We start from the raw sequence: 113,262 nt of genomic DNA on the forward strand, positions 1-113,262 counted from the left end.
CGACGAAGGCGCCATCAGCAAGATGTTCCAGCCGCAACCCGCGGGGTGCTGCCTGCACGACTAGACCGTGACGCCGACGGCGGGAAGGCGAGCTTCGTCGAGTGCCGCCCCGATCTCGGCCGCTGCCCCTTGCGCAAGCGGGCGCAGAGGGGACCGCACCGTCGCGTCGTCGAGGACACCACGGTGGACGAGTCCGAGCTTGAGAGCCACGGTGCCCTCCATATGCGAGCCCCGGTGATAGACGGCTTTCGTCACCGGCAGCAGCTGCTCGTGGATAGCGTGAGCCGCCGCGTAGTCCTTGGCCTTGCCTGCTGCGATGAGCTGGACAAGGGGCTCGGGAGCGAGCGACCCGTATCCCACGAGCGCGCCGTCGACGTCGAACATCGTGGGCAGCAGGTACTCGTCATGGCACGTGAGCACCTGGAGGTCTGGCACCTCGCGCCGAAGTGCGGGAATCTCCGTGTACCAGCGGCGCATATTGCGCACGCCGTTCTTGGTGGCGAACACACCGGGCTGCGCGGCGATCTCGAGCTGTGTGTCAAGGTCGTACGTCGCCTTCGTGACGTCGGGGTATTGGAAGAGGATCAGGGGGAGACCGGTCGCTTCGAAGATCTCCCGATAGCGCTCCTGCGGCGCACCCTGCTGGAAACCGAACCGCAGCCACCCGTGCGAGGGGTATACCAACCCTGCCGCCGCGCCGGCTGCTTTCGCACGCGCCGTCTCTTCAGCCGCGACGGCCGTTCCTTCTCCGGTGATACCAGCGATGATCGGCGTGCGATCTCCCACCTCATCGACGAGCGTCTCGATGACCGCGACTTGCTCACGCGGGGTGAGGAAGGTTCCTTCTCCCGCGTGCCCGAGGCAGACGAGGCCCTTGACTCCCTGGACGTCGGAGAGCCACCGCGCGAGTCGCCGAAGCTGACCATGGTCGACGTCGCCGTCGGGCGTGAACGGGGTGACAGGTGCGGGCACGAGCCCACGGAGATCGATGGATGACATCAGTGCAACCAATCCGGTAACGTTTGCAGGAACGTTTCTAGTATTGCCATTCACGCGGCGCTCGTCAACTGCCCGCTACGCTGAATGCCAGAAGAGAGGGCATCGATGACCGTCGAGAGAACGCGACCGGCGACGTTGAAGGACATTGCGCAACGCGCGGGAGTCAGCATCTCCACGGTGTCCCGCGTGCTGGATGAGAGGCTTCCCTCCTCGCGGAGCGCGGCCGCCGATCGGGTTCGGGTGATCGCCGCGGAGCTCGGCTATTCGCGCGATGTGCTGGCTTCGAGCCTGCGCCGCCAAGGCACGGACACGATCGGTGTCCTGGTGCCACGCCTGACCGACACCGTCATGGCTGTACTCTTCGAGGCCATCGCCCGCGAATGCGACCGGCGCGGAAGATTCGCGGTGGTGTCCACGACCGGCGACGACGAAGATAAGGACGTCTCGGCAGCGGACGCTTTGCTCCGCCGCAAGGTGGATGGCCTCATCCTGACGACCGCCCGGACCGACATGGACACGACGGCCGCTCTTCGCAATCGCGGGATCCCCCACGTCTTCGCGCTCCGCACCGATGGTGTCACGGCTTCCGCCGTCGGCGACGACACCCTCGGCGGCTTCGTGGCGACGCGTCACCTCATCGATCTCGGCCACACCGACATCGGCATCGTCGGCGGGCCATCCTATGCATCGAGCGCCGCCGGCCGGATGCAGGGATGGGATCAGGCCCTCCAAGAGTCGGGCATCACGGCGCGAGACGACCGTCGACTGTCCCTCGGGTTCCAGATCGAGGATGGCGAACGTGGCGGGATGGCGCTGTTGGACCGGGAAGATCGTCCGACTGCGATCTTCGCCGTCAATGACAACACCGCGATCGGAGTCCTGGCCGCCGCACATCGGCTGGGTCTGCGCGTACCCGAGGATGTATCCATCGTCGGGTACAACGACATCCCCATCGCTAGTCATCTTCCGGTGCCGCTGACCACGGTGCGCGTGCCGTTCGATCGTGTCGCCGCGGATGCCGTCGATCTGTTGCTCGAGGTGCCGCAGACGGATCGCATCCGCGTCGTGCAGCCCACTCTCATCCCCCGCGGAACCACCACCCGACCGGCCTGACGTCGCGGGTCATTCCCGCGATGATGAGCGAAGCAGCGATACGAGGGCGGCGACGTTCCATGCGGTCGCACCGGCGTCCGCGGGGAGATGACTCTCGACGATGTATCTCCCGCGATAGCCTTCCGCTTCCAATGCGCCGATCATCGCGCGCCACGGCATGACGCCGCTCCCCAGCCTGCGCCAGCCCGTGTCGGGATGCCAATCGCGCACGTGAACGCTCGCAATCCGGTACGCGAGCTGTCGCGAGCCGACGACGAGGTCTCGGTCGCCGGCGGCGACGGCGTTGGCGGGGTCCCACACGACACGGAGGTCGAGAGCCTCCGCCACACCGACGAGGTCGTCGCCCGTCGCCACGTGACAGAGCGAGCTGTTCTCCAGGATCAACTCGACGCCTCCTGCCCTGGCACGTTCCGCGGCCTCGCCGAGTATCTCGATGACAGCGGCGCGCGGCTCCCCCGCACCACCCCCGAACACAACCACCTGCGGGACGCCGAGGTCCACGGCGAGTCTGATCGATTCCGGAAGCATGACCTGCATCTCCCTCTGGCGCGTCTCCCCGCGGACGGAGCCCTTGAACAACCCCGGGCTGAGCGCCCCGATGTCGAGCGCCACTGCAGCGTCGGCCAGACGCGCGAGCGTTTCTCCGCTGAAGGAGGGAACGCGCGCGTCGCCGATCGATCGCACGTGGGCATGGCGCACGCCCCATTCGAGGAGGGTACGGACTGCGTCCGCGATGTCGAGGTCGACTTCGTCCGTGACAGCGCCGATCCGCTCGAGAAGCAGCGCCGATGCCGCGCTCACCAGAGATCCTCGAAGCGCGGATCGGCACGCAGATCCACGACAGCACCCGTGTTCGCCGCGTGCAGGGCCGCGTCAACCATCGCGGCGACGATACGGATCTGCCGTCGCCCGCTCACATCGATCTCCGTGTCCGAAGAGGCCAGCCAGCGAAGGAACATCCGATCCCACGCGCCCACCGCGCGTCGCGGCGTCACCACGATCGGCTCCCCGTCTGCGACGATGCCGACCTCCACGTCGGGGTCGGCGAAGTGCTGCCCCGTCGCGGTGATCACCGCGGTATCGGTTTCGATCTCCGCGCGATATGTCGTTCGCTCCCCGCCGAACCCGAACGCGTGCAGCACGTGGCAGGAGTCGTAGTGCAGCCATGCGTGGCCGATCGAGTCCGTGCCGCTGCGCCCATCGTTCGCCGTCCACGAATCGACCGCGATGGCGTGAGGGAGAATGCCCAGCCACGACGAGAGGACAGCGTAGTGATGAACGGCGTATTCAAGGATCCCGGTCTGCTTCTTTCCCTCGAGCGTGCCCTGAGACGATGAGGGCTTCCGATGATCCAGCAGGATACGGCGTGCCGGTCCGTAGCGGTCCAGGAGCGTACCGATCTGGATGGCATGGGCCTCGTCGGGGTACTGCTCGGCCACGTCGATCGACACCCGCGCGTCATCAGCGAGCGTCAGAGCTCGCTCGGTCTCCTCCCAATCCAAGCCGAGCGGCTTGGCGACCAGCATCGGTCGACCCGCCCCAGCGCACAACGCGATATGCGCAAGGTGGAGAGAGCCCGGGGAGTTGATCAGAACAGGCGCGTCATCGCCACCGCGCCGCAGGGCGTCTTCCACGGAATCGAAGCTCAGGGGTGCGGGCGCTCTCCGCGCCAGCTGATGGACGACGGCCTCGCGCGCGGCAGCGTCCGGGTCCATCACCCACGCCACGGACCCCCCGGCATCGAGGAATGAATCGATCGTCGCGCGGGTGACTCCGCCGCATCCGATGATTCCCACCCCTCCACGATCTCGCACGAGACCGTCGCCGGCGCGCCGAGACGCTTCCCCCGGGTACTCAGTCCTGTCCGGTGCCGACGATGCCATTGATGTACCACTTCTGCGTGAAGATGAAGATGAGCAGTACCGGGATGATGCTGAGCACCGCCGCGGCCATGCCGACACTCTCACTGATGGACTGATACTCGCCCCGGGCGAGCGGAGCCAGGGCCACGGGAATCACCTTCAGGTCAGGGTTGGGCGCCACGAGCTGAGGCCAGACGTACATGTTCCACACATTGAGGAACGTGATCGACGCGAACGCCGCGAGGGTCGGCTTGGCCAGCGGCAATGCGATCTGCGTGAGCACTCGGAACCAGCTCGCACCATCGATGCGTGCGGCTTCTATGATCCCGTCGGGCAGCGTGGCGAAGAACTGGCGGAAGAGGAGCGTCGCGAAGGTCGTAGATGCGGCGACCGGCAGGATCAGGCCCGCATAGCTGTTCAGAATCCCCAGTTCGCGCGTGACGACGAAGAGCGGGATCAGAGTCGCGTTGCTGGGCAGCAGCAACGGCGCGGCGAGGACTGCGATCACGACGGCAGCCCAGCGGAAGGGGATCTTCGCCAGCGCGAAACCGGCTGGCAGCGCGAGCACGAGCTGGATGAGGATCACACCGATACTGAAGAGGAAGCTGTTGAAGATCACCGGCCCTGACAGGAACTGCAGAGCTTCGGCATAGTTCTCCCAGCGGATCTCCGTCGGCAGCAGGTTCGGCGGATAGGCGACGACCTCCTTCGCCGTCATGAGTGAGGTGGAGACGGCATAGAAGACGGGGAGGCCCATGATCAGTCCGACGACCGCAATGGCCGCATAGCGCAGCCCGATCGAGCGTTTCGTGCGCAACATGTCAGGAGCTCCTCTGTCGAATGCCGGTGGTCAGCGCGCGGATACCTGCGGCCGCCGCGATGATGAGCACAGATTGGAACAGTGTGAGTGCGCTCGCATATCCGATGTCGAACCGTTCGAAGGCCATCTTGTAGATGTACAACGCGAGGTTCTCGGTGCTGCGAAGCGGACCCCCCTGCGTCATGATCAGCGTCACCTCGAATGTTCCCGAGAGGAAATTCACGAACTGGATGACGATGAGAAGAGCGGTGGCTCCGCTCACGTTGGGCCAGGTGATCTGCCAGATCGTGCGGACCGGCCCCGCCCCGTCAAGGCTGGACGCCTCGTACAATTCGCGAGGAATGCGCTGCAGCGCGGCGAGGTAGAGGATGATCACCAAGGGAAGACTCAGCCAGACCAGCATCAAAGTGACCGCCGGCAGAGCGGTGGCCGGGTTGTTCAGCCAGTCGACCGACGGCACCCCGAACCAGCCGAGCACGGCGTTCAGGAGACCGCTGTCGCGGGCGTAGACCCGGGTCCAGAGCACGGCTGATACCGCGACCGAAACGACCATCGGGATGAAGAACAGCACGCGAAGCGCCCCGACTGCCGGAAGATTCACATTGATCAGTACCGCGAGCATGAATCCGATGAGCACAGTGGGAATAACTCCCAACACCAGGAAATAGCACGTGCGCACGAGAGCCGACCACATCGCCTGATCGGCGAACATCCGCTCGTAGTTGCTGATGCCTGCCCAAGTGGGATCGCCCGTGAGGTTCCAGGTGAAGAAGCTCAACCCGAGCGCCACAACCCCGGGGAGCAGGATGAATACGGCGAAGAGCACGAGGTTCGGGGTCACCAAGACGAGAGCGGAGAGCCCGTCCTCTCGCGTCCCGCGCTTTCTTGGCCTTCCCGAGCCAGAACGGCGGGGCCGGGTGGCCGACGACTCGTCGACCACCCGCCCCTCAACTGCACCCGCGAACGGTGTCGCTTCGTCCATCGTTTGCGAGGAGGTCATGAGACTGCTCACTCGACCGCTTCGAGGGCTTCGTCGACCAGCGCGGCAGCTTCGGTGAACGCTTGCTCGACAGAGACACCTCCGAGCACCACCTGCTGGAAGGCCTGAGCGATGGCGTCGTCATAGACCGCTTGCACGGTCGGCGGGAACTGCGTGATCATGGTCGCCTCGGTCGCTGCGGTACCGAACGCCGCCTGGTTGGCGGGGCGATCGAGCTCCTGCCACGTTCCGGACTTGACACCCTCCACGGTTGCCGGGACCACTCCGCCGTTGGCCTGCATGACGGCCATTCCGCCGTCGTTCGAGTACATGAACTCGAGGAACGTCCACGCATCGTCGGGGTTCTTCGCATCCTGCGTCAGCGAGAGAGCGTACGAACTCCCTCCGACAGGGCGGACCCCATCGAGCGACGGCATGCTGACGACGTCCCAGTTGTCCATCGCCGCGTTCACACTCGGAACTGCGGGCCGAACCGTGAAGATCATCGCGACACGGCCATCCTGGAACTTGGGCCGTTCATTGCGGTTGACGGTATAGGGCGCCGCGCGCCCGCTCAGCCATTCGTCTGCCATGAGCTGCCACGCCTCGAGGGCTTCCGGCTCGGCCATCCCGGTGGTGTTGCTGCTCGGGTCGTATAGATACCCGCCCATCGCCCGGATGATCGGGTCTGAGATGAGGGCGTTCTCTGGGCCGTTCGCGAGCCCGAAATACTCACCTGCACCGGCGGCCGAGATCGCGTCCGCAGCGGCGTCGAAGTCCTTCCAGGTCCAGTCATCGGACGGGACGTCGACCCCTGCCTTCTCGAACACGTCGGCGTTGTAGGCCAGGATCAGCGCATCGGCACCCACCGGGAGGCCGTGCACCTCGTCGGGAGCGTCGAGCGGGCGGTACGCGTCGAGGTAGTTCGGCAGGAAAGAGTCCACCTGCAGCTCGGAGTCCGAAAGGCGGTCGCTGACATCGGCTGTGACGTCAGCAGCGGCGAGCTGATTGATGTTGTCGGCGAATCCCACCACGATGTCGGGCAGCTGACCGCCGAGCTTCGCCGTCTGCAGGGACCGAGTCATGTCAGGTACTTCATCGGGCATCGACTGGAGCTCGACCTCAATGTCGGGATACTCCTTGTTGAAGGCCGCGATCACCTCTTCGTACTGCGGCGTGAGGCCGGCGACCATGCCGATGGTGATCTTGCCACTGCCAGGCTCTGCCGAGTCGTCGCCGGCCGACGACGCACACCCGGTCGTCACCACGGCGAGCGTCAACACGCTGCCAATGGCCGCCCCAGCGCGCCATCTCGTTCCAAGAACTGCCATGTTCTACTCCAAAGCTTCGTTGCCAATAGATCGGGACGAACTAACTATATCGTTCACGGGAACGTTTGCAAACCCCGGTTTTGATCTGCTCATCGCAACCATCACGCTCACTCTATTCGCGTCGCGCTCAGCCCTCTCCGGCTCGCAGGAGTGCCGCTCCGCGAGTCGCCAAGAGCAAACATCGGAGCCCAGCGGGCGGAGCCAGGACGTAGCGCCACCCCATGCGCGGAGGTCGCCCCGAATCACGCCCCGAAGTCGCTGCGGAAACGTCCGTGCTGATCGTCGGCGGCCTTGACGCGGCGGAAACGATCGACGCTCTCCGCGGGCAGCGTATCGGAGAGCTGCTCAGCCCGGGGCGCTGTACGCACTCGGAGACGAGCTCCACGCCGACTACATCATCCGGTGCGGCGAGAACGGGATCGTCGGGATGGATGCCATCGGCGACTTCGCCCGGCTTCGCGAGCTCTAGTTCACTCCCTGATCGAGGCGAGGAGGATCCGCACGAGCGTCTCGTGCGCGTCACCCTCGTCGATGCGCGAGGCGAGCACCGCGCTCGCGAGCACATCCGCCGAGGCGAACGCGGCCTCCAGGGTGATCGGATCGATGCTCTCGGCACCGACCACGCGGGCGAGGGCGACGCGACAGCGTTCGACGTACGCCCCCACCGACTCCTGCCGTATCCGCGCGAGCACCGGCGTGCCGTGGAGGGCCGCGACCACTCCCGCCATCTCGATGCCTTCGGCGCGGGCGCAGGCGACATAGCTCGTGGCGATGACGTCCACGACCCCGTCGACGTCGGGTCGGGCGCTCGCCAGCGCAGTCTCGAGCGATGCATCCTGGCGCTCGTCGAACTGACGGTACAGCGCGGCGAAGAGCCCCGAGCGGTCGCCGAAGTGCTCGTAGACGACGGGCTTCGTGATGCCCGCTCGGTCTGCGAGCGTGCCGAGGGTGAGCGCGTCTGCGCCCTCGGTGCGGATCATCTCCCGTGCGACACTCAGCAGCTGCGCGCGACGGTCGGCTTTCGACAATCGCAGTCGCGCGCCCTCTTTCGCCTTCGTCATCTCGCCCCTTGTGACCCATACTTACTATGAGTAGGTTACGGTTGGTAGGTACCAATCCTATCCCCCACGTGCCATCCGCACATCCACGATCCGAGGAGAGACATGACCGCCGACCTCCGGCCCACCACGCACTGGATCTACGCGCATCCGCAGTCGGGCTCCCTGAACCGGCAACTGTTCGAGGCAGGGATCGAGGCACTCACGCCGCGCTACGACGTGCAGACCTCGGATCTGTACGCTCAGGGCTTCGATCCACTGCTGGCGCAGCGCGACGTCGACGGGCGCGAGGGGAGCCTCGTCGACCTGATGGGCGAGGTCCACGAGAGCGGGCTGATTCCGGACGACGTACGCGTCGAACAGCGAAAGCTCGAGGCCGCCGAGTTGCTCGTGTTCCAGTTCCCGCTCTGGTGGTACGGCGCACCGGCGATCCTCAAAGGCTGGTTCGATCGCGTGTTCACCAACGGCTTCGCCTACGGCGGCGTCGACGCGGAAACGGGGCTGCCGCTCCGCTACGGCGAGGGCGGCCTGAAGGACAAGCGGGCGCTCATCATCGTGACGGCGGGCGAGGATGCCCGGAGCATCGGGTCACGCGGCATCAGCGGCGACATCGATGCTCTGCTGTTCCCCATCACGCATGGCACGCTCTGGTACACGGGGATCGAATCGCTCGATCTGCACGTCATCCACGACGCCGACGCCCTCGATGCCGCGGCTGTCGCTTCGGAGCGCGAACGGTTGACCACCCGGCTCGCGGGCATCCACGACGAGGCACCCTCTCAGCCGTACCGCGCTCTGCACGACGGCGAGTATCGGGGGACGCGGGCATTGCGCGCTGACATCCTGCCCGGGCGAACCGATCTCGACATCCACCGCGTCGACCGCGCGGGCGTCGCGAACAGCACCCGCTAGCAGAGCACGACGTTCGGCGCGGGCGGGGTCGGACCCCTCGAGCGATACGCTCGCGGGTATGGGCTTCTCGGTGCTGGGTCTCGCGCTCAGCCTCGCCATCTTCGCTCCGAGCCTGTCACTCATCTGGTTCCCGCCCCGCCCTGCATTGCCGACCGGGGTGGTCCCTCGTCCGGTGACGCTGTTGGAACGCGCGGGGCAGGCGCTCTGCGTGACGGTCCCCGCCATCACGGCGGGCACCTCTGTGGGGTGGTGGTGGTTCCCGCTCGTCGCCGTGCTCGTGCTCGCGTACTGGGCGTTGTGGGTGAGGTTCCTCGTCACCGGGCGTCGCCTTGAGGCGCTCTTCGGTCCCGTCTGGGGCGTGCCGGTGCCCATGGCGCTGCTCCCCGTCGCCGCGTTCCTCGCCGGCGCCGCATGGCTGGAGAACCCCTGGATCGCGATTGCCGCGGCGGTGCTTGCCGCCGGGCACATCCACAGCTCGCTGATCACGGCACGAGCTCGATAGCCCGGCCGGCAACCGGAGACCCCGGAGAGCTCAGGTTCTACGACCGGGGCGCCGCCACACGAAGCGCGTCGGCGGCGGCATCCATCGTGTCGGCGTTGAGCGAGAAGTACGCCCACTTGCCGCGCTGCTCGCGGGTGACGAGGCCGGCATCCGCGAGGAGCTTCATGTGGTGCGAGACGGTGCCCTGCGAGAGGCCGACCGGCTCGGTCAGGTCGCAGAGGCAGGCCTCGCCGCCGTCCCCGGCGGCGATGAGGGACAGCAGCCGGACTCGCGTGGGATCACCGAGCGCCTTGAACACCCGAGCGACGCGTTCGGCGTCTTCGACGGTCGGCGCGGCCGTGACACGCGGCACACAGCAGGCGGTCGCTTCGATGGTCGTCGGCAGGCTCATGCATCCATCCTGACACGTATTGACAAACTTCGATAGATCAGCGACAGTCATCGTATTGAAGATCATCGATCTGAGGAGATGTGATGTCCGAGCTTCCCGTCGTCGTCATCGGAGCGGGCCCGCAGGGTCTGGCAGCAGCGGCACACCTCGTCGAACGCGGCGAGCACGTGGTCGTCGTCGAGCGCGGGAATACGCCGGCCGCGGCCGTCTCGGAGTGGGGGCATGTGCGCCTGTTCTCGGCATGGCCGGAACTCACCGACGCAGCCGCCCGCCGCCTGCTCGAGCCGACGGGGTGGACGGCACCGGCGAAGGGCTATCCGACCGGCGCGGAGTGGGTGAACGAGTACCTCGCGCCGCTCGCGGATGCTCTGGGCGAGCAGATCCGCTACGCGACGACCGTGACCGGCGTCGCCCGGCAGGGTCGAGACAAGGTCGTCGACGGGGGACGCAGGAGCCAGCCCTTCGTCGTCCACACCGTCGATGGGGCAGGGCACGAAGCCCGCCTCCTCGCCCGCGCGGTCGTCGATGCCAGCGGCACCTGGGATGTTCCGAACCCTGCGGGGGCGGATGGCTTCCCGGGGCTCGGCGAGGCCGCGGCATCGGACCGGATCTCGTACCGCATCCCGGCCGACGTGTCCGAGCTCGCGGGCCGGCATGTGGTCGTCGTGGGCGCCGGGCATTCCGCCACGCACGCCGTGCTGCGCCTGAGCGAGCTGGCACGGCGCGCTCCGGGAACGCGCGTGACCTGGCTGCTGCGCCGAGGAAGCGCCACCAACGTCTTCGGTGGCGGGATCGGGGACGACCTTCCCGAGCGCGCCGCACTCGGCTCCCGCGCCCGGAAGGTCATCGACGAGGGGGTCGTGGAGTTGGCGACAGGGTTCCGCGTCGCCGAATTCCGGCAGGGCGGCGACGGGCTGACGATCGTCGCGGAAGACGGCCGGGAGGTGACCGACGTCGGGCACGTGTTCGCCCTCACCGGCTTCCGCCCCGACACCGGGATTCTGAGGGAACTGCGGATCGACCTCGATCCCGCACTCGAAGCGGTCGCGGGCATCGCCTCCGAGATCGACCCGAACATCCACTCCTGCGGCTCGGTGGGCGCGACAGGGGCGAGGGAGCTCGCCCAGCCCGAACCCGGGTTCTTCATCGTCGGCGCGAAGTCGTACGGGCGCGCCCCGACCTTCCTCGCCCTGACCGGATACGAGCAGGTCCGCAGCGTCGCCGCGCACCTCGTGGGCGATCACGAGGCCGCGGCCCGCAACGAGCTGAGCCTCCCCGACACCGGCGTGTGCGGCGGAGCCGGCGGATTCGACGACTCGGCCGGCGGCTGCTGCGCCGCGCCTTCCGTCCTGCAGATCGGCGCGCGCCCGGTCGCCGTCGGCTGATCGCGGCCCGCCCACCGCGGGCATCCGACTGTCAAGATAGATGCAGGTCACCCACCCCCCTCTCAGGAGCACCCATGACCGACACGACCACCAAGCCCTCCGTGCTCTTCGTCTGCGTGCACAACGCCGGACGCTCGCAGATGGCGGCCGGATTCCTCCGCGACATCGCCGGTGACCGCATCGAAGTCCGCTCCGCCGGTTCGATGCCCGCTGATCAGATCAACCCGACCGCCGTCGCGGCCATGAGTGAGCTCGGCATCGACATCACTGCCGAGCAGCCCAAGGTGCTGACCACCGAGGCCGTGCAGGCCTCCGATGTCGTGATCACGATGGGCTGCGGCGACGCGTGCCCGTTCTTCCCCGGCAAGCGCTACGAGGACTGGGCCCTCGACGACCCGGCCGGCCAGGGCATCGACGCGGTCCGGCCGATCCGCGACGAGATCCGTGCGCGCATCGAGCAGCTGGTGAGCGAACTGGTCTGAGGGTCCCCCGCGCCTGCATCGGCCGGCCAGCCTGCCTCCTCGCGGGCGGTAGAGGGTCATGCTGCCGCGCCTGGACGCGTCACCGGCGCCCGGGTGACGAACCGTTGACATCCGATGTTTGTCGCGCCATGATCAGAAAGGTCCGGTGGCCCTACCACTGGCTCCTGATCGACAGCGAAGACTGGAGAAGGTCATGACGAAGAAGTCACTGCAACCCCTCAGTTCCACCACACTCTCGCGCCGAACGTTGTTCAAGGCGGGCCTGATCGGTGGCGCCGCCATCGCGATGGGTACGAGTCTCACCGCGTGCGCGCCGGAGGTATCCACGAAGGGAGCCAAGACGCTGCGCATGGTCATGCCAGACGCCTACCCTTTCGAGGATGTCCTCACGACGACGACCGAACCGGCGGCGGACGGCACCGCCGACAGAGGGCTCTGGCGCCTTCTGCAGTCATGGAAGGAGACCCATCCCGACGTGACCCTCGAGATCGAGACCGTGCCCTGGGACACCATCACTCAGCGGGTCATCCTGATGGGCCAGGCCGGCACTCCCGCTGACCTGGTGCTGGTCAACGATCTCAACATCCCCAAGCTCGCGAAGGGAGGGTTCCTCGCGCCGCTCGATTCCCTGCCCGGCGAATGGGACGACTACAACCAGAACCTGCTCCGCGGCATCGCCTCCGATGCCGGGAAGATCTACGCACTCCCGTGGATGACCGACTGCCGTCACGAGATGTACTGGAAAGAGGACTGGGCGAAGGCCGGCATCACCGAGCCCCCCGAGACGTGGGCGGAGTTCACCGAAGCGATGGCCGCGCTCAAGGATGCCGGCATCGCTGACCCCTACTCGTTCTGGGCAGGGAACACCGTGCACACGCCGACCCAGTCCCTCTTCTCCCAGACGTGGATGCTCGGCGGAGACGTGATCGACGCCGATGGTCGCGCGACCCTCAAGACCGACGAGATGCTCGAGGTCTTCGAGTTCTACAACTCGCTCATGAACGAGCAAGGCGTCTCGTCGACCGGGTTGCTGTCCGTCTCCAAGGACGACGAGTACGACGACATGCTGCTGTCGCACAAGACCGCGACGATGAAGGGCGGCTCGTGGGTGGGGCTCAAGCTCGACGACGGCGGCCTGGCGGACGAGATCGGCTACTTCCGCACGCCGCGTCCGACGAAAGAAGCGAAGGACGCCACCCTCTCGGGCTTCTGGGCATTCGAGCTTCCTGCGCAGAAGACGCCGGACGAGGCGAAGCAGGAGCTCGCGTTCGAGTTCGCGATGCACATCACCGGTTCGAAAGGACAGGCCGAGTACCTCGTCGATGCGCCGGGCAAGCTGCCCACACGCCCGTCGGCATCCGCAAGCCCTCAGGCGCAGGCTCAGAACGACGCGTGGAAGTTCCAGGCGGACTACGCATCCGACGCCGGCCGAGGCATGCCTGCCGCCGCTGATGCGGGACTGCTGTTCGACCAGCTGCGCATCGCATTCCAGTCGTACCTCACGGGCACCTCTCCCGCGAACGAGGCACTCGCGTCCGCCGAGAAGGCGTACAACGAGCAGGTCGCGTCGTAGGGGTCGGACCGATGCCCCCGGAAACGATGACCGTCTCGCCGGTTCCCTCCGCTCCTGATCCCGGCCCTGCTCGTCCTCGCGTCGCGGCATCCCCTCGAAAGGTCCGCCGCGACTTCCTGCCCTATGCGCTGATCGCCCCCGGCGCTCTGCTCGTCGTCGGGTTCACCGTCATCGCGCTGGGATTCACGCTCATCAGCAGCTTCACCGACTGGGATGTGGGGCGGCTCAACACCACTTTCATCGGAATCGACAACTATCTTCGCGCCTTCCGCGATCCGGAGATGGTCGCCAGTCTCTGGCGATCCGGGATCTTCGTGCTCAGCGTCGTCGCGCTGTCGACCGCGGCGGGCTTCCTCCTCGCGGTGGCACTGAACCGGCGTTTTCCGGGGCGGGGCGCGGTTCGCGCGCTCGTCGTCCTGCCGTGGGTCATCAGCGAGATGGCGTCAGGCGTGTTCTGGGCGCTGATCCTGAAGAACGACGGAATCCTCTCCGCCTTCGGCTTGGAGCAGAGCCCGCTGGAGTCTCCTGCGGGCGCAATGACCGCGCTGATCCTGGTCGAGTCCTGGCGGAGCATCGGCTTCGTGACGGTGATGGTTCTCGCGGGTCTGCAATCCATCGATCCCGGCCTCTACGAGGCCGCGAAGATCGACGGAGCGACCGCTGGGCGGATCACCTGGAGCATCACGCTTCCGCTCGTGAGCCCGACGGTGCTGATCGCGGCGATCCTCCTGATGATCGGAAACTTCAACCTGGTGACGATGATCATCGCGCTCACGGCGGGTGGCCCGATCACCGCGACCACGACGACGGCCCTCTACATGTACAACCAGTCGTTCACTTATTTCCACCTCGGATACGGTGCGGCGATCGCGATGATCATGTCCGTGTTCAACGTGATCGCGATGTTCGCCTTCATCCTGCTCCAGCGCGGACGGGGGGCTCGCTCATGAGCGTCCTCGCCGCCCCACCGCGCGCTCGGACGCGCGCTCCCCGCGTTGCTCTGCCACTCATCACGACGGTGATGGTGGTCATCGTGTTCGCCCTGCCGATGCTGTGGATCCTGCTGAAGTCGTTCGGACCGGAGGATGAGATCTTCTCGGCGGCTCTCCTCCCGTCTTCCTTCCACCCGGAGAACTACGCTCGCGCCGTCCAGACCGGCATGCTCGTCTCCTACACGCTCAGCACGATCGCGATCAGCTTCTTCACCTGCCTCATCGTGCTGCCACTCGGATTCATGGCCGGCTACGGGCTGGCACGGTTCTCCTTCCGCGGTCGGGGTCTGGTCCTCTTCCTCTTCATGTTCTCGCTGACGATCCCGGGGCTCGTGAACCTCCTCGCGATCTACCAGGTGTTCAGCCTGGCCCAGCTGATCAATAATCCGGCAGGCCTGGTGATCGTCTACGCGGCGTCGAATCTGCCCCTGGCGACCTGGCTGATGCGAGCATTCATCCAGTCGCTGCCGTCAGAGCTGGAGCAGGCCGCTCTCGTCGACGGCTGCACCCGCGGCGGAGCGATCCTCCGCATCGTGGTCCCCTTGACCTCCCCCGGACTCGCCGCCGTCGCCGTCCTGGTCGTCGTGAACGTGTTCCAGGAGTTCATCGTCGCCCAGACGCTCATCTCCACGCGGGGCATCGGTGTCGTCAGCCAGGGCCTGCGGGCCATGCAGGGGCAGTTCGATCTCGACTACACCTCGCTCGCGGCCGGATCGGTTCTCGTGAGCGTCATTCCCGTTCTGCTCTTCCTTCTGCTGCAGAAGCAGTTCATCGCGGGCATGACGACGGGGGCGACGACAGGGTGAAGACGAACGGAGCCAGGTGCGGGATGCTGGGAACAGAATGCCACGAAGGGGAGGCAACATGATCGACACGGTCGCCGACGGACTCGACCACCCCGAGTGCGTCACGGTGGGACCTGACGGCACGATCTTCGCCGGAGGCGAAGCCGGTCAGCTCTACCGCCTGGATGGGGAGAGCTTCGAGGTGACGGAAGTCGGGAGCTCGGGAGGCTGGCTGCTCGGCCTGGCCGTCGACGGACACGGCGATGTCGTGGCGTGCGATCCTCGGCGCCGGCAACTCGTCCGGTTCGACGGCGACGGTGCGATGACGGTGCTCTCGTCGGGCACGCCCGAACGACCGATGATCACCCCGAACTTCCCGGTGTACGGTGCGAGCGGAGTCCTGTATGTCTCCGATTCAGGCACCTGGCCGGCCGGCGGTGGCTGCATCTACCGTGTGCTCCCCGGCGGATCCACAGAACTCTGGTCGTCCGACGTGCCCCATTTCACGAACGGGCTGGCGCTCGACCAGGACGAGAAGCACCTGTACGTGGTGGAGTCGACGCTGCCCGGCATCACACGGATCCCGATCCTCGAAGACGGATCGGCCGGCCGGCCAGAACTCGTCGTCTCGATGCCGGGAACCGTACCGGACGGCATCGCCTTCGACAGCGAGGGGCGACTCTACATCGGCTGTTACCGCCCTGACAGGCTCTACACCCTCGAGCCGGACGGCACGCTTCTCATCCTTCGGGACGATTTCCAGGGCACCGATCTGGCTGCCCCGACCAATATCGTGTTCTCCGGCGCCGACCGTCGAGATCTGCTCGTCGCGAGCCTCGGACGCTGGCACATCGCGCGCATCCGCACCGAGGTTCCGGGTGCTCCGCTCCACTACCCCACGGAGGTATGACCGTGCCGCAGGCAACGAACGAGAACAGCATGTACGCGTCGGTGGCGCGTCACAGGACGATCGACTCCGTCGTGGACGCGCTCCAGGCACTCATCCTCCAACGCAAGCTGAACCCCGGCGATGCGCTGCCCGCCGAGCGCGAACTGGCCGTGATGCTCTCCGTGAGCCGCAACGTCGTCCGCGAAGCGTTGGGCATTCTGGGCCAGCGCGGGCTCACCACCTCGCGTCACGGATACGGGACCTTCGTCGCCTTGCCGTCCGGCGAACAGGCGCGCGCCGCCTTGCAGCTCCTGCTCGAACTGGAGCGGGTCGGTCTGGTCGAACTGTGTGACGCCCGCCTCCTGATAGAACCGGAACTCGCCGCACTCGCCGCCGCACGCGTGACGCCCGCCGGCGCCGCGAAACTGCGAGATGCGTTCATCGCACTCGCCGCGGCGAGCGCAGATGGCGAGGCCCACGTCCAGGCCGACCTCGCGTTCCACGGAGCGATCGCGGAGATGGCCGACCACACGGTCCTCCGCGCCCTGGTCGATGCCGTCCGGGAGCCGGTGACCCGCGGCATGGTCTTCGGGACGAAGGTTCCCCGCGCGATCGATCACAGCGACGTCCAGCACGAGGAGATCATGCTCGCGATCCTCGCCGGAGAGCCGGAACTCGCGCGCGAGAGAATGCGCGAGCACCTCAGCTATGTGCGCGGCTACCTCATCGAACACGATGTCCGGATCACGCATTGGAGCGCAGATGACTAGCAGTCTCGTCACCCTGCGCGAGAAGGGGTCGTGGGTGCTGTCCGATGGAGTGCTGGAGGTCAGCGTGGACCCGCTGCGCGGCGCCGACATCCGCAGCATCCGTTACCTGCCGCGCGCGGTCGAGATGCTGTGGTCACCGGAGGGGATGCCGAATCCCGTCACCGGAGCCGGACTCCCGTCGGGGAGCGCGGCGTTCTACGACGACTACCGGGGCGGGATCCAGGAGCTCTTCCCGAACGCGGGGCCCGACTGCGTGGTGGAGGGGGCGCCGCTGGTGTTCCACGGTGAGAGCTGCCGCATCCCGTGGGTGGTCGATGCTCAGGAAGACGCTGACGGCGCGTTCCTCCGATGCCGTGCGGCGCTGCGGCGTTACCCGTTCATCGCCGAGCGGCGGATCTCACTGCGCGATGGCGCGATCGTCGTCATCGAGTCGACCGTCACCAATGCGTCTCCCCACGACCTGCCCGTGCACTGGGGGTTCCATCCGGTCTTCTCGGAAGCGCTCACCGAAGAGCCCGCCGTTCTCTTCGGTGACTTCTCCGGTCTCGTCGCTGATCCGTCGCCTTTCGGGCGCGTGCAGTCCTGGGAAGTCGGGACTGCCGTCCCGACAGAGGAGCGCCACTGCGCGACGGCGCTCCCGCTGGAACCCGGCGACCGTGGCTCTGCGGACCTCGGCTATGCGACGGCACACGACGGGTGGTACGTCGTCGCATCCGAATCCTCCGGATTGGCCGTCGGAGTCACCTGGCCCGTCGACATCTTCCCGCGACTGTGGGTCTGGCAGGAATGCCGTGACCCCGCCGGGTATCCCTGGTGGGGTCGTCACCACATCGTCGGGGTCGAACCGCACACGGCGGCCCCCTCACGCGCCCTCACCGAGGATGTCGCGGCGGGTCAGGCTCTGATGATCGGGCCGGGCGAATCCCGACGGGCCGAGTTCCGGATTCAGATCGCCGACCTGGCCGAGAGGGCGATCGATGACTTCGTCCGCTCGACGGCCGATTCGAGCGGGAGCAGGAAGAAGGAGATCGCATGAGATTCGCTGAGCAGGTCGCCGTCGTCACCGGAGGCGCTTCGGGCATCGGGAGGGCGACGGCGGAGAGGCTGGCGAGCGAGGGAGCCCGCGTCGCGATCCTCGACATCGATGAGGCCGGCGCCGTCGCGACGGCCGATGCCATCACATCCACCGGGGCGATCGCCTTCCCCGTGGTCGTCGACATCGGTGACGAGTCGGCGGTCGAGGACGCACTCGATCGGGTGGAGGGTCTGATCGGGCTTGCGACGATCCTCGTCAACTGCGCGGGCGTTCTCCATGTCGCTCCGGCGCTGGAGACGAGCCCCGAAGCCTTCGATCGCATCGTCCGGGTGAATCTGCGCAGCGTGTTCGTCCTCTCGGTCTCCGTCGCACGGCGGCTCAGAGCCGCGGGGAGAGGAGGCGCGATCGTCAACGTGTCCTCGATCCACGCCGTGCTGTCGGAGCCGAACGCGTCCGCCTACACGGCGACGAAAGGCGGCATCGAAGCGATGTCGCGGACGTTCGCCTCGGAGTGGGCACCCCTCGGCATCCGAGTGAACTGCGTCCGCCCGGGGGCGACCGTGACCGCGCTCACCGCGACCCTATACACGCCCGAGATCCTCGACGCCCTCGCCAGCCGGGTTCCGCTCCGGGTGCCCGCGCAACCCGAGCAGGTGGCGGCCGGAATCTGCTTCCTCGCATCAGCCGATGCGGACTACTGCACAGGCACGACTCTCGATGTCGACGGCGGCTACATCATGGACGGCAGTCTCCCCCGGACGGAGTATCGATGACTCGCCGGCTGGCCGTCTCCGACACCGCGCGGTGGGCGACGGCTGTGCTGCAGCGCGCAGGCCTCACCGACGAGGATGCAGATGTCGTCGCGCAGAACCTCGCCTACGCGGAGTCGCGCGGCACCGCGAGCCATGGGTTCATCCGTCTCCCCATCTACCTCGAACGGGTGGAGAAGGGCGGGATCAATGCGTCGCACGCACCGTCGACCCTCTGGGATCTGGGTTCGGTCGTCGCCCTCGATGGCGACGCGGGCCCGGGTGCGGCCACCGCCGTGCATGCGGTCCGTCTGGCCATCACACGTGCGCGCGAGTCGGGGATCGGCTGCGTTCTCGTCAGCAATGCGAACCACTTCGGCGCGGCCGCCTTCTACTCGGAGATGATCGCGGACGAAGGGATGATCGGGATCGTGTGCTGCAACACCGATCGTGCGATGTGCGCGCCGGGCGGAGGCGAGGCGGTGCTCGGAACGAATCCGCTCACCATCGCGCTCCCGCTGAGCGCAGAAGATCGACCGATCCTGGACATGGCGACCTCGGAAGTCAGCTACGGGCGGGTGCTCGTCGCCGCCGCCGCGGGTCAGAGCATTCCCACGGGGTGGGCGGTGGACGACGCGGGCCGAGCGACGGAGTCGTCGTCGGATGCACTGCGCGGCGCACTGCTCCCTGCCGCAGGCCCGAAGGGGTTCGGACTCGCGTTCATGATCGACGCCCTCGTCGCACTGGGGGGCGCGAAGACGAGCCCCTTCGTGTCGCCGCTGCACGGTGATGCCTCCCTCCCCCAGGAACTCGGGCACTTCTTCCTCGCGTTGCGCGGTCCGGGCGACGCCGCCGCCGAATCCGACAGGGCCATCCGTTCACTGGTCGAGGAGCTGCGTCGCAGCCGACTCCCCTCGAGCCCCGCGGTCCTGTTCCCGGGGGAACCGGAGCTCATGAGACGACGCGACAACGACGGAACCTTCCCTGCCTCCATCGAGCTGGTCGAGTCGATCCAGAGCATCGCCGAGCGATATGCCGTACCCGCTCCGATGCTCCCGTAGCCCCTCCGAACCTCAAGAAAGCGCACCTGATGAGAATCACGCACGTCGAAACGCATCGCGTCCCCATTCCCGCTGCCGCGCCGGCCTTCTCGTGGCGCTCCGGACTCGATGGCAGTCCGGGTGACGACCACGGAGCGATCCTGCATCTGCGCACCGATGAGGGCATCGAAGGGGTCGCGTTGCTGAAGCGCCCGGGAAGTGCGCCGCAGCTCGAGCAGGCCGTGGAGGCGCTGTTCCGTCAAGAGCTGGTCGGCCAGGACCCACTCGATCGGGAGCACCTCTGGCATCGGCTCTGGGAACTCGATCGCATCCACGAACTGCCCCTACCCTTGCTCGGAGTCGTCGACGTCGCACTGTGGGACCTCGCGGCACGGGCTGCGGGTCTGCCGCTCTGGCAGCTGCTCGGCGGTGCACGCCACGCGATCCCGGCCTACGCGTCGACGACCACTTTCGACAGCGTGGAGGAGTACCTCGACGTCGCCGATCAGTGCCTCGAGCTCGGGTACACCGCGGTGAAGCTGCACGCGTGGGGAGATGCCCGACGCGACGCGAAGTTGTGCGAAGCCCTGAGGTCGCACGTCGGCGACGACGTGCCGCTGATGTACGACGGGTCCGCCGGATTCGACCTTCCGGACGCCATCCATGTCGGGCGCGCCATGTCCGCGAACGGCTACCTCTGGTACGAGGAGCCGATGCGCGAGTTCAGCGTGCATGCCTATCGTCGACTGGCCGCATCGGTGGATGTGCCCCTGCTCGTCGCAGAGACCTCAGACGGGGCCCATATGAACACGGCTGATTTCATCGCGGCCGGAACCGCCACGTTCGGCGTGCGAGCGGACACGGTCCTCAAGGGCGGCATCACCGGAGCGATGCGCATCGCGCATCTCGCCGACGCCTTCCGGATCCGCGTCGAGATCCACGGGTCGGACGCCCCGAACCGACACCTGTGCATGGCCATCCCGAACACCACGTACTACGAGTCGCTCGTCACCAGCACTCGGGTGACCAGGGAGTCCTACGTCGACGCGAGCGGACTCGTGCATGCACCCAAGGGTCTCGGGATCGGGCTTCCGGCAGGTCTGGACTATCCACTCGAACTCGAGCAGTTCATCGAGTCATGATGGGCACCGGGTCTCCGCGCATCGACGCGCACCATCACCTCTGGGATCTCGATCGGCGCGCTCAACCGTGGATCGACCATGACGTGCTGTCCCGCTCCTTCCGCCCGCAGGAGTACGAAGTTCAGCTGGCCGCCGCACGCTTCGACGGGTCGGTGCTCGTGCAGAACCTCTGCGAGGAAGACGAGACGGCGGAACTGCTGATGCTCGCGGCGGAGAACCCGTGGATCCGGGGTGTCGTCGGATGGGTGGATCTCACGGGGGACGTCGACGACAGCGTCGCGCGGCTCCGCGAACTTCCCGGTGGTCACCGCCTCGTGGGGATCCGTCACCAGGTGCAGATGGAAGACGATCCCGACTGGCTGTGCCGTGTCGCTGTCCGGCGCGGACTCGAACGCCTCGCGGCGAACGGGCTCCCGTTCGATGCGGTGTTGCGACCGGACCAGCTCGACTCCGTCGTCAGGTCGGCGCAGCACGTCCCTGCGCTGCGCTGGATCCTCGATCACCTGGGCAACCCGCTCGATGGCAGGGGAAGCGATGAGTGGCGCACGTCCATCAGCGCTCTCGGCGATCTCCCGAATGTCGCGGTCAAGCTCTCCGGTCTCGGCAACCTCGCCGGGACCGGCTGGACCGCAGACATGGTGAGCCCCGTCGTCCAACACACGATCGCGGCCTTCGGAGTCGACCGCACCATGTTCGGCTCCGATTGGCCCGTGTGCCTGATCACCGGCGACTTCGCGCAGGTACTCGCCGCTGCCGAACAATGGTGCGGATCTCTGGAAGAACACGAGCGGGCCGCGGTCTTCGGGGGCACTGCCGAAAGATGGTACGCGCTGTGATCGGTGATTCGGGCCCCGCGTCCCTGGGGTTCGGCGCCGCGCCACTGGGAAACCTCTTCCGTCCGATCTCGGACGACGACGCCCGAGCGGCCGTGGACGCCGCCTGGCGGGCGGGCGTCAGGTACTTCGACACGGCTCCCTTCTACGGCCTGGGGTTGTCGGAGTCTCGCCTGGGTGAGGCGCTGGCCGATCGTCCGCGGGACTCCTTCGTCCTCTCCACCAAGGTGGGGCGCAGGCTGCTCGAAGACAGCCGCACGTCGGTCGACGGACTCATCGACGGGCAATGGGCGTTGCCGAGCGGCCGGAACTGGGTGCGGGACTACTCGCGCGACGGGGTCCTGAGGACTCTCGAGGAGAGCCTTCAGCGGCTCGGCTGCGATCGGATCGACGTCGTCTACCTCCACGACCCCGACGATCATCTGGATCAGGTGGAACGCGAAGCGGCGCCGATGCTCGCGGAGTTGCGCGATCAGGGCGTCATCTCCGCCTTCGGCGTGGGCACCTCCGACTGGCGCACGGCAGCCAGGCTCGTAGGATCGACCGACATCGACGGGGTGATGATCGCCGGCAGATGGACGCTCTTGGATCGTTCGGCCGCACCACTGCTCGAACGCGCGCGCGAGGCAGGGGTCTGGGTGGTGGCGGCAGGGCCCTTCAACTCCGGTCTGCTCTCACGGCCGTGGCCGGAGGACGGAGCACGCTTCGAGTACTCGCCTGCCGGCTCCGCCCTCGTCGGTCTCGCTCGGGATCTGGCGTCGGCGTGCCGTCGATACGGCGTCGAGCTGCCCGACGCGGCGATCCAGTTCGCCACTCGCACCGAGGGAATCGTCGCTGTCGTGGCCGGCATCGCCTCTGCGGCGGAGGCGGTGGCCGACGAAGCGGCCTTCCGTCGCGAGATCCCGTCAGGGCTCTGGGACGAGCTGGACCGGATCGTCCGAGATCGACGCGGAGAGGCCGAGTGAGCCCCGCGTCGACCTAACGGAACGTTCCTTGGGACACCGAACCCTGGAGCTTGCGCTGGAAGAAGATGTACACGACGAGCACCGGCAGGATGGTCATCACCGCCGCGGCGAACAGCGCACCGAAGTCGATGGAGTACCCCGCGCTCGCTGCAAAGGTCGCCATGCCCTGGGAGATCACGTAGTTGTCCCGGTTCGTGTTGAGGACGACCGGCAGCAGGAACTGGTTCCACAGGCCGAGGAAGTTGAGGATCGCCACAGACGCGATCCCCGGGGTCGCCATCGGCAGCATGATCGCGAAGAACGTCCGCCAGTCACCGGCACCGTCGATGAGCGCCGCCTCGTAGACATCATGTGGGAGCTGCTTGAAGAACGAGTAGAGGAAGAACATCGTGAAGGGCAGCGCGAACGCCACGTAGGTGAGGATCAGTCCCGGCCAGGTGTTGAGCAGGCCCATGTTCTGCAGGATGAAGAACAGGGGGACGATCGCCAGGAACACCGGGAACGCCATCGCGGCCAGCATGACGTTGTAGATGAGCCTGTTGCCACGGAAGCGGAATCGGGCGAGCACGTAGGCGAGCATCGACCCCAGCAGCATGACGAGGATCAGTGAACTGCCGACGACGAGCACGGTGTTGAAGAAGTACCGACCGATACCCGCGTCGCTCCACGCCTTCACATAGTTGTCGAAGGAGAGCTGCGCGGGCAGGGTGAACGGCGATCCGAGGATCTCCTTCGTGGTCTTGAAGCTCGACATGACCGTCCACAGGAACGGCACGATGACGATGATCGTCCAGATGCCGAGCAGGAGATGCGAGGTGCTCGAGACGCCGAGGTCTCCCCTCCGCGCGCGCGATGTCCGCTCGGTCCGTCTTTCCACGACCGTGCTGCTCATGCGTGGTCACCTCCATCTTTCCCACGGATCAGGCGGAACACACCGAAGACGAACGCCGCATACACGAGGGTGACCAGCGCGAGGACGATGCCGATCGCCGTCGCATAGCCGAACTTCCCCTGGAAGAACGCGACGTTGTAGAGGTACTGCGTCATGGTGAGCGTCGCGTAGTTCGGACCGCCCTGCGCGTTCAGCGCCGCCATGTAGACGAAGGAGTCGACTGCGACGAGACCGAGGTAGATGTACGCGGTCTGGAAGCTCGAGGCGATCTGGGGCAGGGTCACGGACACCGCGATGCGGAACCGTCCGGCGCCGTCGAGGCGCGCGGCCTCATACGTCTCCGCGGGGATCCCCTTGATCGCCGCGATGAAGAGGATCGTGTAGAAGCCGACCAGGCTCCAGACGATGACGAAGACGGATGCCGCCATCGCCGTCGACTCATCTCCGAGCCAGGGGAAGCTCGTGAACTGGTCGAGGCCGATCGCGGTGAGGAACCCGTTGAGGAGTCCCCTGGACGGGTCGTACACCTGCGCCCAGATGATGCCGATGACGATGGCCGGGACGCAGTAGGGGAAGAACGAGGCCACGCGGTAGAAAGCCGAGCCGCGAAGTCCCTGGATGTTGCCGATGCTCGGGCCGCCCGTCGTCACGACGCAGGCGATCGCGAAAGCGACGGTCAGCGTCAGCGTCGGCACGACGAGAGCGAGAACGACGGAGTTGCGCACCGCCTTCAGGAGCACCTCGTCGCCGAGCATCTGCGTGAAGTTCTGCAGTCCGACCCACTCGAGCTGATCCGAGTACCCGCCCCAACTCGTGAGCGCGTAATAGGTGGACTGGGCGAACGGCAGGAGCACGAAGATGGCGAACAGGATGAGAGGGGCGACCAGGAACACCAGCATGAAGCTGATCCGGTCGAGGTTGGGCCGCCGACGCGGCCGGGGAGGCGCTGTGCGCTCCCCCGGCCCCGCCGCAGTCAGGAGAGCAGTCATTTGCCGTAGTCGTATTCTTTCTTGGGCTTCGACGTGTCGGCGGCGGCCGCTGCGCTGAGCTTCTCCTGCGCGTCGATGAGGTCCTGCGCAGTGATGTCACCGGCCAGGAACGACACCCAGTACGGCGCATCCTGGATCCCGTAGTACCCGGAGTAGCTGTTCGATACCCAGCTGAACAGGTCGTCGCCGGCGTCCTCCATGACGCCCATGGTCGACGCCAGGGCCGTCGAGCCGAAGCCGTCAGCGGGGACCGTGCCCTCGACGACGGTCGGAGCGAGCGTCAGCTCGGAGAACTTCGACGCGGCTTCCTTCGAGAAGAGAGCACGAAGGAACTCCTTGCCGCCTGCCGTGCTCGCGGCCGCCTTCGGCACGGCCCACGGGATCGCCGGTCCTGCCTGTACGGCCTCGAAGGGGAGGGCCGCGTCTGCGGCATCGAGCAGCGGCGCCGGCCACGCGGTCATCTCGAAGCCGTCGGCCGTCGCATCCTTCATCTCCGACTCGATCCAGGAGCCCGAGTAGTAGAAGAGCGCCTCCTGGTCGTTGGACCACTGCGCCTGCGCTTGCGTGAACTGCGTTCCCGCGCCTCCGGGGACGAAGCAGTCGTCATCGATGAGGCTCTCCATCTGGTCGAGCACGTCCTTCACGGCCGGGTTCGACCATGCCCCCGGCTCGAGGTTCGAGATGTCGTTGATGACGTCGACGCCGCCCTGCTTGATCGCCGAGTCGAGCACCAGCCACTGGTAGTAGACGGCCGCCTCTTTGCCGAAGGCGAAGAGGTACTTGTCCTTCGCTCTCGCCTCGGTGCAGAGGTCAGCCATCTCCGACCAGGTCGTGGGTGGTTCCCAGCCGTTCTCCTCGAACAGGGAGTGGGAGTACCACAGGGAGAAGAGCGTCATGACGTAGTTCGCGTTGAGGTAGCCGTCGTCGTATTCGCCGACCTCCTTCACCCCGGGGAAGACCGCATCGGAGACCTTCACGCCGTCGTAGTTCTTCGTGTCCCAGAAGTCGCCGAGATCCTCGAGCTGATCCTGGATGCTGGTGATGGGGATCGCATCCGCCCCATCGTTGGTGAACGAGTCCGGCGGCGTGCCGCCGACGAAACGCGGTTGCAGCGACTGCGAGAGGTTGTTGGACGGCGTGATCTGGACGCTGATCCCGTCTCCGAGCTGCTTCTCGACGAGGCCCGCGGCGAACTCCGCATACTCGGTTCCGTATCCGCCGTCGAACACCACGATGTCGATCTTGGTGTTCGCCGCGACACCGAAAGGGTTGTCCGCGGAGGCGGTGCCGCCCTCCGATTCGGACGAGGAGCCGGGACCGGCGCAACCTGCGAGAACGAGACAGAGTGCGGCAGCGGCGGCGCTGGCGTTCAACGCCATTCGGCGTGAGGAGCGGGGCATGAGTGACCTTCCTTCATTGGGGGTAACTTGCGGGTGTGTAGCTAGCGCGTGGAGCGCTCATCGAGGTGCGCGTACGGGAGGATGCGAGCACCGAAGCGGCCCTGAAGCCCGACGTTGTGCTGGTCGCCGCCGGGGATGTTCGCGGAGATGTACATCGGCGGCAGCTCCGCATCGAGCCGCAGCCGGTCTGCAGTGCCGAGCGTGAGGAGCTGCGCGATGTACGCCGCCGTGATCGACGACACGGCGCCGGCCCGCAGGCCGTCCGCCACTTCGATCGTGGCGTCGCCGAACGGGGCGAGGTTGTCGATCACGACATCGGCCGCCTCGAAAAGTCGTTTGCCGCTCGGGTGCTTCGTCTCCACGGCGCGGGAGTGCTCGAGGCTGGTGACGGCGATGACGGGAAGCCCCTCCGCCTTGGCACGCAGCGCGAGCCCCACGGTGGAGCCGTTCGCGCCGGAGTTCGAGGCGATGATGAACGCGTCCTCCTGGCGGATGTCGTAGAGATCGAACAGCTCATCGGCGACCGTGTGGTCGCGCTCGAACTCGGGCCTGCCCATCTCGGCCAGTTCCCGGGAGCCGAGGAGCACCAGGTCGCGCAGAGCGATCTGATGGGTCGGGATGAAGCCGCCGGCGCGACCGGCGATCTCCATGGCGAAGGCCTCGGAGTGCCCCGTGCCGAAGGCGTGTATGACGCCGCCGCGCTGCAGCGACGAGCTCAGGATCTCGATCGCGGCGTCGAGGCCGCCGGACGCGGCCGAGCGGTCGAGAGCCTCGATGCGGTGCCGTACCTCATCGGCGAATGCGGGGAAGAGCTGGGACATCGGTGGTACTCCTTCAGGACTTCGGCGGCGACGGTTCTGCCGCGCGAGGGGAGGGGCGGGCAGACCGCGAGTTCAGTCGGCGACCGGAGATCGCATTCATGGCCGCTGCCGCGTTGCGTTCCTTCTTCTCCTCGCGGTTCCAGGAGGCGAGCAGGTAGAGCAGGTCGGCGGCGAACGTCTGGACATGCGAGGAGGTGAGGCTCCCGAGGTCGAGGTAGTCGTTCGGCGGCGCGGTCTGGATCACGACCTCGACGTCTTCGGCGATGGTCGTGTGCGGGTTGCTGGTGATCGCGACCGTCCACGCTCCGCTCGCCCGGGCCTCGGCGAGCATCTCGATCGTGTCGCTCGTCTCTCCGGAGCTCGAGATGCCGATCGCGACCGCACCCTCGGGGAGGATGGCTCCGCTCATCAGACCCAGGTGGGCGTCGGTCCATGCGCGCGCGTTGACGCCGACGAGGTACAGACGGTCCACCAGCGAGTGGGCGACGGTGCCGGAGCCGCCGACGCCGTAGACGTCGACCTGCGGAGCGTCGGAGATCATCCGCGCGACCCGGCGCATGTCGCCGAGGTTCACGAGATCGGCCGACGCGCGCAGCGCCTGCACATGGCTGGCGAGGAAGGTGCGCAGCACATCCTCGTCGCTCATCTCGGGGTGCGCGGATGCGCCCGGCTCACCGACGATGCTGTCCTCTCCCACGGAGCGGCCGAGCTCGGCCGCCGCGCCGACGCGCAGTCCGGTGTAACCGCTGTACCCGATGAACTTGCAGAAGCGGGTGACCGTCGGCGCCGAAACCCCGGCTCGCTCGGCGAACTCGAAGATCGACAGGGAGATCGGGAGGTCCGGGTTCTCCAGCAGGAGACGTGCCGTCCTCGCCATGGATGCCGACATCGTCGGAACGGTGCCCTGCAGCCGGGCGCGAAGCCCGAACTCTGCGGTGACCGGAGTGGAGCCTGTTGCCACTATGAGATTTCCGTTCTCTAAATGCTGTTGATTGTGAAAGATAGTTTTATGCTTCCGGAATGTCAACCGCGAATTACCCACCGGAGACAATGCGTCCTGCGGGTGCCAAGATGAATCCCGTGCTGCTCGCGATCGACGCCGGAGGAACGAGTACCCGCTGCGCGGCGATCACAGAAGACGCCCGATGCCTGGGCGTCGCGCGCCACGGTGCCGGCAACCCGATCTCGGCGGGAGCCCCGATCGCCATCGCCTCCCTCGCGTCCGCGGCCGCCGACGCCCTGTCAGCGGCGCAGACCGCGCCGCAGGACGTGCACGCCGTCACCATCGCGATGGCGGGGATCAGTTCGGGCACCTCTTTCGAGCAGTCCCTGCAGACAGCCTTCGCATCGTTCGGCGTGCACGCCATCGTCCGATTCGACTCGGACGCGATGGCCGGCTTCTGCTCCGGAACCGCCGCCGAGAACGGGAGCGTGCTCATCAGCGGCACCGGAGCGGCCGCCGTACGGATGCACGCCGGGCAGGCGGTGGCGACAGCCGACGGCCTCGGGTGGCTCCTCGGCGATGTCGGCTCCGGATTCTGGATCGGCCACCGGGTCGCGCGCGCAGCCCTCGCGAACCTGGACCGTCGCGGACCGGAGACGACGTTGAGCGCGCTCCTGGTCGCCGGCATGCCGGCATCGGCGGCAGCAGCATCCCGCGCGGATGACGGCCGCCCGCCCGAGATCATGCAGATCCTGACATCGACATACGCCGCGCGTCCGGTGGAGCTCGCCCGACTGGCACCACTCGCCTTCGACGCTGCAGCCGACGGCGACGCCGTCGCGCTGTCCATCATCGACGAGGCCGCGGAGGGGCTCCACGCCACGCTGCGCGCCGTGCAGGGGTCGGCGACGGATCCCGTCGTGGCGACGGGCGGGATCCTCGCGCAGCAGCCGACGCTCCGACGGCGCATCGAAGAGCGCCTGCGTGCGGACGGATATCCCGCGGAGCTGATCCCCGTCGACGACGGGCTCACGGGAGCTGCGGTGCTGGCTCTGCGGGGCGCCGGCGTCAGAGTCGACGAACGAGTGCGAATGGCGCTGAGCAGGAGCATCGACGAGGCCCGCCGCACCGTCACCTCCTGAACCGCGTCGAGAATCGAGCAGGGCATCGCAGTCGGACCCCGATCCCGACGAATCCTTGACACCGCCCAGGATGATCGTTACTTTCACTCCTGAAGCGGCTTCGTGAAATTGTATTCCACCGTGAGTCGCCCCGACAAAGGGAGCCATCCATGGAACGTGTACGCGCGCTGGACGCTGAATCGACAGTCCCTCTGCGACGCCCGCATCGACGGCGGCTACTCGCCGGCATCGTCGCGGCCGTCGTCACGGCGACGGCTCTCGCCGTCCCCCTCGTCGCCGAACCGGCGTCGGCCGCCGGCACCCCGGAGTTCACCGACAGCTTCAACGATGCGAGGGACGCCGATCCCACGTACGGACTGAACGACTCGATCTCGACGCGCCAGAGCGGGCCCGGCAAGGGCGTGACCTACACGAGGGTCCACGGCAACTGGTCGACTCCTGCGGCGACCCCGCCCAGCTATGCCAGCCAGGTGAACCACCCCGACTTCGCAGGCAAGCTCTCGTTCTGGGCGCAGCACTCGGCCGTGCGCCTCGATGCGCCGGCGATGACCGACGCGGCCGATTCCTACACGCTGACGGCCAAGGTCAACCCGAACGCGAACGCACGGGGCAACGACGCGGACTGGGTCTCGCTGATGCTCGCGAAGACGGGCGGATCGACCGGCTACGTGACGGCGACGACCGTGGACGCCGGGCTCACCGTGAGCCGCAACGGCAAGGTCATGCTCTATCAGCGCGGCACAGCCCTGTGGTCGTCCGAGCTTCTGGCGACGAGAACGGCCACGGGTTTCGACGTCAGCGTCACGGTGTCCAACGCGTCGACGGCGAGTCCCAGCTTCGCAGTGTCCGTGAACGGCGCCACTCGAACGGCGACGCTCACCGGGGCGCTCGTGCAGCCGTACGTCCTCCTCGGCGCCTACCTCAGCAACGGTTCCGCGACGACGACAGCAGAGGTCAGCACAGTCGACGACCTCACCGTCAGCCGAGTCGCGCAGTTCGCGGACAACTTCGATGGGGCCAACGTCTACGCGTCCGACTACGGGTTGAACCAGAACCTCGGAGCGCGTGAGCCCGGTCTGGCGATGCCGCTGACGTACTCGCGTGTGCCCGGCCATTGGAGCAACACGGCGACGCCGCCCGCCACGCATTCGCAGGTGAACAACCCGAGCTTCCCGAATCAGCTTTCGTTCTGGGTCGCCCCCTCAGCAGTGAAGTTGGACATGCCCGTCTCGGCCGACAGCGCCGGCGCCTTCGAGATCCGCGCGACGGTCAAGCCTGACCCCGGATCGTTCGGAAGCGCCACGGACTGGGTCTCGATCATGCTCTCGTCGTCGAGCACCGGAAAGGGCTACGTCACAGACTCCCAGAACCAGTTCAGCATGACGGTCGCTCGCGACGGCACCGTCGCGCTCTATCGCGGCGGAGTCCTGGTGGGACCGACCTTCAGCGCCCCCATCCGCCCGAGCGGCTTCGCCGTGTCCATTCGCGCGACCGACGCCGGCGCGACTCCGGATCTCGAGGTGACCGTCAATGGCGCCACCCGGACGACCTCGCTGACCGCCGCCCTGAAGAAGCCCTACCTCTACCTGGGCGCCTACATCAGCAACGGAAGTGCGACTCAGCTGCGCGAGGTGAGCGCGATCGACGATCTGACGATCAGTCGTGTCGATCCGTTCCCCACGCTGAAGTACTTCGGCACATACGGAACGCGGAACGACGACCTCGCGGGGAATCACGTTCCCGACATGAAGGGGATCTCGAACCTGCACTGGATCAACGTCTCTCCGACTCTCGACGCCAGCCCGCTCTCCTACGACACCGGAGAGTTCGCCGCGTGCCCGCCGAAGGGATGCATCGTCTACGTCGGGAGCGAGTTCTTCACGCCGCAGAGCCACCAGCAGCAGCCGAACCTCAACCGCTGGAACGGATTCGTGCAGATGCTGCAGCCATACAAGGACAAGATCGCGGCGTACTACCTGGAGGACGAGGCCTACCTCAAGGGCGTGACCTACCAGCAGCTCGACTGGTCGGCCAAGGCGGTGCAGGCGAGCATCAACGCGGGCGACATCCCCGATCTTCCGATCATGTTCACGATGACCTACATCGACATCGCGAACTCCGTAGCCGTGCCGCCCGACGTCGATTGGTACGGCATGGATGCCTACAACATGACGGAGACCGAGCTGGAGTGGTCGGCGAACCGCCTCGAGCAGATGGCCAGCGATCAGAACGACAAGATCTATCTGTTCCCGCCGAACGTGCCCGACACCTGGAACACGTGGACGACCGAGGCGCAGATCCTCGACCGGCAGTACGAGTATCTGCGGGTCGCGAACCGTCATCCACGCGTGATCGCGCTGCTCAACTTCGGGTTGTGGGTCGACACGGGTGCGGGGGGCAGCTCTCCTCGACCGCAGACCTACGTCCCGCGCGTGTTCGCACTGCAGGAGCGCGTCGGCGCCGCCATCATGTCTCGACCCTGAGGAGGTTCCGTGAATGGATGCGCCCTGCGGGGCGCATCCATTCCGGCGTGTCTGCGGGTTTCACGGCCGTTGCCGCACCGGCACGAATCGGGGGATGAGGCGCACGAAGATCACCATGGCGATCAGCTCGACGAGCGTCTGCGTCACGACGGCGAGCGGTGCGAGCGCGAAGGTCGTCGGCAGCGCGAGGGCGAGCGGGAGCACGACCAGCGAGTTGCGGGTGGCGCCCGAGAACACGACAGCGCGCGTGCGGGCGACGTCGAGGCGCGCTGCTCTGCCGGCGACGACGCCGACGGGGATCATGATCACGGCGAAGGCGGCATAGAGCGGAATCGTCGCGAGCAGTGCGGGGAGCTGCCGGCCGACGCCGGCGATCTGCGAGGCGACGACGACCGCGAGCGTGAGCATCATCAGCGGCACCATCGCGCTCTGGACCGTATCGCTCAGGGCTCGGCCCGCGCGCGTGCGCGAGGCTGCGTACTGGGTGAGCCCTGCAGCCGCGAGGGGAAGCACGATCAGCAGGAGGAACGCGTCGAGGAACGGGGCGAGGTCGATGGCGTCGATCAGCTCCGGTCCGACGAAGAGCCACAGATACAGGGGCAGGAGCAGCATCTGACCCAGCATCAGGAGGGGCGCGGCCGCGAGCAGTCGCTCCTTCGCCCCGCCGGCGAGCCCGGTGAACACGATGACGTAGTCGACGCACGGCGTGAGCAGGACGAGCAGCACGCCGACCAGCAGCGCCTGATCGTGAGCGACGAAGCGCGACAGGCCGAACACGATCACGGGCACGATCACGAAGTTCACGACCAGCAGCACGGCGAGGAAGCGGATGTCGCGGAATGCGCGCCCGATCGCCGAGAACGGGACGCCGAGGAACGTCGCGTACAGCAGCAGCCCGAGGACGGGAGTGATGGCGAGCTCCAGCGGATGCGCGACGGCGGGCGCCCAGAGGCCCACCACGGCACCGATCACGATCGCCGCGAGATAGAGGGCGACCTGGTGTCGCTCCCCCCAGGCGACGATCAGGTCGTCTCCCCGCGCACCAGCTCGAGCACACGGTCGAGGTCGAACTCGTATCGCTCCGGATCCGCGTCTGCGCGGCGCGCTGCCAGGGCGGCCAGGTCCTGCACGAACGCGTCCATGAGGAGAGGCTGGTCGATGGCCACCGTGCTGAGCCGCGGGCTGACGAGTTGGCCGACGGCCGTCTTGTCGACGCCGATGACGGCGACATCCTCGGGGATCCGCAGGCCGAGCGCGCGACCGGCGGCGACCACCGCGATCGCAACGTCATCGTTGTAGGCGCAGATGCCGAGAGGAGCAGGACCCGCCTCGTCGCGTGCCTCCTTCAGCGCTCTCACGGCGCCCCCGACGTCGAGCGGGATGCGCGGGGTGAGCGGCGCGTCGAGGCCGCGGTCGCGCGCCTCTCGCCGGATCCCCTCGAGGCGCGGTGGCCCGAACGGGTCCAGGCGCTTGTCCGCGAGCGCCGCATAGACGAGCCGCCGGGGGCCGCTCCGCAGCAGTTCGCGCACCTGGATCCGCCCGATCTCGATGTCGATCGGGTCGGGATCGGCGCCGTCGGCGACGTACGCCCGCCGGGGAACGATGAACGTCCCGGATGCCTGGATCCGCTCGCGCTGCGCCGAGGTGAAGACTCCGAAGTCGACGACGGCAGCCGGCCGCAGATCGAGCACGGAGGTCAGCGTCGTCTCGTCCTGCATCCTCGCGAACCGCACGACGACACTCATTCCGGCGGTCGCGCTGGCTCCCGTGATCCGGTCGACCGAGTCCTGCAGGTGAGGGCCGAAGGTCGCGTGGGGGACGACGACCACGACGATGTCGCTGAGACCGGTGACCAGCGCTCGCCCTGCCCGCGACGGGCGGTAGTTCAGAGCGTCGGCGGCAGCCCGCACGCGCGCGCGGGTCTCTTCGGGAAACCGCTCGTCGCCGTTGAGGATCTGGCTCACGGTCGATCGGGACACTCCCGCGCTCGCGGCCACGTCTTTGCTCGTGGCTCGTCGAGCCGGCTGCACATCCACCGTCATGGCCCCAGTCTCGCACATCGCTATTGACACGTGACACCTCCGCCATCTACCGTGGTGTCGCGTGTCACTGACACGTGACACCAGCGGTCACTGTGACCGGTCCCATTCATGACGAAGGAGTCAGCCATGGCGAAGGATTCGACCCGGACCTCGGCGGAACAGCAACGCGCCGCCGTAGCCGTGAGCGCAGAGGAATCGGTGACGGCATCGCTGGCCGCCGTCGCGGTCGGCGAGACGATCGGAGACCCGAGCGGTCAGAAACTGAAGGTCCGCGAACGGCTCGCGTACGGCGTCGGAGACATCGGCGGCAACCTGATCTTCGCGCCGATCTCCGCGTTCCTGCTCTTCTACTTCACAGACACCGTCGGCATCGGCGCAGCGATCGCCGGAACCCTCCTGCTCTTCGGCCGCGTGCTCGACGGCACCATGGACCTCATCCTCGGCACGTTCATCGACCGCACCTCCACCCGCTGGGGGAAGGCGCGACCCTGGATCCTGTTCTCGACCCCGGTCGTGGTCATCTCATTCATCCTGCTCTTCAACGTGCCCGCCGGACTCGGCGCCGGGGCCAAGGAGTTCTACGCCTTCGCCATGTACTTCCTGTGCCTCGGCGTCGGCTTCGTCGGGTCCAACCTGGCGTACCACACGCTGCTCTCGGTGATCACGAGCAACTCGAAGATGCGCGTCTCCCTCACCGTCATCCGCACGTTCTTCGCCCTGGTCACCACGCTGGTCGTGAACTTCGTCACGATCCCGGTCGTCACCGCGAACGGCGGAGGCCAGGCCGGCTGGACGATGATCTCGGTCGTCTACGGCATCATCGCCGCCGTCACGTTCCTCATCGTGTTCTTCGGCACGAAGGAGCGCGTGAAGTCGACGATCAAGCAGGACGACGGGGTCAAGCTCCCCCTCGGCAAGTCCCTCCGCATCCTCACCGGCAACCCGTACTTCTTCCTCGCGTTCGGCTTCTTCCTGCTCAACTACCTGCTCTCGGGCACGGCCGGCGTGGGCATCTACTTCGCCAAGGACGTGCTCGGCGACCCGAACATCTACAGCTTCCTCGGCCTCGTCCAGCTCCTCCCCCTGATCATCGGCCTCTGGTTCATGCCCGCGTTCATCGCCCGCTTCGGCAAGCGCAAGCTCATTCTGGTCGGCGTCATCGTCACGGTCATCGGCATCCTCATCTCGCTCATCGACCCGAGCAACATCACCCTCGTGATCGCCGGCGGACTCGTCCGCTCCATCGGCGGCATCCCCGCCGCGGCCGGACTCTTCGCGCTCGTCGCCGACGTGGTCGACTACGGCGAGTGGAAGAGCGGCTACCGACTCGACGGCATGACGTATGCCGCCGCGACCGCGGGCCAGAACTTCGGTGCCGGCCTCGGCGTCGCCCTCGTCGGCTGGCTGCTGGCCGCGGGCAACTACGACGGCCAGGCGGCCTCGCAGCCGGCGAGCGCGGTCAGCATGGAGATCTTCCTCTACCTGTGGCTTCCGCTCATCGTCGCCGTGCTCATGGGCATCATCATCTGGTTCCTGAACATCGACAAGCACCTCTCCCAGATCCAGCGCGACCTCGCCGCCCGACGGGCCGCGGTGGATTCCGCCTCGAACTCCTGAGCGCTGACATGAGCACGCACGGCGCCGAGGTGAACTGGGCGGTCATCGGCACCGGCTTCATCTCCCAGTCCATCTCGGACGACCTCCGCCTCACCCCGGGAGCACGCCGCCACGCGGTGTGCTCCCGGGATCCGGAACGGGCCCGCAGGTTCGCGGCGGACCAGGGGTTCGCCGTCGCCCACGGGAGCGTGTCCGCCCTGCTCGACGACCCGACGGTCGATGCGGTCTACATCGCCACCCCACATGCCACCCATGCAGCGATCGCGATCGCCGCTCTTGAGTCCGGCAAGCACGTCCTCATCGAGAAGCCGATGGCCGTGAACGCCGACCAGGGCCGGCAGATCGCGAGCGCCACAGCGGCGAGCGGATGCTTCGCGATGGAGGCGATGTGGATGCGGTTCAACCCCGCGTACCGTGATCTGGTCGCGGCGGCGCGAGCCGGGGCGATCGGCGAGGTCCGGAGCGTGCGCGCCTCGTTCGGACTGCCGTTCGGCCCGGCCGACTCCCCCCGTTGGACCGCCGAGCGCGCCAGCAGCACGCTGCTCGACCAGGGGATCTATCCGATCACCCTCGCCCTCGATGTGCTCGGACGGCCCTCGCGGATACACGCGACGGGTCGCCTCTGGGACGACGGTGTCGACCTCACCGTCCACACCACCTTCGAGTACGACGACGGACGATTCGCGCAGCTGAGCGCGTCGATGGTCGAGTACATCGAGCCGACGGCATCCGTCAGCGGCACCGACGGGTGGATGACCGCGCCCGCACCCTTCTGGGCCGCGGATGAGTTCACGACCCACGCGGGTCCGATCTCCCGCGCCCTGACCGAGCCGCATCGCACGCAGCACGAACGCCGAGGCAACGGGTACGTCCCGATGCTCGAGGCAGTCACCCTCGCGATCGCCGAGCACCGGACCGAGCACCCCACCCACCCCCTCGCGGACAGCATCGCCACCCTCGAGGTGCTCGATGCCGTCCGCGATTCCCTGAGCAGCCCCACCGCACGACCGAAGGAGACCCGATGAAGCGCACGGCATTCAACGATGGCTGGCAGTTTCGACCGAAGCAGAACCCGTTCGCCGAACTCGGCGGAGTCAGCACGCCGTACACCGACGTCACGCTCCCGCACGATGCGCTGATCCACGAACAGCGCGATCCCGACGGAGACGGCGCCGTCGCCTACTTCCCCGCCGGCGCGTACCAGTACCGCACGACGTTCACCCCCGCGGCCGACCTCGCCGGCCAGCGGATCGTCCTCGAGTTCGAGGGCGTCTACCGCGACGCGACCGTGCACATCAACGGCGCTTTCGCGGGGCAGCGTCCGTACGGCTACTCCGGGTTCACGATCGACGCCGACCGGTTCCTGCGCCCCGGCGAAGAGAACCTCATCGAGGTCGAATCACGGCACGGCGGAGACTCCCGGTGGTACACCGGCGCGGGCATCTACCGCGACGTCTGGCTCCACGTCGGACCGGCCGTCCACATCCCGATCGACGGGGTGCGGGTCAGCGCATCCGACATCGAACCGGATGGCGCCGTCGTCGAAGTCGACGTGATCGTGGCGAGCACGAGCAACCGTCGCGAGACGGTCGACGTCGCCGTGACCCTTACCGACCCGGCAGGGACCACCGTCGCACGGGGAACCGTCCCGGTGACGGTCGAGGCGAACGGACGCTCCCGCAGCCGGCAGCGCCTCTACGTGCGCGCACCGCAGCTGTGGAGCGCCGAGAGTCCCGCCCTGTACTCCGCCGCCGTGGATCTGGTCGTCGACGGCGCGGGCATCGACGACACCTCGGCGGCCTTCGGCATCCGCACACTCCAGGTCGACCCCGTGCACGGACTGCGCGTCAACGGCGAGGTCGTGAAGCTCCGCGGGGCCTGCGTCCACCACGACAACGGAATCCTCGGGGCGGCGACGTTCGCGGACGCCGAGGAGCGCCGCGTACGACTGCTGAAGGAGGCCGGCTTCAATGCGATCCGCTCCTCGCACAACCCGATGAGCGTCGCCATGATCGAGGCGTGCGACCGGCTGGGTGTCTACGTCATGGACGAGACCTTCGACATGTGGACCTCGAACAAGATGCCCCACGACTACTCGCTCCACTTCACCGAGTGGTGGGAGCGCGACGTCGAATCGATGGTGACGAAGGACTTCAATCACCCGTCCGTGATCATGTACTCCATCGGCAACGAGATCCCCGAGACCGGCTCGCCGGCCGGAGGTCTCACGGGTCGCGCACTCGCCGAGAAGGTGCGCGAACTCGACCCGACGCGGTATGTCACCAACGCGGTCAACGGGATGCTCGCCGTCATGGACGACATCAAGAAGCTCGCCGCGCAGCGCGGACAGGGCGACGGTGACGCCGCGGGGATCAACACCCTCATGGCCGGGCCAGGAGAGTTCATGAACCAGATCGGCACCTCCCCGATGGTCACGGAGAAGACCGCCGAGTCCTTCGGCGTGCTCGACATCGCCGGCATGAACTACCTCGACGGCCGTTACGAGATGGACAAGGAGCTGTTCCCGAACCGCGTGATCGTCGGCACCGAGACGTTCCCCACGCGCATCGACCACAACTGGGCGCTCGTCACCGAGAACGCGCACGTCATCGGCGACTTCACCTGGACCGGCTTCGACTACCTGGGAGAGGCGGGAATCGGACGCGCCCATCACCTCGCCGAAGGAGAGACACCCAGTCTCAGCGGCCCGTATCCCTGGATCGCCGCCTGGTGCGGCGACCTGGATCTGATCGGCTCCCGCCGCCCCGCCTCGTTCTATCGGGAGATCGTCTTCGGGCTCCGCACGACCCCCTACATCGCCGTGTCGCGCCCCGGCAACGAGGACAAGACCTTCTATGCGGGGCCCTGGACCTGGAGCGACAGCATCGGCAGCTGGACCTGGACGGGCCACGAGGGCGCACCGCTCGCGGTGGAGGTCTACAGCGACGCGGAGGAGGTCGAGCTCGCCCTCGACGGAGAGGTGATCGGCACGGCCGCCGCGGGCGCCGAGAACCGCTACAGGGCCGAGTTCACCGTCGCCTACCGCCCGGGCGAGCTGACCGCCACGGCGATTCGACAGGGCGCACGCACCGAATCCTTCTCCCTGTCCAGCGCCGGCGACGCCACCCAGCTCGTCACGAGAGTGGAGAACGGCCCGTCAGGAGAGCTGGCCTTCATCGAGATCGCGGTCACCGACGCCGACGGTCGGGTCGACACCGGAGCGGACCGACTCATCGACGTGCGCGTGGACGGCGACGGCGTGCTCGCGGCCGTGGGCAGCGGGGACCCCGCTCCGACGGACACCTACGACGGGCCTGCGCATCAGACGTTCGACGGGCTGGCCCTGGCCGTCGTCCGCCGCACGGGCCCCGGCGCGGTGACGGTCACGGTCTCTGCCGGCGACGGAATCGCCCCGGCGACCGTGGTGCTCGAAGCGGATCCCCTCGGAGCCGCAGCCACCGTTTCGTGAGACCGGGTCAGATCTCGGCGAGCGAAAGAAACTGACGACTGGCGGAAGGTCTCCGCGGTCGGCGATACTGCCCCAACCTGGGCATGTCAAAACTATACCGAAAGTGGTATAGTTTTGACATGCCGCAGACAACCTACCGCGATGTCGTGCATGAGATCGCCGCCGACAACTACGGGTATGTGACCACCCGCGATGCGGAGGACGCTGGTGTCCCCAAGATCGAGTTGGTGAAGCTCGCCACGCGCAACAGGTTCACGCACATCGCTTACGGGTTGTACCGCGACGAGACAATCCCGCGCACCCCTCTCGATGAGTACGCGGAGGCGACGTTGCGGGCGGGAGAGGGTGCCTTTCTGCGAGGCGAGTCAGTGCTGGCCCTTCTCGGCCTTGCAGACGTGAACCCCCGCACCATCACAGTCGCCACCCCCAAGCGCACCCGACGCAGGATGCCCGCGCACATCGCACTCACTCCCGCTCCTGAGGGCGCGAAGCCGACGATGTACGAGGGCATTGCGGCGCAGCCCGCGGCGGAGGCCCTTCTCGAATGTCAGGGGCGCGTACAGGCCGGACGACTCCTCGACGCTGCTACCCGGGCACGCACAGAGGGATACCTTACGACTGCAGAGATGGCTCGAGTACGCGAGGCGCTGACCGCATGGACAACCCCTACTCATCTCCCCAGTCAAGACGCGTCTGAGTAGAGCTTCTGCAGCCCGACGTCGATGCCGGTCGCGTCAGACGCGCTCTCGGACCAGGGCAGGCACGGCATCCGCCGGCCCCGCCTCCACCACGACGACCTCGGCCTCGCGGCGGAAGATGATCTTGAAGATCGGGAAGAACACGGCGCACGAGATGAGCGCGTTGATGAGCATCGTGACGACGTCGGCGACCGTCTCCCCGGCCGCTCCCATCCCCCACGTGACCATCAGCAGCTCGTAGATCGGCGTCTTGTAGAGCGTCTGCAGAGCCGCGGCGCCGAAGGTGAGCACGACGTAGGCAACGGTGTACCAGGCGGCCGCCCGCCACACGTTGGTGTTGGACTTGAAGGTGACGTTGCGCTGCAGGAAGAAGTTGATCACGGTGGCGATGAGCAGCGTGATCTGCACGGCAAGGAAGTACGCGAGCCCGCCCCCGCCCTCCGGCAGCGCGCCGGCCGTGTAGTCGAAGACGAAGCCGCCGCCCACCGGCGCGGCCTGGAAGTCGACGTCGACGAGCGAGGTGCCGCTGAACATCAGCTTGAACACCGGCATGATCACGAGCTGCAGCACCGTGAGTGCCACGTTGAGCGCACTGAACACGATGAGTTCGGCGAGCGTCGGCTTCGTCTCGGCGAATGCCGCCCAGGCGGCGGACAGCGGGTTGCGGGTTCTGACGGCGTCACTCACGCCATTCAGTACACCAATCGGATGCCGCGCGCCGGTCGCCGCGGACACGATCGGTCGGTTCCGGCGCATGAACGGTAGCGGTGCGGGCAGGGCGCGCCCTGTCAGACGGCGTCGCCCTCGCCGTCATCCGCGCCGTCGGTGCCGCCGTGCGCCGGGAACAGGACCCGCAGCGAGAACCACCGGTCGTCGGCCGTGATGGCGACCGCGCCGCCGTACGCCGCCGCGGCGGTCTCGATGTTGCGCAGCCCGTAGCCGTGGCCCCTGCCGCGCTGGCGGGTCACGATGCGATCCCCGTCGCGCAGGACCACCCCGTCGAAGGTGTTCTCGATGCGCACCATCGCGAAGTCGTCCTGCGCGAAGACCGCGAACCGGATCACCCGCAGATCCTCCGCCGGCACCCGCGCGGCACCCTCGATGGCGTTGTCCAGCGCGTTGCCGACGAGAGAGGTGAGCTCGAGCGGACGCATGAACGAGAGGAGGGCGCCGTCGGCCACGACCGACACCTCGATGCCCCGCTCACCGGCGCGCGCGAGCTTCGCCGTCACGATCGCGTCGAGCACGTGGTTGCCGGTGCGCACCACGGCACCGTACCGGCGGATCGACTCCTCGAGACCGTCGAGCATCCGCGCACGGGTCGTGGCATCCTGCTCCGACCGGATCGCATCGAGATGGTGCTTCATGTCGTGATGCTTGCGGTTCACCTCGTCGATCGACCGTCGGGTGATCTCGTACTGGTCGTGCTGACTGCGCAGCAGCTGCGCCATCGCCTCGGCATCCCGCCGCGCCGCGGATTCGCGATGGATGCGCAGCTGGACGTGCAGCGCGATGAAGCCACTGAGGTCGACGAGGGTGCGGATGTAGAGGATCTCGGTGCCGAAGCGGCCGCTGAATGGCGTGTCCGTGGTCACGAAGCTGAGGTTGGAGATCGCGAAAGTCGCGACGGCGATCGCCATCGCGCCGACCAGCTGCGTGCCCCCGACGTCGAAGCGCTCCGCCCGACTGAACTGGCGGCGCTCCGCGTACCCGACGACCCCGAGACCTGCGGTGTAGACGACCGCCGCCGCGGCCAGCTGCGAATACGGATCGCCGAGCCCGTCGTAGAACCGGTTGAGCTGCCAGAAGCCGGAAGCCACGAGCTCCGCGAGCACGAAGGTGCGCGCGAGCACGAAGCCCGCTCCCCGCGCCGAGGTGTCCAGCCCGAGATAAACGAAGCCGAACATGGTCGCCGCGGCGAGCAGCATCCCCGGGATCCACCACGCGATGGGCAGCGTGCCCGCCCACAGCTGCACCGCCAGCAGCATCCCCAGCGCGAGGATGCAGAGGCCGATCGTCGCCAGCCACCCGAACCGTCGTCGGGCGACGAAGATGTAGACGAGGCAGGCGCCCCATTCCGCGATCGCCGTGAGGTACCGCGGGATCTCGGCGAGGACCGGCCCCTCGACGCCGTTCACGCCGAGATTCCGCGCGAACCGACGTACTCGGCGAGGGCGGCGTAGAACTCCCGTTTCCGAGGTCGGCTGATGGGGAGGCTGCCGCCCCCGCGGATGCGGCAGTCGTTGCCGTCGATGCCGGTCACGTGTCGCAGGTTCACGAGCAGGCCGCTGTGGCAGCGCAGGAACCCCTTGTCGGCCAGCTGCGCCTCCATCGCCTTCAACGTCGTCGCGATGCTGAACGTGCCGTCGAGCGTGTACAGCTCGACGCGGTGACGGATCGATTCGATGTAGCGGATGTCGTCCACGGCGACGCGGTGGTGCACACCGTCGGTCGCGGTGAAGAGCAGCTCCCGCCGCGACCGCCGCTGCAGCCGCGTGAGGATCCGCGACATCTCCTGCTCGAACGACGCATAGGCCACCGGCTTCAGGAGGTAGCTGAGGGCGTCGACCTCGTACCCGCCCACCGCGTAGTGCGGCGAGCTCGTGATGAAGACGATGATGACCTCGGAGTCGACCTCGCGGATGCGGCGGGCGGCCGCCATGCCGTCGACCCGGGGCATCTGCACGTCGAGGAACAGCACGTCCCAGTCGGGACGGTAGTCGGCGAGGACGTCAGCCCCGTCGTGGAAGGCGGCGATATGGAACCGCTCGCCCTGGTCGCGCTGGAAGCGATCCAGGTGCGAGAGCAGTCGCTCGATGGCGGCACCGTCGTCCTCGACGATTCCGATGCGGATCATTCCGCCTCCGTTCTCCGATCAGCTGAAGCCGACGACTCGCCGTGCCACATGGTAGGCGAGGTTCGTCGCCCGTCGTCCCGCCTGCCCCGGCAGATTACTGGTCGCCCCGAGCAGGCTCCGGCGCATGCGCGTGTACAGCCACGGGTTCTCCGCCCTGACCTCATGCCAGAACAGATCCCGCTGCTGCAGGTGCGCGGCCGTGCCACCGCGGGCGAGGGTGGCGCTGGTCACCGCGCAGACGCCCTCGAGGTGATGGAGCATCGCCCGATGCAGCTGCCGCGGCACCCCGCCAGCGGCGAGGTCGGCGTGGGACGGGAGGGTGGCGAGAGCGAGCCGGTTCACGCGCAGCTGCTGATCGACGCGGCGCACCATGACCTCGGGCGCGACCGACTGCCCCTCGCGCCCGATGAAGTAGCGGTACAGCGGCACCGGCAGGTAGCTCATGCGCCGGAGCCGGGCGAACGGCTGCAGCACGAAGAGGTTGTCGACGTAGAAGGTGTGCTCCGGGAGGGCGAGCCCGACGTCGCGCAGCAGCTGCGTGCGGTAGACGATGGCGTGCATCATCAGCACCTGGCGTCGACCGAAACGCTCGGTGTCGGACCACTCGAACACGCGCCCCTCGGGAAAGACCGAGTCGAAGCGGGCGGCCTTCGGCGACTTGCCCAGGCGCTCGTGGACGAAGTCCGTGAAGACGGCGTCGACCTCGGTGCCCGTCTCGCGCAGCACGTCGAGGTGGGCGACGAGCAGTCGCAGCGACCGGATGTCGAGCCAGTCATCAGCGTCGAGCACCTTGAAGTAGTCGCCGCGGGCAGAGGCCAACCCGGTGTTGATCGCCCCGCCGTGGCCACGGTTCTCCTGGCTCACCACGCGGATGCTCTCCGGGCTGCGCGCCGCCCAGGCCTCGGCGACCTCACGCGTGCCGTCGGTGGAGCCGTCGTCCACGACGACGACCTCGATGCCGCGCACCGCCCCCAGTCCGTCGAGCGCGCGCCCGAGGTAGGCCGCCGCGTTGTAGGCAGGGACGATCACGGACAGCGCGGGCACACTGTCCATTCTCCCGGATGCGGTGATCACTTCACGGCACCGTCCGCCGTCGCCTCGGCGGCCGCGGCTTCCGTCTCGGCCTCGACCGGCACCTGACGGAAGATCACGCGGAAGATCGGGTAGAAGACCCAGAAGCTGATCGCCGAGTTGATGATCATCGTGAGCACGTCGGCGACGACCGAGCCGGTGGAGCCCCAGCCGAGCGTGACCATGAAGAAGTCGTAGATCGGTGCCTTGTAGAACCCCTGCGCGGCGGCCGCGACGAAGGTGATGACGATGTACGCGAGCGTGTACCAGCCGGCCGCGATCCACACCGAGGTGTTCGACTTGAACGTGATGTTGCGCTGCAGGAAGAAGTTGATCACCTGGGCGATGAGCAGGGTGATCTGCACGGCGAGGAAGTAGGCGAGCCCGCCGCCTCCGCCGGGCAGGGCACCCGCCGCGTAATCGAACATGTAGTACTGACTGCCGTCGACGTTGGAGCCGACGGGCAGAGCCTGGAAGCCCACATCCGTGAGACCCGTGAAGGTCGCGAAGCCCCAGCGGAAGATCGGCATCAGCGCGAGCTGCAGGACGGTGACGCCGTTGGAGAGCACGAGGAACATCAGGAACTTCGACAGCTCGGGGCGGCCATCCTGAAAACCGGTCCACCAGTTCTTGATCGCGGTGAACATCAGATACTCCTCTTCGTGGCTGCGGCGTCGAACGCCTTCTTCGTCGCCTTCTCGTCGCGGCGTCCGCCGAAGTACGCGGCGATCACCCGCCCCAGCCCTCGGATCGTCTGCCCGTTCACCAGCGTGAGGACGGCGGCGGTGAGACGGCGCGTCGCCAGTCCCCCGCTCATCTTCGAGATGACCCGGAACGGCCCGTTCAGCAGGAACAGGATGTTCAGGTCGGGTTTGCCCGCCGCCTCCGCCTTGCGGCGGCGACTGTCGAGGAGGCGGAAGCCGGCGCGGGCCAGAGGGCTCTTCGCCGTCGCGAGTCGGTCCATCGGATCGTTCTCGGCGAGCGGACCGTTGCCCCAGGCGGAATCCGGGAGAGCGCGGCCGAGCATCGCGGCGAACGTGTTGTCGTCGACGCGCGCGGTCGGCAGCGCAGTGGGCAGCGTGGCCGGCTCAGAGGCGGTGACGCCTTCGCGCGTGACCGTCGCCCGCACCGGGAGGTCGCGCACGTGGGAGCCCACGGCGACCTCGTACTCGCCCGCCTCGACCTGCCACGCGTTCGCGGCGGCGTCGAAGTACCGGAAGGTGCGCGGTCCGAAGGGGATGCGGATGCTCCGCGACTCCCCGGCCGCGAGGCGCACCTTCGCGTAGCCCTTGAGCTCGCGCACGGGCCGGGTCACCCCGGAGGCGCCGAGCCGCGCCACGTAGAGCTGGGCGACGTCGCTGCCGTCGCGGTCGCCGGTGTTGGTGACCGTGACCTCGACGCCCTCGGCATCCGCCACGAGCTCGGAGTACGAGAAGGTCGTGTACCCCAGGCCGAAGCCGAACGGGAAGGCCACGGGAACCTCGGCGGTCTCGTAGTAGCGGTAGCCGACGAACGGCCCCTCGCGGTACTCGGCCGTGCGCCCCGCACTCGGGAACATCCCGGCAGTCGGAGTGTCGGCGAGGCGGAGCGGCATCGTCTCGGCGAGGCGTCCGCCGGGTTCCACGACGCCGGTGAGCACGTCGGCGATGGCCTCGGCGCCCGCCTGTCCGCCGAGGTAGGCGTGCAGCAGCGCGGCCGCATCCTCCGCCCACGGCGTCTCCACGACACCACCGGCGCTGAGCACGACGACCGTGCGCGGGTTCGCCGCCCGCACCTCGCGGAGGAGGCGCACCTGCTCGGCCGGCAGCTGCAGGGTGGAGCGGTCGAGCCCCTCGGACTCGGCGATCTCGGGCAGGCCGAGCGCGAGGACCACGACCTCGGCGCGGCAGGCGAGCGCGACGGCCTCGCGGTGGAGCTCGTCGTCGCGGATGCCGTCGCGGCGGAAGCCCTCGGCGACGCCCTCCAGCTTCAGCGTCGATGCGCCGACCGCGTCGACGAGTGTGGGGACCCGCGTCGCGTTGACGAGCGAGGAGCCTGCGCCCTGGTAGCGGGGCGCGGTCGCGAAGGCGCCGATCAGCCCGACCGAGGTGCCACCCGCGAGGGGCAGCAGTGCGTCGTCGTTGCGCAGGAGCACGGCCGACTCGGCGGCGGCCCGGCGGGCGAGCGCGTGGTGGGCGTCGAGGTCGACCGAGGCGCGCGGCTGCGCGGTGACCCGGCGCACGAGGTCGATGACCTCGGCCGCACGGGCATCCACATCGGCCTCCGACAGCTCACCGGACTCGACGGCCGCGACGATCTGCCGCACCGAGTCGAATCCGGGCGACGGCATCTCGATGGTGCCGCCGGCCGCGGCAGCCGCCACGGCGTCGTTGCTGCCACCCCAGTCGGAGACGACCGCACCGGAGAAACCCCACTCCTGGCGGAGGATGTCGATCAGCAGGTGCGCGTTCTCATGCGCGTACGCCCCGTTGACCAGGTTGTACGACGACATGAGGCCCCACGGGGAGGCCTCGCGCACGACGATCTCGAACGCGGTCAGGTAGATCTCACGGAGCGTGCGCTCGTCGATGACGGAGTCGCTGACCATGCGGCGCAGCTCCTGGCTGTTCACCGCGAAGTGCTTGGGCGTCGCCGCCACGCCCTCGGACTGGATGCCGCGGACGTAGGCCGCCGCGAGGCGCCCCGACAGCTCGGGGTCCTCGGAGAAGTACTCGAAGCTGCGGCCACCGAGGGGACTGCGCTTGATGTTGAGCCCGGGGCCGAGCAGCACTCCGACGCCCTGCGACGAGGCCTCGCGGCCCAGAGCCGTGCCGATCTCCTCGGCGAGCTCGTCGTCCCAGCTGCCGGCCACGGTCGCGGCGGTGGGGAAGCAGGTCGCGGGCTCGGAGCCGTTGATGCCGAGGTGGTCTGCCGAGCCGACCTGCCGGCGCACGCCGTGGGGGCCGTCGGCCATCCAGACCGCGGGGATGCCGGCGCGTTCGATGGCACGCGTCTGCCAGGTGTTCGCCCCGCTGAGCAGCGCGGCCTTCTCGAGAAGGCTCAGGCTCGCGACGAGTGCGGTGGTTTCTTTCACGATGGGTCTTTCTGTGTCGATCAGGGCATCGCCGGGGCGGGCGAGCACACGCCCGCCCCGGCGATCACGGTCTAGCGAACGGTGACCGTGGTGCGCGCGTTGTGCCGCCGCACGCGGAGGATCACCATCACCACACCGGCGAGGATCAGCAGTCCGAGCACCGACGAGATGACGATCTGCCACACCACCCAGGCGGGCGGGGTGTAGGCGACCGTCGCGCCCGGCGCCAGTCCGTCCATCGCGTTGGAGTTCGCGACGGTGAACAGGATGTTGTGCGTCGAGTCACGGATGTCGGCGACCGCCTTGGCGGAGCTGGCGTCGTTGAACGACTTCGACGGCTGGAAGGTCAGCATCAGGTCGGACCCGGCATGGATGCCCTCGTTGGGGTTCATGTACGGGTACAGGTTGAAGTCCGTGATGGCGAAGCCCTCGAACCCCCACTCGCCGCGCAACACCGTGTCCATGAGCGCGACCGAGCCGCCGGCCCACGTGGCGCCGATGCGGTTGAACGAGCTCATGATGCCGGCTGCACCGATCGTGGTCTCCGACACGGTGCCCTCGTGATCCGAGAGGTACTTCACGTCCATCGAGATGTTCTTGATCCCGATCTCGAACGGCTTGAGGTAGACCTCGCGGATCGCCTGCTCGGTGGCCCAGGTCGCGATGCCGTTGTTGACGCGGTTCGTCTCCTGCTCGTTCATCGCGTAGTGCTTGATCGTCGTGTAGACGCCCTTGGTGCCGACGCCGTTCGCGACGGCGGTGAGCATCTGACCGGACAGCAGCGGGTCTTCCGAGTAGTACTCGAAGTTGCGGCCCGCGAACGGCGAGCGGTGCAGGTTGACCGCCGGTGCGTACCAGCCGTTGATGTCCTTGAACAGCGCCTCGTTGCCGAGCATGACGCCCATGGCCGTGCCGAGGTCGACATCCCACGTCTGCGCGATGAGCACCTCCGACGGGTAGGCGGTGCCGTTGATGGCCGAGTTGATGAACGACGAGAACCCGGCGGGTCCGTCCGGCTCCAGCGTCTGCGGCTTGCCGATCGAGCCGATCGCGGCCGTCTGGTACGCGCCGTTGAGGAGCATCGCCGTCATGTCGTTCACGCTCAGCGAGTCGAGCAGCTCGTCCCACTTCGGGTCGTCCTTGGCGAGGCCGCGCATGTCGATCAGCGAGAGATCGCTGCCGGCGCCGGTCGTGGGCATGTCGCCCTCGAAGGCTTCGGCCGCACCCTCGTGGTCCCAGACCGCGAAGCCGTCGGCGACCGCGTCGTCGGCGACCAGCATGTCGCCGGTCGGAGCCGTCGGGAAGGTGCCGGCGAAGTCCGCGCGGGACATCACCGGGATCTTGCCGGCCTCACCGGTGGTCGTGAACTGCGCCGACACGTCGTCGAACTGGTTCGTGACGGCCTCGAGGTCGGATGCGCGGTGGTCGTCACCGGTGTAGACGACGTCTTCGCTCACGGTGTACGCGATCGGCTGGGTGCCGGCGGCGACCGTGTGCGAGTCCTCGCGGACGCTGAGGACGTAGTCGCCCGCATCCAGGACGTAGGCCTTCTCGTCGAGGTAGTCGTACGAGGCCATGTCCTCGACGGCGAGCTCGATCGTCACCGACTCCGTCGCGCCGGGCGCGATGTCACCGGTCTTGGCGAAGCCGCCGAGCACGACGGCCGACTTCTCGACGCCACCGGGCGTGTACGGGGCCGAGTAGTACAGCTGCACCACATCGCGTCCCGCGACCGCACCCGTGTTGGTCACGTCGACCGTGACCGCGATGGTGCCGTCGACCTCGCCGAGCTCGGTGTTCGACACCGCCCAGGAGAAGTCCGTGTAGCTGAGGCCGTGTCCGAAGGGGTAGACGACGGCGGCGTCGTAGTCGATGAAGCCCTCGACCGCCGCGGTCTCGTAATAGCGGTAGCCGACGTAGATGCCCTCGGCGTAGTTCACGAACGGCGCCTCGTCGGTGACGGTCGCGTTCGACGTCGCGCTCTCGGTGACCGGCACCGGGTAGTTCGGGGCGACGTTGTCGTAGAGGAAGTTGCCGAAGTTGACGAAGGTCGGGTCGGCGGTGAAGTCGGCAGCCCACAGGTCGACCGTGCGACCGGAGGGGTTGACCTCGCCGTTCAGGATGCGCCCGAGCGCGTTGAACGCGGTCGATCCGGGCGAGCCGGCGAGGAGGATCGCGTCGACGCCCTGGTCGTTCTGCAGGTCGCCGAGCTCGAGCGTGGTCGAGGCGTTGATGACGACGACGACCTTCTCGAAGCTCTGCTTGGCGAGGTCGAGCAGGTCGCGCTCGTCCTTGTTGAGCTCGAGCTGGTGCTGGCCGGGCTGGGCGTTGTCGTCCCAGTCGGTCATGTCCTGCGTGAGGTCGCCGCCCTCGCCGCCGGGGCGTCCGATGAAGACGACGGCCGCGTCGCCGAACTGGGCGAACGTCGAGGCCTGCTCCTGGTAACCCGCGATCGGCATCTCGCCGATGTTGTAGGTCGAGATGTCGGGGCGATCCATCTCGATGTAGCCGCGCGGGTTCTCGGCCGCGTAGGCCTCGATGGCCGCGTAGGCGGGGTCGTTGACGGCGAAGCCGGCGTTCTCGAGACCCATGCGCGCCGTGACGGCGGAGTTGGTGTCGACCGAGCCGGAACCGGAGCCGCCGTACACGGGGTCGGCCGCGGCACGGCCCAGCATGGTGAGCTGCGCGCCGGAGGCGAGCGGGAGAGCTGCGCCGTCGTTCTTCGCGAGGACGATGCCGCCGGCACCGATCTCTTCGACGAGTCCGAGGGCTGCGGCATCCACCGCTTCGAGGTTGGGGTAGTCGGCCTCGTAGTACTCGGTGTCCCAGTCAGCGGACTCTTCGGAGTTCGTGAACGTGTAGGTGCCCGAACCGAGCTGCGAGGCGATCCATCCGGTCGCCACGTTCATGGCGACGTTGGCGACCACGACCACGACGGTCACGAGCGCGAGCAGGGGTACCCAGATCCACAGGTACTTCTTGTTGGACATCGGCATCGCGCTCGCCTTGTCCTTGGCCGTTCGGGCGTTCACTTCGGTTCTCCTTCAGTACTGCGATTACGGGTTGCGGAGGGAGGGCCGCCGACGCCGGTGATGCCCGCAGGCGTACGGGTCGGCGGCCGCTCCGTCACTCCGAGGCCTGAGTGATGTTGCCGTCCTGGTCGATCTGCCAAGTCTCACCCGTCTCGGCGGACTCCGCCTCGATGACGTACTTGCCGTCGGCGATGTCGACCGTGCCGGTCACGCGCTTCGCGGCCTCGCTCTTGACGAACGGCATCACCAGGAGGCCGTACTTCTGCGTCGGCTGCTTGACGTCACCGGCGAGCATGACCTGCTTCCAATCCGGGTTCTCGGCGAGCGCGTCGACGATCGCCTGACGGGCGGTCTCGAGGTCGGTCGCGACATCGGCGGTCTCGGACTTCGAGCCGCTCTCGCTGCTCTCGCTGTTCGAGCTGTTCGAGCCACCCGTCGTGGTGCCCGCGTCGCCCGCGCACCCGGCCAGGCCGAAGGTGCCGGTGGCGAGGATGACCGCCGCGAGGACTCCCGCGCGCAGCTTGGTGCTGTTCATTTCTGCTCCCTTTCCTGTCCGACGGGGCGCCCCGTCGGGTTCTGCATCGACGGCATGGCCGGCGTGATCAGGCGCCGGCCATGCCTGTGGCGATCTCCGCCTACTTCTTGATCACGCCCGAGTAGTTCAAGCCGAAGCCGAACTTCCAGTCGTTGCCCTCGGCGTCGACATAGGTGTCCATGTCTTCCGGCACGTCTTCGAGCTGTCCTTCGACCGCGTCCATGTCGAGCGGGAAGCCGATCGGCAGACGGCCCTGGGGCTCGTGCTCACCGGCCGCGACCGTCAGGGTCGCCTCGTCGCTCACGCCGAATCCGACGAGGACGACGTTCGACTTCTCCTCGAACTCCGCCGGGACGACGGGGTTGTTGGCCTTGACGACGGTGACGACGGGGATGTCGGCACCGCTCGCCTCGACCGCGGCGACCGCACGGTTGAACGCGTCGATGTCGGCGGCGTTCGAGATGCGCGAGGTGTTGCCGAAGTACGAACGGTTCTCCTTCGATCCGTCGGCGAGCACGTCGCCGCTGATCGAGGTCTTGCGCACGTTGTCACCGTCGGCCGTGTACGGCGCCCACTGCAGCGAGAAGGGGTACCACTCGCCCGATTCGGCGTCGTGGCCGGCGGCCGAGAAGTTGTTGCCGTTGTTCGGCGAGCGCAGGCCCACGAACACGGCATCCACGTCGCTCAGGTCGGGCGCGGTCATGGAGATGACCTTGCCGTCGGCGTCGAGCTCGACGGTGTCGGTGACGACCTTGCCGAAGATGCCCTCGGCCGCTTCGATGCTCAGCGTCGCGCCCTCGGTGTACTCCGGCGGGCCGAAGAGACCGGGGCTGCCCACGTCGAACGTGTGCGGGATGTACACGGTCTTGTCCGACCAGTCGGCGTCCTCCGCCACGGTGCCGTCGTTCTTCAGCATCACGACCGAGTCGAGCTGGGCGTCGAAGCCGGCCTCGACGTTGGCCTTGCTGCCGACCGTCTTCTCGGACTTCTCGAGGTCGACGAACGGGCTGTCGAACAGTCCGGGCGCGAAGTAGGCGGTGAGGATGCGGGCACCGGACTCCGCCCAGCGGGCGTCGGCATCCTGGTCGACCTCGCCGGCCTCGAACCGCTCGTTCCAGAGGTCGTACGCCTGGAGGAGGAAGGTGGCGTCGTTGACACCGCCGAACATGTCGACGCCGTTCTGGAGCACCGTGAAGTAGCGCTCGACCGGGTCCATGTCCTCGGCACCCCACGCGGTGGCGATGAACGCGTCGGGGTCGTTCGCGCCGGTCATGACGCCCCAGTCGGTGACGATCGCACCGGTGAAGCCGACCTCGTCGCGGATCATCTTCAGCGCCTCGGCGTTGTACGCCGTGCCGACGGCCTCGTCGCCGAGCAGCGGGTTGCCCTCGCCGTCGAGCATGATCGAGTAGTTCGTCATCATGCCGAGCGAGTCCGACGCCGCGGCGAACACGGAGGCGTGCTCTTCGAGGTTGTCGCCGGGGAAGACCTCGTACTTGCCCACCGCGGTGTGCGACTCACGGCCGCCCTCGCCCGCGCCGTCACCCGGTGCGTGCTTGATGGTGGTCGGCACGGAGTCGGTGCCCCATCCGATGTTCTCGCCGTCTTCGTCGTAGGTGCTCTGGAAGCCCGTGACGTAGGCCGCGGCCAGCTCCTTCGCGAGCTCCGAGTCCTCGCCGAGGGTGCCCGAGACGCGCAGCCAGCGCGGCTCGGTGGCGAGGTCGATCTGCGGGCTGAGGGCGTTCGAGATGCCCAGCGCGCGGTACTCCGAGGAGACCACGCGGCCGAACTCCTCCATGGTCTCGGCCGAGAAGGTCGACGCGAGGCCCAGGACCGACGGCCAGAGCGAGACGCCGGATCCGGTCTCGGTGTAGGTCGAGTTGGACTGCGCCTCGGAGCGGGGGTCGGACGAGAAGTTCGCCGGGATGTAGGGGAGCTCGGGGGTGGCGAGGCTCTCGACGTGGGCCTGGATCGCGTTGACCCAGGTCACGTTCTCCTCGACATCCGAGCCACCGGCGTTGAGCACGTTGCGCAGGTTGTCCTCGGAGAGGTAGGTCTTCTGCGCGTCGGTCAGACCGTCACCCGGCGACCGCTCGTGCGAGCTGAAGAGCATGAGGCCCGAGATCTGCTCGGCGGTGAGCGTCTCGGCGTAGGCGGCGGCGCGCTCGGCCGGCTTGACGCGCCAGTCCTCGAACGTGTCCAGCTTGTCATTGCCGTTCAGGTCCTTGAACGCGTAGGTCGAGCCGTTCTCCTCCACCTCGAGGATCTCGATCGAGCTGTCTGCGGAGTACGACAGCGTGGCGCCGCCGTGGGGGTTCTCGATGACCACGAAGTCCGTGGTGCCGTCCGTCGCATCGCGCGACGTGTACGCTGCTGGTTCTTCGGATCCGGACGTGCATCCGGCGAGGGTCAGCGCGAGGCCGAAGCCCGTGACCAGCGCGATCCCCTTCTTTGGCATGGCCTTCATTGGCCGTTCCTTTCGTCATCGACAGACATCCGCACGCGCCGTGCGCGAGGATGCTGGCCCCGCCTCTGGGGCCGTAGCCGTGACCGTCGCACTGCGAAGCCGCCGGGCATGCCGGTGATCGCACAGTCGGGACGGTTGTGCTGAATCGATCGTTCTACGGGCGGCTCATCGGGCGAGAGCGGAACGCACGATCGGTCGTTTCCGTCACATGTTCTGTCATCCGAGCCCGGAAAACCGCGGATTTCGTGACGGTTCCGTGACCTGATCCGCATCCTGATCCGCGCCCTCGCACCCCGCTCCCCGATTCATTCACGTGAATCCATCACCGATATTCAGGCGTAGGCTGGAGAGAAGGACGGACCGTCCGAGAAGATCTCCCGGCCCCGTGCCCGCCCGGAAGTGGAGTCCCTCGTGGCTCAGTACGACGTCTCGAACCGCTCGGCGATCGTGACGGGAGCAGGCAGCGGAATCGGACGCTCGACCGCTCTCCTGCTGGCGAAGAACGGCGCATCGGTCGTGGTCAACGACCTGAACGCCGAGCACGCGAACGCGGTCGTCGAAGAGATCCGCGCGGCCGGCGGCATCGCCGAGGCCTCGATCGGCGACGCGACGGATGCGGCGTGGATCGCCTCCTCCATCGAGCTCGCGAACTCCCTCGCCCCGCTGCGCATCGGCGTCAACAACGCCGGCATCGGTGGCGCATCCGCCCCCACCGCGGAGTACGAGGACGAGGCCTGGGACAAGGTCATCGCCATCAACCTCAACGCGGTGTTCCGCAACATGAAGGCGCAGATCCCGTCGATCCTCACGAACGGCGGCGGGTCGGTCGTGAACATCGCGTCGATCCTCGGCAGCGTCGGCTTCGCCGGTTCCCCCGCGTACGTCGCCGCGAAGCACGCGGTCGTCGGCATGACCAAGTCCGCCGCGCTCGAGTACTCCGCGCAGGGTGTGCGCGTGAACTCGGTGGGCCCCGGCTTCATCGACACCCCGCTGCTGGCGAACATGGGTGACGAGGCGAAGGACTTCCTCGTGTCGAAGCACCCGATCGGACGCCTGGGCCAGGCCGACGAGGTCGCGAACCTCATCGTGTTCCTCGCCAGCGACGCCGCGAGCTTCGTCACCGGCAGCTACCACCTGGTCGACGGCGGATACACCGCCCTCTGATCGAATGGCATCCGGTCCCGGGACCCGATTCCCGGTGACCGGATGCCATCCACAGCGACGTACCCCCCGAAACGTCGCTGTGCACCTCCCGCCCGCGGGCCGCACCGCTTTGCCCAGGATGCGCCGGCGAGGGAGGCGAGTCTGCAGTCAGGCGACCGCGTGCATGGTCGGGAGCGCGGACCACAGCGGCGCGAAGTCGATGTCTGTGAGGTCCAGCCCCCCGGCCGTGCTCGCCGCGGCCATCATCTTGACCAGCATCGGCCGCTCGAGCTCGACGTCCTCATCGAGCGTGAAGCGCACCGGGATCGACGCGTGCATCCACAGCGTCTCGGTGGCCGCACCCGCCGTGCGCAGCGTGAGCGGAAACGACTCGCCGCGGCGCAGCTTGGTGACGGTGACGAGCCTCAGGTGCGCGAGCACCCGATCGTCCACCTCCACGATCTGCGAATCACCGGCGTAGCTGAGCTGACCCATGGCACCCCCTCGAGAAATATCTTCATCAATTAGATTACTAGTTTAACTAGCTAAATGGTAACCGACGTATCGGGGGCCTCTCCGACCGTCATCGATCGCCACAGACCGTCACCGACGGAGGCGGCGCGGGGCGAGGAGCCGAAGCTAGCTCCGGGACGACTCTGCGAGCTCGGAGATCTCCTCCGTGAGGCGACGGAGGAACCGGGAGATCACGGAGAGCTGCTCCGGCGTGAATTCGCTCTCGATGTCGGCGACCCGCCGGGAGATCTCGTCTGCGGGCGAGTGCAGGTCGCGCAACGACGGGCGGAGGATCTTCGACCGTGCGTCATCCGGGTGCACGGAGACGACGATGTGCCCGCGTGCGGTGAGCCGGCGGATCAAGGCGGTGACCGCTGCGGTGCTCACCCCCAGATGCTGGGCGAGATCGCCGGGCGTGACCGGCCGGTCAAGGGGCGCATCCGCGATGAAGCCCATGGCAGCACGGTCGGTCTCATTGGGCTGACGCTCGGCCGCGAGACGGCGTCCGAGCCTGGCGTCGACGCGGCGCAGAGCCTCGACTTCGCGCGCGAGTTCCCGCGTCGCGATCTCCAGCTTCGCCCCCATCACACCCTCGCCTTCCCCTGGCGGCCCATGTTACCTCGATCGCCTGATTACCGGTTCGTCTAGCGAAATCGGTCGACCATCAGGGGCTTCCGGCGATGAGAGGATGGAATCACGACGAGAAGGGACGTCATGGTCGAGCCCATAGACCTCACGGACGAGCGGTACATCGGCTTCGCCGACCTGCTCGATCACCTCCACGCGCAGTTCCCCACCGTCGCCCGGGATCGCATCGCGCGCATCATCGAGGCCGAGAACGACGCCATCACCGGCGGCTTCCTCCTCGTCGTCCCCGCCGAGGTGGCGACCGGCGCGATCGAGATGCTCGAACTCAGCACGGCACGCACCCTCGACGACGGAGAGGGGGTGGCGTGATGGCCGAACCTCAGGACCACGCCCGCTCCGGATACTGGTACCCCGACGGCGAGAGCACGAGCACCATCGACGTGCTGAACATGCTGCGCCGCTACCGCGCAGCGGAGACCGCGATGCGTGAGCGCACCCGCATCTCCATGGGCATGAACGAGACCGACCTCATGGCCCTGCGATTCCTCCTGCGGGAGCAGCGGGCCGGCAGGATCGTGCGCGCGATCGACATCGCCCGGATGCTCAACATCTCGACCGCATCGACCACGACGCTCATCGACCGCCTCGAGAAGGGCGGTCATGTCCGCCGTGAGGCGCACCCCACCGACCGCCGGGCAGGGGTCGTCGTCCCGACCGTCAGCAGCGATGAAGAGGTGCGCGCCACGCTGGGGGCGATGCACCACCGCATGCTCACGCTCGTCGACGAGCTCTCCGACCAGGAGCGGGCCGTCGTCACCCGGTTCCTCGCCGGGATGACGGCTGCGATCGAAGAGGCATCCGACCTCGACGAGGAGCTGCGCCACGTGATCCGCGACCAGGCGGGGCCCGAAGCGGAGTGACGGCTACAGTCCTTCCGCGATCTCCTTGATCGCGGCGAGGCGGCGGTCCCACTCACGGCCGATCACGTCGAGCTTCGCGGCGGTGGCGGAGAGCTCGGCGCCGACGACGCGGAAGCGAACCTCGCGACCGACGCGCACGGGTTCGACCAGGCCGACCTCCTGCAGCACGGCGAGGTGCTTCGCGATCGCCTGTCGAGACACCGGAAGGCGCCTGGCGAGGGCGGATGCCGACGCATCCCCCTCGCCGAGAGCCGTCAGGATGCTCCAGCGCGTCTCGTCCGCGAGCGCCGCGAACATGGGCAGCAGGGTTCCTGTGGTCACGCTTCGCCTTCCACCAGGGCGACCATCTTGTCGAGCTCCAGGTCCCAGCCCGTGCGGTGCGACTCGAGGTTGGCGCGCGGGTCGGACGTGCGCTCGAAGCCGCTCTCGACGACCGTCAGGCGGGTGCCACCGTCAGCCTCCTCGAGCGTGAAGGTGAAGACGGTCGAGGTCGCCTCGTCGATGCTGTCGGGGAGCTTCCCGAGGGCGTCGTCGTTGTTCCAGCGGTACGTGATGCGCCGCGGCTCGTCGTACTCCTCGACCCGCAGCGGGATCACGTCGTAGTCGGGGAACGTCATCGTGCCGGTCGCGCCGACGCCGGCGCCGTCGAGCACGGTGCGCCCGAACCAGCGGGAGACGTGCTCGGGTTCAGCCACGGCTCGCCACACCTTCTCGACGGGGGCCGCGATCTGGATGCTGCGCCGAACGGAGAAGGTCTCCTCGTCGACGACGGATGCCTCGTTGTGGGTCATGTTCACCATGATGGATCCTTTCGGAGTCTCGCGCTGGCCCGGTCGACCAACTGCAACTCCAGAGTTGCACACGGGTTCCGGTTGCGCAACCCCTGAGTTGCAGTAACTGTGGTGGCACTACCCCCGCGGGCGGCGCTTCTCCAGGAATCCGGCGAGCAGCACGGCGACGAGGGCGGCGACCGGGGCGACGAGCAGCCCGGCGCGCAGGCTCTCGGTCTCGGCGATGTACCCCACGAAGGGGGGCGACAGCAGGAACCCGAGGCGCAGCAGCCACGACACGACCGTGAGTCCGACGCCCGGCCGCAGCCCCGGCAGCTCGTCGGCGGCGTGCATCGCGGCGGGGATGAGCGTCGCGATGCCGAAGCCGACGGCCGCGAAGCCGAGGATCGTGCCCGGCACGGTCGGGAAGGCGAGCGCGAGCGTCATGCCCACCGCCGCGATGATGCCGCCGACCCGTGCGACCCAGCGCTGCCCGAACCGGTCGGTGAGCGGGTCGCCGAGCATCCGGCCGATGAACTGCGCGCCGACCAGGGCGATGAAGCCGAGCGGAGCGATCGCCCCCGCAGCCCCGAGCGAGTCGGCGAGGTACAGGGTCGCCCACGAGTTTCCGGCATCCTCGGCGACGGCGCCGGCCATCGCGATGAGGGTGAGCGCGATGATCGCGATCACGGTGCGCGGGGTCACGTGGCGACGCAGCGCCCCCGTCACCTCGGCCGGGGCGGCGGCGGCATCCGTCTCGGTCTCGTCGTCACGGCCGGGGAGGCAGAACCGCAGGGCCACGAGGGCGACGGTAGCGAACACGGCGGTCGAGATGCCGAGGTGCACGCCCAGCGGCAACTGCAGGGCGATCGCGACCGCGGCCATCGCCCCACCGATCACCGCGCCGATCGACCAGATCGCGTGGAAGCCGTTGATGATCGAGCGCCCGTAGCGCCGCTGCACGCGGAGGCCGTGGGCGTTCTGCGCCACATCCGTGATGGCGTCGGATGCTCCGCCGAGGAACAGCGCGACGGCGAACAGCACGCCCGAGGGGGCGAGTGCGGCGGAGAGCAGGCCGAGGCTGGTGAGCACGGTGCCGATCACGGCGATGCGCGCCGAGCCGAACCGGCGGATCAGCACGGCGGCCAGGAGCCCGGCGGCGATGGCCCCCGCGGGGAAAGCGGCGATCGCGAAGCCGTAGCCGAGGTTGTCGAGTCCGAGTCCCGCCTTGATCTCCGGGTAGCGCGGCAGGATGTTCGCGAACAGCGCCCCGTTGGTCAGGAACAGGGCGGAGACGGCGATGCGGGCGCGCCGGGACGCCCGGTCCGGAGCCGTTCGTCGAATCGATTCGATTGAAGCCATGCCTACGATCGTAACGGTCCGGCGCGCGCTCCTTATCCGCACCGGCTCATCGCCACAACCCCGTACCCACCACCCCCTTCCCGTCGTACGCTCGACCCATGGCCCCACTCACCCAGCCCACCGGCGACGAAGAGGCGCTGCGCGCCCTCCCCCGCGACGACGGATCGGCGCCGCGCGCGCTCGTGCTCGGCGCGACCGGATACGTCGGTGGGCGACTCACCCCGCGGCTGCTCAACGCCGGATATCGCGTGCGGGTGCTGGCACGCGACGCCGCGCGCGCGGCATCCTTCCCCTGGGGTCCCGACTGCGAGATCGTCGAAGGGTCGGCCGACGACGCGGATGCTGTCGCCGCAGCCATGGACGACGTCGACGTCGTGTACTACCTGATCCACTCGATGACCGCCGGCAAGGGGTTCGAGGAGAGCGACGAGCGCGCGGCGACGACGGTGGCCGAGGCCGCGGCCCACGCGGGTGTGCGGCGCATCGTCTACCTCGGCGGACTGCATCCGGACGACGTGAAGCTGTCGCCCCATCTGCGCTCCCGCGTGCGTGTCGGCGAGATCTTCCTGCAGTCCGGCGTGCCGACGCTCGTGCTGCAGGCGGGGGTCGTGATCGGGTCGGGGTCGGCGTCGTTCGAGATGATCCGTCACCTCACCGACGTGCTGCCGTACATGCCGGCGCCGAAGTGGGTGCGCAACCGCATCCAGCCGATCGCCGTGCGCGACGTGCTGCACTACCTGCTCGGCGCCGCCCGGGTCGACGCCGACGTGAACCGCGCGGTCGACATCGGCGGCCCCGACGTGCTGCGCTACGGACAGATGATGAACGGCTACGCGGTCGAGGCCGGTCTGCCCCAGCGTGCGATCGCCGCGCTGCCCGTGCTGACTCCCGGTCTCGCCTCGCACTGGGTCAACCTCGTGACGCCGGTTCCCCGCTCGATCGCCCGCCCGCTCGTGGCGTCGCTGCAGAACGAGTGCATCATGAAGGACCACGCGGTCGACGCGTTGATCCCGCAGCCGGAGGGCGGCCTGACGCCGTATCGACGAGCCGTCGACCTCGCTCTCGGCCGGGTCGACGCCGACGCGATCGAGACGAGCTGGCAGGATTCCGAGGTCTCGGGCGCTCCCAGCGATCCGCTGCCGAGCGACCCGGACTGGGCGGGTCGCACGGTCTTCACCGACGCGCGCACGCTCGTCACCTCGGCATCCGTCGACCGGCTGTGGTCGGTGGTGCTGGGCATCGGCGGGACGAACGGCTGGTACTCGTCACGATTCCTCTGGGCGGTGCGCGGGTTGATGGACCGCGTGGTCGGCGGGGTGGGCCTGCGCCGGGGTCGCCGCAGCCAGACGATCGCCCGCGTGGGCGACGCGATCGACTTCTGGCGCGTCGAAGCCGTCGAGGAACCAGGCGCGGCGACCGAGTCGTCGGCGGCGAGCGGTGGGCTGCTGCGCCTCCGTGCCGAGATGAAGGTGCCCGGCGAGGCCTGGCTCGAGCTGCGTGCGCTCCCCGACGCCGCCGGCGCCCGCTACGAGCAGCGGGCGATCTTCTTCCCGCGCGGGCTCAGCGGTCGGCTGTACTGGCTCGCGGTGCTGCCCTTCCACGGGCTGATCTTCGCCAGCATGGCCTCGCGGATCACCGCTGCGGCCGAGAGCGCCTGACGCCGGGAATCACGCCTCCCGCGGTCGCTCCGCATCCGCCCCAGCCGCATCCGGCGCTACCGAACCGTCGAGCGCCGCGTCGACCACGGCATCCACCTCGGCCGGCGGGATGATGTCGATCGCCTCGGTGGCCGCCTCGTAGACCTCGGCCAGCGTCTCGTCGACGGTCGACTCATCGATCCAGGCGAGGTCGTCCTCGGAGTGGTCGTACTCGACGGGCACGAGCGCGAAGTCGTCGCCGTACTCCTCGAGCCCCGCCATCACGCTGTGGCGCACCGCGGCTCGGGCGTAGCGGTCGCGCAGGATCAGCGGATCGCGCCGTAGATCCTTCATGAACGCGATCATCATGAACCCCATGATGATCGCGAACGGCAGCGCCGCGATGATCGTCACGTTCTGCAGCGACTTCAGCCCGCTCCCCTCCTCGCCGGTGACGAGCAGCACGGCGGCGATCACGCCGACCAGGACACCCCAGACGACCGCGACCCAGCGCGCCGGCTCGGGGCGGCCCTGCTGCGAGAGGGTGCCCATCACGAGCGACGCGGAATCCGCGCCGGTGACGAAGAAGATCGCGATCAGCAGGATGAGCACGATGCTCGTGATCAGCGGGAACGGCAGGTTCTCGAGCACGCCGAACAGCACTTCCTCCGGCGGATCGACGGCGAGGTTCGCGCCGTCCATCTGCTGCTGGATGGCCGTGGTACCGAAGATCGCGAACCAGATGAGCGAGATGACCGAGGGCACCACGATGACGACCGACACGAACTGGCGGAGGCTCCGGCCGCGCGAGATCTTCGCGATGAACATGCCGACGAACGGCGACCACGAGATCCACCACGCCCAGTAGAAGATGGTCCAGCTCGACAGGAACGTCTGCGCGGCCTCGCCCTGCGATGCCGACCGGCCGATCATCTGCGGCAGGTCGCCGATGAACTGCACGGCGACCGAGGGGATCACGTTGAGGATGAGCAGCGTCGGCCCGACGAAGAACACGAAGAACGCCAGCAGCAGCGCGACGACGGCGTTGATGTTCGACAGCGCCCGGATGCCCTTGGAGACGCCCGAGACCGCCGACGCGATGAAGCACGCGGTGAGCACCGCGATGACCGCGATGAGGATGCCGTTGCCGAGCGGACCGGCGCCGCTGACGATCTCGACGCCGTGCCCGATCTGCAGGGCACCGAGGCCGAGGGATGCTGCGGTTCCGAAGAGCGTGACGATGATCGAGAAGATGTCGATCGTGCGGCCGAGGGGTCCGGCCGTGCGGCCCTCGCCCAGCAGCGGGGCGAAGATCGACGAGATCAGCGGGGTGCGGCCGCGGCGGTAGGCGCCGTAGGCGATCGCACCACCGACGAGCGCGTAGAACGCCCACGCCTGCGGGCCCCAGTGGTAGAGCACCTGCGTCTGCGCCGTGTGCATGGCGTCGAGGGTGCTCGCCTCGACCGTGCCGGGCGGCGGGCTCTCGAAGAAGGTGAGCGGCTCGGCCGCACCCCAGAACACCAGGCCGATGCCCATGCCGGCGGCGAACAGCATCGAGATCCACGAGAACATCGAGTACTCGGGCTCTTCGTCGTCGCGCCCGAGGGGGATGCGACCGTAGCGGCTGAAGCCGACGAACAGCATGAACACCAGGATGATCGTGGCGATGGTCGTGAAGAAGAACCCGAAGTACTCCACCACCCAGGCGAGCACGGCCGATGTCGTGCCAGAGAGGTTGTCACCGGCGAAGACGCCCCACGCGATGAAGGCGACTGTGAGCGCCACCGCGACGCCGAACACGAGTGCGTCGGTGCGGTAGGTGCGGCCGGTCTCCTCGACCGAGACGCCGGGCACGAGGGCCGGATGCACGCTGCGCGGAGGGACGGCCGCGATGTCGCGGACGATCTTCTTCGCGGCCTCGGTGGCCTTGGCCGGGAGGCGGTTCACGCCCGTGCCGACGGCATCCGTGCGGGGGCGCGGCGGGGTGCTTCCTGCGGAGCGTGCGGGCGGCTTCTCGTCAGGGGTCTCCATGGCACACCATCCTGTCACGCGATATACCGATCGCGTGCCCCGGCTACCTCGGGCCGCGGCGACCGACGCCGGCGAACACGGAGTGCAGCAGCGGCAGAGCCGAGACGCAGATCAGGGTGATGCCCAGCGGAGGCAGCGTGGGGACGAGCAGGGCACCGCCGACGAGCAGTGCCGCGAACAGCACTCCCGAGGCGATGCGGCGCGCGATGCCCTCGAGCCGATCGAGGCGGCGTTCGAGCCGCGAGGTGTCGAACGACACGTTGCCGTCGTCGATGCGGGTGATGATCCGGTCGATGCGGCCGGGCAGACGCCAGGTCGTCGCCATCGTGTCCATCGCCTGGCCCGCGAAGGCCTGCACGATGTTGCCGCTCTCGTCGCGCAGCAGTCGGCCGGCGTAGGGCTCGGCGGCATCCCACACGTTGAACGCCGGGTCGAGCCCGCTGCACATGCCCGACGTCAGCGAGACCGCGCGGATGAGCAGCAGCATGTTCTCGGGCAGCTGCAGCGGGAGCGAGCGCACCATGTCGCCGAACTCCTCGGCGAAGTCGCGGAACTCCCGCGGATCGACCTTGCTGAGCTCGGCGAAGCCCATGCCGCCGAAGCGGGCGAACAGCGCGCTCAGAGCACGTTCGAGCTCGTTGGTGTCGGCCGACGGCAACAGCACGCCGATCTCCTGCGCGGCCGCGACGAGACCGCGGCTGTCGCGCCCGGCGACCGCGATCAGGAGTGTGCGCAGCCCGTCGCGGAGGCTGTCGGGAACCTCGGCCATCATCCCGAAGTCGATGAACGTGAGCTGGAAGTTCCGCCCCGACTCGCCTGCGCCCGCGGGGACCGGCGTCACGAAGATGTTGCCGGGGTGCGGGTCGGCGTGCACGAAGCTGTGCGTGAACACCTGGTCGAACATGACCTCGGCGAACACCGCGGCGACCTCGGACGGGTCGATGCCGGCGGCGCACAGCGCATCCGTGTCATTGATCTTGATCGCGGTGACATCGGAGAGGGTGAGCACCCGACGGGTCGACCGCTCCCAGACGATCTCGGGCGCGGCCACGCGGGGGTCGTCGGCGAAGTTCTCGCGGAACCGCTCGGCGCTCGCGGCTTCGTGCAGGTAGTCGATCTCCTCGAGGCTGGTCGCGGCGAACTCCTCGACGAGTGCGGGCGCATCGACCCGGTCGGCGACGAGGCGCACGCGGGTCAGCCAGCGGGCGACCCGGCGGAGCGCGGCGAGGTCGACCGCGACGATGCCGTCGATGCCCGGCCGCTGCACCTTGACGACGACGTGGCCGAGTCCGGTGTCGGCCGCGTCGAGTGCCGAGAGCCGGGCCCGGTGCACCTGGCCGAGGGATGCCGCCGCGACCGGAGTGTCGTCGAACCACGCGTAGGCGCGCTCGAGCGGGATGCCGAGTTCGGCCTCGGCGAGCGCGCGGATGGCCGCGGTGGGCACCGCCGGAACCTCGTCCTGCAGCCCCTCGAGCTCTTTCGTGATCTCGGGCGGCAGCACGTCGAGGCGCGACGACATGAACTGTCCGACCTTGATCATGAGACCGCCGAGTTCGACCGCGAGCACATGGAAGCGACGCGCGAACGTCTGCATCCGCTGCCCTCGTGTGCGCTCGGCGACCCGGCTCATGCCGAGGCGCGGGAGCACCAGCTCGAACCACCAGATCTTTAGGAACTCCCGGCCCGCGAACGACACGATGCGGCGGTACCTGGCGCGGTGGGCGCCCTGTGCCGCGGCATCCGTCATCGCGTGGTCCTCTCGCAGGCCCTCACCCGATGCCGCACTGCGCGGTCAGTCCTGCGCGAGGATCGAGTACAGCCTACGGCGGGCTTCGTCGAGGATCTCGATGGTCTGCTGCACCTGCTCGGGCGAACCGCTGCGACCGACCTGCGCTGCGGCGGCGGCGAGGTCGACGCCCGCCTTGGGCAGCGCACTGAAGCGGGCGCTGTCGCGGTGGCCGTCCTTGCCGGACGACTCCCACGGAGCCGGAGTCTCGGAACTCTCGTCGGCGACGGCGCGGCCGGCCTCGGTGAGCGAGTAGGTCTTGCGGCCGTTCTGCTCCTCGGCCTCGATGAGTCCTTCATCGGCGAGCAGCTGCAGGGTCGGGTACACGGAGCCCGCACTCGGCTTCCAGGTGCCACCGCTGCGCTCGGCGATCTCGTTGATGATCTGGTAGCCGTGCATCGGCTTCTCGGCGAGCAGGGAGAGCACGGCGGTGCGCACATCGCCGCGGGCCATGCGCGAGCCGCCGGACGGGCGGGGCTCGAACGACTTGCGGAGCTGGTCCATCGCCTCGAAGATCGCGGATGCCGGACCGCCGGGGCCCGTGCCGAAGCCGGCGCCGCCGAAGAGCCCGCCGGGGCCGCCGTTGTTCCCGGAGCCGCTGTTGCCGCCGAACGGGTTGGAGGGGAATGCGTTGTTCATGATGACCTCCTGCTGGGGTGAACGATACTTAACGATATATCGTTCATCCTGAGGATGGGGTGGGAGTTTCCGGAGGGAGGGCGGCGCTCCTGATTCAGTCCGAGCCCTCGACCAGGCGCGCCCCGAGGAGCGCGGCACCGGTGAGAGCCGCATCGACTCCGAGCTCCGCCGGGACCACACGAGCCGCCGCTGGCCCCGCCATCGCCGCCGCGCGATAGGCCCGCCGCACCGCGGCCAGATAGGTCTCGCCGATCTCGGCGACCCCGCCGCCGACGACGATCACCTCGACATCGAGGGCCGCGTTGGCGCTCGCGAGAGCGCGCCCGAGGTAGCGGGCACCGTCGCGGATCACCCCTTCCGCCCGCGCGTCTCCGCGCAGAGCCGCCGCATGCACCTCGCGCAGCGGAAGGCGCACCCCGGTCTCCTCGAGGTAAGTCCGCTCCAGACCCGGACCGGAGGCCACGGCCTCCACGTGGCCGACGCCACCACAGGGGCAACGCCGCTCGGCGAGGTTCGGGGGCAGCGAGATCTCCATGTGCCCGATCGAGCCCGCCGTGCCGGTGACGCCGCGGCGCAGTCCGTCCGCGAGAACGACGGCGCCCCCGATCCCGGTGCCGACCGCGACCATCAGCATCGCGTCCGCGCCCGCTCCGGCGCCCCGCTCGGCTTCGGCCACCGCGGCGGCGTGCACGTCGTTGACCACGGCGACCGGGGCGCCGACCGCATCCGCGAGGGCACTCCGCAGGGGAAATCTGACCCATCCGGCGATCGCATCCGTGGCCGAGGTGATCGTGCCGTCGGGCCCGACCACACCCGCGGTGCCGACTCCGACCGCCTCCACCAACGCGCCACCGCGCACCTCGCGCACGGCATCCGCCACCACCTGCACGATGGCCGGACCACCCGCGCGAGACGGTGTCGCGAGGGTGCGCACCTCGGTCGCCCGTACGAGCCGGTCACCGTCGCGCGCGAAGCCCGCGACCGCGATCTTCGTGCCGCCGATGTCGATGCCGATGATCATGCCGGGCTCCGCACCGCCGGCGTCACCGCGACGAAGCGCCGGGTGATCGCGATCGGGTCGGTGATCGCTCCGCCGACCACCACGGCGAGCGCACCGGCATCGAACGCCTGACGGACCTGCTCGGGTGTCTGGTACCGCCCCTCGGCGATGGTGGGGATGCCGGCGGCGACGAGGTCCGCGACCAGCTGCAGATCCGGACCCTCGCCACGCACCGAGTGCGGCGTGTATCCCGAGAGGGTCGTGCCGACCACGGCCGCTCCGGCCTCCCGGGCGCGCAGCCCCTCGTCGAGGGTGGAGACGTCGGCCATCACCGGACGCCCGGTCGCCGCCGCGATCTCGCGCAGCAGGTCGAACCTGTCGCCGAGCTGCTCGACGGTGGCGTCCACCGCGATGATGTCGGCTCCCGCCTCCGCGAGGCCGAGCGCCAGCGCGACGTCGGGGGTGATCACGTTGCGGACCCCGTTGTGCACCTTGTGCAGGCCGATGATCGGCGCATCCGTCGCCGACCGCAGCCGGCGGATGTCGTCGGGACCGTTCAGGCGCAGGCCGCTGGCGCCTCCGAGCAACGCGGATTCGGCGAGCGCGGCGATCACCTCCGTGTCGCGCACCGGGCTTCCCGACTGCGCCTGCACCGAGGCGATCAGACGGCCGGTGATGAGTTCGAGGGGGTCGTGGATCATTTGAGAGCTCCTGCGCTGGCGCCGCCGATGAAGAACTTCTGACCGATGAGGAAGATCACCACGGCCGGAAGGGTGAACATGACGCAGGCGGCCATCAGCGGACCCCAGGCCACGTCGTTCTCACCGAAGAAGGCGTACAGACCGATCGAAAGCGTATAGGTGGACTCGTCGTTCAGATAGATGAGCGGGTTGAGGAAATCGGTCCACGCCCACACGAACTGGAAGATCGCCGCCGTCACGATGGCGGGCCGCGCCAACGGCAGCACGATCGTCGCGTAGGTGCGGAACTCGGAGGCGCCATCCAGGCGGGCGGCCTCGATCAGCTCGTCCGGCACCGCGAGCAGGAACTGCCGGATCATGAAGATGAAGAACGGCGTGCCGAGGAACGCGGGGACGATCAGAGGCAGGTAGGTGTTGGTCGCCTCCAACCCGTTCCACACCAGGAACAGCGGGATGAGGGTGACCTGCGGCGGGAGCATCATGGTGGCCAGCACCAGGATGAGCAGTGGGCGGGAACCACGCCAGCGCACCTTGGCCAGCGCATACGCCACGAGCGGGCACGAGATGACCGTGCCGAGGATGCTCATCCCCGACACGAACAGGGTGTTCCCGAGATAGCGCCACACCGGGATCTGCTCGAACGCCTCGGCGAAGTTGTCCAGCGTCCAGTCGGTCGGCAGCAGCGAGGGCGGCGAGGAGAACACGTCGCCCGGCGTCTTGAACGCGGTCGACAGCATCACGAGCAGCGGGAACAGGAACAGCAGCGCGAGCAGCGCGACCGAGACCTGCTGCCGGACACGGCGCATCGTCCGGCGCACCCGCCGGGGACGCTTGCGGATGACGGCGACGTCAGCGTGTGCCATCGTGCACCCACTTCCTCGAGGTCGCGAGCACTATCAGGCTCACGACCAGCGTGATGATGAACAGGGTCCAGGCCATGGCCGACGCGTAGCCCATCTTCAGGAACACGAACGCGTTCTGATACAGGTACATCGCGTACGACAGCATCGACTGCCCCGGCCCGGAGCCGGCCTGGTTCAGTCGCTCCTGGGAGAGGATGTACGGCTGCGTGAAGATCTGCAGGAATCCGATGATGCTCACGATCACCTGGAACAGGGTCACCGGCGAGACGGTCGGCCAGGTCACGCTGGTGAACCGGCGCCACATGCCCGCGCCATCCAGTTCGGCCGCCTCGTACAGCTCCTTCGGCACCTCCTGGAGAGCGGCGAGGTAGATGATCATGGTGCCGCCGACGGTCCACAGCGACATCAGGATGATGGCGGGCTTGGTCCACTCGGGCTCCTGCAGCCAGGCCGGTCCCTCGATGCCGAACCAGGACAGGAAGTAGTTCACGAAGCCGTACTGGGCGTTGAGCAGCCAGCGCCACAGGTAGCCGCCGACGACGACGGGCACGATCGAGGGCAGGTAGACGAGCGCGCGGTAGAGCGGCTGGCCCCGCACCGGGGTGTTCAGCAGGTGGGCACCCGCGAGGGCGATGCCGATCGCGAGCGGAACCCCGAAGACCGTGAGGACGGCGGTGTTCGCGAGCGACTTCCAGAAGACGCCGTCGTTGAACATCTGCACGTAGTTCGCCAGCCCCACCCACTCCGGGGACTGGAACAGGTTGAAGTCGGTGAAGCTGTAGTACGCGGACGCGGCGATCGGGTAGGCGAAGAGGAACAGGAACCCGACGATGAACGGCGACGCGAACGCGAGGCCGATCAGGGTCGACCGGCGGGTGCGACGCCGCCGCGGGGCGCGCCCGCCGGGCCCGGCAGGAGCATTCTCCTGCCGGACCCGGCGCGCTGTTGCAGTGGTCACGGAGCCTCGATCACTTCGTGGAGTAGTTGGCCATGCGCTCCTCGACCGTCGCGATCGCCTCTTCGGGAGTCGCCGTGAGACGGACGACCTCATCGAAGGCGGTGGCGAGGTCGGTGGCGTACTCGGCGCTGTACGGAAGGCTCGCGAGCGCCTTCGCGTTCGGGGAGGATGCCGCGTCGGCCCACACGCCGAAGTCCTGGAGGCTGTCGAAGGCGGCACTGCCGGCGAGCGACGTGCGTCCGGGCAGGTTGCCGAGCGCGACGGCGAACTTCTCCATCGGCTCCTCGCTGACGAGGTAGGCGAGGAACGTGGCCGCCTCCTCCTTGTGCTTCGAGTTCGCGGGGATGAAGAGCGTGCTGGCGGTGACCTGCGTGCTGTTCTCGAGCTCGGGCGAGGCGGCCGGGATCGCGGTGACGCCCCACTCGAAGTCCGGGGCGATCTTGGCGGCCGAGGCCGAACGCCATTCACCGTCGATGATCATCGCGACCTTGCCGCTGAAGAACGGGTCCTGCGCCGAGAGGTACTCTCCCTGACCGGAGACGAAGGTCGCCATAGCCTGGGCGCCGACCGGCTCGATCACGTTGTCCTGGTACCACTGCAGGGCCTCGAGGTTGCCGTCTTCGGCCGGGGTCGGACCGTCTTCGCCGTCCCAGCTGCCGCCGAACGCGTAGCCGAGGGTGGTCAGGGTCGTGCTGTCGTTGGCCGAGCCGAGACCGAGCTGCGTGATCTTGCCGGAGCCGTCGACGACGGTGAGCTTCTCGATCGCGGCCGCGAGCTCGTCCATGGTGGTCGGCGGCGTGACGCCGGCTTCCTCCAGCAGCTGCGTGTTGTAGAGCAGCTGGAAGCTGTGGGTGGCGATCGGCAGCGAGTAGATCTTGCCGTCGTACGTCATCTGCTCCATGGCACTGGGGATGAAGTCGTCGATCTCGATGCCCTCGGCCGCGATCGCGTCGTCCAGCGGGGCGAGGATGCCCTTCGAGGCCCAGGCGCCGACCGTGTTGCCGAAGTTGTCGGAGATGTCGAACGATCCGTTCGATGACGACATCGAGGTCAGCTGCTTCTGGGTGTCGGGGCTGGAGACGCCCTTGACCACGATCTCGTCCTGGCTGCCGTTGAAGTCGGCGATGATCTCTTCGAGCGCCTTCGCCTCTTCACCGCCCCAGAGGTACGAGAACGTGATCTCGGTCGGGCCGTCGGCGTCGCCGCCGCCTGCACCGCATCCGGTGAGGGCGACGACAGTGGCTGTGGTCAGGGCACCGGCGATCAGGGCGCGCCGGCGCATGTGCTGCTTCGTGTGCATGGGAGTTCTCCGCTCATCATTGACCTTGCAAAAGGATTGGAATAGACCAATTCGGAACCGCTGAGAACAGACATTGACACATCCGCGGGTGATCGTCAAGATTGGGTTAGTCCAAATGGGCAGACCGGAGGGGTGGGCATGTCGTCGATCGAAGGCGTGACGAAGCACGAGCGGGTGCGACGGCATCTGGAAGACGTCATCCAGCAGGGGCTCGCCCCGCACGAGAAGCTGCCGACCGAGCGCGACCTCGCCGAGTCGCTCGAGGTGAACCGGCAGACCGTGCGGCGCGCGCTCGACGAGTTGGAGCGCGACGGGCTGGTCTACCGCCTGCAGGGGGCCGGCACGTTCGTGAGCGCCTCCCGCATCAGCAAGACCTTCGAGCTCACCTCGTTCTCGGAAGACATGCACACGCGCAACATGCGACCGGGTTCGCTGTCGGTCGACGTCGGCACCGCATCCGCAGGGCAGACCGCCGGGTACGCGCTGAACCTCAGCCCGCAGTCACCCGTCGTCCGCATCCGCCGGGTGCGCACGGCCGACGACATCCCGATCTGCCTCGAGGTCTGCTCGATCGCCGCCGACGCGGTGCCGGGCCTCGAAGACGGCATCGTCGGAGACTCGCTGTACGAGGATCTGCGCTCGCGGTTCGGTATCTCCGCGGTCCGCGCCGACCAGGAGATCCATGCGGTCGTGCTCGACGAGGAGCAGGCCGACGCACTGCAGACGCCGCCGTTCTCGCCCGCCTTCCTCGTCAAGCGCACCACCTACGACGCGCGCAGCCGCCCGATCGAGTACGCCGAGTCGGTGTACCGGGGCGACCGCTACTCGTACCTGGTCTCGATCTCGCGCCCCTGAACCCTTTCCCGAATCGCCACCCGAACTCCCCGAAGTCCCCCGACGAAAGGCACTCCCCCGTGTCCGACACGACTCTGCGTCCGCGCATCGCTCTGCTCCCGCTCGACGACCGACCGGTGAACGTGCGGCTTCCCGGCGACGTCGCCGCGGTCGCCGGAGTGATCCTCGACGTGCCGCCGGCCGAGATCCTGCCCTCGTACCGCGTCGCCGGAGACGCGACCGCGCTCGGCGCCTGGCTGCTCGACCGCGTCGCCGACCCGGCCACGGTGCATGTGGTGGTGTCGGTCGACATGCTGCTCTACGGCGGGCTGATCGCCAGCCGCACGAGCGCCGACACGACGCGCGAGGTGCTGGAGCGTCTCGACGTGCTGCGCGAGGTGCGCCGCCGTCGGCCGGAGCTGCCCATCTCGGCCGTCTCGCTCGTGACGCGGGCGAGCAACTCGTACTCGGCGGCCGAGGAGCCGGAGTACTGGCGGGAGCACGGCAAGGAGATCCATGCGCTCGGCGGCGACGCGCACCGGCTGCTCGACGAGGCCGACGTGCTTCCGCTGTCGGAGCTGACGCCGGTGCCGGCCGAGATCGTGTCCGACTACTCGGCACGGCGGCTGCGCAATCACATCGTGAACCTGTCGACGCTCGCGCTCGTCGAGGATGCGACGCTCGACTTCCTGGCGATCACCGCCGACGACACCGCGCCGTTCGCCGCGGGCAGCGCCGAGCAGGTGTGGCTGCGGCACTGGATGCGGATGCTGCCGTCGGGCCGTGACGTGCTGATGTACCCGGGTGCCGACGAGGTGGGTGCGGCGCTGGTCGCCAGGGCCCTGGCCGCGAACGCCGGTGTGACCGCCTCGTTCTCGGTCGCGTGCGCGGACGCCGAGGGCATGACCCGCATCCCGCCGTACGAGAACATGTCGCTCGCGGCATCCGCGAGCCGGCAGATCCGCGCGGCGGGTGCCGTGGAGGTCGCCGACGGCGGCGACGTGACGCTGGTGCTGCACGCCCCCGACCCCGACCGGCACGACATGTTCCGCGGCCGGCCGGATCGGGTGGATGCGGATGCCGTGGCCGGCACGGTCGCGCTGATCACGGAGCGGCTGGACGCGGGCGAGCACGTGGCCCTCGCCGACGTCCGCTACCCGAACGGCGCCGACGAGGCACTCGTGCGGGCGCTCGCCGAGGCGGGGCTGCTCGGGCGACTCGAGGCTTTCGGCGGGTGGAACACGGCCGGCAACACACTCGGCAGCGTGGTCGCCGTCGCGGCGGCCGGGGTGGTCGGCCGGGCGACGGGCACGTTCGATGCCCGCGCCGCCCGCATCACCCTGCTCACGCGACTGCTCGACGACTTCGCGTACCAGGCGGTCGTGCGCACCGACTCCGGGCCTGCCCTGTTCCCGGATGTCTACCCGATGGCCGACGACGCCCGGGTCGCGACAGCGGAGCGGGTCATCCGTGAGGAGCTGACGGCGCTGCTGGAGTCGACGCTCCCCGCGGCGGACGTGCGCATCCAGGAGCTGACCCTGCCGTGGCGACGATCGTTCGAGATCGGGCTCGTGCTGAGCTAGCCAAGCGCGTCATGCGGCGCGATCCGCCGGCAGGGTCAGGATCTCGGCCGCGTCAGGATCTCGGCCCCGTCCGCGGTGATCGCGATCGTGTGCTCGGTGTGCGCGGTGCGGCATCCGGTCGCGCTCCGCAGGGTCCAGCCGTCGTCGTCGGTGCGCAGCACGTCGGTGTCGGCCATGACCCAGGGCTCGAGCGCGAGCAGGAGTCCGGGGCGCAGTTTGTACCCGCGGCCCGGCCGCCCGTCGTTCGCGATATGAGGATCCTGGTGCATGGTCGAGCCGATGCCGTGGCCGCCGAATTCGAGGTTGATGGGGTAGCCAGCGTCGTGGAGCACCGTGCCGATCGCGTGCGACAGGTCGCCGATGCGCGCGCCGGGGCGAGCGGCGGCGATGCCGGCGGCGAGCGCCCGCTCGGTCGCCTCGATCATGGCGAGGTCTTCCGCGGCCGCGGCGCCGCCGACCACGAAACTGATGGCCGCATCGGCGGAGATGCCGCGCAGTGTGACGGCCAGGTCGAGCGTGAGCAGGTCTCCCGGCCGCAGCGCATAGTCGTGGGGCATGCCGTGCAGCACGGCGTCGTTCACGGCCGTGCAGACGTAGTGGCCGAACGGGCCGCGGCCGAAGGAGGGGGCGTAGTCGACGTAGCAGGACTCGGCCCCGGCATCCTCGATCAGCTGCTTCGCCCACCGGTCGAGGTCGAGCAGGTTCACGCCGACCGCGGCGCGGGCTTTCAACGCCTGCAGGATGTCGCCGACGAGCGCGCCGGTGGCCCGCGCCCGCGCGAGCTCGTCGGCGTTCAGGATCTCGATCATGGGTTCTCTTCCGTCGTGACCAATAACTATCCCGGTAATACTATCCCGGTATTAGTATGGGCATCATGATGGTCCGGATGCCGCTCACCCCCGCCGAGGTAGAACGCGGCGAGCGCCTCGGCGCCCTGCTGCGTCGCGCGCGCGGGGAACGGTCGATGCTGAGCGTCGCGCTGGACGCCGGCATCTCCCCCGAGACCCTGCGCAAGATCGAGTCGGGACGCGTCGCCACCCCCGCGTTCTCGACGATCGCGGCGATCGCCGGCGTGCTCGAGCTCTCGCTGGATGCGGTGTGGGCCGAGGTCGACCCGCGAACGGCCGAGACCACGGCACGACGCATCGCCTCCTGAATTCGAGGAGCGTCTCGCCCCGCTCTGCCTGCGCGCCGTGCGAACTTCTGCACACGCCCGGCCGAAACGCAAGCCTGGTGACCCCCACAGGAAGGCGTGTTTAGCTCGAGGAACAGTCGACGTGGGGGAGACGTTTTGTCGCAGAGCATTCAGCCGGAGAGCAACAGCAGCGGGAACAGCATCCGCGTGAGCGTGGTGGTGCCGGTGTTCCGGCCGGGGCCCTCGTTCGATGACCTCATCGCATCGCTCGATCGCCAGACCCTCGACCCCGCCGCGTTCGAGGTTCTCCTGTGCGACGACGGCTCGGGCGAGCCGACCGGTGAGCGCCTGGCCACCGTCGCCCGCGACCGCCCGAACGTGCGGGTGCTGTCGCTGGAGCACTCCGGATGGCCGGGCATGCCGCGCAACCACGGCGTCGATGCCGCCCGCGGAAAGTACGTGCAGTTCGTCGATCAAGACGACTACCTGTTCGACGGCGCCCTCGAGAAGCTGTGCGACTACGCGGATGCGAACGCGTCCGACGTCGTCGTCGGCAAGGAGGTGGGGATCGGCCGCCCGCTTCCGAGCAAGATCTTCCGCCGCGACATCCCCCGGGCGGTCCTCGGCACGGATCCGCTGCTCGAGATGCTCACGCCGCACAAGATGTTCCGCACGGCGTTCCTGCGGGCGAACGGCACCCGCTTCCCGGAGGGGCGCGTGCGGCTGGAGGATCACCTGTTCGTGATGCAGGCCTACTTCGCCGCGTCGACGATCTCGATCCTCGCGAGCGAGCCCTGCTACGCGTGGGTGAAGCAGCCGGGCAGCGCCAGCTCTGCGCGGATCGAGCCGGAGACGTACTTCCCGCACCTCGAAGCCGTGCTCGACATCGTCGAGGCGCACACCGAGCCGGGGCGGCTGCGCGACCGACTCCTGCGGCACTGGTTCCGAGGCAAGATCCTCAAGCGCATCGCGGGGCCGCGCATGGTCAAGTACCCCGACGAGTATCGCGACCGCCTGCTGGACGTGGTGGTCCCGCTGACGCAACGGCGGTTCGGTCCTGGCGTCGATGCCGGCCTCGGCTTCGCGCACCGCATCCGCGCGGCGCTGCTGCGCGCCGATCGTCGGGACGATCTGGTGCGTCTGGCCGCGTTCGAGTCGGGACTTCAGTGCCGCGCCACCGTGACAGCCGCACACTGGTCGCGGGGCGGGGGCCTGCATCTCACCGTTCGCGTCGACATCACGCACGACGGGAAGGATGCGCTGGTGTTCGAGACGTTCGCTGCGGAGCCGTCGAACCCCGCCGCGCCGGATGCCGCCGGGCCTGCAGGCGGCGCGAAGCCCTCCGGCGCCAAGAAGACGATTCGGCTGACGTCACTGCCGCTCTCTTCGCTCGAGGGGCTGCCGGCGAATCTCCTGGCGGTGGATCGCGAGCTGCGCAACGATCGCATCGAGCTGATCCTCCGCGACAGGTCGGACACCGAGCGCATCCTCTCCGGCCGTCGGCCCCGCGATCTCTCCGCCGTCGCCCTGTCGATCGATCCCGTCCGCTCGTTCGAGCGCACGGACGATTCCCGAGGCGGGCCGCTCTCCGTCAAGGTCCGCCGGGCGGGCTGGACGTTCGAGGTTCCTCTCGAAGCCGATCCCGCCGTACTCGCTCGCGCCGGTCGCTCGCCGATCCTGGCGGGACGCACATGCACGCTCACGGTGGGCGAGGGCCGCACGGTGGAGTTGCGGCGGGAGTGGCCGGGCGGCGGGCTCAAGGATGCCGCGGGCCGCACGGTGCGCAGCATCCGCCGTCTCCTCCGGAGGCACTGACCGCTCCGGCGCAGGCATCGGGGCCTATCTCGCTTGCTCGATCGAACGAATAACGATAGATTCCTGTTGTTCTTCGATGAAGGAGTGGGCAATGGGGAAGACGACGATCGTCGTTCTGCGCATCGTGATCGCGGTGGCGCTGCTGGGTTCGCTGGCGGTGCAGGCACTCATCGTGCCGCTGCTGTGGCTCGACCTCGCCGAGGACGAGCTGTGGGGCCGGATCGTGCTGGTGTCGATCGTGGTGCTGGGCGTCGGCACACTGCAGGTGTTCGGGGTGTGCGTGTGGATGCTGCTGACGCGAGTGCGGCGCGGGTCGATCTTCGCGGAGTCGTCGTTCCGGTATGTGAACGTCATCATCGGCGCGATCCTGGTGGCGGCTGCGCTCACCTGGATCCTGGCCGCGCTGCTCGCGCCGGGGTCGACGGCGCCGGGTGTCGTGGCGCTGATCGGCGGCGCCGGGGTCGTGCTCGCCGGGATGGCGCTGCTCGTGGTCGTCATGAAGGCGCTGCTGCGGCAGGCGATCGACAGTGAGGCCGAGGCGCGAGCGCTGCGCTCCGAGCTCGACGACGAGGTGATCTGATGCCCGTGGTTGTGGACATCGACGTGATGATGGCGCGGCGGAAGATGAGCGTCGGCGAGCTGGCGGAGCGCATCGGCATCACGCCGACCAACCTCGCCGTGCTGAAGAACGGTCGCGCGAAGGCGGTGCGCTTCACGACGCTGGATGCCCTCTGCGCGGTGCTGGAGTGCCAGCCCGGCGACCTGCTGCGCTGGGAGCCCGACGCCGGCTGACGCACGAAGCCCCGCGGTAGGCCAAAACGGAGACGCCTCGCGCTACACGCGGCGCGCCGCGGGCCGACACGCCGCCGGGTGCCGTGAGCGTCTCCGTTTCGGCCTTCAGCGCCCCGCGAGCAACTCCTCGAGCCGCGCGGCCTCCCCCTCCGGCATCGCATACCCGTGCTCGACCGCGGGATACACACCACCGCGCACCTCCGCCGCATACGCACCCACGCCGGCGACCGCAGCCGTGCGCAACTCCGCATATCGCTTGACGAACTTGGCCGCGCCGCCGTCGTAAAGCCCGAGCAGGTCGTGGAACACGAGCACCTGCCCGTCGGCATCCGCTCCGGCTCCGATGCCGATCACGGGAATGTCGAGCAGTGGCATCAGCGCGGCGGTGACCTCTGACGGCACCGCCTCGACCACGAGCATCGAGCATCCGGCGGCCTGCAGGGCGAGGGCATCGTCGATCACGGCGAGCGCCGCCTCGGCGGTGCGGCCCTGGGCACGGTAGCCGCCGAGCGCCGTGGCCGTCTGCGGGGTGAGTCCGACGTGTCCGACCACGGGGATGCCGGCCTGCACGAGCGCCCGCGCGCGGTCGACGGTCGTGCCACCGCGCTCGATCTTCACCAGGTCGCAGCCAGCTTCCTTGACGAAGCGCTGCGCGGTGGCGATGGCGAGCTCATCCGAGGCCTCGTACGACCCGAACGGCAGGTCGCCGACCAGCAGCGGCACGGTCAGCCCGCGGCGCACGGCCTTCGTCAGCATCAGCATCTCGTCGACCGTGACCGGCACGGTGCTGTCATAGCCGAGCACGGTCATCGCGGCGGAATCTCCCACGAGCACGATGTCGACACCGGCAGCCTCGACGATCTGCGCGCTGGGGTGATCGTAGGCGGTGACCATGACGATCGGCTCGCCGGCATCCTTCTTCGCGGCGAGAGCGGCGAGCGTCACACGTTTGCGCGGGGCGGCGTGAGCACTCATGCGCGGGCCTCCGTCAGCAGGCGGTCGACGGCGTCATCGACCTGGATGATCGCGTTGTCCCGGTCGACGTGCACCACCACCGGCTCGTAACTCTCGAGGTCTTCGCGCGAGTAGTCGGCGTAGGAGATGACGATGATCGTGTCTCCGGTGTGCACGAGGCGGGCCGCAGCGCCGTTGACCTGGATGACGCCGGATCCGCGCACGCCGGTCAGCGTGTAGGTCTCGAAGCGGGCGCCGTTGTCGACGTCGACGACGTGCACCTGCTCGTGGGGCAGGATGTCGGCAGCTTCGAGCAGGATGGGGTCGATCGTGATGGACCCGACGTAGTGCAGATCGCTGTCAGTGACGGTCGCGCGGTGGATCTTCGACTTCAACATCGTGCGTCGCATCAGGCGTCGCCCTTCGGGTCGGTGGTCTGCAGGTCGGCGGCATACGGGCCGGCGGCATCCGGTTCAGCGACGTCGGCGGCGGACAGCACATGGTTGTCGATCAGCCGGGCGGCGCCGACGCGTGCGGCGACCGCGAGCAGCGCGTCCCGCTCGACGCGGACGACCGGCTTCAGCGTCTCGGCATCGCGGAGCTCCAGGTACTCCACCGAGATCCGGGCGTCTTCGAGCACGCGCCGTGCCGCCGACAGGATGCTCGCCCCCTCGCGCTCCCCCGCCGCGAACACCTCGGCCGCCGCATCCAGCGCCCGGTTCAGCGCGGTCGCCTGCAGCCGCGCGGCATCGTCGAGGTAGACGTTGCGCGAGCTCATGGCGAGTCCGTCGGCCTCTCGCACGATCGGGCACGCGACGATGCGCACGTCGAGTTCGAGATCGCGCACGACGCGGCGGACGACGAGCACCTGCTGCGCATCCTTCTGTCCGAAGTACGCGGAATCCGGCCGGACGATCCCGAACAGCTTCGTGACGACCGTGGCGACGCCGTCGAAGTGGTGCGCGCCGCGGCTCGCGCCGTCGAGCACGTCGGTGAGGCCGGCGACGTGGATGTTCGTCGCGAACCCGTCGGGGTAGATCTCGGATGCCGCGGGCGCGAAGAGGATGTCGACGCCCTCGGCCTCGGCGAGCTCCGCGTCGCGGGCTTCATCGCGCGGATAGGAGCTGAGGTCTTCGTTCGCGCCGAACTGGGTCGGGTTGACGAAGAGCGAGACGACGACGAGATCGGATGCCGCGCGCGCGGCCCGCATGAGAGAGAGGTGTCCGTCGTGGAAGGCGCCCATCGTCGGAACGAGGCCGACCGTGTGGTTCGCGAGCCGAGCCTCGCGGACGGCCGCGCGCACCTCGGGGATCGTGCGGAGGATTCTCATGCGGAAGGCTCCTTCGGGGCGGCGGCCACTTCGGCGGTCACTTCGCCGGTCACTTCGCCGGTCACCTGTCGGGAGGAGGGACGGCTGTCGGGCGGAACGGCGGTGTTTCTCCCTGCATCCGTGCGTTCTCCCGACATCCGTAGCGGGGCTTCGACGCGAGACGCGATCGCCCGGGTGGCGGCGGCGAGGGCGTCGAACAGTTCCTGGAGATCGAGCTCCGCGGCGGCCGACCTCTGACGGGCGACCGTCTCCGCGTCGCCACGGGCGATCGGCCCGGTGAGGGCGTCGTGCGCTCCGGCATCCACCCAGTTCTCGACCGACCGCCGGACGAGTGGGGCGAGGAGTTGGCGAACGTCATCCGAGGGGATGCCCGCGGCCGCAGCCAGCTGCTCCGCCGCATCGACCACCGTCAGCACGAAGTTCGAGGCGAAGGATGCCGCCGCGTGATAGCTCGCGCGGTGCTCGTCCTCGACGGTGAACGGCCGGGCACCGAGAGCCCGGGCCAGCTGCTCGGCCACGGCGCGGGCGTCGTCGGTGCGGCCGGCGACCGCGGCGCCGATGCCGTGGAACACATCGGGAGTCTCCGCACCCGTGAACGTCTGCAGCGGGTGGAGGCTGAAGTCGACGTCGTCGAGCGACGTGGCGCCCGAGACGTGTCCGACGAGCCGCGCGTGCGGTCGAGCCACGAACGCGACCGCTGGGATGGCGGAGTCCGGAACGCAGAGCAGCGCGATGTCGACCGTCGGCATCGACTGATCGCGGCGGAGGGGGCCGAGGACGTCGAGTCCTGCCGTGCGCAACGACCGCGTGAGCACGCGTCCGAGTCGACCGGCGCCGACGATGGCGATGGTCGTTCCTGGCGGGAGTGAAGAGGAGGTCTGCATGTCGATTCCCCGGCCGAGTGGGGGCGGTCCGGATGCGAGAAGTATCCGCCCCTCACGGCATCCGCTCCAAATCTGGGAGCAGAATGACAACCCGTGGCCGTCAGTCATTTGTCATTAACGTGATAATCAGCACTGGCGAGATGGCATATCGCTCTCACTCCAAAACGGACGGGCCCGCGGAGCGCAACAAGACGCACTCCGTGGGCCCGCACATCAGGGACCTCAGTCGCGACGCCAGACCGCGACGATCCCCGCGCCGACGACCGCCAGTCCCGCTGCCCCGAGGAAGAGCCAGGAGAATCCGCCAGTGAGCGCCTCCGCAGACGACGCACCCTCTGCCGACAGCGCGGCGGTGCGCAGGCCGGCGACCGTGCCGAGCACGGCCAGTCCGATCGCGCCGCCGATCTGCTGGCTGGTGTTGACGAGTCCGCCGGCGAGTCCGGCCTCTGCGCCTTCGACGCCGTCGACCGCGAGCTGGGTGGTCGCCACGACAGCGCCGCCGAGTCCGACCCCGATCAGGATGGTCGGGCCGAGCAGGTGCGTGAGGAACGCGGCATCCGCCGGGGATGCGGCGAGCCAGAGGAGCCCCGCGGCCATGATGAGCAGCGCCCCGATCAGCACCGGCCGCGTGCCGACGCGGGCGATCACGGCGGGCACGCCACCGGCGACGATCACGAGCACACCGGCGAGGGGCAGCTGCGTGAGGCCCGCGGTGAGGGCGTCGTAGCCGAGCACGGCCTGCATGTAGACCGAGAGGGCGAAGAAGAGGGCGACCATGGTGGCCCCGCCGAGCAGCATGACGATGTTGCCGAGGGCGAGGTTGCGGTTGCGGAACACGCGGAGCGGGACGAGCGGCTCGGCAGCGCGACGCTCGATCGCCACGAAGGCGACGCCGAGGATCAGCGCGAGGGCGAGCAGGCCCAGCGGCAGCGGGTGCACGAAGCCGACCTGTTCGACCGCGCTGAGGGCACCGACGAGCGCGACCAGTGATGCGGTGACGGTCACGGCGCCGGCGGCATCCAGGCGCCCGGGGGTTCGGATGCCGTCACGGGTGATGAGCAGCGGGATGGCGATGAGCACGAGCGCGCCGACCGGCACGTTGACGAAGAACACCGACTGCCAGCCGAGGGTCGCCGTGAGCACCCCGCCGAGCAGTACCCCCGCGGCCGATCCGATGCCGGCGACGGCTCCCCACACACCCAGCGCCTTGGTGCGCTCGGCGTCGTTCGGGAACAGCTGGGTCAGCAGCGCGAGGGCGGCCGGAGCGAGGAGCGCAGCCGAGACGCCCTGCAGGGCGCGGGCGGCGAGGAGCATCTCGCTCGACACCGAGAGCCCGGCGAGGGCGGATGCCGCCACGAATCCAGCCGTTCCGATCAGGAACACCCGGCGGTGTCCGTAGCGGTCGGCGAGGCGTCCGCCGAGGAGGAGCAAGCCGCCGAACGCGAGCACGTAGGCGGTGATGACCCAGGCGAGGGCGGCGGTATCCATGCCGAGCTGCCGGCCGAGGACGGGGAGGGCGATGTTCACGATCGAGGCGTCGAGCACCACGAGGAACTGCGCGAGCGCGAGGACGCTGAGGGCGAGCCACCGGCGCGTACTGTGCGGTGCGGCGAGCGCCGGGAGGGAGGTGAGGGTGGTCATGACGTGCTCCTTTTCTGTGTTCTTGTCCGTGCCGTTTCGGGGCCGGTCGGATGAGTGATTACTCACTCACTCTTGCGGGCACAAAAGGGCCCGATGCCCCGGAGGGGGGATCAGTCGGGGTGCGTGATCCCCTTGGTCAGCAGAGCGACCCAGCCCCCCGGGCGTCCGTCGAGCTGCGTAGTGACGATCAGGTGACAGAGCTGCCCATAGGCGATGAAACGCTGCACGTCGTCGTCGCTCGCCCGCGAGCGGGTCTTCGCGAACGTGGTGACGCGTTCGAGCCCTGCGCGCAGCGCCTCCCCGATCGCGGGGATCTCGGCGACCGACTGCGCGTGCACCTGCAGCATCAGCAGCTTCCGGTCGGAGATGAGGTGCGCGTAGGCGTCGCCCATCGCGTCGAGCACGCCTTCGGGCGAGGTGTCGGCGGCAGCATCCGCCCCTTCTTCGAGGGCGGAGACGATCGCGTCGAAGCAGGCCTCGAGCGCCACGACGAACAGCGCCTCCTTGCCGGAGTACAGCTTGAAGACGTAGGCCGGGGAGATCGTGGCCTCGCGCGCCACGTCAGCGACGGTCGTGCCGTGGTAGCCGCTGCGCGCGAACGCCGCCAGCGCCGCCGCGGCCACGACAGGCCGGCGGGCATCGGCCGTCGAAAGGATGGAGCTGCGGGTCGTGGACATATGAGTGACTGTACACTCACTCTTCCGAGAGTCGCAAGGGGGAGCCCATCAGATCGATGCCGAGGCCGGGCAGTCAGGCCGATGCCGGGACCGGTCGAGTCCTGATCGCAGAGTTCAGGTAGAAGGCCGACAGCGTCAGCGCCACGACAGCACCGACGAGCGCGAGTGGCGGGCTCGACAGGGTGAAGACGCCGACGGATGTGGTGACGCCCTGAATGAAGAACAGCGCGGCGAGGAGGATTCCGCTTCCTCGCGTGCTCGTCATCTTCCACCAGGGTCGAGGAGCGTCGGATTCTCCTGCGCCGCGGAAGGTTCGAGCTGCCACGACGACAGCTGCCACGAGGGCCAGGACTCCCCACGCGAACCCGAGGTCGAGGTTGACGGCCGCGAGCGGAACGGTCGTGAGCGTGAGTCCGATGGCGACGGCGACGACATAACCGAGCTTGGCGGCCGGTTCCTTGATACGCATCATGCCCCTCCTGGTCTCCCGCCCAGACACCAACGTACTAACGCTCCACCTTGCTCTGCCAGAGATGGACCGAAGTCGGCGCCGAGATCGGAGGAAGGGCTGATCGCGTGCGGCACTGCGGCGCCGGAGCGCGCGTCTCAGCGCAGCACGGAGTCCAGCAGCCCGGGGAAGAGCGCGTCGAGGTCGTCGCGGCGCAGCGTCAGCATCCGTCGGCGGCCGTTGGGCTCGTTGCGGATGATGCCGGCTTCGCGCAGCACCTTCATGAAGTGCGACTTGGTCGACTTCGGGAGGTTCGGGTCGGTGGAGTGACAGGCGGCCATGTCGAGGGGGCCGTCGGCGAGCTGGCGCGTGATGGCGAGGCGCTCGGGGTCGCTGAGCGCGAAGAGCACGTCGGTGAGTTGGATCTCGGTGCGCTCCGGGTGCGGAAGATCGCCAGGCATGGTTCGAGAATAGTTGAACAATCGATGGATGGCGAGTACGCTCCGATAGTTCGATGATTCTCGAACCATATGAGGAGTCGCCATGACCAGCACCGAGCCGATCGTCCGCCCGTCGGCGCCCCTTCGACATGCCCAGGGACTCCGCGGGAGCGCCGTCGTTCCTCGCGCACGGTTCGGGTTCGTGCTCGCGATCGTGGCGCAGATCCTGATGATGGTCGGGGCGAGTGCGCCGTCGCCGTTCTACCCGGTGCTCGCGCAGGACATCGGGTTCGAGGCGATCGTGATCAGCGCCGTGTTCGCCGTGTACGCGGTGGCGCTGCTGCTGACCCTCCTCACCGCCGGGTCGCTCTCGGACCACGTCGGCCGTCGACCCGTCGCGATCGCGGGGTTCCTGCTGCTGGCGGGGAGCATGTTCCTGTTCTGGCACGCGGATGCCGTCGCGATGCTGTTCCTCGCGCGCATCCTGCAGGGCGTGGCGAGCGGTCTGTTGATCTCGGCGCTGTCGGCGACGGTGCTCGACTTCGCACCGGGTGGGCGCGCGGGGGTCGCGGCACTGTGGAACGCGCTGAGCCCGGGGATCGGACTCGCGCTCGGAGCACTCGTGTCGGCCGTGGTGCTCGACCTCAGCGGCGAGGCGCTGCTCGACGTGTTCGCGCCCTTGAGCTCGGCGTACATCCTGCTCGCGGCGTTGTTCTTCCTCGTGCCCGAGACGGCTCCGCGCAAGCCGGGGGTGTGGGCGTCGCTGAGTTTCCGACTGTCGATCCCGCCCGCGATTCGGGCCGACTTCTGGCGAGGGGCTCCGGCCGTGATCGCCGGATGGGCGACGGGCGGACTGTTCCTGTCGCTGGGCGCGAACATCGTGCGGGGCGAGCTCGGTGGCGAGGCGCATGTGTGGCAGGGGCTCGGGGTCGTGCTGCTCGCCGGGGTCGGTGCCGTGACGGCGTTCGTGCTGCGGAAGATCGCCGCGCGGTCGATGGTGCTGTTCGGCACGTCGGCGCTCGCGGTCGGAACTCTGCTGTCGCTGATCGCGCTGGGCGTCGGGTCGCTGCCGTTCTACCTCGTCGCGGCCGCGGTCACCGGAATGGGCTTCGGCACCGCGTTCTCGGGAGTGGTCGCCTCACTCGCCCCGCGGATCCCGGCGACGCAGCGCGCCGACACCTTCGCCGTGATCTACCTGCTGGCGTACCTGGCGTTCGGGGTGCCGGCCGTGATCGCCGGAGCGCTGGTCGGTGTGGTCGGACTCGAGGCCGTGTGCATCGGATACGGGGTCGTGGTGATCGCGCTGGCGGGGGTCGCGTTCGGGCTGCGGGTGCGGGCCGGGCGGTAGGTGTCAGGCGATCAACCCGGGTTGATCGGCTGCCGCGGCACCTGCGTTCCGGCCGTCACGGCCCCGTCATCGGGTCGGTCGAGACGTCGATGACCCCGAGCGGGAACGGACTGAAGTAAGACCACGAGCCGGAGGAGAAGTGCTCGAGCGGGGTCAGCTGGAACCACACGTGCGACACGACGAGGGCGATGGCGACGAGCAGGCCGGCTCCTTGGATCGCACGCTCCAGGGTCCGCAGGGCCGCGCGCTCGTCGGATGCCTTGGCGACGCGGCCGATCGCGAGCAGGACGATCAGCGCGATGCCTGCGTAGACGAACACGCTGGGGCGGATCGTCAGCGTGACGCAGAGCGGAGCCTGGTCGACCGACCGGCCGTCGGCGTCAATGAAGCCGCCGTTGGCGTCGATGCCGCCCGGGCAGAGGCCCTTGCTGCCGGTCATGAAGGTGGCGTACACGAGTCCCGCGACGATCGTCCAGATGAGCGTTCGACGGATGCCCGCGATCACCGCGGCGAAGGGGAGCCCGGTGACGGCGGTGTCGGCCTGCGGCGCCGGGGGCGGTGTGAGTGACACGGAGGGCTCCTTCGAGGTCGGTCCTCTTCATCATGTCGGAGGAGGCCGCGGGAAGGAAGGGCGGAGGAGCCCCGCATCCGCAGCATTCATGGCGCCGAAACGCCTCCGGCGCCTGTACTACAGGAGCTTCGAGCGACGCTTCTGATACATCCATGAAGAGACGCAAACTCGGTGCGCGCAGCCTCCGGAATATCGGTAGGGTTCGGCGAGAGAGCCCGAAGAGAAAGACGGCGACGATGCCCGAAACACCTCAAGGTTGGTACCCCGACCCGCATCAACCTGCGCAGCAGCGTTGGTGGGACGGAGTGCAGTGGACGAGCCACACCGCCCCTCTGGGGCAGGCGCCCGCAGCGGCCGTCGCGGCGACTCCGACAGAAGCGAAGTCGTCGCGGATGACGGTCATCATCATCGTCGGCGCCGTGATCCTGGCGGTGACGTTGCTCACTCGCAGCTTCGGTGTGATCGTGATGTTCGCGGGGCTGTTCTTGTTCTTCATCGCGATCTATGCGCTCGTTCGGGGCTCGGCCCAACTGTTTCGCGTACGCTCCCGCGGTGCCGCCTGGGCCGCGCTCGGGATCGCCTTCGTGCTCATGTTCATTGGTACGGGAGCGAATGCCGCGCTCGGCGGACCGGGATCGAACACCACCGGCTCGGAGCAAGCGTCGACCGAGGCCAAGCCCTTCGTCTCAACTCCGACAGAAAAGCCGACGCCCTCTCCGAAGCCGACGACATACGAGGAAGTCGACGTGACGACGGTCGTTCCCTTCGAGCGGACCACGGTCGACGACCCACAGTTGGACGTCGGCAAGACCGCTGTCACGACCGGCGCCGACGGAACCAAAGTCACCACGTACCGAGTGACCTACGTCGACGGAGTGGAGGTCGCGCGCGAGTCGGTCAGCGAAGCAGTCACCGTCGCTCCGGTGAACGAGGTCACCTCGAACGGCACCCGGCAGCCCGCTCCCGCACCGGTCCCCCTCGTCCAACCGGCCAATGACTGCCACTCGAGCTACGCCGGCGTGTGCGTTCCGATCGCGTCAGACGTGGACTGCGAGGGTGGCAGCGGCAATGGTCCGGCGTACGCTCGCGGTCCGCTGCAGGTTGTCGGACCGGATGTGTACGACCTCGACCGCGACGGGGACGGGATCGCCTGCGACTGATCCCAGCCGGGCAGCCCACCGCGACTACTGACTCCGGTGACTGGCGACGCTGCCCTGAGCAGGCTCCGCATCCGCAGCATCCGCTCTACGCTGGAACGTCTGCCTCATGTCGAGGCGCCTTCCTCTGGAGCATCCATGTCTGCAACGACGATCGACGATCGTGCCCGGTACCGGGCGAACCCCTCGGTGCTTCAGGCGCTGAAGAACCCGCGGATGCTGACCCGCGAGGTGCTGGCCGGGCTGGTCGTGGGGCTCGCGCTGATCCCCGAGGCGATCGCGTTCTCGGTGATCGCGGGAGTCGACCCGAAGGTGGGGCTGTTCTCGTCGTTCATCATGGCGGTGTCGATCGCGTTCCTCGGCGGGCGTCCGGCGATGGTGACCGCGGCGACCGGAGCCGTGGCGCTCGTGATCGCGCCCGTCGCGCCGATGTACGGGTTGGACTACTTCATCGCGACGGTCATCCTCGCCGGCATCTTCCAGGTGATCCTCGGGGTGATCGGCGTCGCGAAGCTGATGCGCTTCATCCCCCGCAGCGTCATGGTCGGGTTCGTGAACGCGTTGGCGATCTTCGTGTTCAGCTCGCAGTTCCCGCAGCTGATCGACGTGCCGTGGCTGGTGTATCCGCTGGTCGCGCTCGGGATCGTCGTGATGATCCTGATGCCGAAGATCACCAAGATCGTGCCGGCACCGCTCGTGTCGGTCGTCATCGTGACGGGCGTCGTGCTCGCGTTCGGCATCACCGTGCCCACCGTCGGCGACCAGGGCGAGCTGCCGAAGAGCCTGCCGGAGCTGTTCATCCCGAACGTTCCGCTCACGTGGGAGACGTTCACGATCATCGCGCCGTTCGCGCTCGGAGTCGCGCTGGTCGGGCTGATGGAGTCGCTGCTCACCGCGAAGCTCGTCGACGAGATCACCGACACCCACTCGCGCAAGAGTCGTGAGGCGTGGGGGCAGGGCGTCTCGAACGTGCTGTCGGGGATCTTCGGCGGAATGGGCGGCTGCGCCGTGATCGGTCAGACCATGATCAACGTGAAGGCCTCTGGCGCGCGGACCCGCATCTCGACCTTCTGCGCCGGGATCTTCCTGTTCTTGTTGGTCGTGGTCTTCGGGGACTTCGTCGGGACGATCCCGATGGCAGCCCTCGTGGCCGTGATGATCATGGTCGCGATCGGGGCGTTCGACTGGCACAGCGTGCGTCCGTCGACGTTGAAGCGGATGCCGAAGAGCGAGACGTTCGTGATGGTGGCGACGGTTGTTCTTGTCTTGCTGACGCACAACCTGGCGGTCGGGGTCGTCGGTGGGGTGCTGGTCGCGTCGGTGCTGTTCGTGCGGCGGGTGGCGCACTTCGTTTCGGTGACGCGCGTGCTGTCTGAGGCGAGAGACGTGGTGACGTATGTCGTGGAGGGGGAGCTGTTCTTCGCGTCGAGCAATGATCTGACGACGTTGTTCTCGTACTCCGACGATCCGGAGCGGGTTGTGGTGGATCTGTCGGGGTCGCATGTGTGGGATGCGTCGACCGTTGCCGCGTTGGATGCGATCGAGACGAAGTATCAGGCGTTGGGGAAGACGGTGGAGATCGTCGGGATGAACGAGAGCAGTTCGCGGATGCGCGGGCGGTTGACGGGTGGGTTCGAGTAGCGCGGGCGGTCATCGAGCGAGAATCGACGAGACGACATGAGACGAGACGGCTCAGTCCCCGGGTGCTTGTGGGCGCTAGGTCGCGGTCGGCGAGGGATACAGCCGCCGCGGCACTTCCTCCGATCAGTCGAGTGAGTAGTTAGTCACGTGACGGTGGAATCTCAGTCCAGTAGAGGTGACTTTGTACTTAGAGTCGCCGCTCGGCTCTCCTGATAGCCCTTGCGTGAAGGCCTCCACGAGGCTGGAAGACACGAGTCCATCGCGGATCAGATCCTCCAACACGACATCGAGCACCAGATCAAGGTCTTCTGCGACGCCACCTCTATCCCGAATCTCTCGGAACAACCAGTCACGTGTCTCCGCCAGCGTCGCATTAACCTGCGATGGGTGTTGTTCAACCTCCTGCAGCAGCCCGAGCATTTGGACGTGCTCAGGAGAGTAGCGCGATGCGAGATATGCGAAGTGTTCGACGATAAAATCCGGATTACTCGACCAAGATCCCGAATTGACTAACGCTATGGCGAGGTACTCCCACTTAGCGCTTCGGGATGTCTGGGCAGCACCGTTCGCCAGAATCCAGTACGCCGCCGACAGCTGCGAGTCATCCGGATCCAGCGGTCGCCCCGCGTCCTCGAACGTTTCGTCTGTGATTCGAAACCACTTCTTGATGTGCGCACTACCGCCCGCAGCGAGGAAGCCTGCCGCTGCGATGCCGGCCACTGGCTGGGCTGCCGAAATAGCAGCCACGACGGCACTTTCCAGTCCATTCTCCACCCGCTGCTTGCGGTCTCTGGACACGCGAGTTCCTTACCGGTAGCGACGGACGGCTTCGCGAATACTATCCGCGTGGGCGTAGATCTCGTCGAGCTCTTCGATCGGATGCCGCGCCTCAACCTTGTCGTCATCCAGAAGTCCGAGATACTTCTGCTTGCCATTGAAATGGAGCCTGGCGATGGGCTTGCGGTTGTTGTCGTCGAGCAGCACCGCGAAGTAGCTCTTCGCATCACGATGCGTCACCCGCTGCGGCTTAACATCTCCGCACGCGATGGCCTTCACAATCTGGTACCCCTCGAGCTCCTCGAGCGTCGTCTCAATCTCCGTGTCGCGGTCAAGATCCGCCTCGGCTACCTCGGCGCTGGTCGCGGGCGGCGCTTCCGCTGTTCGAGTGATCCCGCTCACACCCAGCGCTGTCTTCAGTCGGTCGTTGACCCGTTCCGTTAGGAACTGCTGCGCCGCCTTGCCTACGAGGCTCGTGAACTGCTGACGCACCTTCTGTGTGTAGGAGCCGTCGTAGACGCGCGTAGCAAAGAACTTGATCCACTCATCTGTCGGTTCGCGGAACTGACTCGCGATCTCGCGCTTCAGGGCACCGATGTACTTGAGCTCCTCGGCCGCGCTGATGATCGAGTCGAGATCGAACGTCTCCCTACTCAGCTTCTGAATCTCGGGGATCAACGTCTCGTCGATATCGAGCAGGTCAAGGACAAGGAAGGGCTTCGCGTCCATCCGGTTCGGTGCATCGAGGTCGGTGTAGAAGTGCCAGTGGACACCGTTGGTCAGCACCGCGATACGTGCGTTGGTAACGGAGAAGTAGCGGAAGAGCTGCGATGCGTGCTCGATCTTGAGCGGTCCCATCGACGGCTTGCACTCGATGAGAATCTGGACTTCACTCTCGCGCATGATCGCGTAGTCAATCTTCTCCCCCTTCTTCGTGCCGACGTCAGCGGTGAACTCCGGCACGACCTCCAGCGGGTCGAAGACGTCGTAACCGAGGATCGTCGAGATGAACGGCATCACAAATGCGTTCTTCGTCGCTTCCTCGGTGCCGATCGCGGTCGCTTGGTTCTTCACCTTCGTCGCAAGGGAATCGAGACGCTCTGAAAACTCCACCGTTACTCCGTTCGTCCTTGAACACGCTTGGATCCAGACGATAGCGGAAGGTACGTTCTCCGGGTTGGACTACTTCATCGCTACGGAGATCCTTGCGGGCTTGTTCCAGGTGATCCTCGGGTGCTCGACGCCGCGAAAGCTGATGCGGTTCAGTCCCTGAGAGCGCCACGGTCGGAATCGCGAACGTGCTGGCGATCTTCGTGTTCAGCTCACAGTTCCCGCAACTGATCGACGTGCGCGCGGATCGCCAGGTGTGCGCTGCGGCCGCGCCGATGCGACGGGCCTATCCCGCTTCCACGACGCGATCCCCTGTGGTGTCTGTCGTAAGCCGGCAGCCTTCCCATTTCTGGGGCGCGACGAGTGCAAGACGCGGTCTGGAATCCGCGCGATGTGACCCCGTTGCCGACTTGAAACTCGGCAACAGGCGCCGCCAAACGCCAGGGGGCGGCTCCGCTCCCCCGTGGCGACGCCTCCCCGGTGCGGCATAGCGTCTTCCCGTCTATATGTTTTTGTCTACTGTTCCTCGCGAATTCTTCAGCCCCGCATCCTGCGGCGCCTCGTCGCTCTAGCAACGCAGAGCGTCGCAGAGCACGAGTGCAGCGCTACGGAGACGGCCGACCGGTCTCGTAAGAGTCGAGATGTCGGAGGGGTGGATAGACTGACGCTCACCATGAACACCTCTCTGCGTGCCGCCCTAAACACATACTGCAAAGAACTTAGCAGTCAGTACGCGACGGGACACGCGAAAGAGCATGCGTATCGCCCCGCGCTGAAGACGCTCATGGAGGCGTTCGAGAACATCATCGCTATCAACGATCCGAAGAAATCGGAGCACGGCAACCCAGACTTTGTATTCCTCCAGAAAGACAATCCGGCGATTGTGCGGGGGTACGCTGAAGCAAAAGACGTCGATATCAAACTCGACAGCGTAGAGGGGTCCGAACAGATGGAAAGGTATCGCGGTTACGCAAACCTGTTTCTGACCAACTACCTCGATTTTCGATTTTATCGCAACGGCGAGAAATACAAGACCATCGTGATTGGATCCCGCACGAGCACAGGGCTCGCATTTGACGCGGAAGCGACCGAGGCACTGATCCGAGAAGTATCTGAATTTGTAGCTTTGCCCCCAGAGAAAATAGCATCTGGCCGCCGCTTGGCCACGCTTATGGGCGCCAAGGCGCGACGACTCCGGGACGACGTTGACGATTTTGTGAAAAACGGCGACGACGAACTTAGCAAGATCATGCAGATGATCAAAGACCGGCTTGTACCGGACATCGACGCGCCGAAGTTTGCGGACATGTACGCACAAACGCTTGTTTACGGACTCTTCGTTGCTCGATACGCAGATAGCACTCCTGCAACCTTTTCGCGCCAGGAAGCCAGAGATCTCGTACCAAAATCAAACCCGTTCCTGCGGGCCTTTTTCGACCACATCGCGGGCGCCGAGTTCGACGACAGACTGGGGTACATTGTCGACGAGCTTTGCGCAGTCTTCCGCGTTAGTGATGTCGAAGACATCGTAACCAAGCATCTTAAGGTGTCCGAAGTAACTAGGTCCGAGAAAGACCCGATCATACACTTTTATGAGGACTTCCTCGCCACCTACGACCCGAGGATGAAACGAGCCATGGGCGCGTACTACACGCCGGTTCCCGTGGTGAGGTACATCGTACGCCGAGTGGACGAAGTACTAAAGCAGCATTTCGGGATATGTGATGGACTAGCGGACACAGAAAAGCTCTCCTACACCCCGAAGACCAGCACACACCCGCTTACCGCGGAAGCCGAGGCCGCTCGGGTTGAGTCGGCCGCTGAGGTGGATCTTCACCGAGTGCAATTGCTCGATCCGGCCGTTGGAACTGGCACCTTTCTAAACGAGACGATCAAGTACATCCACACGCAGTTCGCTGATCAACAAGGGCGTTGGCCGAAATACGTCGACGAGGACCTACTCCCGCGCGTGCACGGGTTCGAGCTGATGATGGCCCCTTACACCGTCGCTCATCTCAAGCTTGGAATGACGCTTACCGAGACCGGTGCCCCGAAGAGCGCTGCACGCGTGAACGTTTTCCTTACTAATACTCTCCAGGAAGGTCTAGCCGCTGAACCGGGTCTGCTTGAGTTCGGCCTGTCCGAAGCCGTCACGGAAGAAAGCCAGCTCGCCGCGGACGTGAAGACCAATCAACCGATCATGGTTATCCTGGGAAACCCTCCCTACTCAGCCAGTAGTAACAACCGCACGAAGTTCGCGAACAAGCTAGTCGATAAATACAAAGTTGAGCCCGGCGGCCTGGGTAAACTTGACGAGGAAAAGACCTGGCTCAATGATGACTACGTGAAGTTCCTATCTTTCGCTGAGGGCATGATTGCGGCTAACGGAACCGGCGTAGTTGCGATGATCACGAATAACGGCTACTTGGATAATCCCACGTTTAGAGGGATGCGCTGGCATCTGCTGCGGACGTTCGACGACATCTACGTGCTTGACCTTCACGGTAATGCCAACAAGGGAGAAGTCGCACCCGATGGCTCAAAGGATGAAAACGTATTCCCGATACGCCAAGGTGTCGGTATCATCATCGCGGTCAAGACGACAGGTAGTGCTGACCTGGCGACGGTTCATCACAGTGAGCTTTGGGGCAAGCGTGCCGACAAGTTCGCGGCCCTGATCGATCACGAGATCGAATGGCAGGTGCTTGACCTCGATCCAGAGTTCCTCTTTTTCGTTCCCCGCGGGACCAACGGAAAAGAGGAGTACGATTCCGGGATCCCAGTCGACAAACTCTTCCGCGTCGGTTCAACAGGAATTGTCACCCGCGGCGACAGCTTCATAGTCGATACGCACAAGAGCGTCATCGAGGACCGCGTGAAAAAGCTCACGAGGGGTGGTTACGACGCGGCCGCGATGACTGAAGAGTTTGGATTGGGAGAAGCCTACGCGCCCTGGGTGCTTGCCAATCGCGGCGCACTAAGCTTTGATAGCAGCAAACTCATCCCAATTGCGTACCGACCGTTCGACCATCGTTACACCTATTTCAGCAATAAGGTCCTCTGGCGATGGCGCGAAGAGGTCATGAAACACTTTCTACAGGAAAAGCGACCTAACGTCGGCCTCGTGACTACGCGGCTACAGAAGACAAACCCCGGAGCGTTCGTCAGCAATATGCCGATTGGGCACAAGGTGTTCAACTCGTACGACTCGAACTCGCTTTTTCCACTTTATGTATTTGCGAGCGACGGAACGATGGAATCCAACCTCGACCCCACTCAGGTAGCCGCACTCACGGCTGGGCTATCCACGCCTCCTTCCCCGCAAGAGATCTTCGACTACGTGTATGGCGTCCTCTACACGCCGAAGTTCCGAGAGGCCTATGCGGAACTGATGGTGTCAGGCTTCCCGAAGATACCTAAGCCGACTACGGACGGCTCCTTCCGCAAGATCGCTGAGCTCGGCGCACAGCTTCGCGAGCTCCATCTGCTTTCGGAAAAGCTACCGACGACGACGACGTTCCCAATCGTTGGCGACGACGTGGTACGCACCGTTACTTACAAGGACGGAGCTGTCTGGATCAACACCACGCAGTTCTTCGGGAATGTCAGCGAGGCAGCTTGGTCTCAGTTCATCGGTGGCTACCGACCGGCGTATCAGTGGCTTCAGGATCGTCGCAGGAAGTCTCTGTCTAACACCGATTTCACTCAGTACCAACAGATAGTCGCCACGCTTGAGGCGACAGCGCTGGCTATGAATGAGCTAGATGCAGCGTCTCCGGACTACATCGGAGCAGTCGAGTAGCTACGCGCCACGCGCTAGCTAGGAGTTCTCCGTGGCATCGATCCCTTCCGGCGACTCCACCAACTTCCGTCACATGCACGGCATACGCCATCCGCCGACCGCCACCGCCAACCGCATCCACTCGCCCGCGCACACAATTCGATCCCGACCGCTCCCGCGTTCTCGCCAGCTGCTCCCTCCTCCGAGCTCCCGGAATCGGCACCGCACCTTCCGACAAGACCTACGCGAGCGCCACCTGCACGACTGTCGCCCCGCGCTCACGTGCAAGCTCGTCGACCTGCTCCACCGGCCGGCGGGTTCGACGCCAACGTCTCGGGCCGGAAGCGCGGCAGCCGCTAGTCGGGCTGTGTTCCAAACCGCTCCCCCGAACTGACCTGCTGCGCCACCCGCCGCAGCGCCAACAACAACGGCTCCACCAGCACCGACCCCAGCACCACGTACCGCACCGCGGCTTCCGCAGACTCCCCCGGCACCCCCGCGATCTCCGCATCCGCAATCCGTCGCATGCTCGCGAGGTACTCCGCCATCGCCGCATCCGGAACGGTGAACCCGACGCGCTCCAACCCCTGCAGCGCCCGCGCGACCGCGTACAGCACCGCCTCGTCACACATCCCCGGCTTCCACCCGAGCCCTGCCACAAGGGCCTCCGCGTCCGTCAGATCCAAAGACTCATCCACCGGCGGAGTGATCGCCGCATGCGCCATCCCGAGCAGGTTGTGCGCATTCTCCGGCGGCTCATCGAGCGCGGCCAGCACCCGCCGCGTCTCGGCGATGCTCACCCCCGCGTCGAGCAGCGCCCGGATCACCCGTAACCGCTCCACGTGCCGCTCGCCGTACGCGGCCTGAGTCGGCGCACTGCGCTCACCCTCGGGCAGCAGCCCCTCGCGCAGGTAGTACTTGATCGTCGGCACGGTCACGCCGGTCTGGGCTGACAGTTCGGAAATTCTCATGGCCACCTCTTGACTTCGATAGTAGCGCTATCCATTATCGATAGTGAAGCTATCTAACCAAGGAGTCATCATGTCGAAAGTCATCACGGGCCGCATGACCCACCGCCACGAGGGCGAGCTCGTCGTGTTCCACATCGGGATGCAGATCAACCGCTGGTGGCGCCCCGACTTGTGGATGCCGGCCTTCTTCGCCATGCCGGGGATGCTGCGCGAACTCAGCACCGACCCCGACTCGGGCATGCTCGGCTACCACCTGCTCTTCGGCTCGGGCGGACCCTACGTCGTGCAGTACTGGTCATCCGTCGACAAGCTCTACGCCTACGCGTCCAGCCCGAACCAGGAGCACCGCCCCGCCTGGACCGCCTTCAACCGCGCAGCCCGCAAGGCTCCGGGAGCGGTGGGCGTGTGGCACGAGACCTTCCGCGTCGACACCGCCGAGAGCGTGTACGTCTCGACGAAGCCGATGGGGCTGCCGAAGGCGACGGAACTCGTCGAGGTGCCGCGGCGTCAGGACCGGGCGCAGGCGCGGTTCGCCGAGGGGCGGACGGCGGCGCAGCCTTCGGCGAGCGTCGAGCAATAGTCCGTCGATCGAACCTTGACCCGCTGCCGGCTCATTCCACGGAAGAACTCGGCGGCCCCGGCCGCTCCGGCCTGCGCCGCAGGAAGAACCGAACGATCCCCCGCACGACGAAGAACACGATCGCCAGGATCACGACGAGAACGACCACACTGATGAGGAGGCCCCACCAGCTGAACATCGACCCGGTCATATTCTCGCGCTCCTCAGGAAAGGCCGAACGAGGCAGATGAGACCACGATGACCGGCGGCATACCCACCGATCAAAGCACATGCCCGCGGGCACCTGGGGTATTTCGGCGGCGGCCTGGAGGGGCATCCGTGAACGTACCGCGGCGCAATGAGCGAGCACGAACTCCGTCCCCCGATAGGCGGACAGACACGGCGCTCCGGACAGCGATAACGTCGAACAGGTAGAGCGGGTTCGATCGACGAAGGAGCAATGATGACGATCTCCGAACTCTTCCCTGGGGAATCCACAGCGAAGGCGATGATCTCGTGACGACTCAACGTGTCCGCGGCACGGCGCTCGAGCGTGCGAGCGTCGTGGCGATGATCCTCGTCGGCGGCGCGCTTCCTGTCGCCGCCAATCTGCCCCTGTTCCAGGACGTCGTGTGGGTGTTCTGGCTCGCAGGCCTCGCACTCATCGTCGGCGCGCTGATTCTGGTGGTGAGCATCAACTGGCGCGGACGACGCTCCAGCGAATCCTGATCCCGGATCCGAGATCCCAGAGCTGATTCGCGATCGCTGCCGCCGCTGCCATCATGCTCGCCCGTTGGAGAATCTAGGTATGAGCTCTGTGTGGATCGTGTTCGATGACGAAGATGATGCGGGAATCTACGGCGTCTTCGACAACCCTGAGGAGGCGGCGGCCTTCGCGGAAGAGATCAAGCACATGTCCTCGAATGGCATGAAGTATGCGGAGTACTCGGTGCCATGGCGCCTGACAGACAAGGCCACTCGCATAGAGATGTGACGACAGAGCGGTAGCCCGAAGTTCGCCGTTCACCTACCCCGCAATCCCCCGCAGCAACCGCACCACCGTCTCCTCGACCCGCTCCGCACTCAACGGCTGCCCGATCAGCGCGAAGTACGACGCCATCGCGATGAACTGATCCGCGATCGCGGCAGCATCCACATCCGCCCGCACATCCCCGTCGGCACGCCCGCGCGACACCCGCTCGGCCACCCACTCGCGGATCGGCGCCGCCAGCCGCTCGTTCAAGACCAACCCGAGCTCGGGATCAGCCGCCGTCACCTCGATGAGCGCCCGCGCCAGCGCAACGCCCTCGGGTCGAGCCAACCCGTCAGACATCGCCGAGAACCACGCCCGCAGATCCGCCCCGAGGTCGGCCGTCATCGGCACCGACACGTCCGCACCCGGCAGCGTTCCCTCGAGCAGCGCCTCACCGAGGATCGCGGCCTTCGACGGCCACCACCGGTAGATCGTCTGCTTCGAGACCTCCGCCGACTCGGCGAGACCCTCGATCGTCACGGTCTCGTACCCGTCTGCGGCGAGCGCACGCCGCATCGCCTCCAGCACGGATTGGCGGGCTTTTTCACTACGAGGACGGGGCACCTTTCGAGCGTACTCAGGCGTACACTGGAATATAAGTAGACGCACCGTTGCGAAACTCGAACAAGGAGAAAGAGCATGGCCCTCACCGCACACTCCACCATCGGCGACTGGATGAACGACCCGACCGGCGGGCCCCTCATCCGCGCACTCTTCGAGCAGACCGGCGCCGACCCCGAACTCCTCACCCCCGTGCTGGGCCTGCCCCTGCAGCAGCTCGTCGCGATGAGCCAGGGCCAGCTCCCCCAGTCGGTCGTCGACGACCTGGTGCGCGCGGCCAACGGCGGCGAGATCCCCGAAGACGACGCCTCCGAGGGTTGGAACGAGAAGGTCACCTCCGGCCGCTTCGCCGGCAAGACCGTGATCGTCACGGGCGCCGCCTCCGGCATCGGCAAGGCCACCGCCTCGCGCATCGCCCGCGAAGGCGGACGCGTGATCGCCAGCGACATCGCCGCCGAGAAGCTCGACGCCCTCAAGGCCGAGCTGCCGAATGCCGACATCGTCACGGTCGCCGGCGACCTCACGAAGCAGGACGCGATCGACGCCGTCATCGCCGCCGCGGGCGACCGCATCGACGGCCTCGCGAACGTCGCCGGCATCAACGACGACTTCTCCCCCGCGGGCGAGACCCCGGATGCCGTCTGGGACCGCGTCATCGCGATCAACCTCACCGCTCCGTTCAAGCTCATGCGCGCGGTCATCCCCGTCATGGAGGCCGCCGGTCGCGGCGCCATCCTCAACGTCTCGAGCGAAGCCGGCCTGCGCGGCAACGCCTCGGGCAACGCCTACACGGCCAGCAAGCACGGCATCATCGGCGTCACCAAGTCCGCGGCCTTCATGTACGGGCCGAAGGGCATCCGTGTGAACTCCGTCGCCCCGGGCGGCGTCGCCACCGGCATCCCCATGCCCCCGAACATGTCCGAGTACGGCTCCGGCCGCCTGGCTCCGTTCCAGCAGGCGATCCCGACCGTCGCGACGGCCGAGCACCTGGCGGCATCCATCACGTTCCTGCTGTCGGACGACGCCGTGAACATCAACGGCGCGATCCTCGCCTCCGACGGCGGATGGTCGGTGCAGTAACCCGCACCCGCGAAACCAACGCCCCCGCCGACCCGAACGGCGGGGGCGTTTCGCGTATCCGAGGCAGACCCTTTCGCCACGCCACGACGAGTGCCTCGACCGTGCCCGCCTCGCGGCGGAGCGATGTCTACGAGTAGGTCAAGCCGAAGAAGGTCGACCCGAGCATGAGGGTCAGGACGGCGACGATCGCGCTGACGGCCCGCACCCACGCCGTTCCGCGGCGCACGGCGACCACACCGGAGAGCACCGCAGCGACCATCGTCGCGAAACTCAGGGAACGGATGGCGAGATCCGGCAACACCGCCGCTGTCGCGATGCCCGCAAGAAGTGCGAGAACGGCAGCGACCGCAGGGACCACGAGACGACTGACCACGTGCGGTCGGGTGCGGATGACCCCACTCCTCTGCTCCGAGACACTCATGCTCACTCCCCCCCCATCAGCCTGACAATCGACGCGGCCAGGATCCCATGTCGTCGGCGCGGTGGCAACAGGCGGTCATGGTGGGACGCCGAGGACTCCGCACCCTATCGACCCGGATACAAGGGGACTGAGGCCCGCACTCGGCGCCCCTACACTCGACCGCATGCTGAAGCTCGCATCGATCGTGATCCGCGTGAACGATCTCCCCGCACAATCCCGCTTCTGGAAGGCCGCCCTCGACTACGTCGAACGCGACCCGGCGGAAGACGACTGGGTCGTGCTGAAACCCCGCGACGCCGACGCCCCCTGCATCGCCCTCGACGCGCACCACTCCGAACGCGTGCTGCCGCCGCGCATCCACCTCGACATCTACGCCGAGGACCAGGCCACCGAAGTGCGCCGACTCACCGGGCTGGGCGCCCGCGAGGTGAACTGGGACAACCGCCCGGCCGACGCGGACTACGTGATCATGGAAGACCCCGAAGGTAACCGGTTCTGCATCGTCGACCGCCCCGACTGGGCGGGATGGGAACGCGCGGGCGACTGACAGCCGCTCACCGCCTCACACCCGGGCGAGCGACTCGGCCATCTCGACCAGCTCGTCCATCTCGCAGAGCAGCCCGGAAGCATACGACCGCCGCCACTCCTCGGCCGTGAGCCCCTCGCGCACCCGACGGCGATACAGCTCGAAGTCGGCGGGCTCGTTAGCTCGAGGATCGAATCCGTAGCGCCTGCCGATCGCATCGACGGCTCCGATGATCCGCGCCCCCGTCGCATCCGCACCGAGCGCGGCCGCCGCACCCGCAGCAACCGAGACGGCGATCAGGAGCGACACCGGATCACCGCCGGCAGCGCTCCGCCGCACCGCGGGCAATAGCGTGGCCATCGCCGCCGACCCCTGACGCAGGTCGAGCTGAACCTTCGCCGCCACCACCGGAGCCATGAGCATGACCCACTCGTGACCGCATCGCGACGCGAGCGCCCCGGCACGACCCAGCAACTCGATCGCCTCCCGCGATCGCCCCGACGCCCGCTGCACCTGACCGGTGATGAGCAGGATCATCGCCGCCGCCGCATCCGGCATCTCATCGACGTCGGCGAGCGCGACCGCCACCTGGGCCACCGGGTCACCCGCTGGCTCCGGACTGAGCGTGAAGAGGTAGGCGGAGAACGCCGCGGCGAGTCCCCGCAGCGCACGATCTCCGGAAGCTTCCGCCGGGATCCGCGCAGCCGAGATCCACGTCGCCGCCTCGGACATCTGACCCAGTTGATACGCGAGGAACCCCCTCGTGAGACTCAGCGCCGCCTCGAGGGAAGGAGCGGCTGACAGCGCCGACGCCCGGCGCACCATCTCGAGCAGCTCCTGCTGCCTCCCCGCCCGCACGCCGAACCAGAGCAGACCCCCGGCGATGGTCGCCGCGGTCTCCCCGTCGTCGGCGAGCACCGCGGAGTCGAACGCGGCCACGACATCCGGCCACTCGATCCGCAGCCGAGAGATCACCGCCCCGGATCCCTCGGCCGTCAGAGCGACGGATGCCTCCGCAGCCTGCGACGTGAACCATGCGCGATGCCGCCGATGCCACTGCTCATCCAGAGTCTCACCGCCCGCGGCGGCCCGCCGGATGAGCGGAGACACGCGGAAGACCGGCTCCGCCTCTCCCTCCTCCGCTGAGACGAGCGAGAACGACACGAGCTGATCGAGGTCGCGATCACGCGGCCTCTCCCCGCACACGGCCGCGGCGGCACCGCGGGTGAACGGCGCCGCGAACCCGGCGAGGCAGCGCAGAGTGTCGTGCTGCTCGCTCGTCAGGAGCGCCAGTGACGACCGCAGGGCCGCGGCCAACCGCGGTTCGCCGGCCTCCTCCGACCGGTCGATCTCGCGCAGCATCGAATCGCCGACCTCGGCGAGCGGCATCACGGCGGTCCGCGCGGCCGCCAGCTCGATCGCCAGCGGCAACCGGCCCAGCATGTCGACGAGCCGGCCGATCGTGACGGCATCCGCCGCGCGCGCCGCCGGAGGGAGCCTCGTCTCGAACAGCTCGTGCGCGTCCGCCGCGGGCAGAGGATCGACCCGCAACACACTCTCGCCGGGAACGCCGAGTGTCCGCCGCGACGTCGACAGCACGGCGAGTCCGCGCGCCCGCGCGAGTACGGCTACAGCGACGGCTGCCACGCCGACACTCGCCCCCTCCGCCCCGTCGATGACGAGGATGCCGCGCCGGTCGGCCAGATGCTCCGCGATCGCTTCCGGCGCCGCATCCGGGGCACCGACGGCAGACGCGATCACCGGCGCGACGGTGCCATCGACCTCGTCTCCGACGTTCACGAACCAGATGTAATCCTCGCCGGCGACCGCGTCACTGCCCAGCCAATCGACCGCGAGCCTCGTCTTGCCCGCCCCCGCGGCGCCCGTCAGTGTGACGAGGCGGGCGACATCGAGCGCGGCCGTCAGCGCCGCACGCTCCTCCCGACGCCCCACCATCGGGGCGATCGGCGCCGGCACACCGAACATGCGCCCCGCGTGCGCCGCGAGGTTCGATACCGGGTAAGCGCCCCGGCTGCGATCACGCTCCGACGCGGTGCTCCCGCCCAGGCGCGCCAGCGCTCGATCCCCCGCGTCGGCCCGCGCCCGAGCCGTGTGCAGCAGAGCCAAGACGTCGTCATCATCGGGATGAGCGGCCCGCAGATTCTGCAGCGTCACCAGTGCCCGCGCGTTGTCGCCGGCATCCAGGTCGGCACGAACACCGAGCAATCGCACCCTGTCGACGACACTCCGCACCCGCGCGCGAGCGAGAGCGGCGAAGGGCGGATCGCCGATCCCCTGCAGCGGCGAGCCCCGCCATCGCAGCAGCAGCGAACGCACCTCTTCGGAGTCGAGCGGGGAGGCCCCGGCCACGACATCCTCCAACGCCCAGAGGTCGACCTGCATCCCGGGACCGTCGACGAGACGGTACCCACCCCTCCCACCTTCGAGCCAGGCGCCGAGAGGCGTCGCACGCAGTCGCGACATGTACGCCCGGGCGGTCGTCCGCGCCTGCGCGGGCGGCTCGGCCCACAGGTCGTCGATGAGGTCTTCCAGAGCGACCGGCGCTCCGCGTTCGAGAGCGAGCCGAGCGATGACAGCGCGCGGAAGCGCACCCCCGACCGGCACCCGCTCGCCGTCGACGGACGCCTCGATCTGGTCGAGAAGCTGCACGCGCGCGGTGGCCACAGCCGATCATTGCACGAACGTTGCACTCGGTCGAGAGCCAGGATCGAGGCATCCTTCGAGCCCCAGGCTGGAGACATGAATCACACAGATGCCCCTGTTCAGACCCGGTTCCGCACCTCGCTCGGCGACATCGCAGCGACCGTCATGGGCAGTGGCCCCTACGCGGTTCTGTGGCACGGCATGTTCGTCGACGGCGACTCCTGGGGTTCAGTCGTCGAGGCACTCGCCCTGCACCGGACGCTCGTCGTGCTCGACGGCCCCGGTTACGGCGCGAGCACACCGCTGTCGCGGGTGAGTTCGATCGAGGAGTGCGCGGAAGCCGGCGCGCAGATCATCGAGCAACTCGGGGGAGACGGACGAGTCGACTGGGTGGGTGCGGCCTGGGGTGGTCACGTGGGGATGACCATGGCCGCGCTCTTCCCGGACACCGTCCGCTCCCTGGTCGCGGTGAGCTCGCCGGTGGAGCCGATCGACCCGGTGTTCCGGATCAAGCTCATCATCGCCAACCAGATCCTGGCCCACTTCGGACCCATCGCCCACCTCCGGCACGTGATCCACGATGCCCAGCTGATCCCGCCGCACGCGAAGGACCGATCGATGACTGCCGTCATCGATCACGCCCTGAACCGCGCCCCGCGTCGCAGCATCGCCGCCACCGTCACATCGTTCATCATCAACCGCGGCGATGCGTCGCACCGCCTGCCGCGCATCGCTGCGCCCACGCTGCTGGTCACCGGCGACGACCGCGGCGAATGGACGCCCGATGTGATGAACGCCGCCGCCAATCGGATACCGGACGCCAGGACGCTCGTCATCGAGGGCGCACGCACTCTCGTGCCCGTCGAACAGCCCGCAGAACTCGCGGCCGGCATCGTGGAGTTCTGGCAGTCACTGGATGTACGCTGAGTTCTCCGGCACGACCGCCGGCGTCCGATCCCGCTCCACGACCATCCGCACCACCGTGCCGACGACGCCGATCACGAGGGCAACGATCACCGGCTGCCACACCTCGGCGAGCACCATCGGGAACACCTGCACCGACGCCTGCATCATCTCGGGGATGTTGCCGTCGAGCACCCGCATGCCCAGTCCGTACTGGATCGCCGTGAACAGCGCCGGTACGACCCACACCGCAAGGAGACCTGCGACCCAGACCACGATCCGCCAGGCCGGCCGCACCCCGCACCACACCAGCGCCGCACCGACGACGATCGCCGGCAGCCAGGGCGACAGATAGGGCAGGAACACCGGCGGGAAAGCCTCTCCCGTGACGGCCACGAAGCACCGGCTCACCCAGTCGCCGAACGGCACCGCCGCGAGCACGACACCGAGGGCGACCACCCCGACCGAGCGCCGCGAGGTCATCCAGAAGCCCAGCTGCGCGAGGAGAATCGCCGCGATCACCCCGCCGAGGAGACCGGCGAAGTACAGCATCACTCGACTGTCACCCCCGCGACCCAGCCCGAGCCCTCCGGCCAGGACGGCGAAGCTCTGCACCACCGCGATCACGTGCACGAGCAGCACCCCGAGCGCCGCCGGCCACACGGCGACCGCACGACGGCGCGCCACGAGATGCACCGCGAACCCGGCGAAGACCCCGCCGAGCAGCAGCACCGAGAAGAGCAGCGTCGCGAAGTACTGACTCAGCGGCAGCAGCACGAACGGCATGTCCTCCGGCATCGTCGCCGCCGCCCACAGGTTCTGCAGCGGAAGGATGCCGCCGCCGATCAACCACGGCAGAATCCCCAGCACACCCCCGCCGACGCCGATCACGAAAGGCAGGGCGCGAGCGCGCGCGTCGACGGGTGGCGATATTTCGGTCATGGGGAGACGTTGGCATACGGATGCCGACACCGCGGGAAGGCGCGACCGTATTCACCGGCAGACGACGACACCGGTCGCCTGGCGATCCGGCCGGCGGTCAGACCTGGCCGGGTCGTCCGTCTCGCGCCATCGCCTGCCGGTGCGAGGTGAGCGCCGCACGCACGGCCGAGTAGATCACCAGCCATGTGACGAGGATGCCGATGAGGATGAACGCGAGGTTCATGAGGAGGAAGGGGAGGAGCGAGTCGCCGAACATGGCCTCAGGATGCCGCAGTCACGCCGCCCCGGGCGTCAGACTCCCCGCATCCGCTGCACAGCCGCCCGCACCAGCGCCGCATTCCCCGGCGCACTGCTGCCGTCGGGGAGCAGCAGAGTGTCTTCCAAGCCGATCCGCGAATCCAGACCGAGCTCGACCGCGAGGTCGAACACCGGCCACGTCGAACCCTCTTCACCGTGCAGCAGAACGGGCACGTCAGGCTCCTCGAGCGCCACGTGCGCGATCATCCCCTCGGCATGCTCGCGCACGGTCTCGGCCGGTTCATCGGGCAACTCGATCAGCACCCGCAGGCACCGGTCGCGCACGGGCGAACGCTTCCACACCTCGAACCCCGCCGCATCCCACAACCCCGCCTCGACCGCCACCCCGCGTCGCATCAGCAGGGCCGCCACCTCGTCGGCACCGGATTCATGCCAGTTGACGGATGCGTGGTCGGGCAGCTCCGTCCACGACTCGATCGCGGCCAGGCGACGCTCGACATCGGGCTCGGCCCATTCGCCGGTCGTCACTCCGACCGGCACGCCCGGCGCGGCTTGACGCACAGCCCACACCCACCGCGCCACATCGTCAGCGGCCAGGCTGTCGCGGCCGGAAGAATCCTTCGGGTGCACATGCACCTCGCGGGCGCCGGCGGCCACGGCCCGTGCGGCATCATCGGCGACCACGGCCGGGTCGAGACTCAACCACGGATGCTCCGCCGGATCCCTGGCGCCGTTGACACATGCCTGCAACAGCATCCGCCGCTCGGAGTCGGCTGCGCGTGCACGTTCAGACGGCACGCTCATCCGATCAGGTCGCGCGGGTGCCGCTCGTACGCGCTCTCGTCTTTCGAGGGACCCTCCTCGGTGCGCACCGTATGCCCGACCTGGCGTGCCATCGCCGCACCACGAGCGGCCTTCACCGCATCGGCCTCGGTCTCGAAGCTCGCGCCCAACGTCTGCGATTCGCCCTCGATGCGGTTGAACCAGATGCCATTGCGATGGAAAGTCTCGATATCACCTGCGGCCATGCGGGATCCCTTCTCTCGACTCCCTTTCTACGGCACACGACCGACACCAGCAGAGCCCCTTGACACCCTCCGCAGAGGTGTCCGACCCGGTCGCCTCAGCCGCCGAGGCCGGCCCGCCGCACCGCATCACCCATCGCCGCGAACGCCTCTTCGAGGATCGGACGCGGGGTCGCGAACACGACCCGGACGAAGCCCTCCGCCCCACGTCCGAGCAGCCGTCCCTCGGTGAGCACGACCCCAGCCTGCTCGCGGAAGAACTCCGCCGGCGGACCGGGGATGCCGAGCGCACGGGTGTCGATCCAGCCGATGTAGGTGGCGTCGGGCACCCGGTACACGGCGCCGGGCAGATGCTCCGCCACCAGCGAGGCGAGCTCCCGCCGCGACCCGTCGAGGTACTCGAGCACATCGGAAAGCCAGGGCTTGCCCTCGCGATACGCGGCCGTCGACGCCACGACACCGAGGGTCGACGCCCCGTGCTGCACCGCGAACCCGAACCGCTTGTACAACTGCTGATCCGCGTCGTTCGAGGTGATCAGCTGTGCGGTCTTCAGCCCCGGGACGTTCCACGCCTTCGACGCGCTCGTGCCTGTCACGGTATGCGCGGCCGTCGCCTCCGACACCGACGCGTACGGCACGAACGGTGCGCCGTCGTAGCGCAGCGGCGCGTGGATCTCATCCGCGAACACCCGGCCGCCGTGCCGCTCGACGATCGCGGCGATGGCCTCGAGCTCATCACGACCGACGATCGTGCCGGTGGGGTTGTGCGGGTTGCAGAGCACGAGCGTCCGCGCCCCCGCGGCGAACGCCTCGTCGATGCGCTGCAGGTCGTGCTGCCAGCGTCCGTCGACCTCGACTCCGGGGACCTCGATCACCGGATGCCCGATCGCCGGCAGATATGTCAGGAACGGCATATATGCCGGAGTCGGCACGATCACCGGCGAGCCAGCGGGTGCATACTCCTGCACCGCGACCCCGAGCGCGGCCATCACATCCGAGACCGGATGCACGCGCTCCGGGTCGACAGCCCAGTCGTACTCGCTCCGCATCCATCCGGCGGTGGCCTCCCCCAGCTCCGCGGCCTGCGGCGGTGAGAGGTACCCGAGGTTCTCGTCGTCGACCGCCCGGTGCAGCGCCGCCGCGATCTCGGGCGCGATCCCGAAGTCCATCTCCGCCACCCATGCCCCGATACGACCGGGGTGCAGACTCCACTTGCGGCTTTGCGGCCTGTCGAGGAACAGGCGGGTGCGTTCGTCGAACGGATGCGGGGAGGCGTGTGCGGTCATGGTCGTGGGTTCGCGCCGGCTCAGCCGACAGCGTCCGTACAGGACAGGTGAGGGGCACAGATCTCGGGCACGGGAAACTCCATTCACAGCGGGGTCCGACCAATCTACGGACGCCCCGCCCCGGTCGCACTTCGCGTTTCCATCCGTGACGACGGGCGCGGCATCCCGCGACGGCCCCGCGGATCCCGGAGCCCGCTGGTAACGTTCCCTAGATCGCACGCACGACATCCGGAGGGCAGTGATGAGCGAACGAGCGCGCCGCCCGACCGTGAAAGAGGTCGCGACCCGAGCGGGCGTCAGCCCCATGACCGTGTCGCGCACGCTCTCGGGCGGGCTCAACGTCAAGCCCGACGTACAGCAGCGCGTCATGGAAGCCGTCGCCGAACTCGGCTACCACCGCAACGAGAACGCGCGCAGCATCCGCCCCGGCCACAGCAGCGGACTCATCGGCGTCGCGATCACGAACATCGCCAACCCGTACTACAGCACCTTCGCGCTCGGCGTCGAAGAGGAGGCCGCGCTCACCGGCCGCCGCATCCTGCTCGGCAACACGTCGGAGGATGCCGCGCGCGAAGCCGACCTCGTCGGCGACTTCCTCGGCCGCCGCGTCGACGGACTCATCGTCGTGCCCGCCGGCCCCACTTCGGCCCACCTCGCGCACTCGCAGAGCCAGGGCGTGCCCGTGGTGCTCGCCTCCCGTCGCATCGACGGACTCGCGGTCGACAGCGTGGTGCTCGCTGACGACGACGGCGCGTACCGCGGAACGAGCGCACTCATCGACCACGGCCACACCCGCATCGGCTACCTCGGCAACGCGCTGTCGATCTTCACCGGCGAGCGTCGGTACGCCGGGTTCGTGCGTGCACTCGAAGAGCGCGGGCTCGCCGTCGACCCGAGCATCGTCGCCGCCAACCAGCAGACCGTCGACCAGGCCCGCGAAGCCACGCGGGCACTGCTCGGCGCGGAGCATCCGCCCACCGCGATCTTCTGCGCTAACAACCGCAACGCCATCGGTGCGCTCAAGGAGATCAGCGCCCAGCTCAACGCCGGATCCCGCGCCGCGGCCGACTTCCCCGAGATCATGAGCTTCGACGACTTCGAGCTCGCCGAGTTGTCCCCCGTGCCGATCAGCGTGATCGACCACGACCCGCGCGAACTAGGCCGCACGGTCACCCGCCTGCTGCTCGACCGCCTCGACGGCGGGGACCGGGACGCCGCGCCCCGCGAGGTCGAACTCCCGGTGTCGCTCCGCTCCGTGCGCTGAGTCCGGAACTCCCCATATCCGGCCGGGTGTTGACACCCCCACACCTCGTTGATAACGTTACCAATCATCGACGACGCAGTCGGATGAGGCGACGAGGAGGCCGGATGGAGCTGTGCATCGATTTCGGGGGCACCGAGATCAAGCTCGCCGTGATCGACGGCACCCGTGTCGTCGCCTCGGGCAGCATCCCCGTGCTCGGCAGCCCGGCCGACCTGGCCGCCGCCGCCACCGAAGCCCGCCGGCTCCTGACCGAGACCACCAGCCCCGCGGATGCCGTGGGCATCGCCGTCCCGGGCGTCGTCGACCCGACCAGCGGACGGATGCTGCACGCCAACGCCAAGTACGACTTCCTCGAGGGCCTCGACCTGAACAGCTGGGCGCTCACCGAGTTCAGCCTCCCCGCCGTGGTCGAGAACGATGCCAGGGCCGCCCTGATCGGCGAGACCTCGACGGGCAGCGCAGCCGGCGAGGGCGATGCGGTGCTCGTCACCCTCGGCACCGGCATCGGCACCGCGGCCATGATCGACGGCATGCCCCTGCGCGGACGCACCGGGCACGCCGGCATCCTCGGCGGACACCTCACGGTCGACCTCGACGGACCGATCTGCCCGTGCGGGAACATCGGCTGTGGCGAGGCGCTGGCGAGCACCTGGGCGCTCCCCTCCGGCACCACCATGACCGAGGTCTTCACGACCGACGCGCACCCCGGCATCCGCGACCGCTTCCTGCACGTGTGGGGCGCGGTCGTCACCTCGCTCGTGCACTCGTACGACCCGGCGGTGGTGATCCTGTCCGGCGGGATCCTGCGCGCGGGCGACGCGGTCCGCGCCCCGATCGAGGCCCACGTGCGCGCACACCTCTGGCCCTCGATGACGCCGCCGCACTTCGTCGTCCCGCCCGAGCCCGAACTCTCCGTCGCCCGCGGACTCAGCGTCCTCGCCCGCGCCACGACCATTCACACCGCCACACCGCAGGAGGAACAGTGACCACCCCGATCAGCGACATGCACGAAGGGCACACGACCCGAGGTCGCTACGACACCCAGCCCACCGTGGCGCTCCCCCCGGGCGAGCGCATCCTCCGCGGCACCGAGGGCTGGACCGACGCCGCCGAGCTCGCCGAGGCCTGCGCCCGCGTGACCGGCACCGCCCCCGTGCTGCTCGTCGATGCGTATCCGGGAGTCGACGTCCCCGCCCTCACCACCGCAGTGCGCGACGCCCTGCCCGACTGGACCGTCGTCGACGTCGAGACCGCCGCCCTCCCGGTCGCCGAGGTCGAGCAGCTGATCGCCCCGAACCTCACCGACGACCGCGTCTTCGGCGTGATGAGCCACTTCACCCTGACCGACTTCTACGACGCCGCGAAGCTCGACACCCTCGCCGGCGGCATCACCCAAAGCCCCACCGTCGTGATCGGCTGGGGTGCCGCGCTCCTCGCCCCGCGCCTCGACGGCGCCTCCGCGACCGTGCTCGTCGACATGGCCCGCTGGGAGATCCAGCTGCGCCAGCGCAAGGGCGCCACGAACTGGCGCGCCGACAACGCCTCGGAAGACAACCTGCGCAAGTACAAGCGCGGCTTCTTCGTCGAATGGCGCGTCGCCGACCGACACAAGCGCAGCCTGTTCGACACGGTCGACTTCGTGCTCGACGGCAACGCGATCGCCCCGGCCGAACAGCATCCGGACTCCCCCGAAGCCGGCATGATCACCGGAAACGCGTTCCGCCAGGCACTGAAGGATGCCGCGCATCGGCCGTTCCGCGTCGTGCCGTTCTTCGACCCCGGAGTCTGGGGCGGCCAGTGGATGAAGAACCTCATCGGCCTCGACCCCTCGAAGGACAACTACGCGTGGTGCTTCGACTGCGTGCCCGAGGAGAACTCCCTGCTGCTCGAGGGAGAGGGCGGCGTGATCGAGATCCCCGCCCTCGACCTGGTCTTCCGCCGCCCGGTCGACTTGCTCGGCGCGAAGACGTTCTCGCGCTTCGGCGCCGAGTTCCCGATCCGCTTCGACTTCCTCGACACGATGGACGGCGGCAACCTCAGCCTGCAGGTGCACCCGCTGACCGACTACATCCAGAACACCTTCGGCATGCACTACACGCAGGACGAGAGCTACTACATGCTCGACGTCGGCGACGATGCGGTGGTGTACCTGGGCACCAAGGAGGGCATCGACCGTACCGAGATGCTGCAGGATCTGGCGACGGCGCAGGACGGCGAGCATCCGTTCCCCGCCGACAAGTACGTCAACTCGTTCCCGGCCCGCAAGCACGACCACTTCGCCATCCCCGCCGGGACCGTGCACTGCTCGGGCGCGAACTCGATGGTGCTGGAGATCTCGGCGACGCCGTTCATCTTCACCTTCAAGCTCTGGGACTGGGGCCGCGTCGGCCTCGACGGCATCCCCCGCCCCGTGCACCTCGACCACGGCGCCCGCAACATCCAGTGGGACCGCGACACCACGTGGGTCGGCGACAACCTCCTCGGCCAGGTGAAGACCATCCGCACCGAGGGCGACGTGACCGAGGAGAGCACGGGCCTGCACGAGCTCGAGTTCATCGAGGTGCGCCGGCACTGGTTCACCGAGGGTGCCGACCACGACACCGAGGGCACGGTCAACGTGCTCAACCTCGTCGAGGGGGATGAGGTGCAGGTCGTCAGCCCGACCGGCACCTTCGAGCCCTTCGTCATCCACTACGCCGAGACGTTCATCGTCCCGGCCGCAGTGGGGGCGTACCGGATCGAGCGCACGGAGAACTCGCGCAGCGCCCGCTTCGCGACCGTCAAGGCGTACGTGCGCGGCTCGCGCACGAGCGACAACTGAACACGGAAACCGCACACAGCAACCCGAATGCAGCACCCATCGCGACGGATTCCCGCGGGAATCCCTTGCACCGCACTCATCACCTTGGTACCGTGAAACCAGATTTCTGGTAACGATACCAAACGAACAAGGGAGTTCTGAATGATTTCGCGACGCACGATCGCCGCTGCCGCGGCCGGTCTCCTCCTCGGCACCCTGGCCCTCGCCGGGTGCTCCGGCGACTCCGGATCCGGAGACGCCGGAGAGGTGACCGGCACGCTCAACTTCTACACCGACAAGGCGGCGTGGAAGCCCGACTTCGAGTCGCTCAACGAGGTCAGCGGCGAGGCCGTCAACATCACCCTCAAGACCACCGGCTACTCGGACGCGAACCAGTACGACGCCTTCATCAAGCAGTCGTTCCGCACCGACAAGTCGCCCGGCCTGTTCACCTGGCACACCGGCGACTCGCTCAAGCAGCTGGTCGACGAGGGTCTGGTCGCCGAGACCACCGACATCTGGACCAAGGCCGTCGACGAGGGCTGGGTGAGCGAAGACCTGCGCGACAGCTACACCTACGACGACAAGCAGTACTGCGTGCCGATGAACATCGCCTACTGGATCATGTTCTACAACAAGGCCGCCTTCGCCGACAACGGCATCGAGGTGCCCACCAGCTGGGACGAGCTGAACGACGCCGCCGAGACGCTGAAGGATGCCGGGGTCACCCCGTACTACCAGACCAGCGTGCTCTTCACCTTCCAGTGGTTCCAGCACCTGGTCGCCTCGACCGACCCCGACCTGTACGCCGGGCTCACCACGGGCGACGTCAAGTACACCGACCCCGAGATCGTCGACGTCATGAACGTGTGGCTCGAAGAGCAGGAGGCCGGCTGGTTCAGCGACGCGGGCAGCACCACCGATCCCGCGGTCGGCCTCAAGCAGGGCGACTACGCCATGATCAACTTCGGCACGTTCTTCGCGGGCAACCTCGAGGGCGCGGGCATGACCACCGACGACTACGGGATGTTCGCGATCCCGGCCGTCAACGACGACCTCGACGCCACCCCGGTGGCCGTCGAGTCGGGCCCGATCTGCACCGCCGAGAACTCGAAGCAGCGCGACCTCGGTCTCGCCTACGCCGAGTGGTGGATGTCGCCCGACGCGCAGACCGCCTGGAACGACGCTCATGGCGACGTGGCGTTCAACCCGAAGGCGAAGGTCGCAGACCCCGCTCTCGCCGAACTCGGCACCACGATCGCCGGCGACGACTACATGCTGTACGACCGGTTCTTCGAGGCCATGCCGACCGAGATCGTGACCACCGCGATCGAGCAGTTCGGCGCCTTCAACGCCAACCCCGGCGACCCGATGCCGTTCCTGGAGAAGATCCAGGCCACGGCTGACAAGTACTGGGCAGAGCAGGAGTAAGCGTCGGATGGCGCATCAGAAGTCGCCGTACCAGTGGTCCGCCCGGGGCTTCATCGCCCCGGGCGTGATCCTGGTCGCGATCCTGCTCTACCTCCCCCTGCTGTGGACGGTGTTCCTCAGCTTCACGAAGTACAACGGCCTCGGCAGCCCCGACTGGATCGGGCTCGACAACTACGTCGAGATGTTCACCGACGGCGACTTCGTGGGCTCCGCGATGAACACCGTGCTCTGGGTGATCGGCACCCTGATCATCCCGGTCGGCATCGGCCTGGCGATCGCCCTGCTCACCTGGAACCTCGGCGGCGGCATCTGGCTGCGCCTCCCCTTCCTCATCCCCTACGCCCTCTCCGGCATCGGCGTCGGCGTGGTGTGGTCGTTCATCCTCTCCTCCGGCGGAGCACTCGATCAGGCCCTCGCCGCCTTCGGCGTGACCGACCCGCCGCGGTGGCTGCTGGATGCTCCGCTCAACACGATCGTCATGATCATCGCCTCGTCGTGGCAGGGCGTCGGCGTGAACGCGCTGCTGTTCACCATCGGCCTGCAGGCCATCCCGAAGGAGCCACTCGAGGCCGCCCGCATCGACGGCGCCGGCGGCGTGCGCCTGTTCACCAGCATCCTCTGGCCGATGCTCCGCCCGCTCACGGCGGTGGTCGTCGGGCTCTCGATCGTCGCGAGCCTGAAGACCTTCGACATCGTCTGGGGCATGACCAAGGGTGGTCCGGGCACCGTCTCGGAGACCCTCGCTCTGACGATGTACAAGGAGACGTTCGTAAACAGCGACTACGGACTCGGCTCGGCGATCGCGGTGTTCCTCACCGTCATCACCCTGGTCGCGTCGGTGCTGTACCTGCGTCAGCAGCTCTCCCCGAAGAAGGAGATGTGATGTCGAAGATCATCCGCACCGCCGTCCTCGTCATCCTCGGAATCGTGTGGCTGCTGCCCGCGTACCTCCTCGTCGTGAACGCGATGAAGGACCCGATGACCTTCACCTCGAAGGAGTCGTGGATCCCCACCGAGTTGCACCTGTTCGAGAACTTCGCCGACGCGTTCGAGCTCTCGGGCCTCGGCGACAGCATCCTCAGCACCCTCATCTACTCGATCGTCTCGCCGACCATCGCCGTGCTCGTGGGCGCCGCGGCCGGGTACGCGATCGTGGCACTGCGGCTCAAGCGCGGCTTCCTGTGGTTCGTCGTGATCTTCGGCGGCACGGTGTTCCCGCTGCAGATGGTGCTGCTGCCGCTGTTCGATGCGTACTCGCGCATCGGGCTCTTCGACACCCGCGTGGGCATGGTGATCATCTACACGGTGATCTCGATCCCGTTCTCGGCTTTCGTGATGCGCAACTTCTTCACCGGCGTCGCGCACAACGTGTTCGAGGCCGCGGTGCTCGACGGCGCCACCACCTGGCGCATCTTCGTGCGGCTGTACCTGCCGATGGCGTCGAGCGCGCTGGTCGCGATCTTCATCCTGCAGGCGACCTTCGTGTGGAACGACCTGCTGCTCGGCCTCACGCTCAGCCAGTCCGACGACATCCGCCCCATCATCACGACCCTGTCCGGCATGCAGAGCACCTATGGCGGCGCGCAGATGTCGGTCGTGCTCGCCGCGGCCGTGCTCGTCTCGCTCCCGACCGTGATCCTGTTCCTCTGCACGCAGCGGTTCTTCGCCAAGGGCCTCGCGCTCGGCCAGTACTGACCACTCTCCCGCCCCTCGAAAGGCATCATGCATCCGCTCATCCCCACCGTCGAGGACCTCGCCGCCGATGCGGTCACCCACCATTACGACGACATGATCGCGCCGACCGGCCTCACGAACATGTTCGGCACCGTACGCGTCGACCACGACCTGACCGCGATCAGCGCCGTGCAGTTCCCGCCCGTGTCGCAGGGGCTCACCCAGACCGCGGTGCTGTTCGTCGACGGCCGGCTGTTCGCCTCGTACGGCGTGCCCGTCACGCACGAGTGGCGGGCGGACCGGGTGGTGCGGCGGGCGACAGTCGGTGAGCTCGAGATCGAGACGACGACGGTGTGCGTGCCGGGGAAGACCGCGGTGGCGATCGACATCGCGGTGCGCAACACCGGATCGCAGGATCGGGAGGTGCGGATCGGGCTCTCAGCAGCCGCCCGGGTCACTCGCTCGCAGGAGGCCTGGCTCGACGCCGAGTCGCCGTCCGAACGCGACACCGCGACCGTCGACGGCGAGCGCCTGCTGTTCTCGTCGGCGGATGCGGCGGCCTGGAGCGCGCAGGGCCTGACGGGCGGATCGGCGGCGCTGAGCGGGGTGGCCTCGCTGCCCGAGGCGTTCGACACCGGCATCGGCGGGAACGGCCGCGGCGGCGAGCTTTCGGTGGCGCTCGCCGTGCCGGCCGGGGGCGTCGCGCGCACCGCGTATGTGCAGGCGGTCGGGATCTCCGCTGCGGATGCGGCGCGCACCTACGACGCCGTGATCGCCGACGTGCCCGGTGCGATCGCCGCGGCCGAGGAGTTCTGGAACCGGCAGCTGCACGCCGCCTTCGACCCCGACGACGGGGAGTTCTCCGGGGCGCTGCCCGTGCTCGAGACGGCATCCGCGCCGCTCCGCCGCCTGTACTGGTGGGCGGTGCTCGGCGTGATCTGGTTCCGCCGCGACTTCGCCGGGAACGTGCTCGGCCGCTCGTACGACACCCTCATGCCGAACTACTGGGGCACCACCACGTTCATCTGGGACTACAGCCTGAGCTCGGTCAGCCACGCGCTGCTCGACCCCGCCGAGATGCGCAACCAGGTGCGGCACTGGATCTCGCTCGACATCCACTCGCACTTCGGCACCTCGTCACTCACCGGCGGGCCGGTCGGCCGCTGGTACTCCGTCAACGACTACGCCATGACCCGGCTCGTGCACGACTACGTGCGCTTCACCGGCGACACCGCGTTCCTCGACGAGATCGTCGGCGATCAGACGGTCGCCGAGTCGGTACGGCAGTGGGCGATGGCGTGGAAGAAGTTACGCGCAGGCACGGCCCTCGCCGATTACGGCGAGATCGACAACCTGCTGGAGTGCGTCAGCTCGTACACGCACGAGGTCGCAGGCCTCAACGCCGCGAACGTCTGGAGCATGCGGACGGCCGCCTCCCTCGCCGAGCTGCGGGGTGATTCCGCCGGCGGCAGCGAGCTGCGCGCGGAGGCCGACGCCCTGCTTCCTGCCGTGATCGAGCGCTACCTTCCCGGTCAGGGCATCTTCGCCGCAGGACAGCCCGACGGCACGCTGCTGCCGGTGCGGCACTGCTACGACTTCAGCGTGGTCGGCACGACGATCGCCGACGACCTCGCCCCCGGCATCCGCGACGAGATGGTCTCGTTCTTCCAGCGTGAACTGCAGACCGACAACTGGATGCGCGCGCTCTCGCCCTGGGACCCCGACGCCAGCTACAGCCCACGCCCCGACCACCAGTGGAACGGCGCCTACCCCGCCTGGCCCGCGGATGCCGGACGCGCCCTGGCCGCCCTCGGCGCTCCCGAGGTGCTCACCTCGTGGGTCGAGGGGTTGTCGCGCACCGCGAACCAGGGCCCGATGGGGCAGGCGCACTTCGTGGAGGAAGCCGTGCCCGGGATCAACGGCGGCGCGCGCAAGGCTCCGCCGCAGCTGCCGTACATCATCGACTGGTCGTGCTCGTCGTCGGGCGCCTGGGTCGAGCTCGTGATCGAGGCCCTGTTCGGCGTCTCGGTCGGGGCCGACGGCACGGTGCGCGCGGCCGGCTGCGTCGCCGCACTCGACCCGCACGCGGTGCTGCGCGGCCTGCGCGTGGGCGAGAAGACCTACGACATCGACGCCTCGGGAGGGATCACCGAAACCCCCGGGCGCTGAGCACGACCAGCTTTACCCCACACGAACACGAAGGAGTGATCGAGATGAGAAGACGCATGATCGCGGCGGGTCTCGCCGCCGCATCCCTGTGCGCGGGAGCGCTGTTCGCCGCTCCGGCGAGCGCGGCGGTTCCGGCCGGAGGCGGGCACGGCAACGGGCACGGACACGGCCAGTGCTCGCTGGTCGACAAGACGCTCACGGCCACATCGAGCGTGAACCAAGACCTGACCGAGACGTTCACGACCTATGGGAACACCGGCGGGGAATGGACCGGCGGCGACAGCACCTACTCGATGCCGCTCGGCAAGGGGAAGACCGGCTGGTTCTTCTCGGACACGTTCCTCGGCACCGTGAACCCCGACGGGTCGCGGCCGACCGACTCGCCGTTCGTGAACAACTCCGTCGTGGTGCAGGACCGCCGTGGCGA

The 113,262-nt window shown here is 67.9% G+C and carries 110 protein-coding genes (2 of these 110 running past the window's edge); 50 read left to right on the forward strand and 60 right to left on the reverse strand.

Annotation, left to right across the window (positions count from 1 at the left end; genetic code table 11):
• Both BQ2383_RS09395 and BQ2383_RS09400 read right to left on the reverse strand, forming a co-directional pair.
• Positions 1-58, reverse strand: the 5' portion of a protein-coding gene (locus tag BQ2383_RS09395; protein WP_140403327.1) for an alpha-L-rhamnosidase. The gene continues 2,738 nt to the left of window position 1, outside the view; 58 of the gene's 2,796 nt are visible here — the first part of the coding sequence; it begins with the start codon at positions 56-58; its stop codon lies beyond the left edge, outside the window.
• Positions 59-60: 2 nt separating this feature from the next.
• A complete protein-coding gene (locus BQ2383_RS09400) occupies positions 61-999 on the reverse strand; it encodes a dihydrodipicolinate synthase family protein (protein ID WP_091032913.1) in 939 nt (312 codons plus the stop codon).
• Positions 1,000-1,104: 105 nt separating this feature from the next.
• Between BQ2383_RS09400 and BQ2383_RS09405 the strand changes: the two genes are divergently transcribed.
• Positions 1,105-2,112: a LacI family DNA-binding transcriptional regulator gene (locus tag BQ2383_RS09405; RefSeq protein ID WP_091032916.1), complete on the forward strand. Its 1,008-nt coding sequence runs from the start codon at positions 1,105-1,107 to the stop codon at positions 2,110-2,112.
• A gap of 9 nt (positions 2,113-2,121) precedes the next feature.
• On the opposite strand, the gene BQ2383_RS09410 is transcribed toward BQ2383_RS09405, so the two are convergent.
• From BQ2383_RS09410 to BQ2383_RS09435, 6 genes are all read right to left on the reverse strand, one after another.
• Positions 2,122-2,913 (reverse strand): sugar phosphate isomerase/epimerase family protein, encoded by a 792-nt coding sequence (locus tag BQ2383_RS09410; RefSeq protein WP_167381584.1) that lies wholly within the window; start codon positions 2,911-2,913, stop codon positions 2,122-2,124.
• A complete protein-coding gene (locus BQ2383_RS09415; RefSeq protein WP_167381585.1) occupies positions 2,910-3,908 on the reverse strand; it encodes a Gfo/Idh/MocA family protein in 999 nt (332 codons plus the stop codon). The genes BQ2383_RS09410 and BQ2383_RS09415 overlap by 4 nt, the downstream gene beginning before the upstream one ends.
• 58 nt (positions 3,909-3,966) lie before the next feature.
• A complete protein-coding gene (locus tag BQ2383_RS09420) occupies positions 3,967-4,794 on the reverse strand; it encodes a carbohydrate ABC transporter permease (protein WP_091032923.1) in 828 nt (275 codons plus the stop codon).
• 1 nt (position 4,795) lies between these two features.
• Entirely contained in the window at positions 4,796-5,635 is an 840-nt protein-coding gene (locus tag BQ2383_RS09425) for a carbohydrate ABC transporter permease (protein ID WP_244175983.1), read from the reverse strand.
• Between the two features lie 167 nt (positions 5,636-5,802).
• Positions 5,803-7,104 carry an ABC transporter substrate-binding protein gene (locus tag BQ2383_RS09430; protein WP_091032931.1) on the reverse strand — a complete coding sequence of 434 codons (1,302 nt, stop codon included), beginning with the start codon at positions 7,102-7,104 and terminating at the stop codon, positions 5,803-5,805.
• Positions 7,105-7,574: 470 nt separating this feature from the next.
• Complete coding sequence (locus BQ2383_RS09435) at positions 7,575-8,165, reverse strand: TetR/AcrR family transcriptional regulator (protein ID WP_091032934.1); 591 nt, start codon at positions 8,163-8,165, stop codon at positions 7,575-7,577.
• A gap of 102 nt (positions 8,166-8,267) precedes the next feature.
• Here BQ2383_RS09435 and BQ2383_RS09440 point away from each other — a divergent pair, with 102 nt between their 5' ends.
• Both BQ2383_RS09440 and BQ2383_RS09445 read left to right on the forward strand, forming a co-directional pair.
• Positions 8,268-9,074: an NAD(P)H-dependent oxidoreductase gene (locus BQ2383_RS09440; protein WP_091032936.1), complete on the forward strand. Its 807-nt coding sequence runs from the start codon at positions 8,268-8,270 to the stop codon at positions 9,072-9,074.
• A 58-nt stretch (positions 9,075-9,132) separates the two neighbouring features.
• Positions 9,133-9,576: a hypothetical protein gene (locus BQ2383_RS09445; protein ID WP_091032939.1), complete on the forward strand. Its 444-nt coding sequence runs from the start codon at positions 9,133-9,135 to the stop codon at positions 9,574-9,576.
• A 37-nt stretch (positions 9,577-9,613) separates the two neighbouring features.
• Here the strand turns inward: BQ2383_RS09445 and BQ2383_RS09450 are convergent, their stop codons facing one another.
• Entirely contained in the window at positions 9,614-9,967 is a 354-nt protein-coding gene (locus BQ2383_RS09450; protein WP_091032942.1) for an ArsR/SmtB family transcription factor, read from the reverse strand.
• A gap of 83 nt (positions 9,968-10,050) precedes the next feature.
• On the opposite strand from BQ2383_RS09450, the gene BQ2383_RS09455 reads away from it, so the two are divergent.
• The 13 genes from BQ2383_RS09455 (at position 10,051) to BQ2383_RS09515 (ending at position 22,608) form a co-directional block, all read left to right on the forward strand.
• On the forward strand, positions 10,051-11,352 hold the full coding sequence (locus tag BQ2383_RS09455; protein WP_091032944.1) for an FAD-dependent oxidoreductase: 1,302 nt from the start codon (positions 10,051-10,053) through the stop codon (positions 11,350-11,352).
• Between the two features lie 74 nt (positions 11,353-11,426).
• Entirely contained in the window at positions 11,427-11,834 is a 408-nt protein-coding gene (locus tag BQ2383_RS09460; RefSeq protein WP_091032947.1) for an arsenate reductase ArsC, read from the forward strand.
• A gap of 193 nt (positions 11,835-12,027) precedes the next feature.
• Positions 12,028-13,407: an extracellular solute-binding protein gene (locus BQ2383_RS09465; RefSeq protein WP_091032950.1), complete on the forward strand. Its 1,380-nt coding sequence runs from the start codon at positions 12,028-12,030 to the stop codon at positions 13,405-13,407.
• An 11-nt stretch (positions 13,408-13,418) separates the two neighbouring features.
• Positions 13,419-14,357 (forward strand): carbohydrate ABC transporter permease, encoded by a 939-nt coding sequence (locus BQ2383_RS09470; RefSeq protein ID WP_091032954.1) that lies wholly within the window; start codon positions 13,419-13,421, stop codon positions 14,355-14,357.
• Positions 14,354-15,205, forward strand: a complete 852-nt coding sequence (locus tag BQ2383_RS09475) for a carbohydrate ABC transporter permease (RefSeq protein ID WP_091032956.1) — start codon at positions 14,354-14,356, stop codon at positions 15,203-15,205. Before BQ2383_RS09470 ends, BQ2383_RS09475 begins: the two co-directional genes overlap by 4 nt.
• A 58-nt stretch (positions 15,206-15,263) precedes the next feature.
• Entirely contained in the window at positions 15,264-16,094 is an 831-nt protein-coding gene (locus BQ2383_RS09480) for an SMP-30/gluconolactonase/LRE family protein (RefSeq protein ID WP_167381588.1), read from the forward strand.
• Positions 16,091-16,843: a FadR/GntR family transcriptional regulator gene (locus tag BQ2383_RS09485; RefSeq protein WP_091032960.1), complete on the forward strand. Its 753-nt coding sequence runs from the start codon at positions 16,091-16,093 to the stop codon at positions 16,841-16,843. The genes BQ2383_RS09480 and BQ2383_RS09485 overlap by 4 nt, the downstream gene beginning before the upstream one ends.
• Complete coding sequence (locus BQ2383_RS09490) at positions 16,836-17,879, forward strand: hypothetical protein (RefSeq protein ID WP_091032963.1); 1,044 nt, start codon at positions 16,836-16,838, stop codon at positions 17,877-17,879. The genes BQ2383_RS09485 and BQ2383_RS09490 overlap by 8 nt, the downstream gene beginning before the upstream one ends.
• Positions 17,876-18,652 (forward strand): SDR family NAD(P)-dependent oxidoreductase, encoded by a 777-nt coding sequence (locus BQ2383_RS09495; RefSeq protein ID WP_091032966.1) that lies wholly within the window; start codon positions 17,876-17,878, stop codon positions 18,650-18,652. Before BQ2383_RS09490 ends, BQ2383_RS09495 begins: the two co-directional genes overlap by 4 nt.
• The gene (locus tag BQ2383_RS09500) at positions 18,649-19,689 is read left to right on the forward strand and encodes an Ldh family oxidoreductase (RefSeq protein WP_091032969.1); all 1,041 of its coding nucleotides are present in this window, start codon (positions 18,649-18,651) and stop codon (positions 19,687-19,689) included. Before BQ2383_RS09495 ends, BQ2383_RS09500 begins: the two co-directional genes overlap by 4 nt.
• A 29-nt stretch (positions 19,690-19,718) precedes the next feature.
• Entirely contained in the window at positions 19,719-20,810 is a 1,092-nt protein-coding gene (locus BQ2383_RS09505; RefSeq protein WP_091032971.1) for an enolase C-terminal domain-like protein, read from the forward strand.
• The gene (locus BQ2383_RS09510) at positions 20,807-21,646 is read left to right on the forward strand and encodes an amidohydrolase family protein (RefSeq protein ID WP_208617648.1); all 840 of its coding nucleotides are present in this window, start codon (positions 20,807-20,809) and stop codon (positions 21,644-21,646) included. Before BQ2383_RS09505 ends, BQ2383_RS09510 begins: the two co-directional genes overlap by 4 nt.
• Entirely contained in the window at positions 21,643-22,608 is a 966-nt protein-coding gene (locus BQ2383_RS09515) for an aldo/keto reductase (RefSeq protein ID WP_244175963.1), read from the forward strand. Before BQ2383_RS09510 ends, BQ2383_RS09515 begins: the two co-directional genes overlap by 4 nt.
• 13 nt (positions 22,609-22,621) lie before the next feature.
• On the opposite strand, the gene BQ2383_RS09520 is transcribed toward BQ2383_RS09515, so the two are convergent.
• From BQ2383_RS09520 to BQ2383_RS09540, 5 genes are read right to left on the reverse strand one after another with little or no spacing between them, the layout of a single operon-like run.
• Entirely contained in the window at positions 22,622-23,500 is an 879-nt protein-coding gene (locus tag BQ2383_RS09520) for a carbohydrate ABC transporter permease (protein WP_091032977.1), read from the reverse strand.
• Entirely contained in the window at positions 23,497-24,489 is a 993-nt protein-coding gene (locus tag BQ2383_RS09525; protein WP_091032980.1) for a carbohydrate ABC transporter permease, read from the reverse strand. The genes BQ2383_RS09520 and BQ2383_RS09525 overlap by 4 nt, the downstream gene beginning before the upstream one ends.
• Positions 24,486-25,889 (reverse strand): N-acetylglucosamine/diacetylchitobiose ABC transporter substrate-binding protein, encoded by a 1,404-nt coding sequence (gene ngcE, locus BQ2383_RS09530; RefSeq protein ID WP_091032982.1) that lies wholly within the window; start codon positions 25,887-25,889, stop codon positions 24,486-24,488. The genes BQ2383_RS09525 and ngcE overlap by 4 nt, the downstream gene beginning before the upstream one ends.
• 41 nt (positions 25,890-25,930) lie before the next feature.
• The gene (locus tag BQ2383_RS09535) at positions 25,931-26,710 is read right to left on the reverse strand and encodes a sugar isomerase domain-containing protein (RefSeq protein ID WP_091032985.1); all 780 of its coding nucleotides are present in this window, start codon (positions 26,708-26,710) and stop codon (positions 25,931-25,933) included.
• A gap of 13 nt (positions 26,711-26,723) precedes the next feature.
• Positions 26,724-27,671 carry a MurR/RpiR family transcriptional regulator gene (locus tag BQ2383_RS09540; RefSeq protein ID WP_091032988.1) on the reverse strand — a complete coding sequence of 316 codons (948 nt, stop codon included), beginning with the start codon at positions 27,669-27,671 and terminating at the stop codon, positions 26,724-26,726.
• 59 nt (positions 27,672-27,730) lie between these two features.
• Here BQ2383_RS09540 and BQ2383_RS09545 point away from each other — a divergent pair, with 59 nt between their 5' ends.
• On the forward strand, positions 27,731-28,795 hold the full coding sequence (locus BQ2383_RS09545; protein WP_091032991.1) for an N-acetylglucosamine kinase: 1,065 nt from the start codon (positions 27,731-27,733) through the stop codon (positions 28,793-28,795).
• 149 nt (positions 28,796-28,944) lie between these two features.
• On the forward strand, positions 28,945-31,278 hold the full coding sequence (locus BQ2383_RS09550; protein ID WP_091032993.1) for a hypothetical protein: 2,334 nt from the start codon (positions 28,945-28,947) through the stop codon (positions 31,276-31,278).
• Positions 31,279-31,338: 60 nt separating this feature from the next.
• On the opposite strand, the gene BQ2383_RS09555 is transcribed toward BQ2383_RS09550, so the two are convergent.
• Positions 31,339-32,250: an arsenic resistance protein gene (locus BQ2383_RS09555; RefSeq protein WP_244175965.1), complete on the reverse strand. Its 912-nt coding sequence runs from the start codon at positions 32,248-32,250 to the stop codon at positions 31,339-31,341.
• A gap of 50 nt (positions 32,251-32,300) precedes the next feature.
• Entirely contained in the window at positions 32,301-33,320 is a 1,020-nt protein-coding gene (locus BQ2383_RS09560) for a LacI family DNA-binding transcriptional regulator (protein ID WP_167381589.1), read from the reverse strand.
• Between the two features lie 126 nt (positions 33,321-33,446).
• Here BQ2383_RS09560 and BQ2383_RS09565 point away from each other — a divergent pair, with 126 nt between their 5' ends.
• From BQ2383_RS09565 to BQ2383_RS09580, 4 genes are all read left to right on the forward strand, one after another.
• Entirely contained in the window at positions 33,447-34,937 is a 1,491-nt protein-coding gene (locus BQ2383_RS09565; RefSeq protein WP_167381590.1) for an MFS transporter, read from the forward strand.
• Between the two features lie 8 nt (positions 34,938-34,945).
• Positions 34,946-35,962, forward strand: a complete 1,017-nt coding sequence (locus BQ2383_RS09570) for a Gfo/Idh/MocA family protein (protein ID WP_091033003.1) — start codon at positions 34,946-34,948, stop codon at positions 35,960-35,962.
• Complete coding sequence (locus tag BQ2383_RS09575; protein WP_091033005.1) at positions 35,959-38,406, forward strand: glycoside hydrolase family 2 TIM barrel-domain containing protein; 2,448 nt, start codon at positions 35,959-35,961, stop codon at positions 38,404-38,406. The genes BQ2383_RS09570 and BQ2383_RS09575 overlap by 4 nt, the downstream gene beginning before the upstream one ends.
• Before the next feature lie 119 nt (positions 38,407-38,525).
• Positions 38,526-39,107, forward strand: coding sequence for a hypothetical protein (locus tag BQ2383_RS09580; protein ID WP_091033008.1), 582 nt, complete (start codon positions 38,526-38,528; stop codon positions 39,105-39,107).
• Positions 39,108-39,140: 33 nt separating this feature from the next.
• On the opposite strand, the gene BQ2383_RS09585 is transcribed toward BQ2383_RS09580, so the two are convergent.
• From BQ2383_RS09585 to BQ2383_RS09625, 9 genes are all read right to left on the reverse strand, one after another.
• The gene (locus BQ2383_RS09585) at positions 39,141-39,791 is read right to left on the reverse strand and encodes a hypothetical protein (protein ID WP_208617649.1); all 651 of its coding nucleotides are present in this window, start codon (positions 39,789-39,791) and stop codon (positions 39,141-39,143) included.
• Positions 39,792-39,892: 101 nt separating this feature from the next.
• Entirely contained in the window at positions 39,893-41,242 is a 1,350-nt protein-coding gene (locus tag BQ2383_RS09590) for a GHKL domain-containing protein (RefSeq protein ID WP_091033011.1), read from the reverse strand.
• Positions 41,239-41,961, reverse strand: a complete 723-nt coding sequence (locus BQ2383_RS09595; RefSeq protein WP_029264036.1) for a LytR/AlgR family response regulator transcription factor — start codon at positions 41,959-41,961, stop codon at positions 41,239-41,241. The genes BQ2383_RS09590 and BQ2383_RS09595 overlap by 4 nt, the downstream gene beginning before the upstream one ends.
• 18 nt (positions 41,962-41,979) lie before the next feature.
• Positions 41,980-43,014 carry a glycosyltransferase family A protein gene (locus BQ2383_RS09600; protein ID WP_091033015.1) on the reverse strand — a complete coding sequence of 345 codons (1,035 nt, stop codon included), beginning with the start codon at positions 43,012-43,014 and terminating at the stop codon, positions 41,980-41,982.
• Positions 43,015-43,031: 17 nt separating this feature from the next.
• Positions 43,032-43,679, reverse strand: a complete 648-nt coding sequence (locus BQ2383_RS09605) for a hypothetical protein (RefSeq protein ID WP_091033018.1) — start codon at positions 43,677-43,679, stop codon at positions 43,032-43,034.
• Entirely contained in the window at positions 43,679-46,105 is a 2,427-nt protein-coding gene (locus BQ2383_RS09610) for a glycoside hydrolase family 3 C-terminal domain-containing protein (protein WP_244175969.1), read from the reverse strand. The genes BQ2383_RS09605 and BQ2383_RS09610 overlap by 1 nt, the downstream gene beginning before the upstream one ends.
• A 71-nt stretch (positions 46,106-46,176) precedes the next feature.
• Complete coding sequence (locus BQ2383_RS09615) at positions 46,177-49,137, reverse strand: glycoside hydrolase family 3 protein (protein ID WP_244175970.1); 2,961 nt, start codon at positions 49,135-49,137, stop codon at positions 46,177-46,179.
• Positions 49,138-49,231: 94 nt separating this feature from the next.
• Positions 49,232-49,672: a hypothetical protein gene (locus BQ2383_RS09620; RefSeq protein ID WP_091033020.1), complete on the reverse strand. Its 441-nt coding sequence runs from the start codon at positions 49,670-49,672 to the stop codon at positions 49,232-49,234.
• Between the two features lie 100 nt (positions 49,673-49,772).
• Positions 49,773-52,139: a glycoside hydrolase family 3 N-terminal domain-containing protein gene (locus BQ2383_RS09625; protein ID WP_091033024.1), complete on the reverse strand. Its 2,367-nt coding sequence runs from the start codon at positions 52,137-52,139 to the stop codon at positions 49,773-49,775.
• Between the two features lie 411 nt (positions 52,140-52,550).
• On the opposite strand from BQ2383_RS09625, the gene BQ2383_RS09630 reads away from it, so the two are divergent.
• Entirely contained in the window at positions 52,551-53,303 is a 753-nt protein-coding gene (locus tag BQ2383_RS09630; protein WP_091033305.1) for an SDR family NAD(P)-dependent oxidoreductase, read from the forward strand.
• 147 nt (positions 53,304-53,450) lie between these two features.
• On the opposite strand, the gene BQ2383_RS09635 is transcribed toward BQ2383_RS09630, so the two are convergent.
• Together BQ2383_RS09635 and BQ2383_RS09640 are read right to left on the reverse strand one after the other, a co-directional pair.
• Complete coding sequence (locus BQ2383_RS09635; RefSeq protein ID WP_029264028.1) at positions 53,451-53,777, reverse strand: hypothetical protein; 327 nt, start codon at positions 53,775-53,777, stop codon at positions 53,451-53,453.
• A 144-nt stretch (positions 53,778-53,921) separates the two neighbouring features.
• Positions 53,922-54,380 carry a MarR family winged helix-turn-helix transcriptional regulator gene (locus BQ2383_RS09640; protein ID WP_029264027.1) on the reverse strand — a complete coding sequence of 153 codons (459 nt, stop codon included), beginning with the start codon at positions 54,378-54,380 and terminating at the stop codon, positions 53,922-53,924.
• 129 nt (positions 54,381-54,509) lie between these two features.
• Between BQ2383_RS09640 and BQ2383_RS09645 the strand changes: the two genes are divergently transcribed.
• A complete protein-coding gene (locus tag BQ2383_RS09645; protein WP_091033026.1) occupies positions 54,510-54,752 on the forward strand; it encodes a hypothetical protein in 243 nt (80 codons plus the stop codon).
• Positions 54,752-55,303 carry a MarR family winged helix-turn-helix transcriptional regulator gene (locus BQ2383_RS09650; RefSeq protein WP_091033029.1) on the forward strand — a complete coding sequence of 184 codons (552 nt, stop codon included), beginning with the start codon at positions 54,752-54,754 and terminating at the stop codon, positions 55,301-55,303. The genes BQ2383_RS09645 and BQ2383_RS09650 overlap by 1 nt, the downstream gene beginning before the upstream one ends.
• Positions 55,304-55,306: 3 nt before the next feature.
• On the opposite strand, the gene BQ2383_RS09655 is transcribed toward BQ2383_RS09650, so the two are convergent.
• From BQ2383_RS09655 to BQ2383_RS09665, 3 genes are all read right to left on the reverse strand, one after another.
• Positions 55,307-55,624 (reverse strand): ArsR/SmtB family transcription factor, encoded by a 318-nt coding sequence (locus BQ2383_RS09655; RefSeq protein ID WP_244175971.1) that lies wholly within the window; start codon positions 55,622-55,624, stop codon positions 55,307-55,309.
• Positions 55,621-56,103: an SRPBCC domain-containing protein gene (locus tag BQ2383_RS09660; protein ID WP_091033031.1), complete on the reverse strand. Its 483-nt coding sequence runs from the start codon at positions 56,101-56,103 to the stop codon at positions 55,621-55,623. Before BQ2383_RS09660 ends, BQ2383_RS09655 begins: the two co-directional genes overlap by 4 nt.
• A gap of 108 nt (positions 56,104-56,211) precedes the next feature.
• Positions 56,212-57,435 (reverse strand): MFS transporter, encoded by a 1,224-nt coding sequence (locus tag BQ2383_RS09665; RefSeq protein WP_091033034.1) that lies wholly within the window; start codon positions 57,433-57,435, stop codon positions 56,212-56,214.
• Positions 57,436-57,533: 98 nt separating this feature from the next.
• Here BQ2383_RS09665 and BQ2383_RS09670 point away from each other — a divergent pair, with 98 nt between their 5' ends.
• Complete coding sequence (locus BQ2383_RS09670; protein ID WP_091033037.1) at positions 57,534-59,093, forward strand: SDR family oxidoreductase; 1,560 nt, start codon at positions 57,534-57,536, stop codon at positions 59,091-59,093.
• 9 nt (positions 59,094-59,102) lie between these two features.
• On the opposite strand, the gene BQ2383_RS09675 is transcribed toward BQ2383_RS09670, so the two are convergent.
• The 8 genes from BQ2383_RS09675 to BQ2383_RS09710 all read right to left on the reverse strand — a co-directional run bounded on the left by BQ2383_RS09675 (position 59,103) and on the right by BQ2383_RS09710 (position 68,350).
• The gene (locus tag BQ2383_RS09675) at positions 59,103-61,103 is read right to left on the reverse strand and encodes a BCCT family transporter (protein WP_091033039.1); all 2,001 of its coding nucleotides are present in this window, start codon (positions 61,101-61,103) and stop codon (positions 59,103-59,105) included.
• A 43-nt stretch (positions 61,104-61,146) separates the two neighbouring features.
• On the reverse strand, positions 61,147-62,850 hold the full coding sequence (locus BQ2383_RS09680) for an ABC1 kinase family protein (protein WP_091033041.1): 1,704 nt from the start codon (positions 62,848-62,850) through the stop codon (positions 61,147-61,149).
• A gap of 45 nt (positions 62,851-62,895) precedes the next feature.
• Positions 62,896-63,528 (reverse strand): PadR family transcriptional regulator, encoded by a 633-nt coding sequence (locus BQ2383_RS09685; protein WP_091033044.1) that lies wholly within the window; start codon positions 63,526-63,528, stop codon positions 62,896-62,898.
• A gap of 94 nt (positions 63,529-63,622) precedes the next feature.
• Positions 63,623-64,549 carry an ROK family protein gene (locus BQ2383_RS09690; protein ID WP_091033047.1) on the reverse strand — a complete coding sequence of 309 codons (927 nt, stop codon included), beginning with the start codon at positions 64,547-64,549 and terminating at the stop codon, positions 63,623-63,625.
• Positions 64,546-65,229: an N-acetylmannosamine-6-phosphate 2-epimerase gene (locus BQ2383_RS09695; RefSeq protein WP_091033050.1), complete on the reverse strand. Its 684-nt coding sequence runs from the start codon at positions 65,227-65,229 to the stop codon at positions 64,546-64,548. Before BQ2383_RS09695 ends, BQ2383_RS09690 begins: the two co-directional genes overlap by 4 nt.
• Positions 65,226-66,092, reverse strand: coding sequence for a carbohydrate ABC transporter permease (locus BQ2383_RS09700; RefSeq protein WP_091033053.1), 867 nt, complete (start codon positions 66,090-66,092; stop codon positions 65,226-65,228). Before BQ2383_RS09700 ends, BQ2383_RS09695 begins: the two co-directional genes overlap by 4 nt.
• A complete protein-coding gene (locus tag BQ2383_RS09705) occupies positions 66,079-67,050 on the reverse strand; it encodes a carbohydrate ABC transporter permease (RefSeq protein WP_231481774.1) in 972 nt (323 codons plus the stop codon). The genes BQ2383_RS09700 and BQ2383_RS09705 overlap by 14 nt, the downstream gene beginning before the upstream one ends.
• A 10-nt stretch (positions 67,051-67,060) precedes the next feature.
• Positions 67,061-68,350, reverse strand: coding sequence for an ABC transporter substrate-binding protein (locus BQ2383_RS09710; RefSeq protein ID WP_029264013.1), 1,290 nt, complete (start codon positions 68,348-68,350; stop codon positions 67,061-67,063).
• A 138-nt stretch (positions 68,351-68,488) separates the two neighbouring features.
• Between BQ2383_RS09710 and BQ2383_RS19215 the strand changes: the two genes are divergently transcribed.
• Positions 68,489-69,205 (forward strand): GntR family transcriptional regulator, encoded by a 717-nt coding sequence (locus BQ2383_RS19215; protein WP_140403328.1) that lies wholly within the window; start codon positions 68,489-68,491, stop codon positions 69,203-69,205.
• A 59-nt stretch (positions 69,206-69,264) separates the two neighbouring features.
• A complete protein-coding gene (locus BQ2383_RS09720; protein ID WP_167381591.1) occupies positions 69,265-70,767 on the forward strand; it encodes a DUF4127 family protein in 1,503 nt (500 codons plus the stop codon).
• Between the two features lie 35 nt (positions 70,768-70,802).
• On the opposite strand, the gene map is transcribed toward BQ2383_RS09720, so the two are convergent.
• Positions 70,803-71,576 (reverse strand): type I methionyl aminopeptidase, encoded by a 774-nt coding sequence (map, locus tag BQ2383_RS09725; RefSeq protein WP_091033064.1) that lies wholly within the window; start codon positions 71,574-71,576, stop codon positions 70,803-70,805.
• 68 nt (positions 71,577-71,644) lie between these two features.
• Between map and BQ2383_RS09730 the strand changes: the two genes are divergently transcribed.
• The 4 genes from BQ2383_RS09730 (at position 71,645) to BQ2383_RS09745 (ending at position 74,509) form a co-directional block, all read left to right on the forward strand.
• The gene (locus BQ2383_RS09730; RefSeq protein ID WP_091033310.1) at positions 71,645-71,923 is read left to right on the forward strand and encodes a helix-turn-helix domain-containing protein; all 279 of its coding nucleotides are present in this window, start codon (positions 71,645-71,647) and stop codon (positions 71,921-71,923) included.
• Positions 71,924-72,058: 135 nt separating this feature from the next.
• A complete protein-coding gene (locus BQ2383_RS09735) occupies positions 72,059-73,717 on the forward strand; it encodes a glycosyltransferase family 2 protein (RefSeq protein WP_167381592.1) in 1,659 nt (552 codons plus the stop codon).
• Between the two features lie 91 nt (positions 73,718-73,808).
• Positions 73,809-74,297 (forward strand): DUF2975 domain-containing protein, encoded by a 489-nt coding sequence (locus BQ2383_RS09740; protein ID WP_091033068.1) that lies wholly within the window; start codon positions 73,809-73,811, stop codon positions 74,295-74,297.
• Positions 74,297-74,509: a helix-turn-helix domain-containing protein gene (locus BQ2383_RS09745; protein ID WP_029264006.1), complete on the forward strand. Its 213-nt coding sequence runs from the start codon at positions 74,297-74,299 to the stop codon at positions 74,507-74,509. Before BQ2383_RS09740 ends, BQ2383_RS09745 begins: the two co-directional genes overlap by 1 nt.
• Positions 74,510-74,614: 105 nt before the next feature.
• On the opposite strand, the gene panB is transcribed toward BQ2383_RS09745, so the two are convergent.
• From panB to BQ2383_RS09785, 8 genes are all read right to left on the reverse strand, one after another.
• Positions 74,615-75,484, reverse strand: a complete 870-nt coding sequence (gene panB / locus BQ2383_RS09750) for a 3-methyl-2-oxobutanoate hydroxymethyltransferase (RefSeq protein ID WP_091033071.1) — start codon at positions 75,482-75,484, stop codon at positions 74,615-74,617.
• The gene (panD, locus tag BQ2383_RS09755) at positions 75,481-75,873 is read right to left on the reverse strand and encodes an aspartate 1-decarboxylase (RefSeq protein WP_091033073.1); all 393 of its coding nucleotides are present in this window, start codon (positions 75,871-75,873) and stop codon (positions 75,481-75,483) included. Before panD ends, panB begins: the two co-directional genes overlap by 4 nt.
• A complete protein-coding gene (gene panC, locus BQ2383_RS09760) occupies positions 75,873-76,793 on the reverse strand; it encodes a pantoate--beta-alanine ligase (RefSeq protein ID WP_091033076.1) in 921 nt (306 codons plus the stop codon). The genes panD and panC overlap by 1 nt, the downstream gene beginning before the upstream one ends.
• Positions 76,790-77,677, reverse strand: a complete 888-nt coding sequence (locus tag BQ2383_RS09765) for a Rossmann-like and DUF2520 domain-containing protein (RefSeq protein WP_091033079.1) — start codon at positions 77,675-77,677, stop codon at positions 76,790-76,792. Before BQ2383_RS09765 ends, panC begins: the two co-directional genes overlap by 4 nt.
• A 222-nt stretch (positions 77,678-77,899) precedes the next feature.
• Positions 77,900-79,318 (reverse strand): MFS transporter, encoded by a 1,419-nt coding sequence (locus BQ2383_RS09770; RefSeq protein ID WP_091033081.1) that lies wholly within the window; start codon positions 79,316-79,318, stop codon positions 77,900-77,902.
• Between the two features lie 110 nt (positions 79,319-79,428).
• Positions 79,429-79,995 carry a TetR/AcrR family transcriptional regulator gene (locus BQ2383_RS09775; protein WP_091033084.1) on the reverse strand — a complete coding sequence of 189 codons (567 nt, stop codon included), beginning with the start codon at positions 79,993-79,995 and terminating at the stop codon, positions 79,429-79,431.
• 73 nt (positions 79,996-80,068) lie between these two features.
• Entirely contained in the window at positions 80,069-80,467 is a 399-nt protein-coding gene (locus BQ2383_RS09780) for a hypothetical protein (RefSeq protein WP_091033086.1), read from the reverse strand.
• Between the two features lie 134 nt (positions 80,468-80,601).
• A complete protein-coding gene (locus BQ2383_RS09785) occupies positions 80,602-80,904 on the reverse strand; it encodes an ArsR/SmtB family transcription factor (protein WP_091033088.1) in 303 nt (100 codons plus the stop codon).
• A gap of 82 nt (positions 80,905-80,986) precedes the next feature.
• Between BQ2383_RS09785 and BQ2383_RS09790 the strand changes: the two genes are divergently transcribed.
• A complete protein-coding gene (locus BQ2383_RS09790) occupies positions 80,987-82,231 on the forward strand; it encodes an MFS transporter (RefSeq protein ID WP_091033091.1) in 1,245 nt (414 codons plus the stop codon).
• Positions 82,232-82,286: 55 nt separating this feature from the next.
• Here the strand turns inward: BQ2383_RS09790 and BQ2383_RS09795 are convergent, their stop codons facing one another.
• A complete protein-coding gene (locus BQ2383_RS09795) occupies positions 82,287-82,802 on the reverse strand; it encodes a hypothetical protein (RefSeq protein ID WP_244175972.1) in 516 nt (171 codons plus the stop codon).
• 236 nt (positions 82,803-83,038) lie between these two features.
• Between BQ2383_RS09795 and BQ2383_RS09805 the strand changes: the two genes are divergently transcribed.
• Both BQ2383_RS09805 and BQ2383_RS09810 read left to right on the forward strand, forming a co-directional pair.
• Positions 83,039-83,962 carry a G5 domain-containing protein gene (locus tag BQ2383_RS09805; RefSeq protein ID WP_244175973.1) on the forward strand — a complete coding sequence of 308 codons (924 nt, stop codon included), beginning with the start codon at positions 83,039-83,041 and terminating at the stop codon, positions 83,960-83,962.
• A gap of 135 nt (positions 83,963-84,097) precedes the next feature.
• A complete protein-coding gene (locus BQ2383_RS09810) occupies positions 84,098-85,600 on the forward strand; it encodes a SulP family inorganic anion transporter (protein ID WP_091033093.1) in 1,503 nt (500 codons plus the stop codon).
• 123 nt (positions 85,601-85,723) lie between these two features.
• Here the strand turns inward: BQ2383_RS09810 and BQ2383_RS09815 are convergent, their stop codons facing one another.
• Together BQ2383_RS09815 and BQ2383_RS09820 are read right to left on the reverse strand one after the other, a co-directional pair.
• The gene (locus BQ2383_RS09815) at positions 85,724-86,398 is read right to left on the reverse strand and encodes a hypothetical protein (protein WP_140403329.1); all 675 of its coding nucleotides are present in this window, start codon (positions 86,396-86,398) and stop codon (positions 85,724-85,726) included.
• A 9-nt stretch (positions 86,399-86,407) separates the two neighbouring features.
• Positions 86,408-87,490, reverse strand: coding sequence for a type I restriction endonuclease (locus BQ2383_RS09820; protein ID WP_091033109.1), 1,083 nt, complete (start codon positions 87,488-87,490; stop codon positions 86,408-86,410).
• Positions 87,491-88,160: 670 nt separating this feature from the next.
• Between BQ2383_RS09820 and BQ2383_RS09825 the strand changes: the two genes are divergently transcribed.
• The gene (locus tag BQ2383_RS09825; RefSeq protein ID WP_140403330.1) at positions 88,161-91,289 is read left to right on the forward strand and encodes a type ISP restriction/modification enzyme; all 3,129 of its coding nucleotides are present in this window, start codon (positions 88,161-88,163) and stop codon (positions 91,287-91,289) included.
• Positions 91,290-91,624: 335 nt separating this feature from the next.
• Here BQ2383_RS09825 and BQ2383_RS09830 read toward each other — a convergent pair whose 3' ends face one another.
• Positions 91,625-92,239: a MerR family transcriptional regulator gene (locus BQ2383_RS09830; protein ID WP_091033114.1), complete on the reverse strand. Its 615-nt coding sequence runs from the start codon at positions 92,237-92,239 to the stop codon at positions 91,625-91,627.
• 70 nt (positions 92,240-92,309) lie between these two features.
• On the opposite strand from BQ2383_RS09830, the gene BQ2383_RS09835 reads away from it, so the two are divergent.
• Positions 92,310-92,819 (forward strand): DUF4188 domain-containing protein, encoded by a 510-nt coding sequence (locus BQ2383_RS09835; protein WP_091033116.1) that lies wholly within the window; start codon positions 92,310-92,312, stop codon positions 92,817-92,819.
• Between the two features lie 31 nt (positions 92,820-92,850).
• On the opposite strand, the gene BQ2383_RS19355 is transcribed toward BQ2383_RS09835, so the two are convergent.
• Positions 92,851-93,009: a hypothetical protein gene (locus BQ2383_RS19355; RefSeq protein WP_167381593.1), complete on the reverse strand. Its 159-nt coding sequence runs from the start codon at positions 93,007-93,009 to the stop codon at positions 92,851-92,853.
• Between the two features lie 305 nt (positions 93,010-93,314).
• On the opposite strand from BQ2383_RS19355, the gene BQ2383_RS09840 reads away from it, so the two are divergent.
• Entirely contained in the window at positions 93,315-93,527 is a 213-nt protein-coding gene (locus BQ2383_RS09840) for a hypothetical protein (RefSeq protein ID WP_091033117.1), read from the forward strand.
• A gap of 79 nt (positions 93,528-93,606) precedes the next feature.
• Positions 93,607-93,792 carry a hypothetical protein gene (locus BQ2383_RS09845; protein ID WP_091033120.1) on the forward strand — a complete coding sequence of 62 codons (186 nt, stop codon included), beginning with the start codon at positions 93,607-93,609 and terminating at the stop codon, positions 93,790-93,792.
• Positions 93,793-93,825: 33 nt separating this feature from the next.
• Here BQ2383_RS09845 and BQ2383_RS09850 read toward each other — a convergent pair whose 3' ends face one another.
• Positions 93,826-94,395 carry a TetR/AcrR family transcriptional regulator gene (locus BQ2383_RS09850; RefSeq protein WP_244175974.1) on the reverse strand — a complete coding sequence of 190 codons (570 nt, stop codon included), beginning with the start codon at positions 94,393-94,395 and terminating at the stop codon, positions 93,826-93,828.
• 75 nt (positions 94,396-94,470) lie between these two features.
• Here BQ2383_RS09850 and BQ2383_RS09855 point away from each other — a divergent pair, with 75 nt between their 5' ends.
• Positions 94,471-95,472 (forward strand): SDR family NAD(P)-dependent oxidoreductase, encoded by a 1,002-nt coding sequence (locus tag BQ2383_RS09855; RefSeq protein ID WP_091033126.1) that lies wholly within the window; start codon positions 94,471-94,473, stop codon positions 95,470-95,472.
• A gap of 127 nt (positions 95,473-95,599) precedes the next feature.
• Here BQ2383_RS09855 and BQ2383_RS09860 read toward each other — a convergent pair whose 3' ends face one another.
• The gene (locus BQ2383_RS09860; RefSeq protein WP_140403331.1) at positions 95,600-95,893 is read right to left on the reverse strand and encodes a hypothetical protein; all 294 of its coding nucleotides are present in this window, start codon (positions 95,891-95,893) and stop codon (positions 95,600-95,602) included.
• 163 nt (positions 95,894-96,056) lie between these two features.
• Between BQ2383_RS09860 and BQ2383_RS09865 the strand changes: the two genes are divergently transcribed.
• On the forward strand, positions 96,057-96,440 hold the full coding sequence (locus BQ2383_RS09865; RefSeq protein WP_091033133.1) for a VOC family protein: 384 nt from the start codon (positions 96,057-96,059) through the stop codon (positions 96,438-96,440).
• Between the two features lie 15 nt (positions 96,441-96,455).
• Here BQ2383_RS09865 and BQ2383_RS19225 read toward each other — a convergent pair whose 3' ends face one another.
• Positions 96,456-99,104, reverse strand: a complete 2,649-nt coding sequence (locus BQ2383_RS19225; protein ID WP_140403332.1) for a BTAD domain-containing putative transcriptional regulator — start codon at positions 99,102-99,104, stop codon at positions 96,456-96,458.
• Between the two features lie 75 nt (positions 99,105-99,179).
• Here BQ2383_RS19225 and BQ2383_RS19230 point away from each other — a divergent pair, with 75 nt between their 5' ends.
• Positions 99,180-100,010, forward strand: coding sequence for an alpha/beta fold hydrolase (locus tag BQ2383_RS19230; RefSeq protein ID WP_140403333.1), 831 nt, complete (start codon positions 99,180-99,182; stop codon positions 100,008-100,010).
• Here the strand turns inward: BQ2383_RS19230 and BQ2383_RS09880 are convergent.
• From BQ2383_RS09880 to BQ2383_RS09895, 5 genes are all read right to left on the reverse strand, one after another.
• Positions 99,993-100,928 carry a hypothetical protein gene (locus BQ2383_RS09880; RefSeq protein WP_140403334.1) on the reverse strand — a complete coding sequence of 312 codons (936 nt, stop codon included), beginning with the start codon at positions 100,926-100,928 and terminating at the stop codon, positions 99,993-99,995. The genes BQ2383_RS19230 and BQ2383_RS09880 overlap by 18 nt on opposite strands.
• Before the next feature lie 97 nt (positions 100,929-101,025).
• Entirely contained in the window at positions 101,026-101,184 is a 159-nt protein-coding gene (locus tag BQ2383_RS19360; RefSeq protein ID WP_167381594.1) for a hypothetical protein, read from the reverse strand.
• A 35-nt stretch (positions 101,185-101,219) separates the two neighbouring features.
• Positions 101,220-101,984, reverse strand: coding sequence for a 3-keto-5-aminohexanoate cleavage protein (locus tag BQ2383_RS09885; RefSeq protein ID WP_244175975.1), 765 nt, complete (start codon positions 101,982-101,984; stop codon positions 101,220-101,222).
• A gap of 2 nt (positions 101,985-101,986) precedes the next feature.
• The gene (locus BQ2383_RS09890; protein ID WP_091033142.1) at positions 101,987-102,214 is read right to left on the reverse strand and encodes a DUF2188 domain-containing protein; all 228 of its coding nucleotides are present in this window, start codon (positions 102,212-102,214) and stop codon (positions 101,987-101,989) included.
• Between the two features lie 95 nt (positions 102,215-102,309).
• A complete protein-coding gene (locus tag BQ2383_RS09895) occupies positions 102,310-103,497 on the reverse strand; it encodes a MalY/PatB family protein (protein ID WP_091033145.1) in 1,188 nt (395 codons plus the stop codon).
• A 241-nt stretch (positions 103,498-103,738) separates the two neighbouring features.
• Between BQ2383_RS09895 and BQ2383_RS09900 the strand changes: the two genes are divergently transcribed.
• The 8 genes from BQ2383_RS09900 to BQ2383_RS09935 all read left to right on the forward strand — a co-directional run.
• On the forward strand, positions 103,739-104,761 hold the full coding sequence (locus BQ2383_RS09900) for a LacI family DNA-binding transcriptional regulator (protein ID WP_091033147.1): 1,023 nt from the start codon (positions 103,739-103,741) through the stop codon (positions 104,759-104,761).
• Between the two features lie 104 nt (positions 104,762-104,865).
• Entirely contained in the window at positions 104,866-105,747 is an 882-nt protein-coding gene (locus BQ2383_RS09905) for an ROK family protein (protein ID WP_167381595.1), read from the forward strand.
• Complete coding sequence (locus BQ2383_RS09910; protein ID WP_091033152.1) at positions 105,744-107,582, forward strand: class I mannose-6-phosphate isomerase; 1,839 nt, start codon at positions 105,744-105,746, stop codon at positions 107,580-107,582. The genes BQ2383_RS09905 and BQ2383_RS09910 overlap by 4 nt, the downstream gene beginning before the upstream one ends.
• Positions 107,583-107,723: 141 nt before the next feature.
• Positions 107,724-108,992 carry an ABC transporter substrate-binding protein gene (locus BQ2383_RS09915; protein ID WP_091033153.1) on the forward strand — a complete coding sequence of 423 codons (1,269 nt, stop codon included), beginning with the start codon at positions 107,724-107,726 and terminating at the stop codon, positions 108,990-108,992.
• 7 nt (positions 108,993-108,999) lie between these two features.
• Positions 109,000-109,875: a carbohydrate ABC transporter permease gene (locus BQ2383_RS09920; RefSeq protein WP_029263960.1), complete on the forward strand. Its 876-nt coding sequence runs from the start codon at positions 109,000-109,002 to the stop codon at positions 109,873-109,875.
• Positions 109,875-110,687 carry a carbohydrate ABC transporter permease gene (locus BQ2383_RS09925; RefSeq protein ID WP_091033156.1) on the forward strand — a complete coding sequence of 271 codons (813 nt, stop codon included), beginning with the start codon at positions 109,875-109,877 and terminating at the stop codon, positions 110,685-110,687. Before BQ2383_RS09920 ends, BQ2383_RS09925 begins: the two co-directional genes overlap by 1 nt.
• Positions 110,688-110,714: 27 nt before the next feature.
• On the forward strand, positions 110,715-112,835 hold the full coding sequence (locus BQ2383_RS09930) for a hypothetical protein (protein WP_208617650.1): 2,121 nt from the start codon (positions 110,715-110,717) through the stop codon (positions 112,833-112,835).
• 44 nt (positions 112,836-112,879) lie between these two features.
• Positions 112,880-113,262 carry the start of a DUF4185 domain-containing protein gene (locus BQ2383_RS09935; protein WP_167381596.1) on the forward strand. Its footprint extends 793 nt past the window's final position, so 383 of the gene's 1,176 nt are visible here — the first part of the coding sequence; it begins with the start codon at positions 112,880-112,882; its stop codon lies beyond the right edge, outside the window.

Source organism: Microbacterium oxydans (genome assembly GCF_900095745.1).
GTDB classification, from domain to species: Bacteria; Actinomycetota; Actinomycetes; order Actinomycetales; family Microbacteriaceae; genus Microbacterium; species Microbacterium oxydans_B.

Coding starts and splice junctions, on each gene's coding strand:
- BQ2383_RS09400 (WP_091032913.1), bottom strand. CDS start 999: ATGTCATCCATCGATCTCCGTGGGCTCGTGCCCGCACCTGTCACCCCG.
- BQ2383_RS09405 (WP_091032916.1), top strand. CDS start 1,105: ATGACCGTCGAGAGAACGCGACCGGCGACGTTGAAGGACATTGCGCAA.
- BQ2383_RS09420 (WP_091032923.1), bottom strand. CDS start 4,794: ATGTTGCGCACGAAACGCTCGATCGGGCTGCGCTATGCGGCCATTGCG.
- BQ2383_RS09430 (WP_091032931.1), bottom strand. CDS start 7,104: ATGGCAGTTCTTGGAACGAGATGGCGCGCTGGGGCGGCCATTGGCAGC.
- BQ2383_RS09435 (WP_091032934.1), bottom strand. CDS start 8,165: ATGACGAAGGCGAAAGAGGGCGCGCGACTGCGATTGTCGAAAGCCGAC.
- BQ2383_RS09440 (WP_091032936.1), top strand. CDS start 8,268: ATGACCGCCGACCTCCGGCCCACCACGCACTGGATCTACGCGCATCCG.
- BQ2383_RS09445 (WP_091032939.1), top strand. CDS start 9,133: ATGGGCTTCTCGGTGCTGGGTCTCGCGCTCAGCCTCGCCATCTTCGCT.
- BQ2383_RS09450 (WP_091032942.1), bottom strand. CDS start 9,967: ATGAGCCTGCCGACGACCATCGAAGCGACCGCCTGCTGTGTGCCGCGT.
- BQ2383_RS09455 (WP_091032944.1), top strand. CDS start 10,051: ATGTCCGAGCTTCCCGTCGTCGTCATCGGAGCGGGCCCGCAGGGTCTG.
- BQ2383_RS09460 (WP_091032947.1), top strand. CDS start 11,427: ATGACCGACACGACCACCAAGCCCTCCGTGCTCTTCGTCTGCGTGCAC.
- BQ2383_RS09465 (WP_091032950.1), top strand. CDS start 12,028: ATGACGAAGAAGTCACTGCAACCCCTCAGTTCCACCACACTCTCGCGC.
- BQ2383_RS09470 (WP_091032954.1), top strand. CDS start 13,419: ATGCCCCCGGAAACGATGACCGTCTCGCCGGTTCCCTCCGCTCCTGAT.
- BQ2383_RS09475 (WP_091032956.1), top strand. CDS start 14,354: ATGAGCGTCCTCGCCGCCCCACCGCGCGCTCGGACGCGCGCTCCCCGC.
- BQ2383_RS09480 (WP_167381588.1), top strand. CDS start 15,264: ATGATCGACACGGTCGCCGACGGACTCGACCACCCCGAGTGCGTCACG.
- BQ2383_RS09485 (WP_091032960.1), top strand. CDS start 16,091: ATGACCGTGCCGCAGGCAACGAACGAGAACAGCATGTACGCGTCGGTG.
- BQ2383_RS09490 (WP_091032963.1), top strand. CDS start 16,836: ATGACTAGCAGTCTCGTCACCCTGCGCGAGAAGGGGTCGTGGGTGCTG.
- BQ2383_RS09495 (WP_091032966.1), top strand. CDS start 17,876: ATGAGATTCGCTGAGCAGGTCGCCGTCGTCACCGGAGGCGCTTCGGGC.
- BQ2383_RS09500 (WP_091032969.1), top strand. CDS start 18,649: ATGACTCGCCGGCTGGCCGTCTCCGACACCGCGCGGTGGGCGACGGCT.
- BQ2383_RS09505 (WP_091032971.1), top strand. CDS start 19,719: ATGAGAATCACGCACGTCGAAACGCATCGCGTCCCCATTCCCGCTGCC.
- BQ2383_RS09510 (WP_208617648.1), top strand. CDS start 20,807: ATGATGGGCACCGGGTCTCCGCGCATCGACGCGCACCATCACCTCTGG.
- BQ2383_RS09520 (WP_091032977.1), bottom strand. CDS start 23,500: ATGAGCAGCACGGTCGTGGAAAGACGGACCGAGCGGACATCGCGCGCG.
- BQ2383_RS09525 (WP_091032980.1), bottom strand. CDS start 24,489: ATGACTGCTCTCCTGACTGCGGCGGGGCCGGGGGAGCGCACAGCGCCT.
- ngcE (WP_091032982.1), bottom strand. CDS start 25,889: ATGCCCCGCTCCTCACGCCGAATGGCGTTGAACGCCAGCGCCGCCGCT.
- BQ2383_RS09535 (WP_091032985.1), bottom strand. CDS start 26,710: ATGTCCCAGCTCTTCCCCGCATTCGCCGATGAGGTACGGCACCGCATC.
- BQ2383_RS09545 (WP_091032991.1), top strand. CDS start 27,731: ATGTCAACCGCGAATTACCCACCGGAGACAATGCGTCCTGCGGGTGCC.
- BQ2383_RS09550 (WP_091032993.1), top strand. CDS start 28,945: ATGGAACGTGTACGCGCGCTGGACGCTGAATCGACAGTCCCTCTGCGA.
- BQ2383_RS09560 (WP_167381589.1), bottom strand. CDS start 33,320: ATGACGGTGGATGTGCAGCCGGCTCGACGAGCCACGAGCAAAGACGTG.
- BQ2383_RS09565 (WP_167381590.1), top strand. CDS start 33,447: ATGGCGAAGGATTCGACCCGGACCTCGGCGGAACAGCAACGCGCCGCC.
- BQ2383_RS09570 (WP_091033003.1), top strand. CDS start 34,946: ATGAGCACGCACGGCGCCGAGGTGAACTGGGCGGTCATCGGCACCGGC.
- BQ2383_RS09575 (WP_091033005.1), top strand. CDS start 35,959: ATGAAGCGCACGGCATTCAACGATGGCTGGCAGTTTCGACCGAAGCAG.
- BQ2383_RS09580 (WP_091033008.1), top strand. CDS start 38,526: ATGCCGCAGACAACCTACCGCGATGTCGTGCATGAGATCGCCGCCGAC.
- BQ2383_RS09595 (WP_029264036.1), bottom strand. CDS start 41,961: ATGATCCGCATCGGAATCGTCGAGGACGACGGTGCCGCCATCGAGCGA.
- BQ2383_RS09600 (WP_091033015.1), bottom strand. CDS start 43,014: ATGGACAGTGTGCCCGCGCTGTCCGTGATCGTCCCTGCCTACAACGCG.
- BQ2383_RS09605 (WP_091033018.1), bottom strand. CDS start 43,679: ATGTTCACCGCGATCAAGAACTGGTGGACCGGTTTTCAGGATGGCCGC.
- BQ2383_RS09620 (WP_091033020.1), bottom strand. CDS start 49,672: ATGAACAGCACCAAGCTGCGCGCGGGAGTCCTCGCGGCGGTCATCCTC.
- BQ2383_RS09625 (WP_091033024.1), bottom strand. CDS start 52,139: ATGAAGGCCATGCCAAAGAAGGGGATCGCGCTGGTCACGGGCTTCGGC.
- BQ2383_RS09635 (WP_029264028.1), bottom strand. CDS start 53,777: ATGGGTCAGCTCAGCTACGCCGGTGATTCGCAGATCGTGGAGGTGGAC.
- BQ2383_RS09640 (WP_029264027.1), bottom strand. CDS start 54,380: ATGGGGGCGAAGCTGGAGATCGCGACGCGGGAACTCGCGCGCGAAGTC.
- BQ2383_RS09645 (WP_091033026.1), top strand. CDS start 54,510: ATGGTCGAGCCCATAGACCTCACGGACGAGCGGTACATCGGCTTCGCC.
- BQ2383_RS09650 (WP_091033029.1), top strand. CDS start 54,752: ATGGCCGAACCTCAGGACCACGCCCGCTCCGGATACTGGTACCCCGAC.
- BQ2383_RS09660 (WP_091033031.1), bottom strand. CDS start 56,103: ATGGTGAACATGACCCACAACGAGGCATCCGTCGTCGACGAGGAGACC.
- BQ2383_RS09665 (WP_091033034.1), bottom strand. CDS start 57,435: ATGGCTTCAATCGAATCGATTCGACGAACGGCTCCGGACCGGGCGTCC.
- BQ2383_RS09670 (WP_091033037.1), top strand. CDS start 57,534: ATGGCCCCACTCACCCAGCCCACCGGCGACGAAGAGGCGCTGCGCGCC.
- BQ2383_RS09675 (WP_091033039.1), bottom strand. CDS start 61,103: ATGGAGACCCCTGACGAGAAGCCGCCCGCACGCTCCGCAGGAAGCACC.
- BQ2383_RS09680 (WP_091033041.1), bottom strand. CDS start 62,850: ATGACGGATGCCGCGGCACAGGGCGCCCACCGCGCCAGGTACCGCCGC.
- BQ2383_RS09685 (WP_091033044.1), bottom strand. CDS start 63,528: ATGAACAACGCATTCCCCTCCAACCCGTTCGGCGGCAACAGCGGCTCC.
- BQ2383_RS09690 (WP_091033047.1), bottom strand. CDS start 64,549: ATGATCATCGGCATCGACATCGGCGGCACGAAGATCGCGGTCGCGGGC.
- BQ2383_RS09695 (WP_091033050.1), bottom strand. CDS start 65,229: ATGATCCACGACCCCCTCGAACTCATCACCGGCCGTCTGATCGCCTCG.
- BQ2383_RS09700 (WP_091033053.1), bottom strand. CDS start 66,092: ATGGCACACGCTGACGTCGCCGTCATCCGCAAGCGTCCCCGGCGGGTG.
- BQ2383_RS09710 (WP_029264013.1), bottom strand. CDS start 68,350: ATGCACACGAAGCAGCACATGCGCCGGCGCGCCCTGATCGCCGGTGCC.
- BQ2383_RS19215 (WP_140403328.1), top strand. CDS start 68,489: ATGTCGTCGATCGAAGGCGTGACGAAGCACGAGCGGGTGCGACGGCAT.
- map (WP_091033064.1), bottom strand. CDS start 71,576: ATGATCGAGATCCTGAACGCCGACGAGCTCGCGCGGGCGCGGGCCACC.
- BQ2383_RS09730 (WP_091033310.1), top strand. CDS start 71,645: ATGGTCCGGATGCCGCTCACCCCCGCCGAGGTAGAACGCGGCGAGCGC.
- BQ2383_RS09740 (WP_091033068.1), top strand. CDS start 73,809: ATGGGGAAGACGACGATCGTCGTTCTGCGCATCGTGATCGCGGTGGCG.
- BQ2383_RS09745 (WP_029264006.1), top strand. CDS start 74,297: ATGCCCGTGGTTGTGGACATCGACGTGATGATGGCGCGGCGGAAGATG.
- panB (WP_091033071.1), bottom strand. CDS start 75,484: ATGAGTGCTCACGCCGCCCCGCGCAAACGTGTGACGCTCGCCGCTCTC.
- panD (WP_091033073.1), bottom strand. CDS start 75,873: ATGCGACGCACGATGTTGAAGTCGAAGATCCACCGCGCGACCGTCACT.
- panC (WP_091033076.1), bottom strand. CDS start 76,793: ATGAGAATCCTCCGCACGATCCCCGAGGTGCGCGCGGCCGTCCGCGAG.
- BQ2383_RS09765 (WP_091033079.1), bottom strand. CDS start 77,677: ATGCAGACCTCCTCTTCACTCCCGCCAGGAACGACCATCGCCATCGTC.
- BQ2383_RS09770 (WP_091033081.1), bottom strand. CDS start 79,318: ATGACCACCCTCACCTCCCTCCCGGCGCTCGCCGCACCGCACAGTACG.
- BQ2383_RS09775 (WP_091033084.1), bottom strand. CDS start 79,995: ATGTCCACGACCCGCAGCTCCATCCTTTCGACGGCCGATGCCCGCCGG.
- BQ2383_RS09780 (WP_091033086.1), bottom strand. CDS start 80,467: ATGATGCGTATCAAGGAACCGGCCGCCAAGCTCGGTTATGTCGTCGCC.
- BQ2383_RS09785 (WP_091033088.1), bottom strand. CDS start 80,904: ATGCCTGGCGATCTTCCGCACCCGGAGCGCACCGAGATCCAACTCACC.
- BQ2383_RS09790 (WP_091033091.1), top strand. CDS start 80,987: ATGACCAGCACCGAGCCGATCGTCCGCCCGTCGGCGCCCCTTCGACAT.
- BQ2383_RS09805 (WP_244175973.1), top strand. CDS start 83,039: ATGCCCGAAACACCTCAAGGTTGGTACCCCGACCCGCATCAACCTGCG.
- BQ2383_RS09810 (WP_091033093.1), top strand. CDS start 84,098: ATGTCTGCAACGACGATCGACGATCGTGCCCGGTACCGGGCGAACCCC.
- BQ2383_RS09825 (WP_140403330.1), top strand. CDS start 88,161: ATGAACACCTCTCTGCGTGCCGCCCTAAACACATACTGCAAAGAACTT.
- BQ2383_RS09830 (WP_091033114.1), bottom strand. CDS start 92,239: ATGAGAATTTCCGAACTGTCAGCCCAGACCGGCGTGACCGTGCCGACG.
- BQ2383_RS09835 (WP_091033116.1), top strand. CDS start 92,310: ATGTCGAAAGTCATCACGGGCCGCATGACCCACCGCCACGAGGGCGAG.
- BQ2383_RS19355 (WP_167381593.1), bottom strand. CDS start 93,009: ATGACCGGGTCGATGTTCAGCTGGTGGGGCCTCCTCATCAGTGTGGTC.
- BQ2383_RS09845 (WP_091033120.1), top strand. CDS start 93,607: ATGAGCTCTGTGTGGATCGTGTTCGATGACGAAGATGATGCGGGAATC.
- BQ2383_RS09855 (WP_091033126.1), top strand. CDS start 94,471: ATGGCCCTCACCGCACACTCCACCATCGGCGACTGGATGAACGACCCG.
- BQ2383_RS09860 (WP_140403331.1), bottom strand. CDS start 95,893: ATGAGTGTCTCGGAGCAGAGGAGTGGGGTCATCCGCACCCGACCGCAC.
- BQ2383_RS09865 (WP_091033133.1), top strand. CDS start 96,057: ATGCTGAAGCTCGCATCGATCGTGATCCGCGTGAACGATCTCCCCGCA.
- BQ2383_RS19230 (WP_140403333.1), top strand. CDS start 99,180: ATGAATCACACAGATGCCCCTGTTCAGACCCGGTTCCGCACCTCGCTC.
- BQ2383_RS09880 (WP_140403334.1), bottom strand. CDS start 100,928: ATGACCGAAATATCGCCACCCGTCGACGCGCGCGCTCGCGCCCTGCCT.
- BQ2383_RS19360 (WP_167381594.1), bottom strand. CDS start 101,184: ATGTTCGGCGACTCGCTCCTCCCCTTCCTCCTCATGAACCTCGCGTTC.
- BQ2383_RS09890 (WP_091033142.1), bottom strand. CDS start 102,214: ATGGCCGCAGGTGATATCGAGACTTTCCATCGCAATGGCATCTGGTTC.
- BQ2383_RS09895 (WP_091033145.1), bottom strand. CDS start 103,497: ATGACCGCACACGCCTCCCCGCATCCGTTCGACGAACGCACCCGCCTG.
- BQ2383_RS09900 (WP_091033147.1), top strand. CDS start 103,739: ATGAGCGAACGAGCGCGCCGCCCGACCGTGAAAGAGGTCGCGACCCGA.
- BQ2383_RS09905 (WP_167381595.1), top strand. CDS start 104,866: ATGGAGCTGTGCATCGATTTCGGGGGCACCGAGATCAAGCTCGCCGTG.
- BQ2383_RS09915 (WP_091033153.1), top strand. CDS start 107,724: ATGATTTCGCGACGCACGATCGCCGCTGCCGCGGCCGGTCTCCTCCTC.
- BQ2383_RS09920 (WP_029263960.1), top strand. CDS start 109,000: ATGGCGCATCAGAAGTCGCCGTACCAGTGGTCCGCCCGGGGCTTCATC.
- BQ2383_RS09925 (WP_091033156.1), top strand. CDS start 109,875: ATGTCGAAGATCATCCGCACCGCCGTCCTCGTCATCCTCGGAATCGTG.
- BQ2383_RS09930 (WP_208617650.1), top strand. CDS start 110,715: ATGCATCCGCTCATCCCCACCGTCGAGGACCTCGCCGCCGATGCGGTC.